This window comes from Staphylococcus sp. HMSC34G04, from assembly GCF_001838765.1.
Classification (GTDB): Bacteria; Bacillota; Bacilli; order Staphylococcales; family Staphylococcaceae; genus Staphylococcus; species Staphylococcus epidermidis.
This window is the reverse complement of record NZ_KV838720.1, coordinates 1-99,584: the sequence shown is the minus strand read 5'-3', so window position 1 is coordinate 99,584 and position 99,584 is coordinate 1. Positions and strand designations below refer to the sequence as shown.

Below are 99,584 nucleotides of genomic sequence, written 5' to 3'. Positions count from 1 at the left end.
CGCAGGTCTCTTCAGATCTACGGATTTTCGCCTTGCCATGAAATTAGGCATATATTAGCCAGTTAAGGGAATAACGACATGATAAAATGGTAATTAGCTATATTTTTCTAACTTTGCAACATAACCAAAAAACGGCAATTCCCATTTATTTTGAAATGGAAATCACCGTTTAATTCAATTAATTTTCTAAATATTTAAAGCATTGTTATTACTAATTATATGATTACTATTCATCCATGGCTTGAGATGCTTGAATTTCATTGTCTGTTACTTTTGGTTTCAAGAAACCATAAAGTAAAGCTGAAACTAACGTACCTACAACTAAAGCAATAAGAGTTTGAAGTATATGGCTAAAATCAGTACCAACAATGACAAAAATTCCACCGTGAGGGGCTTTGATACTTGAGCCTAAACCTAAAGCTATTGCTCCAGCCACACCTGAACCAACCATCATTGAAGGAATCACACGTAATGGATCGGCAGCTGCGAATGGGATGGCACCTTCAGTAATAAATGATAATCCCATAACATAGTTCGGTACAATTGAGCCTCTTTGCTCTTTAGTGAATTTTCTTCTAAAGATTAACATTGCTGTAGCGATAGCTAATGGAGGAATCATACCACCAATCATCGCCGCAGTAATTGGAGCTGCATTACCTTCAGTTAGTGCAGCAGTAGCAAATACATAAGCTGCTTTATTAAATGGACCGCCCATGTCAATTGCCATCATAGCTCCAATCACAAGACCAAGTAACATAATATTAGAGCCTGACAAACTATTTAAACCATTTAATAACAAATGATTTAACCAAGCTGCTGGCGGATTAAAGACATACACCATTAATAATCCAGTAATTGAAACAGAAAGCAATGGATAGATTAAAGTAGGTTTCAAGCCTTCAATTGCTTGTGGCAATTTACGTGTAATATATTTAATTCCTTGAGTTAAATAACCTGCTAAGAAACCTGCAATAATTCCACCAATAAATCCAGAACCTCCAGAAATAGCTAACATACCACCAACTAAACCAGCTGCAAAACCTGGTTTATCTGCAATACTACGTGCAATGAAACCAGCTAAAATCGGAATAATTAAAGCAAAGGCACTATTTCTACCGATATTCCATAATTGTTCAGCAAATGCATTATATTCTGAACTATCAGGTTTAAATGAGTTTGCGCCGAATAAGAATACAATTGCCATTAAGATACCACCCGAAATAACAAGTGGTAACATATTAGAAACACCATTCATTAAATGTTTATAGAATGCTTTTCCTGGACTTAACTTTTCTTCATTATCGTCATGTTTTTTCGATCCACCTTGCGCTACGAATGGTTTACGATTTGTATCTAATGCTGTATTAATTAGTTCTTCGGGGCGTTTAATACCATCAGCAACAGGAACCTCAACCACATTTTTTCCATCAAAACGATCAGTTTCTACATGGACATCTGCTGCAACAATTATTCCAGTTGCACGTTCTATGTCTTGTTCAGTTAAATGATTTTTAATACCACTAGAACCATTTGTTTCAACTTTAATTTTGATGTTCATCTTCTCAGCTTGCTTTTTCAAAGCGTCACGTGCCATATATGTGTGGGCTATACCAGTTGGGCATGCTGTAACTGCTAAAACATATGGCTCATTATTATCTTGACTTGAGTTGTCAGTTGAAACAGTTGCATTTTCATTCGCTTCTGCTTCTTCTTCTTTTGTTGCCTCATCATCAGCTTCATCGATAATGTTTAACACTTCTTCAGGAGATTCAGCATGAATTAATTTTTCACGTATTTTCTCATCCATTAATATTCCGGAAAGTTTCGCAAGTGCATCTAAGTGCGTTTGTGCTCCACCTTCAGGCGCTGCAATCATAAAGAATAAGTGTGCAGGTTGCATGTCTAAACTCTGATAATCCACACCTTCTTTAGATTTACCGAATGCAATTGCAGGTGTTTTAACTGCTGCAACTTTAGCATGTGGTATAGCAATACCTTCACCAATCCCTGTTGTACTCTGAGATTCACGATTATGAATTGCCTCTTTAAACGATACAGGATCACTTAACTTACCTGCTTTATCCAATTGATTAACTAGCTCAGTAATCACCCCACTCTTATCAGAAGCATCTAAATCCATCGCTATTGTTTCTTTAGTTAACAGTTCAGTAATTCTCATCTTTTTCACTCCCCATCAAGTACAGAAATTGTCACTTGAGATTTAATATTTTCTATAGCATCTCTTGTCGCTAAATCTTCTGAAAAAGCAGTCGCTGTTCCTGAAGCTACGGCCTGTTGAAAAGCTTCATCTACATTAAGACCCATGGACAACCCTGCTACCATACCTGCCACTGTACTATCACCAGATCCTACTGTATTAACTACATGTCCTTGTGGATTCACAGCTTTAATACTTTGATGTTGATCAACATATATCGCACCATCACCACCAAGTGAAATGATGACTGATTGTGCCCCTTTTTTTAAAATTTCTTTACCATACTTTATAACCTCTTCATCACTCTTGACTGTAGTGTTAAACATTACTTCTAATTCATCTTTGTTTGGTTTAATAAATAATGGTCGATATGGTAATACTGTTTCAACAAGATCTTTTTCTGCATCAACAACTAGTTGCGCACCAGTTTTTTCAGTGATTTGTGCTATTTGTGCATAAGCATCACTTGGAATACTTTTCGGTACACTTCCAGCTACAATAACAATATCGTCTTTTGTAGTGCGACGTATTTGTGATAAAAGTTGTTCAAATTGCGCGTGTGTCACTTTAGGTCCGGGTGCATTGATTTCTGTTTCTTGACCTGATTTTAGTTTCACATTAATACGCGTATCCTCATCTACTTGAACAAAATTTGATTGAATATTACTGTCCTCAAGTGTTTGAGTAATAAAATCCCCAGGGAAACCTCCTGAAAATCCTAAGGCTGTAGAATCAACATCTAAAGTTTTAAGTACTCTTGATACATTGATTCCCTTACCTCCAGCAAATTTATACGTTGCTTTTGCCCGATTTAATCCTGCTATTTCAAATCCATCAGTAAAAATGATGTAATCGATTGAAGGATTGAAGGTAACTGTATATATCATGATTTCCCTCCTAAAAAATTAAATTCATTCATGTAAGCTTCAGTCATCTTGCTTTGCATTGCCTTTTGCGAAGTTATGATGCTAAGCCCATCTAAAATTGGAACTCTTGCAAAATAAATTTGATTAAACTTTGATTGATCGACAAGCACATATTTATGATTTGATAGTTTCATAGCTGTTTCTTTAATCAAAGCTTCTTGTTCATCAGGGGTTGTTAATCCATATTTTACATCAATACCGTTCATTCCTATAAAAGCGCGATCAAAACAATAACGTCTTAATGTTTCTAACGCGTTAGCACCAACTGTAGCCATTGTCGTAGGTTTAACTTGGCCACCAACCATTAAAGTTTTAATACCGTGCTTTAATAGTTCTTCAACATGTGTCATTCCGTTTGTTACAACAGTAATATCTTTTGCCTCAATATATTGAATTAACTCAAAAGTTGAGGAACCCGCATCTAGAAATATACATTCATGATCTTGGATATCACATGCAGCACGTTTAGCGATTTCTTGTTTTTCACGTAAATTCTGAGTTCTTTTTTCAGATAACTTAGGTTCCTTAACTCGATTTTGATGAATTGTAGCACCACCATGTACACGTTGTAATTTACCCATATTTTGCAACTTAGATAAATCTCTTCGTATAGTTGATGCACTACATCCTGTTCTCTCAACTAAATCTTGAAGTGTTAAAAAGTCCTTTTGAGTTAATTCTTGTAAAATTAAATTCTGTCGTTTTTCTGATATCACTGCTATACCTCCCCCTAACTCACTTATATTGTAATGGCTACGCTTACATATTTCAATCAAAATCTTCCATTTTCAATCAAAAACAATCATTTTGTGACAAAAATAAAAACACCTTTCAGATTAGGTGTTTAAAATGGATTACATCATCACAATTTAAGTCGTACATTTTGATTTTCAGTGATCATTTTCTATTTATTAAACAATGTCTTTACAAATTTATTCAAATAATGTTGAAATATTAAATGTCTATTTATGATTAATTCTGTGTAATAGATTCTACTTGAGCCTTTGTCATGTCAATTAAATCATTCACATAAATGATAATTTGCATCCCTCTTTGACCTCCGCTAATATAAACTTTTTCTAAATTTCTAGCGGAAGCATCAATCGTCGTTTTGAATGAATGTTTCATACCGATAGGTGAACATCCTCCTCTAACATACCCTGTTACTTGTTTTAATTGATCGAGAGGCATTAAGTTCAATTTCTTTTCATTAACAACATGAGCAGCCTTCTTCATATCTAACGTTTCATTAACTGGAATGACAAAAACATAGTGTTCATGATTAGAATTCTCTAGTACAAGTGTTTTAAAGACTTCTTCTATTTTAGCACCTACGAGTTGAGCAATCTCTTCTCCATGTTGATGCTTGTCAGTAACTTCGTAAGTATTCATTTGATAATTAATTTTAGCTCTATCTAAAATCCGCATTGCATTTGTTTTTTTAGTTTTAGACATATACTCACCCTTTATAATAATCATTCACAATTCATTTTAACATGAAAACTTTATTTCATTTACACTAACACTATTAAAAACACGCTTTCTTATATAGTAGAAAGCGTGTTAATTAATGATAATTGATGTTTGATGCATGTACAGTCCCACTTTTATTGACTTTAACCTTAGTTTGATGAAGTTTATTTTCACTAGAAAATACATATACTGAATGAAGCGACTCGTTGAAGGTACGCTCTATATTATATTTTTTACTTAAATGATTCTCAGCGTAATTCAAAGCAATTACTTTACATTCTTGTGGGTTGAAATCATAAGATGTTTGCGTTCTTACACTTTGTTGATTTGTTTTATTAACATTCTTTTGATGATCAGAGTTTTTTTCTGAAGCTTCAGCAACATGATTCATATTTATATTAGGGAATATATTGTTATGAGAAACTGTTTTTACTTTAGTAAAAGTGCAAATTGTTTTATGGACTTTCGCTAATGCATTTTGGTTTGTAGCTAAAAATAATAAAAGTACTAAACAAATTGACAAAATAACTGCAACAGAACTTAAAAATAAGTTTTTCAATTTCATCTCCTTACCCACATTTCTCTTAAGATTTATTCTATCTTAACACAACAACTTTAAACAAAAGATATGTAGATTACAATTTAAATAGATTGTAATATTTGTAACAATAACATTAATGTAGTTGTTATTTTTGTTACATAAACCACTAATAATTCATAATCTTTTAAAACTTATATTTAAGATAACATCAACTTTGCATTACAAGTTATAAAACAAAAGAAGTGGGACACAGAAGTCATCTTGAACACTGTGTCCCACCTCTTCCGTCTAAACTTGCCTTGTCCGTGGAATTTCTCGGTGAAATTCTTTTTGTTGGGGCCCCAAACCCCAACTTGCCTTGTCTGTGGAATTTCTTGGTGAAATTCTTTTTGTTGGGGCCCCTTGAGTATTAATTTGCTTCTTTACGACGTGACTTAAGTCCTTTTTCAATAAAAATAATGATAATTCCACTTAATGAAACCGCAATAGCCATATATAAAGGAAACTCTAAATTAACATCGAATAATGCACCAGCTACAAGAGGACCTATAAAGTTACCCATACTGGTAAAAGTTGAATTCAATCCACCTGCAAAACCTTGCCGTTTACCTGCTATATTCGAGAAGTAATTGGTTAAAGCCGGTCTAATCATATCAAAGCCTATAAAAACAACAAAGCTAATAATCATAATCGTCCAATAACCGTTTGCAAGCACTAACATAACGAGAACAATAGCTGAATATAGTAATGACCATGCAATAAAATTAAGTTCACTCATATATTTCATAAATTTATCAAAGAAGAATACCTGGAATAATGCGCCGAACACGCCTCCACCGATAATAGCTATCGAAATATCTTTAGGAGTATAATTTACTTTGTCAGCTGTATATAAAGAAAACAATGTTTCAAAAGCAGATAAACCAAATGCTAATACAAGTGTTAATATAACTGGCGTAATAAATACTTTCCAATTAATTTTAGTGAATAATTCGGGTTGATATTGGTGGAATCCATCTGTGGTTGCTTTGTGAGGATTATGAATTAATAAAACTGACATAATGAATGCAACAACACCTAATGTTCCAGCAACATAGAAAGGTAATCTATGTGAAATTTCAGCTAAAAACCCTCCAAATCCAGGCCCTAATATGAAACCTGAATTAATAATTGCCGACATATATCCAAAGTTTTTAGCTTTATCAGCTCCTGGAGAAATATCTGCAATCATACCTGTTACACCAGGCATGACCATGCCTGCACTAAAACCACCTAAAACACGTGAAATGATTAAAATGGTAAAACTTTGACCGGCTGCGAACATAAATTCAGAGACAGAAAAGAATACTAAACCGATACATATAATTAATTTTTTCCCCAATTTATCAGCTAGTGTCCCACCAAATGGTGAAATAATCATTTGTGATAATGCAAAGGCAGCAACTAGCATTCCTAAATCACTACCTTTTAATCCTAAATCCTTTAAATATACAGGAAGTACAGGAATAACTAACCCAATTCCTAAAAATATAAGAAATATATTAAAATAAAGAATAAATAATTGCTTTTTCATAGGACACCCCCCTTTTTTTTCTAATATGATAAGCATACCAATCATTTTGAATTTTATCGCAAGTTTATTTTTTAATTTTAATGTCTCGCATAAAAACTTTACTTTACTAAAAGTTTCTACATTGTATAACAATTTAACGTGGCATGACAATCATTTTGAAAAGTTTAATATTTAAATTTCACTAAACTCTATTTTTAGTTAAAAATTTAGCATATAATTAAACGAAACTGTATCTTCCTAAACTTTCGACATAATCTTAATCAAATTTACCAAAGTCTAATGAATGTACGGTTTAATTTTTCTTCACTTTCACATCTGTATAAACAGAAAGCACCTCAAATTGTTTGAAATGCCTCAATGTAAAAGTTATCATTAACTCTCGATTATTAAACTCTATAGAAAGTAGTGCGTGGTTATGCAATCTCGTTACTTTGCAAGAATATATTTCATTATCTTATTTGCTATATCTTTGACTGAATCACATATTTTTAACTTTATGACGTTAAATTTATTTTTAGCATACGTGCCTTTTGAACTTTGTCTACTTTTAAAATTATTCAAACCAGTCAAAGCTTTTGAATGGCCCTTATTTATTGTTTTCGGACTCATATTTCTATTATTAGTTCCAAACACATTTTATATGATTACCGATCTCATACACTTAAACCAATTTCAATTTAACTTTTTAGCTGGATTAAACATCACAGAATGGATTTATTTCACCTATTTAATACTTGGCGTACTCTTAGCAATATACCTCACAACTCTTATATTTTTAGAAATTGCACATTTTACGTCTTATGTATGGATAAATCGACTATTGATAGTTATATTAATGTTCTTAAATGGATTAGGTATTTACATCGGTCGATTCTTAAGACTACATACTGTCTATTTATTAAATGCACCTTTAAAAATTGTGAAAGAGGTTTTTTTAATCATAGATGTTAAAGCGTTACTATTTGTCATTCTAATGGTGCTCATACAAGCAACAGTCATATTGTTTGTTAAAGGGGTGAGATTTTACCAATGATGATTGAAGTAATATTAATGGTATGTCTCATCATGATTCAACTCATGATAGGTCATTTATGGCATCAAATAGGATGGAGCTATACTAAAGCTATTTTATTAATGTGTTTACCGTTGGGGATAGGATTATATTTGATGCAATTATTTTATTATGAGACCCGTTATACAAATTGGGAAGTCCCTTTTAAAACTAAATTAAACCTTAAATATATGTATATTTTAACTTTGTTAGAATATATTTTAATCTATGTTTGTTTTTTTATGTAACTAGATAAAGATCTGAACACACGTATACTGTTGTTCAGATCTTTTTTCTTTAATCTAATGCTTTGAATTCTGACATTACACGTTGTCTACTTTCTTTGTGATCAATCATTTGTTTAGGATAGTCTTTACCTATTTCAACACCTTGACCCTTTATTTGTTGCTCGAATTTATGGGTATCGTGTAAATACTTAGCATCTATCTGATTTAATTTTGGAATGTAAGTTTTAATATATCGAGCATTATTATCAAAACGCTCGCTTTGTCTTATAGGATTAAACATTCTAAAGTATGGTACAGCATCTGTTCCAGTAGAAGCCGACCATTGCCATCCGTGAACATTTGAAGCTGCATCATAATCTATTAATTTTTGTTTGAAAAATGACTCACCCCAAATCCAGTCAATAAACAAATCCTTAGTTAAAAATTGAGAAACTATCATTCTCATGCGATTATGCATAAATCCAGTTGTTTTAAGTTCCTCCATTGCTGCATCAATAATAGGAAAACCAGTATTCCCATCTTTCCACAATTTAAAATTCTCTTCATCATAAGACCATTTCAATTGTTGGTATTTTTCTTTAAAAGCAACATGAGCTGTTTCGGGATAATTGGTCATTAATACATAATAAAACTCTCTAAAAATCAATTCACGTATAAAAGCTTCGTAATTTTGTTCATTTTTATCATAATTTTGAAGTAAATCGTTGAAAACTTGTATAATATCTATCATTCCATAAGCTAAGTAAATACTTAGTTGGCTTGTTAATACTTCAGACAAATATTCCCTGTTTTCTTTATAATTTTCGATATCTTGAGATAAAAATTCAGCCCAACGATTTTGAACATCACGTTCACTTATGCCATATGAATGATAATCTTTTTTAAGTTTATGTTGAGATTTCACTGCAACCTTTGTAATATCTTCTAAATGATAGTCATATTCATCTCTAATCATTAAGTAAGGACGCCATTTTCTATAAAAACTGGTAAATACTTTATAAGGTTCCCCTTGTTTATTATGTGTTTTGCAAGGGTTAAAATAATGATTTGCCCTTAATGATATTACTTGAATATCAGCTTGTTTAAACCGTTTTCTTTGATGTAAAATATCATATTCTTCATGATGATAACTCATAATATCACCTGCAACAACAACTTTGTCTATAGCTTGTTTTTTACAAAAATCTATTAATTTATCATAAGACATCAAAAAGGGTTCTATATCATATCGTTGTAGTTCATACATAAACTTCTGTATGGACCCATAATAGTATTGTGCTTTCTTTTTTGCTTCTTCTTCAAACTCTTCAGTTGGAATAATAAAATAACATTGATTTATAGATTCTTTATTTCTATATATATAATCAAATAAGGGGTTATTATTTATCCTAAAAACTCTATTTAAAATGACACCTATAGCCATTAGATATTACCACCTAACATTAATTTTTTGTTATACCCTAATACTAAATTCTATTTACATTCATATATTTTTATACGCTTCATTTCAACTATTAAGATTAACTTGCCACGAATTTATAAAATATGTCTCGTAAAGTTAAAATATTAAACTTTACGAGACATTTATAATTATCATTTAAATACCTAAATCTTTTACTTATACTAAACCAAGCCATTTCCAATACGTCAAACTAAAAACGATAACTAAAATATAACCTACTATCGTTAAAGGTATACCTGTCTTTAAAAAATCCTTTACAGTAAAAGTCCCAGTACCATATGCAAGCATATTTTGTGGTGCACTAACAGGTAGCAGGAAACCAAAACTAATCACAAATTGTTGTATTAATACAAAACCAATAGCATGATCACCTAAATTTAGCGTTGAAGTCAAAGAAATAAACACAGGTATTAACGCAGAGGCTAAGCTCGTTGCACTTGCAAAACCTAAATGTATTAATATATTAAATAAAGTAATTAACGCAATAGTTGCTATGATTGGTAAATGTTTAAGCCCCATTAAACCAAATGTTTGATCGCTTAACCATTGAGCGGCTCCTGTTTTAAGTAATACATTACCAAGTGAGATTCCTACACCAAATACTATAATCGTTCCCCACGGAATCTTCTTTTCAACACCTTTCCAAGTAATAACACCAATCTTTGGCATCAGCATAATACCTAGAGCAACTAGTGTAATCGAAGCTGAATCAATCGGATGTAATACTTTCTCAGTCGACCAGAAGAATAATAAAAGCACTGAAATCACAATTAGTCGCCATTCTCTATGACTGACTGGTCCTAATTTATTAAGTTCCTTTTTAATTAACTCTTTGCCACCTTCAATTTTATCGTGTTCAGGTGGCATAAACTTAATCATTATAAAATAAAGAGCTATAGACATAATGATTGACCACGGCGCAGCATATAAAAACCACTCTCCCCATGATACATCATGTCCTAAATTTTGGTTAATAAAATTGATGGCTACAATATTTTGTGCTGCAGCCGTTTTAATACCTATATTCCATATCGAAACTGCTTGTACAGCAGTAATAATTAATAATGAAGCAAGTCTACTATCCTTACTCACATTAAATGCAGCAATCATTCCCAGTAATATTGGGACAACTGCACCAGCACGCGCTGTAGCTGATGGTACAAAAAATGCTAGAACAATAGATACTAAAATAGCACCAATGACTATATTTCTAGTTTTATTTCCTACAATTGATAGCACAAGTAATGCAAGTCGTTTATGTAAATTGGTTTCCTGCATTGCTGCTGCTAAAAATAATGCTGCAGCTACAAGTGCTACGGCTGAGGTTGAAAAACCACTGAAAGCGTGACTAAGCGCGTTATTCGTTCCTAAAATATCGCTACCTTTTAGTATTATGTCGCCACTTTTAGGGTTTCCAAGTTTTTCGGATAAATCTTGAACTGGACTTAAACCTAGTAAAAGTATCATTAATCCTAAAATTAATGTTGCAGAAACTGGATAAGTAACTGCTTCTGTAACCCACATAACTACAGCGAAAGCTAGAATAGCTAATGCTGCTTTAGCCATTACAGACAATCCTGCTGGTGTGGGTAATAACAAGATAGTAATTAAAATAATAAAACTAATGATAATCCACACAGGTTTATAATTTTTTTTAGACTTTTTATCATGATATTTTTCAGTGTGTGCTTGATATTGGTCCCCTTTAGCCATTATCATCGTCTCCTTATTCTATAAATATATGTTCATTATATCAAGAAAGCGCTTTTATATTTCAACGACAAATACCCTTCACACAATTTTCACAAAAATCTAACAACTTCCGATGAAGGATTTCCTAGTTATTTATTTGAATTTTAATGAGTTTTTGACTTCACTCACAGCTTGCGCAGAGTGTTGTAGTTGTTGATATTCATCATTATTCATATCTACCTCTATAATCTTTTCTATTCCTTGATATCCTATTATAGTAGGAACACCAAAACAAATATCTGAGCATCCGTATTCTCCTTCTAGATAAGCAATACTTGGTAATAAACGTTTCCGATCATTAAAAATTGCATCTATAGTTTCATATATGGCAGTTGCTGGTGCATAATAAGCTGAGCCTTGACCTAATAATTCAACAATTTCTGCACCACCCTTACGTGTACGTTCAACAATTTGATCAATCTTTTCTTTAGAAATAAGATGTTTAACGGGAATCCCATTAATGTGTGTTGTATTTACCAAAGGTAACATCGTATCACCGTGTCCTCCTAACACAAACCCATTTACATCTTTGACAGACACGTTAAGTTCTTGAGCGATAAAAGTTCGATATCTTGCAGCGTCTAAAATTCCAGATTGACCAATAATACGTTCTTTAGGAAAACCTGATGCTTTAAATGCTGTATATGTCATAACATCAACCGGATTAGTCAGTACAATAATTATTGACTGAGGTGCATACGTTGCAATTTGTAGTGCAGTTTCTCGTACTATTTGTTCATTAGTTTGAACTAAGTCTTCTCTTGTCATTCCTGATTTCCTAGGTATACCTGCAGTCATCACCACTACGTCTGAGTCTTTAATATCTTCTATATTTACTGAACCATGTATAGGTGTGTCAAACCCCCAAATGGGTCCGCTTTCTAAAATATCTAACGCCTTTCCTTTAGCCATCCCCTCTGATTGCTGGCGTTCAATCAACACAATTTCTGCTAATTCCTTTTGTGCAAGAATGAATGCTAGAGTCCCTCCTGTATGTCCCGCACCAATAATTGATATCTTTCTTCTATTGACCATAAGCAATGCCCCCTTGTTTAATTTTCTCTTTAAAAATCAAAAAGCTTTGCCAATTCATGTTAATTATAACATTGAAATGACAAAGCGCTTGAAGACTTATGTGAAATAAATATTTATATAATGACTGACTATCCAAAAATATCATGATTTAATCCAAAAACATAAAGCAGTACAAAAAATGCTATACCACTTAATATTGTTAGTATTAAGGTTAATATAAGTGTACGTTTAAAATGTCTTATGAAGGCAATAAAAAGCATTCCTAAATTGTAAGCAAAGAATAGACCAAATAAGACCATTGTAATTTTTACATCGGTATAAAAGATATTAAATAATAAGACAACAAAGGCAAAACCTAAATATGGAAAAGTGATTAGGTTTCTTTCAAATTTAATTTGTTTGTTACGGTTATCTTCATTCATTTTTATCATACTCTCCTTATTTATGAGAATTGCAACATATCGAGTTTATTTTTTAATCTGTTAACATCAAGTTGTTCACCAATCAATACTATCGTTAACGGATAATCCCCATTAATAACTTCATAATCTGGCATACCAAATGAATATTGAAACTCATATGTCACATTGGGTTCATCTTTAAATTGTACATATCCCTTTAATCTTAAAACATTATCAGGCATACGCAAAATAAATTGGTAAAATAATTGTCGATCAATGGCTGTTGTAAATGTGTATTGCATACTATTTATACCATGGTGATGAGAATGTGTGTGTGTCATTACTAATTGATCACGAAATTGTGGCATCTCATCGATATTAACTTGTCCATAAGTAGTATATATTTTTGAACTATATTTGTTTACTTCGTTAAGTTGTTTTTTTAAAGTATCTCTGTCTTCAACAGTTATTAAATCTAATTTATTAACGACGAGCACATCGCTTACCTCGAGTTGTTCTTCCATGAGACGCTTTGTGGAGTCAGTATACTGTTGTCTTTGTAAAAAGCGAAGTGCATCAACAATACTAACAACATGGGGACGTTCAACAAACTGAACTATGCGAGGATCTTGACACGCCATGATCAATTCAATAGGATGCGCGATACCAGTTGCTTCTATTATAATATGGTCCGTTTCATGGTTGTGACTGAGCATCTCAATTTGTTGAACTAAATCTGATTTCATATCACAACAAACACAACCATTCAATAATGGATACACTTTGACTAATTCACTCAAATGGTTACCATCTACATCAAATGATCCAAATTCGTTCATAATTACTGTTATTTTCTCATCAATTTTTAATAATTCATTAATATAATGTGTCAGGAACGTAGTTTTACCACTGCCTAAGAAACCGCTAACGATTGTGATTTTCAACTTTTCATTTTTATTATTTTTCATTTTAATATATCCTTTACTATTACAAACATTTTAATATATGATAACATAAATATTTAATTATCTTTTTACTTGATTTAATGTAAGATATCTTCTAAACTTTAAACATACTTTAATTTTAGCATGACATTGAATCATAGTGTTGTATATAAAACAAGCAACATAGATGGATTCCAATCCGAAAAAAAAGAGAATACGGATAGAATGTCTGGAGGAGAACTTTAATGTCTGAACAACATAATTTAAAAGAGCAGCTATGCTTTAGTTTGTACAACGCTCAAAGACAAGTTAATCGCTACTATTCAAACAAAGTCTTTAAAAAGTACAATCTAACATACCCACAATTTCTTGTTTTAACAATATTATGGGATGAATCACCTGTTAACGTCAAAAAGGTCGTTACAGAATTAGCACTTGATACTGGAACTGTATCACCATTACTCAAGAGAATGGAACAAGTTGATTTAATCAAACGTGAACGTTCTGAAGTAGATCAACGTGAAGTATTTATTCACTTAACAGACAAAAGTGAAATGATTAGGCCCGAATTAAGCAACGCATCTGAGAAAGTTGCAACTGCTTCTTCTTTATCTAAAGATGAGGTCAAAGAACTTAATCGTTTATTAGGTAAAGTCATCGATGCATTTATCGAAACAAAAGAAAAGTAATGTGTTGCTGTCATGAAACTAAAGTTAAAGGTTAAGTTTTAAATACATTGTACACTCAAACATATTATATAATAAAGGTGTGGACAGAATTTGAATTAAATTCATGTTCTTCCTGTGGTAACGAGAACTATGACTGAGAAGACTGAATACAAGTTCTTTTTCATTTTAGTCATCGACTACCAATATATAACAAAATCCTGAGACAAAATTTAGTGTCTCAGGATTTTGTTATATATTATTTAATTAAAAAATTTCATTTCGTTTCTATTCATTTCTATTACTTTTTTTAAATAACCATCATGCTGCATTAATTCTTGATATGAACCATTTTCTATTATTTCTCCGTCATTCATGACTATAATTTTATTAAATCTTGGAAGTATTTCTAAATCATGTGTAGCTATGATGAGTGTTTGAGATAAGGATTCAATCAAATTTATAATTTTTTGGGTATTATTAATATCTAGTGCTGTAGTAGGTTCATCTAATATCCAAAAATCGGCCGAAGATCTTAATAGCAATCTCGCTAAACTTAGACGTTGAACTTCCCCACCTGATAAATTATGACCGTCTAACTTAACTATACTATCTAAATTTAAATATTCTAATCCAACATCTTCGAGAACCTTTTTGAGGTGATCATCTGATTGCTCAGAAAATAAATTATCACGAATTGTACCATCAAAAATATATTGAGATTGAAGCATTGCATTAAATGTTTGATATTTTTCATTGTCATTGATACTGTTCATATCTTTACCGTTTAATATCACTTTTCCCTCTTCTATTTGAAATAGCCCAAGTAATACATGAAGCAAAGTACTTTTACCTGATCCAGAAGGACCGATGATCGCTACCTTATCACCATATTCAAAGGTTAGATTAATCTGTTTTAGAATAGAGTGATATTGATGTTCATATTTAAAAGTGACATTTTTAATTTCTAATAAAACATTTTGCGAACGCTTTAAGTTTGTATGTTCTGAAGGAATTTTATACTTAGGTACAATAACCTCGTGTATCTCTTCAAGTGCCTGGTCTGTATCCGCTTTATAATATGCCACATTGCTCATAGGTACTGCTTGTTCAAATAAAGTTAATATCATCAATATAATACTTGTAATATAAATAGCATTGAGCTGACCATCATGAATCTGTTGCGCGCCTAACACTAAACACATAAATATTGAGAACATTGCAATTAAGTTTAACAAGTAGTCATAAATTGAAAGAAATCGGCGTTCCTTAAGTTGCATATCATCAAATTGACGTAAAGCATGGGAAACTGTATTTTTGAAGTCATCGCTACGATTGAAACGTTTTAATTCTTCATGACCTTCTTTATAATCATAATATCTTTTAAGAAATATTTTTTGCGTTTGAGTCACTTGTTGCTTTAATTTACGTGCTTTCTTAGCACTTAAACAAGGAACAATCCATAAAGTTAATAACATACTTAAAGTAATCACTAATGCATGTAGTGGTGATAAAAACAACATAGTTATTACTGAAACAATTGCAGTTAATCCGATTACAATCGGTGGGTAATATACTCTCAGATATATGTTTTGTAAAGCTTCTACACGGCTTATCATTTTTGTAATAAGATCACTTGAATTAAATCTTCTATAGATATCTGGAACGACTGGATATAGCATTTTTAAAAATTGAACTCGTACATTACGTAACATTGTAAATGTCGTCTTGTGTGAAAGTAATCTTTCTATATAGCGTGTGATTGCTCTTAAAAATCCAAACAATTTAACAGATACAACTAAAATCATTAATGCATAGAGTGGCGTACCTAGCGCACTTTGAGTAATCATATAACCACTTAAAAAGAACATTGCTAATGCTATAATTCCACCTAAAACACCTACCATGATAGCGCATATTAAATCTCTATCTATACTAAAATGAATACGTGATTTCATTGATCTATCGTCACCTCACTACGCGAAACAGAAATGATCGAGTCATCTTTTATAAGATGACCACTTTCGAGATATATACGCCGTGCTGAACTTCGAATGGTTGAATCACGGTGTGCAATAATAAACACTGTCGTTGTAGAAAAATGATGCTCTAATACTTGTTGTATGACCTTTTCAGTTTCAATATCTAATCCTATCGCTGGTTCATCAAAAATAACAATATCAGGTTTCAATAATAATAAACGACTTAACTCAATACGTCTCATTTGTCCACCTGATAACATTTCCCCACCTTCACCAATAGAAGTATAGATACCATATTTCAATGAAAGTACTTTCTCTTTTAACCCCACTTCATCAAGCACTTGAATCACTTGCGCATCACATATCTCATCATCATACATTGCAATATTATTTTTGATAGAATCTGCAAATATATATGGGCGCTGACTTAGAAATCCAATATTTAATGATGCTTGGTTAAATGAAAGTTTTCCATGTGTGGGTGTTACTGATTGACTAAGCAACTTAGCTAAAGTGGATTTCCCTGCACCACTCGGTCCCACAATAGCGACCTTTTCTCCTTTATTTACCGAAAATGAAATGTTTTTCAATGCCATATGATTACTATTAGCGTATTGAAAATCAACATGTTTGATTAAAACTTGTTCAAACTGTTTCTCATCCACTTTTAATGTAGGTGAGTCAGCTTTATCTTCAGATTCTAAAAATGAAAACACCACATCGCTAGAACCTTCACTTTGCTTACCTGTATGAAATGCTTGACCTAAGTCTTTAATCGCATTATAAAATTCAGGAGCTAAAATAATCGCAATCGCTGCAGTCACAAAGTTGATATGGTTAAACACAACTAAGCTTAAAGCCACTTCCAATGCGACCAATCCAATCCCTAACATACTTATGAATTCAAGCATAAGTCCTGATAAAAAGGCACTTTTCAAAATACGCATTGTTAAATCTCTAAAACGTGTACTGTCTTTATAAAGTTGTTGCTCAGAATGTTTCGTTTGATTTAAAAGTTTAAATGTAATAAGACCTTTAGCAGTATTTAAAAAACGTTGACTAAACTGGTTTAAATATGTCATTTGATCCTTCGACTCATCTCTTGTTTTAAGTCCAAAAATAACATAAAACAATGGAATAAAAGGTGCGGTAACTATCATAATAATAGCAGTAGGTAAATGAACAAAACACATGGTAATAATAATAACGATGGGAATTAACATTGATTTAAAGACTTGAGGTAAATAACTCTGAAAGAACGGACCGATACCATCAATACTTTCAGTTAAAATATTTATTTCTTCACCAATTGAACGGACACTTTTCTTCAAAATCATTTGTTCTCTAAGCATATGCTTTATTTTAAATGCCAAATGATCTCCTAAAAATTGAATCAGCATATTAAATGTTGCCCTTAAAATAAGGGAGATAAAAATAACTGATAACAATAATAATAAAGATTGTTGTTGGTAATACAGTAAGTGATTTAAAAAGTGTGAAATTGAAATGTTTTGCACAACGACCGTAAAAGATAAAAAAACGCTCATGATTAACATGAGTGCGGGGTATAATTTATAACTTAAAACCATTTTTGTTAGTTTTTTCACAATAATCTCACCTACATATATTATAGAGTGTTTACAAAAAATTAAAATCATTTCGCTCACAGAATAATTCTAGTCATAACTTAATACATTTATAAGACTTTGGTCTAGTATTTAGATTGTAAACACCATCAATATGATTTTCTATGCTATGATAATATGGTATTTTGAGTACTAGTAATAAATTAATAGAGATAAGAAAGTGGGTAAAGTATGTTTTTACTTGAATTAATAAAAGGCATCATCTTAGGTATCGTAGAAGGACTTACCGAATTCGCCCCTGTTTCTTCTACTGGGCACATGATACTTGTCGATGATATGTGGTTAAAGTCAACTAATTTTCTCGGTTCTCAATCAGCATTCACATTTAAAGTTGTTATACAGTTAGGTTCGGTATTTGCGGCTGCTTGGGTATTTAGAGACCGCTTCTTAGAAATTTTACACATTGGTCAACATAAACCTGAACCTTCCACTGCGGGAGATAGACGTTCAAAACCACGACGTCTGAATTTAATACATGTATTAGTAGGTATGGTCCCAGCAGGGATTTTAGGATTTTTATTTGATGATTTAATTGAAAAATACTTATTTAGTGTACCAACAGTCTTAATTGGTTTATTTATAGGTGCCATTTATATGATTATAGCTGATAAATATTCTAAAACTGTTCAGCATCCTCAAACAGTAGATCAAATTAATTATTTCCAAGCATTTGTCATTGGTATCTCTCAAGCAATAGCTATGTGGCCTGGATTTAGTAGATCTGGTTCAACGATTTCAACTGGTGTTCTTATGAAATTGAATCATAAAGCTGCATCTGATTTCACTTTTATTATGTCGGTACCTATTATGTTAGCTGCAAGTGGGTTATCTTTACTAAAACATTATGAGTACATTCATTTAGCACATATACCATTCTACATTTTAGGTTTTTTAGCGGCATTTATTGTTGGATTAATTGCAATTAAAACATTTTTACACTTAATTAATAAAGTTAAGTTAGTCCCTTTTGCCATTTATAGAATTGTCTTAGTTATTTTTATAGCAATCTTATACTTCGGATTCGGTATTGGCAAAGGAATTTAATAAAACACACGTATGAAATATATTAGTCTATTTCAATAATATAGAAATGGTTGTATATCAACTTATTTTCAGTATGTTTACCATCATTACGTATAAAATTGAAATATTGTAAGATGTTTCAGGTTTTACTAGGTAATGAAAGTTACCAATCATTAAACTCTCGCCAGACAGGTGGGAGTTTTTTATTAAACTTATTGTTCCTTATATTTTCTTTATTATAAATAAAATGTACTTTGTTGCTATAAAGGTTTTTTAGTATGAGTACTAAAAAATATCGAATTTGTCTATTTTTTTAATTTACTTCATAGATAGGCACTAACATTTCACACACTTTATCTGTTCCCTCTTCCTCAATGTATCTCTCTATAATTGGTTCATTTCTCATACGCAAATGAGTTTCATTTAAAATATTTTCTAAATGACTAAAGAAATTCTCTATATTTCTTTTTGTATGACTAATTTTAAACACAGCATAGATGCCACCTATAAAATTTATTTTAGATATTGTCTGATCATTTACTGTTTCATCTATTCTCAAAACAACGTCATATCTACATTGATTACTTTGAACGTGGAGAGGATTATCTAATGCTATACCTAACACACCGTATTTCTCAACATATTTCCAATAATGATTAGTCTGAATCCAATGCTTAAAGGTCTTCATCATTTCAAAGTTTTTATCACTTTGATAAGTACCTATCATTCTCATATAAACGACGCTACTGTCATCTAATTTTTCAATCTTATATTTCATATTATCGCTTCCACTGAGAAAGTAACCCGAGTTAAAATTTTTTGCAATATGAATTTTAAAATTTTGTTATACAAAAAACACTTTATGATGTTAATATGAAAAATTTATTTTCAACCATACAACTAGTATCAATCGTTTATTTTCATGTATCATAGGGTATGAAAAAGAATAGTAAAAGTTATGGAGGCAACGTGTATGGACAAAAAGAAACTCATTAAAACACTTATCAATGTATTACCAATCGTTATCGTACCATTAGTAACTGAACGTAAGCGTATTAAAAAACATCCAGATGTACAGAAAGTAACTAATGCTACATCTAAAGCAACTTCAAAAACAACATCTGCAATTTCAAATAAAGCTTCAGACGTCAAAGAGTACGTAGGAGATAAAAAGCAAGAATTTGATAATAAGCGTGAATTGAAGAAAATTGCGAAGGAAAATGATCCAGCTTACATTGAGAAAAAAGGCGAAAAACTAGCTAAACAAAATCGTAAAAAAGCAGACAAAATGGACAAAAAGCTTCAAAAGAATATTGAAAAACGTCATAAAGAAGAACAAAAACAACGTGAAGCTAATCAGAAACAACGTATTAAAGACATGAAAAAATCTCAAAAATACGAAGAGCAAGTTGGCTTAACTCCTGGTAAAATAGATCACGAAATTGAGAAAAAAGGCGAAAAACTAGAAAAAGATAATCGTAAAGATATTAAAAAACTAGACAAAAAGCTTCAAAAGAATATTGAAAAACGTCATAAAGAAGAACAAAAACAGCGTGAAGAAGCAGAAAAAGCTAGAAAAAAAGAATTTAAAAAATATGAAAATTACGTGGCTGACAGTGTCGTAAAACAACATAAGGAATCAAATCATTCTTAACCATGAAGACTAACGTAATTATAGATGGAGATGCTTGTCCTGTTGTTAATTCTGTCATTGAATTGACGAAAGGGACAGGCATTTTTGTTACGATTTTAAGAAGTTTTAGCCATTTTTCACAACAAATACAACCCGAACATGTAAAAACTGTATATGTTGATGACGGTCCCGATGCGGTAGACTATAAAATAGTCGAACTTGCTAGCAATAATGATATCGTCATCACACAAGATTATGGACTTGCCAGTCTACTGATAGATAAAGTACATACCGTCATGCATCATAAAGGAAATATTTATCACTCAGACAACATCCAAAGCTTATTAGATCAAAGATATCTAAATGCTCAAACAAGAAGACGAGGTGGTCGTCACAAAGGCCCTCCTCCCTTCACAACAGAAGATAGACTTAAATTCGAGCAGGCTTTTAGAAAAATCATTAATCAAATCTAGGAGGCATATTATGAAAAGAATTGCTGTTTATTGTGGTGCAAGTAAAGGAAAAGACCCGTCTTACGTTAAAGAGGCATACGAATTAGGAAAATATATGGCTGAACAAGGATACGAGCTTGTATTCGGAGCAGGATCAGTCGGCATTATGGGAGCGATTCAAGATGGCGTACTTGAGCATGGTGGTAAAGCTATCGGCGTCATGCCTAAAATGTTAGATGAACGAGAAATAACAAGTCAAAAAGTAAGTGAGCTTATATTAGTAGATTCTATGCATGAGCGAAAAAATAAAATGACTGAACTTGCCGATGCTTTTATTATGGCTCCAGGTGGCGCTGGTTCATTAGAAGAATTTTTTGAAATGTATAGTTGGGCTCAAATTGGTATACACCAAAAGCCTATTGGTGTATTTAATTTAAATGGATTCTTTGAGCCACTACAACACTTAATCGACCATATGATTAAAGAAGGATTTATTGATGAGAAATATCAAAAACTTGCCCCATTATATGATACTAAAGAATCACTCATCGAAGGACTTAAACATTATAAACCGTTAGGTGTACGTACATACGATTAATAACGTAAAAAGTAGAGAACCCACAAATGATTTCCTCTAAAGAAACATTTGTGGGTATTTTTCAATAAAATTATCAAACTCTTTCATCTTTATTAAAATTCATCTTAAAATTAAGTATCAAATAAACATAATCAAATCTTATTTAAGTAGAAATTTAGCATTTAATAACTTTGTATTTTATATTATTGACTTATAATTTTTCAGTTCTTTATTATATGGATGATCATTTTCAATTATACAAAAACTATAAATCCCATTTCATGTAGGCGCTTTTATGAGTCATAATTTTCATTTGTACAAGAACTACTAACTTTCCTTTCAAGAAGGAAGTAGCTCTTTATAATATCTTACATGACGTTTAAGGGGATGGTATTTACTAAGATTCGGATATTCAAAATGGTCTAAAAAAGTCATTCCTAATTTTTCCATGACTTTTCTAGAGGGCAAATTATTTTCAGAAGTAAAACTATATAATTCTTTAATTCCTTTATCTCTAGCATATTTCATTACGGCTTCCGCCCCTTCTGTAGCTAGACCATTTCCCCATACTTCTGGAATTAGCCTCCACCCTATTTCATAAAACGGTAACTCTTTAAAAGGGTAATGGCTATCTTTTGATACGTAATTCACACCTATAAAACCTAACCATTCTCCCGTCTCTTTCAACTCGACAGCAAATAAACCTAGACCACTTTCTTGTATTATGCTATCCATACTTTCCATGTCTATCTCAGAACGACGATAACTAAGTAAACTAGGGAAGTATCTACGTACTTGCGTATTAGCATTCATTTTTTGAAAGGGTAATAAATCTTCGGTTTTCCAATCTCTTAAGTTTAAACGTTCAGTTTCAATATAAATAACCATCTTAAACACTCCATTTAATCGAAAATGTTTATTTTGCCTATATTTTAATATAAAATTAACGCGTTATGAAGTTTTTAACTCTACTCATATCGCGTTATTTAAACATATATTCTTTTTTATATTTATTAGTTTTTAGAAATATAACTAATCAGTTTAATGTGTACCGGTATTTCTTTCAAACGATCACTTTGATTTTTAGGTGCAACAAACGTCGCATCAATAAAATCATTTTGGTGATTAAGGTGGTATGTTGCCACAAATGTATCTGTATCTGATTCAAAGTTAGGCAAATGTGCAATGACTCGTTTAATATCACCTGTTGTATCTTTAATAGTTCGACCAGTCAGATTCTCTAACTCACGACCTAACTCTACTAATGTCATCTTTTTACCTTCTAAAATATTAAAATCTTGTTCATGCATCGTTCTTCTCTCCTCTTAAAGCTATCAACTATTCGCTATCTTCCAATCTAAATGTTTGTTAAACTCACTAATACCTATTCGCCACATACAATACCCTTCTCATTTCGTATTCAAACGTTAGGAATAACTACTATCATTCTTGTCGATGATTATTTTTTCTATTATCCTCTGATGGCTTCTGCTGTGTATGTGGTTTAGAGGATTGACCGTCATGTTCATCTTGATTGCTTTTTATTTTGTTAGTTTGATCATCATGATTAGCAGATGTTGATTGATTATTTGAAGACTTTTCTTTTGCATCATGATTATCTTTATTTTTCTTATCTCGGGATGTGCTTTTAGCAGGTAATTCGTTTACATCTTCTTGGAGACTATCCTGTTTGTGTTTAAGCTTATCCTTTTGCTCTTGTAACTTTTTCTTCTGCTTTTTTAAATCTTTATTTTCTTTTTTTAATTGGTCAATGCTTTTTTCTAAAGAAGCTTTTTCGTTACTTTTACCACATGCAGTTAACACCAATGTTGTAATTAATAGTAAGGTTAACCATTTTCTCATGATAGACTCCTTTGTAGTTACTTATCGATACACTTTATTTTAACATGGTTTTTTGATTTAATCATTTTTTAACATAAAATATCAATTCATTTCATTACATTTAATTTCACAAAGTAACATATATATTTAATGGGAAATTATTTACTCTTTATTTATAAAAGTTTACTTTTATTAAAGCTATATTTTTAGTTATGATATCATTCGCACTTTTTTATCAAAATTAAACGATATTTGTGTGAAATAGAAAAAAGATTTACAATTCTTATCATTTTGTGCAATAGCCGTTTGAACTTGTATAAGAGTAATGATATACAGGTAATAATTATGATATGATTGTGTTTATCATACTAATCATCATGTTTTTAAATGATAATTTAGCTTAGTTATCCTTTTTAAAGTAGTATTTATTTATGAATTTAAAATTTAAGGGAGTATTTTATTATGAAATCCACTGCGCAATTAACAAAGGAGAATAATGTCAAAGCTTTACGACTGAACAATACCGATCGTGAAATATTTGAAAATTACATGACATATGTGCGTGCTGACTTACGTGTTAACCCTCATGATTCAGAATTAATGTTAAACCGTACTTTGAAACACTTAATTCGTGCAGGTGACACTGGAATGCTTGCGATGGAGTTTTTCAACCATGATCCTAAAGCACATGCTAAAAAAGAGATCAGAGCACTCCCAAATGAAACATTTAAAAACATTTTTAAATATATAAGTCATAACTTCATTCTTTTAATAGGTATTTTTTGTTTTCTTAAAGGATTGATTGGCTTTTTTATAGGGGGCGATAGTAATTTACTATATTTATATACGTTTCCCCTAACTGTCATTATTGGTTTAGTAATTATATTTTTATTTATTTGGATGAACTTTAAAACGGTACAATTACAGTGCTTTAACAACTCTTATTGGACCTGGTGGCTCACCTATGGTGTCATCGCATTATTATTAATCACTCTTTTTTATGTTTTTTTTATACCACAATCCTTTTTAGCGTTTGGACCATATATTAAAGTTAGTAATTGGACTTTCATCATTATTGCGATAATAATCACCCCTATTTCATTTTATGTGAATCATCACTTTTATAATAAAGAAGCAAATACACGCATATAAAAAGACTTACACTCAAAACGTTTGTTTTGAGTGTAAGTCTTTATTTGATCTCAATTTAATTTATTAGAAAGACATCTAAAAAGAACCAAATAACCATCACAATCATTATTAGACCTTGAGCAACTGTACTCGCTAAAAATGCAATCACTGAGCCAAAACTCACCTTTATAGCTTGTTGAAAGTTAAATCCTTGAACCAATTCAACAATGAACACAGCAACAAAAGGAATAATGATAATACCAAAGGGAGGAAAAACGAAACACCCTACAATCACACCTATGAGCGCTGTGTATTCACCTATTTTACTTCCTCCAAAACGATTGACGAAATATTTATTCATCACAAAATCGGCTACTAATATCATAATGGTAAAGATGATCATTGCAACATAAAAAATCCACGATAATCTTCCATCATGAAAACCAAATTGATAAATTAAAAACCCAATCCATAGCATTAAAAGTGATGGTATCACCGGTTTAATTAAACCAATAAATGCTAATGCAAAGGCTATAATAATTAAAATCCATAATATCGCTGTCATCTCTATCTACTCCACATCTTCTATTGTAATTTTTTGATCTTTCGTAAACAAGATGAGTATCATCCCTACGAAGATAGAACTTGCTGAGACAAAGAATACATTTTCCAAACCAACCCAATGACTCATCACACCACCTAGCAAATTACCACCAAGTTGTCCTATTACCATGGCATTGGCAAAAAGTGTTGATGCATAACCTGGAAAATCAGGAAGAATATCTTGAAAATAACTAATCCCAAGACCTAGTAATATTGCTAGAAAGATGGCTAAACATATTTGCCCAACAAGCATCATATGAAAATTTTTAAATACACCAATACTAAAGTAAAATGCGCCACCAAATACAGAGCCAATGATTAATAAAGTTCGAGTTGGCAATTTAGCAGATAATATACCTAAAATAACCATAAACGGCACTTCTAAACCCGCACATAAACTCGCTAAATAGCCTACATATCTTTCCTTTTCATTTAAATAATCTGTCACAAAAAGTGGCATATTCATCGTATACATCCATTGCCCAATATGAAGTAATATAAACGCTATAAATGGAATAAATAATGATTTATCTTTAAACATATTTGGTGCAATTTTCTCAATATGCTGTTGTTCAGAAATTTGATTTTTCACCGGTAAATTTTTATAAAAAAACACTTGTAAAATTAAAGTAAATAAAATAATAGCTATTGTGCCACCAAATAATCCAGAATAACCTTTTAACTCAATAAGTTGCGCACCTATAAATGGCCCAAATAAAAAACCAAGTGAAAACATTGAACGTAAAACAGTATTAGCAAACTTAGCACGATCACGTGAACTTGAAGCATTGATTGATTCCCTGGCAGAGGCATACAATTGTGGCATTGCTGGTGCAAATAAACCTTGAAACAGCGCATATAGCACGATGAACAACCATATTTGATGAACGTAGAAATAAATTGAAAAGCTCACTGCCCCCATAAACAAAGCAGTGATGATTAGAATCTTTCTATTAAGGTGATGTGTATCAGAAAACCTTGCAATAATGGAATTGACTATAAACTGACTTATCGCAGCAAGTGCAAGTAGCAGTCCATATTGTGTCGTCGTCATCCCCAAATCTTTTGTAGCAAATAAAATTAAATAAGGTACAGTCACTGCTATTCCCATACCTAGTAACAACATATTGACCACAAACAATTTATAATTCTTTATTTGCAATAATGCTGTAAACATCTTCTCGACCTCTATCCTATTTTTAGATTGCAGTTACACAACAAAATTTAGCCTCAATTACCTAATAAAGTTCAACATTAAATTTACGAATGCGTCTACTTGAGGAAGTTGTAGCATACTTGCGTCATAACTCATGTATGTTGACCGAATAAGCGGCTTTTTATCAATAGTGACTTTTTCAAATTCAAACATGTTCTTGTCGATATTTTTTATCATAATTTTTGGTAGTATTGTTACCCCTACACCACTAAGCAACATTTCTTTACATGTGGCAACTTGATCAACTGTGATCGTCGCGTGATAATCATGTCCCAAATGATTGTTATACCATTGTTTAATTTGATTAATATAAATTGGATCTGCTTGAAATTCAATAAAAGGCAGTTTAGTTACATCTTCCTTACGATCCTTAGGATATATAAAATAATGCTCATCGTTAAATAAATGTGTATTCGATAAATTCATTACTTTATTTCCACGTGTAATCATCACATGGTAGTCTCGATGATGCGCTTTTATTTGTTCAGTAGATCCTACTTGAACCTGAATCTCCACATTAGGAAATTGCGAATTATAAAGACTCAATACTTCAGGAAGTAATGTTTGTCCAATAAGCGAAGAGCAACCGATTGAAATTGTACCGTTCACTTCACCGATATGTGCTTGTATTTTATCAAAAAATAAACGCTCACGTTTGAGCATATCACGCGCATGTTCAATAATCATTGAACCTTCAGTCGTAGTAATGAGCTGTTTTTTGGTACGAATAAAAATCTCAACTCCAAATGCTGCCTCAATTGCTTTTAAACGTTGAGTAACTGCAGGTTGAGATATATATAGAATTTCTGCTGCTTTGCGCAAAGTTTTTGTCTCATCTAAAGTAATGAGCAAACGATAATCATCTATTTTCATAGCGTCCCCCTACATATGTTTATACTTTAATCTTAGTGAAACGACTTAACTTACCATCATCGATAAATTGATTAAAATAGTTAATGTCGTCGATGTGATTTCTTTTTAGCTTTATAGGGACGTTTATGTTTCATTTTCTGTGCTTTATGATTGATTTTATGATAACAACGCATAACCTTATCTTGTATTTCTGAAAAATTATCTTCTATTTCAATCATTAATTGATGGGCGATAATATAAGCCTCATGATATTGCTTCTTTGAAATTTGTTTATTTTGTAGTGCGTACATTAAATCATCTTCATCTACAAGTTCATACTCACCATTAGGTAGAACGAGAACGTCTAAACATAAATCGATGGTACGTGCATTTCCTTTTTGAGTAATGTTCTTTATATTAATGTCAAAATAATATTCTAATGGATTACCTTTATTATCAAACATGACAGTTATACTATACCGCTTCTTATCCGGTAGTATCTGTAACCATTTATAATTGTCATCTGCAACTATTATGTTTTGTCCAACTACCGTCACCTCTAAAGGCTCACGAACCTTTTTCATCGTGACCAAGCCTATAATACCTTTAAATCTATTATTATTAACTTTAACCTCTGTATATTCTCTCTCTACCAGGCGACGCCAGTGACGTTTGTCTATATATTTTACTTTCACAGTCACCAACTCCTTGCTTTTATTATATTAAACTAGGGTGTCAATGTCATCTTAAGTCTCAGATAAATGCTGTTTACATAAATGTTCTTATTAAATCATTAAGACTATTCTACTATAAATAGATGTATTTTACTTAAAATAGATAGAAATACTAGGTTTTATCACATGAATATTGAAATTAAAAAAACAAATGTGAACATAAAAATAAGCAACGAGTGACAGAGTCATAAACACTGTTACTCGTTGCTTGATAAAATACCTATTTTATATAATGGTAAAACAATCATTAAAATTCTATTGCGCTTGATGTTGTTTTTTCTTAATAGTTAAGTACTTTAACCCTAATGCAAATAAACCATAACCTAAAATGCCTTGCATTAATGTTTTGCACAAAGATTTCTTCGTCGTTAAGCGATCAGAAATAAATGTACTTACTAAATAAAGAAAAAACACTTTGACATATCTTGGATTCATTTTCATTATATGACCTTCTTTAAAACTATACTTGAACACTTAAACGAGGAATAAATGTTTCAAAATGAACATGATTCATATCATAATTTAATTCTTTAAGGGAATTTATAATTGAATGTAAGAAATTCGTACCACCGCAAATATAAATTTCAGGTTGTTCACTTAAATATTGTTCTAATTCTTTAGCTTCTAAATAACCTTCTTTATCTTTCACGTGTAAATGTAACTGTGCTTGCTCATGATTAGCTGTAATACTATCAAGTTTTTGAGCAAATGGTCGTTCATCTTCTGTTACAACCGCTTGAATCATTTGAGTTGGAACGTTTAATGAAGCAGCTTTTTTAAACATTGAAACTAATGGTGTCATACCTACGCCAGAACCAATAAACAATTGCGGTCTTTCAGTATTTTCTATTGAAAAACCACCAACAGGAGCAGATAGATTAATCATGTCACCTTCTGATATTTCATCATGTAAAATTGTTGAAACTTCACCTTCATGTTCAGTAGTCACATCACGTTTCACACCAAATATTAAGTGATTTTCATCTCCATCTATGATTGAATAATGACGTTTAGCTCTATATGGTAACTTTTCACTAGAAACATCTACGGTAATGTATTGACCCGGTTCGAATTGACTTAAATCATATTCGTCAGATTCAACTGTGAAAGATTTGATGTCACTTGTTTCTTGTGTAATGTTTGTGATTTTAAATGGTTTAAAACCTTTCCATAACATATGGTTGTATATTTCTTGCTCTAATTTGATAAATACATCTGCAATTTCTCCATATGCTTTTGCCCACGTTTGAATTACTGGGTCGTCACTTTCTAACCCTGTCACATCTTGAATTGCAGCAAGTAAATTTTCACCTACAATTGGATAATGTTCGGGATAAACTTGTAAAGCACAGTGCTTATGTGCCACAGGCATAATTGCTGGCTTAATTGCACCTAAATTATTAATGTTCATTGCTGCAGCTAGTACTGCTTGTGCTAATGCAGCAGATTGCATACCTTTCTTTTGGTTTGTTTGGTTAAACATATTTAATAATTCTGGGTTAGCCTCAAACATCTTTGGATAAAAAATTGAAGTAATCTCAGTTCCTTTATCTTGTAATAATGGTACAGTTTGTTTAATAATATCTTGCTCTTTTTCAGTTAGCATGATTCATTCCTCCCTCATTTCTAATTATGATAGTTATTATGCTATTTTTCAAAGTATAAATTTATGAATTGTAAACTTTTTATTATTATTTGAATATTTTATGAAGTTTATCTTTATGATTGATTCAATTTTTTACTTTTCATTTATACTAAATATTAAGGAGGAGTTTTTATGATTAAAAAAGAAGATATTGTTGCAGATGTTGTAACAGATTTTCCTAAAAGTGCAGATATATTTAGAAATGCCGGAATAGATTTTTGTTGTGGCGGGCAAGAGAGTATCGCTTCAGCTGTCAATCATAAACCAAATATTGACTTAAATTCCTTGTTAAATAAGTTGAATCATATTGATAATACAGAAGGTAACAGTACCATTAATCCTAAATTTTTAAATGTTGAATCTCTTATACAATATATACAATCAGCTTATCACGAAACGCTTAAAGAAGAATTTAAGAACCTTACACCTTACGTGACTAAATTGGCAAAAGTACATAGTCCTAGTCACCCATACTTATTAAAATTACAAGACTTATATCGCGAGTTTCGTGATAGTATGTTGGATCATATACGTAAAGAAGATGAGGAGGACTTTCCTAAACTCATTCAATATAGTCAAGGACAAGATGTACAAAATATTAAAATCATATTAGAAGATTTAATTAATGACCACGAAGATACTGGACAATTATTAAAGGTTATGAATCAACTAACCTCTGATTATCAAGCACCAGAAGAAGCATGTGGAACATGGAAGCTTGTTTACCAAAGATTACAAAATATCGAACATCAAACACACCAACATGTACATCTTGAAAACCATGTGTTATTTAAAAAGGTAAGTTAATTAATTAAGACTTAGGCTTCATTTAATTAACTGCGTGCACATGTCAAAATTCAAATTGAATTCGTTGCCACACGTCCAGAAGCCCGAACCCCAACTTGCTTTGCTTGTTGAATTTCCCGGTGAAATTCTCTATGTTGGGTTCTAAAAAAATTGAAATTGTCATATTTTAATTTAGTTATCGACTGTCAATATATTAAAAAACCTGAGACTATTACCGATGTCTCAGGTTCTTCTACTTAATACATATTCTATTAATCATCTTGAGATATAGCTAATCTTTTTATTATGTTTTCATATTGCGGATATTGAGGAATCAAAGATTCTTGTGTTAAAAGTTCAAAATGCTCGTATTCAAATCCAGGTTGACACATACATCCAACTAAACTATATCCTTCTGCGTTATCTAATGTAGAGGCAAAAATTGTCCCTTTAGGCACACAGTATTGTAAACACTCACCACAATCTATATCTCTACCTAATTTAACAGTTTGATATTCACCTTTTGGGGTTATCATATGAATCTTCAACGTCTGGCCAGCATGATAATACCATACTTCATCTGCATCTATTCTATGAAAATGTGATATATCGTGCTGTGTTAATAGAAAATAAATACTGCTAAAAGACGCTCTTCCATTACTGTCGCCTCTCATTGTCTCTTTAAAATATCCGCCTTCTGGATGCGAAATTAATCCCAACCGATTTATCCAATCATTAGCAGTCATCATTATTTTAAATCTACATTATGGAAAACATTTTGAACATCTTCCAAGTCTTCAAGTGCATCGATTAATTTTTCAAAAGTAGCTTGATCCTCTTCAGACAACTCAATATCAGTTTGAGGTAACATTTCAAACTCTGCTACTTTGAATTCCTCAACGCCAGCTTCACGTAATGCATCCTGAACTTGTGCAAACTGATCTGGTTCTGCGTAAACAATAGTCAAGCCATTGTCATCAATTACATCTCTGACATCAATATCTTGCTCCATTAGTGTTTCTAAGACTTCATCTACAGATTTGCCTTCTACACCAAAGGTTGCAGTATGGTCAAACATATAAGCTACAGAACCAGATACCCCCATATTTCCTCCATTTTTACCGAACGCAGCACGTACATCTGATGCTGTACGATTTACATTGTTTGTTAATGCGTCAACAATAAGCATTGAGCCATTCGGACCAAAACCTTCGTATCTTAAGTGATCGTAGTTTTCATCACCAGCGCCTTTAGCCTTATCAATAGCTCTATCAATAATATGATTAGGTACTGAATATGTTTTTGCACGTTCTAATACTAATCTTAAAGTTTGATTTGACTCTGGATTAGGCTCACCTGATTTTGCAGCTACATATATTTCTTTACCAAATTTGGCATATATTCTACTAGTATTTTTATCTTTTTGGGCTTTTTTCTCTTTAATGTTGTTCCATTTACGTCCCATAATGTCATCTCACTTTCATCATCTATGTACCATATTATATATTTAGCTACCGCCTTTGTAAAATCTGTGAATATGTTACAAACATTGTTAAATCAATCATTATAGATACCTATTGTTCAGCATAATACAATAAACATTCTTAATAAAAAAACTGTCATCAAAATAAAACTTTTGACGACAGCAAACTCATTTTATGTAGCTTGATTCATTTCGACACATCTCTATACATTTTGTATAGTGATTAAAATGTCGTTAACAACTTAAGAATTTTTCAACATCTTCAAATAAAGCATCAAATTCACTCATATTATTTTCATCCATATATAGAAAAATTTTTCTTTCATCTCTATTCGATCTTACTTTATTTAACTTTTCTTTGTCTATCAATCTTCTAATAGACATCAAAATCTTAGTTCTACTAATATCTAACTCTCCAGTAGCCAGTTTTAGAAAAGTTTGCATAAGAATTCGCTCATCTAAGCAATATTTTTTAGCTAAATATAGTACAGCAAGATCGTTTAACGTCAACTTATATTTTTTATCTATATATCCAGATAATGCTTTATATTGTTTGTAAAATTCTAGTAATTTAATTAATTTCTGCTCATTCAAAATCTGCACCTCCAAATATAAGTGACAATGCATATATCATTATCTTAAATATTTGGATAATTGTCTTTGACATTTGTTTTTAAACAATTGTCAAAATTACGAATAAACACAATTTAAGTTGTGCTACGCCTTTTATTTATTTTACCTTTTTTATATATTTCAACTAAATATACTGCATTATATTTCATTCTGATTTTCAACGGGCCCTTTTTGAAGTCATGTTCCATAATGTTCATGTATGGTCTAAAGTTCTCCTCAACTCTCATCAAGAACGGTGTAGACCAAACATATTTATGACGTAAATTTTGAGAAATCATATGATTAATATTGCCACCTTCATCATCAACTTTAGCAATCACACAAATATATTCATCTATTAACGCTTCATCTTCAAAATTAATCCATATATCAACATCTTTAAAGTCGCTCTCATTCGATTCACTTTCAATCACACGCCAATCATATAAGTAGAGATAATATTGATCAGTATTTTCAATAATATTATAGAATCGTTTTTGAATTTGATTTTGATTAACCATCCAACTCAAATGATTAAAAATCAGGCCAAAAGTTGTTTTAAACCCATTCTCATCAAATAAATGTACAGCGTTAAAGACTTTAGGATTTGAAAATACATTTAATCCGTAGCCTTTAAAATGTTTTTTTAGTTTTGAAATTACTTGAAATAGTAATGGTGCACTATTACTTAAATCAATTTCATTATTATTCAGTAATTGATGATTGTATAAATTTAGAAAAATTAAATTTTCACTACTAAAGTCAAACTGCTTTAAATCATCTATTAAATGCTTAAGTTGCAGGATATTTTTGAGTAATAAACCTTCCTCATTATCAAGTAAATAGGGTGACTTTAATCTAGCATTATCAATATAAAGATAGTCAAATTTTAAACGCTTTATTTGTGAAGCTAATGATTTAAATTGTGCAGTGTCATTAAACATACAACTAATATCTAAACCTATTTTATATTCCAATTTGATGTTTTGTATCTTCAATATATTACGATAAATTTCTCGAATACTTTTTTCGTCCAAATTAAATATAAATTGCACATTGTAATCTGAAACAAAACGTTTATTCATATTTTTTAAGTTGTCATATTGATATGTAAAAAGTTGATTGAGTTCATATATTTGCTCGATTTTATCGATGCTAAATGCAACGTGCAAGTGATATTCAATAATAATTTTAATGATATCATTCATCTCTTCTTGAGAGAACGTATTTTTATATTGGCATAAGTTAGGCATAATACAAAAAATAATTTTTGAACCTTCATACCCTATTTTTTTATGAATACCTTGCAAAAACAACATTTTAATTTCGTCAATTGAATTAATTTGAACGACAGAATAAAACGTTGAAACATTAGAAGTTGGATATTGGTCAATAACAATTTCATCATAATTATCTAACTCATTCGTTGGCATTTTAGAACATATTAATGATTGGACACGTGATTTTAAGTGTTCTGAAACATCATCATCAGAACATCCATTATACTTATCATATTTTTTCATTGCACGATATGCATTGGGTGTTACACTTAAATAATTTTTGAATTGTCTGGAATATGTAGATGCATTACTAAATCCTAACGTTTCACTAATTTGGCTTATCGTTTTAGTTGTCGTAAGTAGCATCTCTATAGATTTACTAATTTTAAGTGTATCTATATATTTTTTAAATCCCATACCTAATAACAAATGAAACTGCGTAGAAAGATTGGACTTAGAAACATACAACTTATTAGAAATATCTTTTAGGGTAAGTCTTTCTTCGATGTGATTATATATATAATTCAATTCATCCTTTAACTCACCATAATAATCATACATATATTGGTCTTCAGCAATTTTTTTGTCAATAATAGCTTCATTAGCAAGAATATGAACAATTTTATTGATAATATCTTGTTCTTTATCCACATCACCATCTAAAAAATTCAACGTAAGTTGAGCAACTAGTTCTTTAATTTCGTTCTTAGATTGTATTAAATCCGAAGTATAATGGTAATTGAAAAAAGAATAGCCTAACTCTGTAAACCAATCACTAGAAATATATACTTCTAGTGTGATGCCATTGTCACTGATACTAAACACATCCATATTATTCACAATATATAACTCATCTGTGAGTATCCTTTCTTTCATAAATTGTTGAAAGTACATACTCCCTTCGATAGGCCAAAATAATAAAATGCCGTCTTGACATCGTGTTGCCGTATATTCTTTTTTTGAAAGTATATGCAAACAAGAATTTGCCATATCTTTACCTCTTTCCCTCAGTCTTTTATGCCCATACCAATTCATGTAAATTTTCACAAGTATCAGAAAACAATCTAACACAACATAAAAAATAAATCAAAAAGAAAAATGATGTATTTAATCATTTTTTTATTTTTGTTCTTTACCTTTTCTAATTAGATACAAAAAAGATGTGTCGTGTTGAGAGTTCAACATTAAATGAAAAACTCAGAAACTCTCTGATAGAGAAACACGATCACATCTTTTAATTCCTTCATGATCTCTTTAGTTTTTAAAGCGATTTGCTAAACTAAGTATATCTTCGATGATATTTAATAAGTTGATAAACAAATTAAATCCCATTTCTCTTGGTGAGAATTGACCTCTTTTCATTCTATTAAAATCGTATAAAGTATAAAGGAGAAACAATAATAAGCTCACTATTGTAATAACAGTATGAAAAATTGGATTATTAATAAATATCCCTATAATCCCAGCTATAATTAGCGCAATTAATGTCACAAACAGATATTTTCCCATACTCGAAGCGTCTTTTATTAAAAAGTAACCCACAATACCAAAAGCTATAAATGCACCAATAGCAAGAATAATATTTTTATAGAATACTTCTGCTCCTAAATTTTGTAAGTAAGTCGTAAAAAGAGCATACGAAAGCAACCCTACAATAATGGCGTATATATGGGAGATCACTAAACCATATTTTCGCGCACGTTTAATAAATAACGTTGCTAATATCAGAATTAACAATCCTAGAGACAATGGTTTTCTCCATGACATGGGAAGATATTGTCCAAAATAACAACCAATCCCAAAAATTATCCAATAATACATAAAATATAACCATACTTTTGCATAGGCATGTGTTTGGTTCTTATCTTGAGATTGTCTTTTATGATCAGTTGATTGGTGTGTCGATTGTGACATTATAATAACTCCTTTTCTATATTAAATAATTGGGTAATAAAAATTTTACAATACTATAAAGAATTACAAAAGTATTTAAGTTCATAAATTCTAAATATATAGAAGTTTTAGAAAACTCATTACAATGAACTTTACTTTATTACAATTTATCTAATAAATATTAAGAAAAGTAAAGAAATATGTCTTATAACTAGCGATATATCAACTTTCTTTAATAAATGTTCAGAACAATACATTATTTTAACAATGTTACAAGATAATAACAAAGCCCACAAAGTCAAATATTTTTGTTAGTATGGGGTACGTAATAAAAAAACAAAAAGTTAATGTACGGAGACTTGTCGGGACAATTATCTAAATCATTAAACTTAAATCAATTAAATCTTTGTTATATTTAAGGAGGAGTTACTTTGAAAAAGTTAGCCTTTGCAATTACAGCCGCTTCAGGCGCAGCAGCAGTTCTATCACATCATGATGCTGAAGCTTCTACACAACATAAGGTTCAATCTGGAGAATCTTTATGGACTATTGCTCAACAATACAATACTTCAGTAGAAAGCATTAAGCAGAATAATAATCTTAGCAACAATATGGTATTCCCAGGACAAGTTATTAATGTAGGTGGAAGTGCTTCACAAAGTACTAGTTCAAACACTTCTTCAAGTTCAGCATCTTCACATACTGTAGTAGCAGGTGAGTCATTAAATATCATAGCTAATAAATATGGTGTTTCAGTTGATGCATTAATGCAAGCAAATCATCTAAATGGTTATTTAATTATGCCTAACCAAACATTAACTATCCCTAATGGTGGTTCTGGTTCAGGATCAGGTGGTACAGCAACTCAAACTAGCGGTAATTATACTTCACCTTCATTCAATCATCAAAACTTATACACTGAAGGTCAATGCACATGGTATGTGTTCGATAAACGTTCTCAAGCTGGTAAACCTATCAGTACTTACTGGTCTGATGCAAAATATTGGGCATCAAATGCAGCGAATGATGGTTATCAAGTTGATAACACACCATCTGTTGGTGCAATTATGCAAAGTACACCTGGACCATATGGCCATGTAGCATACGTGGAACGTATTAATGGTGATGGTAGTATTTTAATTTCAGAAATGAATTATACAAATGGTCCATACAATATGAACTATCGTACTATCCCAGCTTCAGAAGTATCTTCATATGCATTTATCCACTAATCATTGATGATTAATGATTTTACTACAAGGTAAAGGAGCATACCTTGTAGTTTTTTTATTTTATATTTTAGGCAATTCAAATAAAAAGGCCACACAAAGTTGACTAAAAATGTCAGTCTTTGTGTGGCCTTTAGCTATATGTACTTACCTATTATACAAGTCTTTTTTATTTTAAGAACAGATGAATAACAAAATAAATAATTGCTGCTAAAATAGCTGAGATAGGTAAAGTAATCACCCATGTTACAACCATACGTTGAGCAGTGCTCCATTTAACACCTTTCGCACGATTTGAAGCACCTACACCTAGAATAGATGAAGACACAACGTGTGTAGTAGATAATGGGAAATGTAATGATGACGCTACGAAAATCGTTAATGCTGAAGAAATATCAGCGGCTGCTCCGTTAGCAGGTCTAATTTTCATAATATTTCCGCCGACAGTTTTGATGATTTTCCAACCACCTACCGCTGTACCTAATCCCATAGCTGTTGCACATGCAACTTTAACCCATACTTGAGGTTCAACATTATTACCATCTTGTAAATTACCTACAATTAAAGCTAATGTAATAATCCCCATAGATTTCTGAGCATCATTTGTACCATGTGAAAATGATTGTAATGCTGCAGTAAAGATTTGGAAAAACCTAAAATTACGATTAGTACGTGTTAAATTTGAATTTTTAAAAACGATTTTAACAATCGTATACATCATATAACCTACACAAAAAGCTATAATTGGTGAAATGATTAATACGATAATAATCTTTGTAAAACCTTGATAGTGTAATACTGCAAATGAACCTTGCGATGCAATGGCTGCACCTGCTATAGATCCTATTAGTGCGTGAGAAGATGAACTTGGTATTCCATACAACCAAGTGATTAAGTTCCAAATAATGGCAGCAATAATAGCTGCTAACACAACAACTAAACCATGTTGTAACTTGAATGGATCAACGATATCTTTTGTAATAGTTCCAGCAACACCTGTGAAGGTCAATGCCCCAATAAAGTTCATGACTGCTGCTAATAAAATAGCTCTTCTTGGTGTTAATGCTCGAGTGGAAACCGCAGTAGCTACAGCATTAGCTGTATCATGGAAACCATTGATAAAGTCAAATATTAATGAAAATATAACTATAGCTATCGTGACAATTAAAATATATGACATAAATAAAGACTCCCTTAGCTATTTTTCATGATTATAGTTTCAAAATTATTAGCAACAGCTTGACACTTATCTGCTATTTCTTCCATGCTTTGATAAATATCTTTTATTTTAATTAATGTGATTGGATCTGTTTCACTGTTGAAGATGTGTTTCATCGACTGTCTTAAGATACCGTCGCAATTTGTCTCAAATTCTTTAATATTAATAGAATGAATGCGCATGTGAGATAACTTTTTGTCTACAAGTAATCCTACAGCTAGCTTCATTTCGGCAACTGCTTTTTGTATGTTTTCTACAAATTCAGCCATGTACTCATCCGTATATTCAATTGAATACATTTCAAACATTGCTGATGTCTCTTCCATAGCATCTAAAACATCATCTATTGCATTGCATAAAGATAAGATATCTTCACGTTCAATTGGTGTAATGAATGTTTGGTTGAGATCAGAAATAACTTGATGCATAAGTTCGTCACCATGTGACTCATACGTTTTAATATTATCAGAATAAGCTTTCAAATCTAAGTGTGTATTGAAATCCATTTTGCCGAATTCAATAGCTGCACGGTCTAGATTGAATACCATTTCTTCTAATTGAACCATGAACTTATCCTTTTTCTTACTAAACATTAAAAATCCTCCATTTTGAGCGATTGTCATCAATCACATTATTAAATTTTATTTGCGTAAGACAAGTGGTTGAGGAACTGATTTACAATTATTATAAAAAGTAACTAGCAATTCTCATATTGTAAAAATTGTGTAAATTTAATATATAGTTATCATTTATTGATGTTCGCCAACATCCAGTTTTGTCCCTACTTGAAAATATCACAAAATTTACATAACCACAATTCTATTTACAAATTCTTAACAAACTAGATATTAAATTTTTACATAAGCGTCTCATGGCTTATTAAAAAATGATGGGCGATAAAATTATGGAAACACTTTTATCCACTACAACTTTAAAATAACGATTTATTAAATCAATTTCAAATATTAATTGTAATTTTTATTCAATTTAATAAAGCGACACTTTAATCACTTGTTATTTTCAATGATTAAAGTGTCGCTTCGTATTGTTCGTTGGAGTTTTGAAAATATATTAAAGTCTATAAATTAAATAACACAAATTCAATAAGTATAAATTTATATCGAATGTTTAATTGTTCTTTTAGAATGATTATAAGCTATAATAGCAAATACTGCATAAGTTGCTGTATAAACCGCCATAACTATAAAAATAGGTATTTGATTTGTCACATTCATTAAATGCATATAAGCAAGTGAAGCAAAATATGCATGCAGTAATGCAATAATTAAAGGTAAACCAAAATTAAATATTACCTTAAGTTTCAAACCTTTAGACATATCTTGATGCGTAAATCCTAGCTTACGAAGAATCGTGTAATTCTCAAGTTCGTCTTCCGTTTCATCAATCTGTTTAATGTAAATTATACATCCTGCTGCGATTAAAAATGTAATTCCTAAAAACGATGTCACGAATAATAAAATACCAGTTAAACTAGAAATTTCACTTGCCGCTTCACTTCTTGTTTCTATATCTTCATTGATACTACTAACTAATTTTTCTAATTCTGGTAAATCATTTTTATTTTTAAGATCAAAACCATATTGGGAAACAATATTCTTTTCTTTTATATGTTCTCTAATTTTTTGATAATCTTCATCATTTAAAATAAGTGTCGGTCTACCACGATCGACATCAGACATAAAATAGACTTTATTTATCCCTTTTCTCAAACTTACTTTTAAACGAAACTTCTTACTTCCTACATAAGCCGTCCCTTTTTTGTCTGTTTTAACAACATCTTTGAGAGATCCTCTAGGTATAATAATATCTGTCTGCCCTTTTTTCGTACTTACATTTGGAATATATTTATCACTCGTTACTGTGATTTCTTTCGGTCTATATACGCCTTCGCTAAAAAGATGATCTTTATAAACTTTTGCATATACGACCTCTTTATAATTATAGTAATGTTCAATATTACGATTATTTAATTTAAAAGCAAGTTCATTTGCTTGTTTCTGATTCTTTAACGTAACATCATGTGGTGAACTCAGTAACACTTCATTTGTTAACGTACTACGACTTAACGCCGCAAAACATAATACAGAAACGGTTATTGCTGACACAACAGTCATTATAGTTAAAGAAAATGCATTCTTCTTTACACGATATATAATAGGTGATGTGAACATAACATCTGTGACACTTACCGTTCCATTTCTCAACCGCTGTATCGCTTTAAATATCAATGAAACTGTACTTCTAAAGAAAAAATATGATCCTATAACAGTTAAAAATAAAATAGCAAACGGTTGAATAATTGTTTCTACGTTATCTACTAATTTAGTCGACATTATATAACCACTAACTATCATAATAATCCCTAGCACACCTAATACAACTTCACCAAGTGTTGTGCGCGTATGACTGAACTCTTTTTTGTTTACATCAGATGCTAACTCTTTAATAGAACGTTTAAGCAAATATACATAGCTTTGAAAGACTATAAGTACGTATGACACAGCTATTAATAATAATGTTTCTAAAATGGCATGATAATTAAAGATAATAGAAACACTCACGTTGATTCCTAATAATCGCAATACAATCATGAGTAAAATTTTCGAACCAAAGATTCCCAATATGATACCTACAATAGTTGTCATCATAAATGTCATCAATTGCTCCAACATAATCATCTTCATGATATCTTTTTTTGTTAGACCAATGATTTGTAATAACGATAGTTCACGCCCTCGTCTTTTCAAAAATAAAAAATTAGCATAAAGCAAAAAGACCACAATAATGATAAATAAAAAATAACTTCCTACTTGTGAGCCTTCTTTGATGACAGGAAACGATTGATTACCGTGTAAATGGTGTGCATATTTTAAAGTTACAAAACTAAAATATAATACAACGCTGATAACAAGAGATAATAAATAAATAGCATAGTGCGTCACATTTTGTTTAAAGTTTTTGAAGATAATTTCATTAAAGCTCATAATTGATGCCACCAAGTACACTTTGCGTTCTTATAATTTCTTTATAAAACGTTTGTTTATCATCATCACCTTGATACAACTCAGTAAAGATTTGTCCATCCTTTAACATCACAACACGGTTTGAAAAACTAGCAGCTACTGGATCATGTGTCACCATAAGTATAGTTGTGTTAAATTCCTCATTCATATATTTAAGACGCTTAAGTAAATCTTGTGTACTTTTAGAATCTAAAGCACCTGTAGGCTCATCTGCAAATATAATTGAAGGTAAATTAATAAATGCTCTTGCTGCTGAGGTACGTTGACGCTGTCCACCTGATAACTCTGATGGATATTTATCACTAATATCACTAATATTCAAAGCCTCTACTATACGTTGATAACGTTCATGCATGATTTGTTTATCTAACTTTTGAACTGATAGTGGAAGCATAATATTTTCTTTAACGGTTAAAGTGTTTAAAAGATTATAATCTTGAAAAATAAATCCAATATCTTTTTTTCTAATATCAGATAATTGCTTATTAGATAACTTCTCAAGTTGTTTCCCATTGATTGTAATAGATCCTTTAGTCATATAATCAATCGAACTGAGTACATTTAATAAAGTTGTCTTTCCTGAACCAGAAGGTCCCATGATTGATATAAACTCACCTTCATCAATATCTAAATTAATTTCTTTCAAAACTTCTTGGAAAGCTTGCTTATCACCATAAACTTTTGACAACTGCCTTACCTCTAATATCGACAAATAATCACTCCTGTCATACTTCAATCAAATTATCTTTTACGAAGACAAACTTAATGTAGACTATCATATCTTCTTTAATTTACATCATTTATTATATCGATTATTAATTACACTTGTGATAATAGTAAGTAACAAAACGCACGTTTAAAATGACAATCTTGTCACCTTAGACATGCGCTCAATGATTTCATTTTGTTGTGGGAAAATGAAATAAAACGTTGTTCCTTTCCCCACTATTGAATCAACTTTAACTTCAATCCCAAGTTGTTCTTTCACGCTTTGTACAAGGTATAATCCCATACCAGAAGACGCTGTGTCGTTGCGGTCTGTTGTAGAAGTAAATCCTCTATCAAATATACGTGGTAAATCTCTCTGACTAATTCCACGACCGTAGTCTTTAATTTTTAAAACGACATGTCCTTCTATGGTATAACCGCTCAAATTTATTGTAGAATTATCACTATATTTTAAAGAGTTAGACAGAACTTGTCTAATCATCATACGGCACCATTTAACATCTGTATAAACCTTTTGTTCTTCTTTAAAGTCTAATTCAAAACCTATCCCTTTTGCCTGACTGATATGTCGAGTAACTTGTATTTCATCTATAACCATTCTTTTTAATGAAATATAATCAAAATACATATCACGATGCTGTGATTCAAGCCTTGTTAAATATAATTGCTTATCTAACATTTCATTAATACGAGACCATTCAAATAATAACGCTCGCTTACGCTGATCATCACTTTCTTGATCTATCAATAATTTCATAGCCGTAACAGGTGTTTTTATATCATGAACAAACTCTGTAATTGTTTGTTCATGATTTTTAATTTGTAATTGTTGTTCGACTACTTTCTCTTTTTGAGCGGTTATATGACGATATAGATAATCTATGACTTGTTGTTGGAATGGGGTTTCTGCCAAATCTTTATGCTTAATTTCTTCAATTTCTTTATCTTCATAAAAATGTTTAGATAGACGGACTTCTTTAACAAACGTAAATAATAAGAAAAGTATACTCGAGCCTATGTTTAATATCACTATATAAAAAACACTTTCAACTGAAATCTCATAATCTATGTAGGCAACACCTAATAAAATAATGTTGAGAAATAATATCCACAAGATCCAGTTACTACGAGATTTTATAAAAAACCAAAACCATCGAAAATTATTCATGAGCTAAGTATCCTTTACCAACTTTGGTTTCTATTGCGCTATCCATGTCAATTTCTGATAATTTTTTTCTTAATCTATTAACATTAACTGTTAAAGTATTATCACTAACAAAAGCCTCATCATCCCACAAAGCAGTAATGAGAGTGTCTCGTGTCACGATTTGATTACGTTTATTGATTAACATCTCTAAAATAATCATCTCTGTTTTAGACAAAAAGATAGTTTTATCATCTTTTTGAATACTATCTTTTGATAAATCCACAGTAGCGTCTTGCCAACTTAATGTTCGCTTTTCTTCAACTCCAAATTCATAAACACGTCTATATATAGCTTGTAGCTTAGCAATTAAGACGTTTGTATAAAATGGTTTTTGCATATAATCGTCTGCCCCAAGTTCCATACTCATCACTTGATCCATTGGATTATCTCTTGATGATAAAAACAAAATAGGAACGTTCGACTGTTGTCTCATTTTTCGACACCAATAAAACCCATCGTATTTCGGTAATTGAACATCTAAAATAACAATTTCTGGATTAAATGTCTCAAATGTCTCCATCACATGACTAAAATCCTCGACACCAGCGACATTAAAATCCCATTGTTCTAATTCCTTTTTTAATTCTTGAAAAAGCGTATTATCGTCTTCGACTAATAATATTTGCATAACGAATCACCTAATATATTATTTAGTATATTTAATCTTCTCACCTGATTGAATGCGCCCTTGATAATGCTTAATTCTACAATCAATTTCAAAGCCTCTCATAAGAAGTCCTTGAATCGGTGCTTGTACGAAATAGTAAATTGGCCAAAATAATCTAGGGATATAATCGTATAAATGAACCATAATTAAACGTGTTCCTTTAAGAAGTCTAAATTCTAATTTTGCTTGCTTCTTTAATTTTGGTTTCATCAATTTACCACCAATAAGATGTAATGTAATTATATCTTCTGTTGTATTAATCATTTTGAAAATAGCTAAAGGGCTTTTAATGTTCTTATTGTAAATGATGTAGTGATGACCTTGTTTTTGAGTATATACAAAAGTTCCTTTTGTCTCATCTAACCATCTACTAAAATAATCTACAAGTTGATTGAGCGTCCATTTCTTCGGTAAAATCATCTTCATCGCTGTTCGAACATCATCATATTTAGCTGTTTGTAATTCTACGTTAATATGAGGACGTTTCACTTCAACATCTGTACAATCAACTGGTACTCCATAAGCGCCTAAACGTTCAATGGCTTCATTATCATGACGGCTCCCCGGAATATACACAATCTTTTTCAGCTTATTTATTGATGCAGCTCTACCAAAATTATCTGCCGCTATAAAGTTTAAATCTCGTGCTGTTGCATGTGTTAATTTAGCAGAATGTTTAGTTGGATCTAAATAATATACCGCAATGTCTATACCTTCCATAGCTTCAACTACATCTTTGTAATTATATATATCACGTTTTAACCATGTGATTTTGTTCGTAGATCCTTTATCAGGTTTGGGATATTTAGATAAAGCATATAATTGGGCATCATGTTCAATGACTCGACTTAAATATCTACCAATATAGCCGGTGCCACCTGCTAACAATACTTTAGGCTTCATAAATATCAACTCCTAAACTTTCTTTTAGATAATTTTATATCAAGCGTAATTATGTAAAGTGTATTATAATAAGGAAGACAATTGATTTAACAAAACAGGAGTGTTGATATGACACATCTCATTCGTGAAATTAGTATTAAAGACGTTGAAAACTTTATCAGTCTATTAAGCCAAATATATGATGAATCAGAATTTACATTCTACAATCCAGGTGAATATTCACCAACGATATCTTCCGCAAGTCAACACTTAGAAAAATACATCACCTCACCTACCAAAGCGATATATGTCGCTGAAAGTGATGAGCAACTTGTTGGATACGTATTTGTTAATACTGAAACCTATGAACGTACACAGCACGAAGCTGTCGTGTACCTTGGAGTTAGAGAATATTACCAACATCAAGGTATTGGGCAAGCACTTATCAATAGAATTGAAGCATGGGCTTTAAATCATCATATTCGACGTATTGAAGCTACGGTTGTTACAGAAAACATTAACGCAATAGAATTGTTTAAAGGCATGGGCTTTCAAATCGAAGGTGAACTTAAAGATAAGCTTTTTATAAACCAAAAATATTATAACGAATATGTAATGGCTAAAATATTAAATTAACTAAGTATGTCACTATAAATTTTACCACATATTTAAAATATTAAATAATATCATCATACGTCTTTCATATTGAGGCGTATTTTAATTATCTTTACTACTTATAAGTTTAAGATTATTTATTCTTTACTTATTATGAATCTACTGCATCATCGCTTCGTATATCTTTGAATTATTCTTAAACTACTTTAATTTTAAAATCAAATTTATACTGTTTAGTCATAAAAACGCACCCCAAAAGCTAAATTTAGTCTTGCTTTTGGGGTGCACATTATTGTCTTGAGAATTTCAATATGTTATGCGTCGATGACTGAATTAAAAATGTAATTATATCAAGCTTACTTTATCAATAATTCAGAGTAGAATTTCTTACAGAAATTACAAAGACAACAACTTTAGGATTGTTTGATGCTGATAGTGATTGTACATTAAATATGAATGATATCTCTTTAATATAGTTATGATATTTAATTATGCAATCGTATTCTTCCAACATATACAGTACTTCTCGCAATGACGTACCTTAATGCACAAAGCATTAATAAACTTAAGAATCAAAAGGGTATAAGGATACTTCATTAGTATTTTGAGTTGGCTGATTTTGTGATGACTCGTTACTCTCCACTCCAGAAGATGATGTGTTTCGACTTAAAAATAACAGCACTTTTTTGATATTTTCTTTTGATTCCGGTTTATCTAGATGAAATTGATATTGATGATGTAAGTGGTGCGAACCATCATAGAATAATGTATCTACTGGTATATTTTCTGCTTTCAAACCTTGCGCAAATTCTTTATTTTGACTGTAAAATGGATCAGCATCACCAACCGAAAGAAATGTCGGCGGGTATTCATGAGTCACTTGATTGAGCGTTGACATTTGAGATAAGTTTTTAAAATCTGTTTCCCAATGACTTGTTCCGGTATAACTTTTCATAAATAATTGTATTCTTGGAAACTCGGTTGCTCTAACCGTTTTCATATTATAAAAACCACCAAAAAATACGGCAGCCTTTATTTGTGAAGGCTTGAACTGCTGTTCAAAATGCATTTCATCTCTTAAGTCTTCATTGGTTTGCATAGCTACATATTGACTGGTTAACTGAGCACCAGCAGAGTCTCCCCCAATAACAACTTGATCAAAATCAATAGGTAACTCATGCTTATTCTCTTTTACAAACTTTACAGCTTGATTGAGTTGTACTAGCGGCGTGGGATATTTATATTGTGGAGCTAGCGCATAATTTACGTTGACAATGATGTATCCTTGTTCTGCAATTCTTGACAATAATTGATTTTTATATTGTTTGTCTCCAGCGATAAATCCTCCACCATGCATCCAAAAAATTACCGGTAATTTCGTATCATTGCTCATATCTGCTGGGGTAATAATGTCTAATTTGCTGTTGGGCATACCTTTACCATATGAGATATCTCTATATAATTTTACATTTTTGTTATTAATTTGAACATTTGTCTTGCTCTTCTGTTTATCATGAACATGGTTATAATGACTCTTCAAATTAAAAGCCAATATAAGTGAGACAACAAGTATGATTAGTGTTGTTATCCATATCCATTTTAGCTTTTTTTTCATCATGGCTAACCCTTTCAAATAATTACTCTACTTGTCTTGCTATTAATATAATAAAACAAATATCGATATAATTAAACAAAGGGGTAGGACAGAATCCATTTTGATGAATTCGAAGTCCCACCCCTCAAAGCTGACTCAATTAAAAAATATTTTATATAAGTGTGCATCTATAACTTAGTCAACTCGGATGAACATATTTACTTGTTCATGTATTTTTTAACCTTAACCTTTTCACGATTAAAATAAACTTTTTAATCATAAAAGTGTGAAGCAATGACTACGCGATATGCTCTTCATCATCTTTTTTACGTTTATAATATTTAATCAACACTGCTACTACAATAAATAATCCGACAATACCCATAAATTTGTATAAAACATTGATTAAATCAGCGAATCCTACGAAACTTAAAATAAATGCCATCACCATCATGATAACAATGAATATATGGTATTTTTTACTATAAGGTTCTGTGAAACGCGCTGCAAAAGAATAACAAAGACCTAAAATTGTGTTGTACATCACAGCTAACATAATGACTGTGAGTACAAGACCTAACCAAGGATGTATACCTTTCGCTAGGTTAAGCGTAGGTATTGCTACATCTTTAATTTTTGAATATTCTGTTTGAAGTGAGAAGTTAATTAAAGCAAGTAAGATAGCGTATAGCACACCACCAAACATTGCTCCTGCACCTGAAACTCTTCGCTTAGAAGCATCACCGCCGATAGCTACTATCGTACTAAATCCTACAGCAAATGCTAATCCGCCGTATACTAATCCCCAAAAGATACCTTTCCAAGCACTCGTTTCAGGCATAGCACTGTTTACTTCCCCTAATGAAATACTACCTGTAAATAGGTAGAACACAGCAATAAGAATAACCATTATGATTAAAAATGGTGTAACTATTCCTAAAGCTCTTACAATTTTATTAAAGTCTAATAATAATGTTAAGTAAATCAAAACTGTCATGATTAATGCGCCTAACCAAGTAGGAATTCCAAAACTTTGCTCAAAAGTAGAACCTGATCCGGCTATCATAGTGACAGCTATACCAAATAAGAAAAAGACAAGAATATAATCAAAAACTTTACTAAATTTTTTTCCAAAAACATATTGCAATGTGGACTCGTGATTTTTCGCTTCAAATGCAGTACCTATCTTAGCTACTTGTCTTCCTATGAACCCAAGTATAAATCCTGAGATAATCACTCCAATATATGACCATAAACCAAATGGTGTGAAAAATTGCATCACTTCTTGTCCTGTTGAAAATCCTGCGCCGACAACAATGCCGACATAGGCAAAACCAATTTTTATAGCTTCTTTATTCAGCCCCATGTGAATATTTACCTCCTTAGAGTTGCACAGTGAGCATTATAACGTACTGACTTTTTATTGCAACCCTAAAAAAATGTATAAATTTTGCTATTCTGTATTTTTAATCATTTTAGAAAACGATTTTTCGGACTTCAATATAAACAAAAATGCATAATCAATCGTAATCATGTATAAAAAAATAGTCGCAAAAGTTTCAATAAACTTGAGCGACTATAACTCATTTTTTAGCGTGCATCTCTTTGATTATTCAATTCATTAATGTCTACAACTACATTATCCATACGTTTTGCTGTATCTTTAAGTACATTTCGTGCAACATTATTACTTGGATCGAGTTTTAGAATACGTTTAGCGACATCAAACGCTTTTTTATCCGAAATAACTGGCTCAGGAATAGCATGAAGTAATAACATTTGTAGTAAACTCTTCACTTCATTTCCGTCAGTAAGTTTTATGGAAGAATCTGCATGATAATATGCTGAATCTAGTGCGCCCTCATATTCACTTAAAGGATAAACAAGTAAAAGGAATGCTAAATCATGTAATTCTGATGATTCTTCTACCTTAATCATATCTAGAATACATGTATAAAACATCATACTCTCTACTTCATGAGCACTAGAGATGTATGCTTCTTCAAATTCCATAAAATCTGTTTCGGACATTAACTGTCTAACTAGTTCAAACTCGCCATTCAATACATGTTTTTTTATAAGATGTTGCATGGCAATGTCCTCCTATTGTCCAGATTTTATATAACAATTATTATTATAATACCATAATTACCTTTAAATTTCATTTAAAAAATGATTCTCAACGTTTTGGACCGTAAAATTACAATATATTTTCAAACACTTTTTCTTTATATGTATACGTCTTATAATAGCAATAATAAATGTATAAATGGTGAACTTTAAAAATCATTGTGGTTCACGTGTTAAATTTTTTTCAAACTATGGTTATGATACTAAAATACTCTATAGGCTTATTAATATAAAAAATGCTCAAAATGATAATTGTTTTGAGCATTTTTTATTATAATCATATTTTATCAATAAGACTGTATTCATTTAATCATGAATAGGTCTGACAGAATAAATCATAAGTAACTAAAATTGGTTTCCCTGTTCTCGGATCTATATCTAAAACACCATCAATATTAAATACCTTTTCTAGAATGTCCTTAGTTAACACTTCCTCAGTTTGACCAGTCGCAACAATATCTCCAGCTTTCATCGTAATGAGATGATCTGAGAAGCGTATTGCTTGATTAATGTCATGTAAAACCATGACAATAGTGCAACCTTCTTCTTCGTTGAGCTTTTTGACTAAATTTAATATTTCTAATTGATGACAAATATCTAAATAAGTTGTAGGTTCATCTAAGAAAATAATATCAGTACGTTGAGCTAGTGCCATTGCAATCCACACGCGTTGTCTTTGTCCACCACTTAAATCATTTATAGTACGATGACGAAATTCACTTGTACCTGTAACTGACAGTGCCCAGTCAATTTCTTTTTTATCTTCTGCAGTTAAACGACCAAATCCTTTTTGATGTGGAAAACGTCCGTAAGAAACAAGTTCTCCCACAGTAAGTCCATCTGGGACCTCTGGTGATTGTGGTAAAATCGCTATTTTTTTAGCTATTTCTTTCGTAGATGTGGCATGAATACTCTTACCATCCAAATTAATTCTACCTTCTTTAATTGACAACAGTCTAGATAACGCTTTCAATAAAGTTGATTTCCCACACCCGTTAGGTCCAATAATAGAAGTAACCTTTCCATCAGGAATTGCGACATCCAAATTATTAATAATCGTAGAATCACCATAGCCAATTTTCACTTGTTCACCACTTAAACGACTCATAATAATTCCCCTACTTTCATTCTCTAAAATCTTGCTTTATATATAGTAAAAACATTGTTATTGATTAAGTTATTCACTCATTATCAGTCACAAACTGGTAATTGATAATCATTATCATAGTTTTTATTATAACATCTCTTCTATATTATGACTAACAATTATTTTCACTAGGTTATATATCATACTCGTAAATGAGCAGCAGTAAATTAAGTGAGTAGTATTGGCCATAATAGATAAGTAGGGAACTGTATAATAATAAAAAGCCCAAAATGGCTTTAACTAAGTAACCATTTTAGGCTTCACTTTAAAAAGTGTCTTACATTTTAGCAACTTTCTAACTTTATAACATATTGAAATTTTACTCATCTAACAAAAAACCATTACCATATACATCACGAACGTCATGAATAACTAAAAAGGCATTTTCGTCAATATTTTTGATAATTCGTTTAGCACGGGAAACTTGTGTTTTAGAGATGACGACGTAAAGTACATCTTTTTCTTCTCTAGTGTAATAACCGTGTCCATTTAATATTGTTAATCCTCTTCCAACTTGCTGATCAATAGCTTTTGCTACCTCATTCGGGCGACTAGATATAATAGTCATTGCTTTTTTAGTATTTAATCCTTCTATAACAAATTCCATCACTTTTGTACCTATATATAAAGACATAACTGTAACTAAGCACTTCGCCAAAGGAATTTCTGTCAATGAAATAAGCACAACGATAAGGTCAAAGAATAACAAAGCGTATGGCGTACTAATATCTAAATATTTATTAACAATTCTCGCAAGAATAACCGTTCCAGCAGTTGTTCCCCCTGCTAGAACGATAATACCAATTCCTAAACCAACACAAGTCCCACCAAACACAGCATTAATTACAACATTCCCAGTTTCTACATGCCATGTTTCAGTTAAACTTAGAAAGATTGAAATGAGTACTGTAGCAAAAATAGTTAAATATGTACTACGTTTGCTCAAATATTTATAACCCACAATAATTAAAATAGCATTTAAAACAAAATTGGTTATTGCCGGTGAAATATGAAAAGCATAATATAATACGATGGCTATACCAGTGACACCACCCTCACCCAAATTCCCTGAAATAACAAATGCATTGATACCTGCAGAGAAAATAAATGAACCTATAATAACTAAAATGATATCTCTGATAGTTTTATTCACTCAATCACCCCTAAAACTTTGTTTAATTATTAAAATGTTAGCATAAGGTAACTACTTACTACAATAAAATTTCAAATAAATATATGATTTAAAAAAACAACTTCACATATCATAATATTCGTAATTATAAAAATATGTCATCTTAAACGTACTAAAATAGAAATTCAACACATCCGCTTTCGAACAAATTTAAATATTCTGAATTTTTAATTTACTTATACGCCTAGGTCTGCTATAATAACTTTAACTTCTTGAAAGAGAAGTTATCTCCTTTGTGTTGTTTATAGTAACAAAACAAATTTTGCTCGAAGTACTGTGACAGTACCTAGTCCTTACCGTTACAAGTACATTAATATTCATTTCCCATAAAAGCCAAGTATAAAAAGTGTCTCCTCACTTTTATGCTTGGTTTTTATCATTTTAGAAATTCGTAAATCAATTCGTCAGCTTTCTACAAAATTAAAAAGCACACGACTCATCTAATTACAAAATAGAATGAGTAGCGTGCCTATATAAATTAAAAATCTAAAAAGTAAATTACCAAGCAAATATTCCAACAAATGCAGCAGTAAGTAAGGATACTAAAATTCCTGCTAACAACATCATCGGTACATATTTGGAAACAAAATCAGACGTTTTCTTATCAACAATACCTTTCAATGTACCTATAATCATTCCAATAGTTGAAAAGTTTGCAAAAGAAACTAAAAATGTTGATATAACTGCTCTATGATGAGGCGTCATTGCATTGACTTGATTAGAAATTTCACCCATCACAACAAATTCGTTTGTTACAATTTTCTTCGCCATTTGTTGTGCTACTTCCCACGCTTCATTAAACGGTAAACCTAATAGTAAAGCAAATGGATACATGAAAACGCCTAAGATTTGGTCAAGACCAAAGCTACCTTTGACACCAATACCATTTGCAATAAGATGTGTGATTAAATGAATCAATCTATCAATTAAGTCAGCCAAAGCTACAAAACTAATGACAAATGCAATGATAATTAATACAAGCTTTCCAGCTGCTAAAACTGAATCTCCAAGAAATGAGAAAAATGGTTGTCTTTCAGTTTGGTGATCTCTTATGCTATACACGACATCTTCTTGTTCTTCAACTGATACAGGGTTCAAAATACAAGAAACTATAATTGCGTTAATAATATTTAGTGGAATTGCCGTCAATACAAGTTCTCCAGGTATCATTTGCACATAAGCGCCCACAATAGCTCCTGAAACTGAACTCATAGACATCATCGCAATAGTTAGTACCCGCATCTCATTCATGCGTTTAAGCTGTTCACTAGAAACAGCAAGAGCCTCAGTATTACCTAAGAACATCATTTCAACACCAAAAAATGATTCAAACTTAGGTTGGCGTGTAACTTTAGCGAGTATCCAACCAATACCGCCAATGATTTTTGGAAGTATATTAAAGTACATAAGAATGTCAAATAATGGTACAACTAATAAAATAGGGAAGAGCGCGCTTACTGCCATGTCCATCACTTTATTAGACGTGAAGCTTTTAAATGCAAATCCAGTACCCTCATGTGCGGATTCTATAACCCATGCTATACCGTTAGCTGCTCCTTTAACCCCTGTTCTTCCCCATGGAAAATATATAAAGAACCAAGCTAAAAACAAATTTAAAATAACCAAAATAAAAATAGATTTCCATTGTATATTCTTCCTATTTCTAGAGAAAATAACTCCTATACCTAGGAAAATAAATAACCCAATGATATTAACTAATAAAAACATTTGGCACCTACCTATATGTATTTTTATACTTTCATGCATTGATTATGCAATCCTGTAAGACTATCAATATGTCATTCTATGTATTTTGTTAATGGTGAACAATGATGAACAACAAAAAAATGAAAGCGTTTGTTTTACGTACTATGTTTCTATACAAACCCCAAAAGTTCTTTTAATCTTACAAAAGTTATTATACCACGTGAAAAATAGGGTTAAAATGACATTTTTACAAAACTTACATAAAAAAACACGCCCTTCCACTCATTTATTAGGGCGTGATTAATATTAATCTGATAATTTTTGAGATGTAACAAAATGTCTGTATTTATCATGACTTGCCATCAATTCATGATGTGTTCCTTTACCGGTAACTTCACCTTTATCAATAAATACAATTTGACCAGCTTTTTTTATAGTCGAAAGTCGATGAGCAATAACTACAGTAGTTCTGCCTTCCATAAGGGTTTCAAGTGCTTCTTGAATTTTTAATTCACTTTCGCTATCTAGGTTCGCTGTCGCCTCGTCTAATAACAAAATATCAGGATTTTTAACAAAACTTCTAGCGATATCTATTCTTTGTCGTTGACCACCTGATAATTTGAGTCCACGCTCACCAACCATCGTGTCGTAACCTTCGTCAAACTGCATAATAAAATCATGACAATTAGCAAGCTTAGCATACTCTATTAACTCTTCATCATCAACTTTTCTATTAATACCATATAAAATATTATCTCTTATCGTTCCACTCATCATCGAATTAGATTGCATAACATAACCAATTTTTGTACGCCACTTTGAAAGTGGAATATCAAAAATACTTTGATTACCGTATTTAATATCTCCACGTTCAATATCATACATGCGCTCAATTAAATTAAAAATCGTACTTTTACCTGAACCAGAAGGTCCTACAAACGCGCTCACTTCACCTTGTGGAATACTAAATGACACATCTTCCAAAATCTTTTTAACGTCATATTTAAAATCCACGTGTTCAAATACTAATTCGCCGTCGATGATCGTAACGTCTTTAGATTCTGACAAAGCTTCAGTAGGTTCAATAGGCTCTTGCATAATTTCATATATACGACTGCTCGCACCCACAGCTTTTTTATAATCCGTAACTAGTGTCGATAAGTTAATCAGTGGCATAGATAACTGGATTACATAAAATATCATAGCAATAAGAGTTCCGGGAGTAATTGCTCCAGTACCTATTTCTAATGCACCGAAACCTAAAATAATCGCAATAGTTAATAGCATAACAACACCAGAAATGGGCTGCACGACTGCTGATATTTTAGCTTGCTTTAATCCTAATCTATATATTTTTTTAAGATTTGTATGCGCATTATCTAACTCTAAACGCTCAGTATTAGATACTTTAACTAAACGCATTTCGGTAAGCACTCTACCTAATAATCCACTGAAGTTCGCAATTTCAGATTGCGTATTGGTAGATATTTTTTGCATCACACGTCCGAGAGGAACGATGATTAAAATAAATACAGGAATAGTAATAAATGTTAATAAAGTTAATTTCCAATCCATGATAAATAGCATGACTAATGAACCTATTAAAGTTAAAACAGAAGGCAATAAATTAGGTAGCTTTTGTGAAATAAATTCATTAATCACTTTTGTATCATCTGTTAGACGACTCATTAATTGGCCACTTTCATTTTTATCAAAGAACGGCATTTTTAATTGAATAATATGTTCCCACAATAATGAACGAATCGCATAAATAATCTTTTCACCAATTTTACTTAACAAATATAGGCCTATACCGCTAAGTAATGCATTAACTAAGAAAATCGAGCCAAATATAGCTATCATTCCCCAATTAATGCTACTGACGGAAAATTTATCAACTAAACGTCCAGTGAATAATGGTACTAATAAACCACTTAAACTTCCCAACGAAGTAATGATAACCGCTGCAATGATTAACCCATATGGCCATGAGAGTCTTTTAAATAAGAAAAACAAAGGGTTTTGTTCTTTCATAGTTATACCTCGTCTTTATATTCATATTTGATCTTGCTTAATCTTGTAAAATTTCACTTCATCCCAATTCACAAAATATATAACGATTGCTTATTTATAAGTCTTTTAAGCAAATTTATATGATACCCAAAATGTTGCAAACTATGTAATTTTAACATTCAACTTCTCATGTACGTAACTATGTTCTTCGTAGTTGATATTATAACATTTTTTATCAGAACACACGCAAAAGATCGTTTAATAGTACAAAAAATTGCACGTCATCTTATTTTTATTTTCTGTCACCGTTCTGTGTTGAAAAGTACTAACGAAATATTTACTATGGTTCAATATTTCTACGAATAATCGATTTTATCCGAATCAGCTACACATAAAATCTAAAAATATTAAAATAAATGTGATGAAATTTAACATATTTAAAAATGATAATACGTGATACCAATATGAGGATTCAATTTATCAAACTCACTATCATGTATATGTTTTATGACTTTATTGATACAAAATTAACTAATGCACTTACATCCACACACATTCGAGAAAGATGAGGTTGATATATTATCAATATAGAAAAAAGTAGCAAGATATTTTCTCATTAAATAATATCTTACTACTGTTCTCATAGATTTATGTCTTCAACTTTATTAAATAATATATATGCATCTCGAATTACAGAATGTTTGATTTTAAATATAAAACCTGAGACATCTATCATTATCTCAGGTTTCATTTACATATTAGCAATCGATGACTAGATAAAAATAAGTTTATATCAACCTTTTCCAACTCTAGTTCACATTAATTTAAAGAACAATTCTTTCTTATCTCTCTTTTCGAGATTAAATGTTCAATAGTGTCATAAATACTCTTAGTTATTTTGTATCTTTTCCGTATAATTCTTGCTTGATTTTGGTAGTTGAGATGCCTTCTGTGCGGTTAAGATAAATGACTTCACACTTATCTTTAAGGAAATCAAATTCCCCTTCCCAATCATGACCCATCACAAAAACATCAACATCAAAACGATCAACATCTTTTTCTTTCTGTCCCCATCCTTCTTCAGGGATAACTAAGTCTACGTATCTAATAGACTCTAACATCATCTTACGTTGTTCATAATCGTAATATGATTTTTTGTTTTTGATTTGGTTGAATTCATCAGTAGAAAGCGCAACGATAAGATAATCCCCCATCTCACGAGCTCTTCTAAGTAATTCAATATGACCATAATGAAGCAAGTCATATGTACCATAAGTAATGACTCTTTTCATGATACGAAATTCTCCTTAACTAAAAATTTAATAAAAATTTATAATCTTAATGTATCATAAATATTTTGAGCATGCCATTAATACTATATTAGATACTAAACATAAATAAATTTAAAACTTACTTCAAAGAAAAGTTATTTTTTAAAAATTCTTTTTAGTGATTCTTTACCAGAAAATGATAACTTTTTAGGTATAACTTGAAGTTTAAAACGAATTAAGCCTGGTCTGCCAATTCCAACCTCACTAAGTGCCTTTTTCCATTGTAAGTATAAAGGCTTTGTCCAATGCGTTGCACTCTGTTCAACAGCTCTAACAATTCGAAACATAGCCTCTCCCGAGTAATGTGTATGCTGCATAGCTTTCATATAAGCTATAACACTTTCAAGCAAAGATTGCGTCATTTTGTTATTTTTCTTTAAATGCGCCTGTATTAAGTAACTTACTATGAGGTTATCCATTCGATAACTATAGTAGATTTTTTCATCTAATAATAATAGTAATTCCATCACGCGTTGACGAACTTTTAACGCATCACTCATATAAGGTAAAAATGTATCAGCACGTTGCGCTGTTACTGATCCTTCTCTCTCATTATAGCCATATACAATGTTAGGTATAAGTTGAATATCTCGCGCTTTAGAGAACGCTTTGACAATAAAGGTATGTTCTTCACAGAAAACGACATCTTCATCAAAACGTAATCCGGCATACTTCGTGCTAAATAATTTTGCTCCAGGTCCTATCGATTGTAAAATATCCGGTTTACGATCAAGTGTGACAATCGCATCTTTCACCATAGATTGATGGGTCGAAATGACTTGCCATTCGCCGTTAACTTCTCTGGCCATTTGACCGATAACAATATCGGTTTCTTTGTTTTTCTTAAAAGCATCCACCATTAAATCAATCCTACTAGGTAAAAACTCATCATCTGCGTCTAAAAATAAAAATGCATCAACATCTTCAGACATAGCTTCTAAGCCAACATTTCTACTTCGAGCTGCTCCTTGATTACTCTGATGAGTGACTTTGATGTGAGGATGTTTTTGTTGTAGTTCTGTTAGTACATGTTGTGTTTGATCAGTTGAACCATCATTGATACAAATAATCTCATAAGGCACACTAGTATCAACTGAGAGTATGGCCCGTTTAATCGTTTCTTCAGCGTTATACACTGGAATAATTATTGCTAATTTCATTATTTCACCAACTTATTAATAAAATGGACTAACTGGTTAAGACTATCTTTTGAATTATATTGATGCCAATCATTAAATAAAGATTGAAATTGCTCATCGTTATCATGTATCGCTTGTATAATTGACTCTTCATTACTCATTTTATACCGTTCAGGAATTGCATAATAAAATTCATTCAATCCTCTTACTTTTTCATATTGTTGTTCATCATAATTATAAATAAGTGTCGGTTTATTAAGTGCACTTGCTTCAATAGGTAATGAGCTATAATCACTTATAATAATATCCGCCATAATTAACAATGAGGTGACATCGATTGAATGAGCAGTTTGACAATCAACAGTCGAAGGATGCAAATGACTCAATAACGTATAATTCGGCAAGTGCCGTTCAAAGTTTTCTTTATCAATAGTACGTTGTGCTACTTGACCTTCTCTATAGGTCGGAACATATACTGCGAGTTTATTTGTAATATGATATTTCTTTTTTAATCGTTGTTGTTCTAACTTAAGATTACTTCTAAAGTATTGGGTCAGTCTTGGAAGTCCAAACTTTAACATTTGCGATGGTGATGCATCAAACGATTGTATAAAACATTGAGCCATTTTCTCCCCACCTATCAAATAATAATCGGTAGCATCATAAACTTTTTTGTATTGTCTTACCATAGCCTTGTTTTTTAAATCAACTTGATGATCAGTTAAACCAAAATTTTTTAGAGCACCGGCAGCATGCCATGTTTGAATAACAGTTTGCCCTTTTTTCTTCTGATAGCCACCCATCATTAAATAATACGTATCTAAAATAATAACCTTTGCTTTACTTAATACTTTCATATGTTTCATAATATATTTATTTCCGGCGGGTATAAAATATGCATGATTAATGTTATTAATATCTTTCTGGTATATTTTTTTACCAATAACCGTTACATGGTATCCTTCACTACATAAGGCCTCTATAATAGGCAAAACATCTTGCTTAAAGGTCATCATTATCACAATGTGCTTCGAATTAACATTAAACGGTTTAAAAATCATATTTAAAAGCACAATAGCTAAGATATAAATCTTTTTAATTATCAATCTCATTTTTTCACCATCTTTAAATTTCCAATCATTATATCAAATTATAAACGATACTTACTTTCAAAGAAAATAAAAGCAAATAATTTTTAATTTACTCAAAAATTCTACTAAAAGTCTCGATATTATTAAAAAAGTAGGACTACGAATTCATCTTGAATCCATTGTCCTACCTCATAATGTCAATATGGCATATATTAAATTTGAACTATTTCTAACAACCAGTTATTTAAAAATTTCTTTTTATAAAAAACTAAATCTTTAATAATAAGCTAAATATTAATTCATTTTATGGTAAACCGTTAATAGAACTCTCTTGATTGACACTTTTACAAGAAGTCCGCAAAGTGATCTCTATAGCGTCTATGTAAAATAGAACCTACTATAAAGAATAAGAGAATGATAATAACGTTATATAGCATTAACTTCCAATGATCTATGAAATACCATTGATGGAACAATATTGCTGCTCGGTATGATTCTGCGATAAAATATACTGGATTAAATAACATAATTTGATGAATCAAACCACTTACGCCATGATTTTTTGGCACCCATAAAATCGGAGACATATAAAACAATATTCTCATTAATGCTTGCATAATCATCTGCGTATCTCTAATTAAAATCCCCAAAGTTGATGTTAAAAGTGCCACCGACGATGTTAGTAAATATGCAAAAGGTACATATATAAGTAATTGTACAATGTGAATTGAAGGGATAATTCCATTGCACATACAAGCTATTATAATAATTGCTAATAATCCTAAATGACCATAGAACCTACTTGTTACAATATAAGTAGGAATGATTGAAAGTGGGAAATTCATCTTTGCCACTTGATTGAATTTCTGAGAGATTGATTTAGTCCCTTCTAACACACCTTGATTAATAAAGAACCACATACTTATACCAACTAACAACCAAAATACAAACGGAATGCCATGTATTGGTGCATTGCTTCTAATTCCTAAACCAAAAACAAGCCAGTACACCATGATTTGTAAAGCAGGGTTCAATACTTCCCATGCAATACCCAGATAGTTATTATGATTGGTAATTTTAATTTGGAATTGTGCTAGTCTTTGAATTAAATAGAAGTTTTTGATATGTTCTTTTAAAACCGTTCCAACTGCGAACATTAAACTTAACCACGCTTTCTCCTATAATAGATTATCTATCTATTGTAAATCATTAATAGTTTCTCTTTAATTTGATTCATTGAGTCCATTCTTAAATAATAACATTTAACTGTTTATCATAAGCTCATTATATTATACAATCAATTCAGTTAAAAATTGTTAGAAATTTCGTGTAAGATTGAATTTTAGAAAATGAACCACTTTCTTAACTCACTGTGTTAAATTTATTTTCAATAAAATCTTCTATTCACTTTACACTAGGTTAATAAATTTAACAACTGATGTGTTGTATATTATAATCTATATAAATGTTTATAAGGATGGTACAAAATGAGCGTTTCGGTAAATATTGAAAATTTGACAAAAGAATACCGTATCTATAGAAATAATAAAGATAGAATTAAAGATGCATTAATACCTAAAAACAAAAATAAAACATTTTACGCTCTGGATAACGTAAGTTTAACAGCGCATGAGGGAGATGTGATAGGCTTAGTCGGCATCAACGGTTCAGGTAAGTCTACTTTAAGTAATATGATTGGTGGCTCAATTTCACCAAGTTCCGGTGAAATAACAAGACATGGTGATGTGAGTGTCATCGCTATTAATGCAGGTTTAAACGGACAATTGACAGGTGTAGAAAATATTGAATTTAAAATGCTCTGCATGGGCTTTAAAAGGAAAGAAATTAAAAAATTAATGCCGGAAATTATAGAATTTAGTGAACTCGGCGAATTTATTTATCAACCTGTTAAAAAATATTCAAGTGGTATGCGTGCAAAACTTGGATTTTCAATTAATATTACTGTTAATCCTGACATATTAGTTATTGACGAAGCATTATCAGTAGGCGATCAAACATTTACTCAAAAATGTTTAGATAAAATTTATGAATTTAAAGCGGCTAAAAAAACAATATTTTTTGTTAGTCATAATATTAGACAAGTGCGCGAATTTTGTACAAAAATCGCTTGGATAGAGGGCGGTAAACTAAAAGAATTCGGCGAACTTGAAGAAGTATTACCTGATTATGAGGCATTTCTTAAAACTTTTAAGAAAAAATCTAAAGCAGAACAAAAGGAATTTAGAAATAAATTAGATGAGTCACGTTTTGTCGTAAAATAAATTTGAAGAAAGTAAAACTAAAACATTAAGGGAGTGCAATAAAATTCATCCGAATTGATTGCCTCCCTTTTTTACACTTATTTTGATTTCATTTTATATTTTTGTATTGCTACCTTTAACATAAATTTAGGAATACTTATCATTCTCCCAATGCGTTTCCAATCGATAAGTACACGGTATACCCACTCAATATTTAACTTTCTAAATATTTGAGGTGCCCTTTTCTTTGAGCCACTGAATACTTCAAACGACCCACCTACGCCCATCATTACAGTGTGTTTAAATTTGTCCTTATGCTTTTGAATCCATTGTTCTTGCTTTGGAAATCCCATTCCTACAAAAATGTAATCAGGATTAAAACTTGTTATACGCTTTATGACTGTTTCATCTTCTAGATGAATATAGCCATGATGATGTGCAAAGTGAATATTAGGATATTGAGATTGAAGCTTTTTCTCTGCTGTCTCAATAATTTCATTTTTAGATCCAAGCAGATATACACGCTGATGGCTGACATGTGCTATTTTCAAACATTCTTCAAGAAGTTCTATTCCTGGCACACGCCGTTTTAATGGCTGTTTTAATCGCTTTGAAGCTTTTACTATTCCTGTACCATCTGGAACTACATAATCAGCTTGATTAATTAAATTCCTATATTGCTCATGTTCAGTTGCATAATCCACGATTTCAGGATTAGCAGTCACTATAAATAAATTATCATCTGTATTACTAGATATGAACTGTTTAATATTTTCTACCATTTCCAACATTGTAGTATTATCAAAATTTACACCTAATATGTTAATTTTATTTTTTATTCTTTGGTTTTGATACATATCCAATCCCCACTTTACAACACGTTTAAAATGCATGAATATTTTAACACATGAAAATTTAAACAAAAAATATTTTCTAATCATTTACATCTAAAGTCTAAAGGATATCCATAGTCTTTTCATATATAATTAAATAAAGATGATTTTAACTTTTAAAAATACGAGGTCCACTTATGATTCATATACAAAATTTTATTACTACAACTATCCAATTAAATATCTATCTTATTTTAGTTATTGGACTGCTTTACTTAATCATACACTATTATAGATATAAAGGCTTTAACGCTTTCTTAGATATTTATTTAAATTATATACCGGTACTTACACACGAATTTGGACACGTCTTATTTAACAAACTCGTTGGTGGGAAGGCCAAAGATCTTGTCATTGTGACAAGCCCTCGAGAAAGAAACGTCACTTCACAACAAGGCTATGCCATTACACAATCTAAAGGATACTTAGGTCAGTTCATTACAACTATAGGCGGTTATCTTATGCCACCATTGATGTTTTTAACTGGATTGGTATCTATTCACTATCAATATCCAAGTATATTTATCACTATATATTTACTTATTTTTATATATTATTTCTTTATTACTTCCCGTAAACTATCACCTTTGATTGTCATTATACTCATCTCAAGTTTACTCTATTTAGTATTTAGGCAAGACCATCAATGGTTCATTTATGACATCGTCACATTAAGTTACCATTTTATTTTAGGCGTACTTTTAGGTGAAATATTACAATCATCATGGACGATTTTTCGTCTTACCTTTCAACGACCTAAACCTTCTTGGGATGGCAGTGCTTTAACGGAGATTACTCGAGTACCCACCTTTATCTTTAGTTTGGTATGGATATTATTCAATTTCTATACTGTGTATTTATTAATCAAATACACAATACTATAAATACGATACATAAATTTCATCATTCTATACATTGAATTGGTAATCACATTCTAACAACGAGGCAATGACTTAAAACGCTTATTACAAACACATTTAAATTTTTTCACGAAATTCCAATACCTTAAAAATGCCTAGGAAATTAATCCTAGGCTCTTTTTATCGTTTATTTTTCTGCAAAAATATTCATCGCATTTTCATAGCTTAAAATTGTTACAATATCATTCCTCTTAAGAATAATAACCTTATTGGTATCATCTTTGGATACAACTTCAACTGTATTTCCAATATAAATATCCTTACTTGATAAGTAAACTAACAACTCTGTCTTATCACGAACTCGTCGTACAGTAACACATTCTCCAGGTTCAAAATTGAGAATTGACGTAGTAAAAATTTCTTTATATTGATCACCTCTAGGAATGACGCCTCCATGAGGGCACGTTTTCGGAAAGTTTAAAATCTTATCTAAACGTTCTACAAATAAATCTGATATCCGATGTTCAAGTATTTCAGCTTCTTGATGAACTTCTTCCCAATTATATTGTAAAATTTCTATTAAAAATAATTCTAGTAATCGATGTCGCTTAATGATGTCTAACGTTTGCTTTAATCCTTCTTCAGTTAAACGGGCACCTTTATAGTGTTTTGTTTCAACATAGCCTTCCTTTTCTAAACGACCCACCATTTCACTTACTGATGGTGGTTTGATATTTAAAAATTGCGATAGTTTTTTATTTGATACAAAGGACACGTCGCCATCATTAGTCAAAATTGCTTTCAAATAATCCTCTTTTTCTTCAGTTAACATCGTTTCACCTCACACATTCACTTTATTGTACCATGAATTAACTTGACATGTTAAAACTTCAGGGTATATTATAAAATAAATTAGGTTAACCTAAACTTTTTATTAGGAGGTTTTAATTATTGCTCGAAGTGAATCATTTGAATTTATTTTTGGGAAAAAAGCACATTCTTAAAGATATTACATTCTCATTACCTATAAATGGTGAAATCATTGGTATTGTAGGACCTAATGGTGCCGGTAAATCATCTCTTCTCAAAGCATTTATTGGAGAATTTAAAGCGACTGGTAAACATACATTATATGATCACCCTATACATACACAGCTTAGATATATTACATATATCCCACAAAAAGCACATATTGATTTAGATTTTCCTATAAAAGTGGATCAAGTGATACTATCAGGATGTTATGAAGACATTGGATGGTTTAAAAAAGCAAGTGTAGTTGAAAAAACGAAACTTAACCAATTACTGAATGATTTAGAACTCGACCATATACGCCATCGGCAAATTGCAGAATTAAGTGGTGGACAATTACAACGTGTTCTTGTTGCAAGAGCACTTATGAGTAATAGTGATATTTATTGTTTAGACGAACCTTTTGTTGGCATCGACATTTACAGCGAACAACTGATTATGAAGAAAATTAAACATTTAAGACATATGGGTAAATTGATTTTAATTGTTCATCATGATTTATCAAAAGCAGATCAATATTTTGATCGCATTTTATTATTAAATCAATCGTTGCAATTTTTGGGGCCAACAAAAGAAGCCCTATCATCTAAACGATTAAATGCAACTTTCATTAATTACAAAGATGATTCGCTTTTAACACTATCCTCACAAGGGAGTACGAATTAGATGTTAGATTTCTTTAACCATTTACTTAGTTATCAATTTTTAAACCGTGCATTAATCACATCTATTTTAGTTGGGATTGTATGTGGGACGATGGGTAGCATTATTGTTTTACGCGGTCTTTCTTTAATGGGTGATGCCATGAGTCATGCTGTTTTACCAGGTGTTGCTTTATCTTTCTTATTTAATATTCCAATGTTTATCGGGGCACTTGTAACAGGAATGCTTGCAAGTTTGTTTATTGGTTTTATTACTTCAAACAGTAAAACAAAACCAGATGCTGCAATAGGAATTAGTTTCACTGCATTCCTAGCATCTGGCGTCATAATTATTAGTTTAATCAATAGTACAACAGATTTATATCACATTTTATTTGGTAATTTATTAGCAATTACGCATCAATCATTTTGGACAACAATTGTCATTACTGTATTAGTTATTTTACTTATTATTATCTTTTATAGACCTTTAATGATTTCAACATTTGATTCAACTTTTAGTCGTATGAGCGGTCTGAACACAACAATAATTCACTACTTTGTCATGTTATTACTCGCACTTGTGACTGTTGCGAGCATACAAACAGTTGGAATCATCCTTGTAGTTGCTTTACTAATTACTCCAGCATCTACAGCTTTTTTAATCAGTAAACAACTTTATACCATGATGGTAATTGCAAGCATAATCAGCGTGATAAGTTCGATTATCGGTCTATATTTTAGTTATATATATAATATTCCAAGTGGAGCAACTATTGTAATCTGTACCTTTATGATTTATATTGTAACGCTATCAATCACTAGAATTAAAAATAAACAAAAAAGGAGCGCTTTAACGTGAAAAAAATTCTCGCTTTAGTAATAGCATTTTTAATTATCCTTGCCGCGTGTGGGAATCAAAGTAACCATGAACATCACTCACATGAAGGAAAATTAAAAGTTGTAACTACAAACTCTATTCTCTATGACATGGTTAAACGTGTCGGTGGAAATAAGGTCGATGTTCATAGCATCGTTCCAGTAGGACAAGACCCACATGAATATGAGGTTAAGCCTAAAGATATTAAAGCATTAACAGATGCTGACGTTGTATTTTATAATGGTTTAAACCTAGAAACTGGAAATGGTTGGTTTGAAAAAGCACTTGACCAAGCAGGAAAATCAACAAAAGATAAAAGTGTGATAGCAGCATCAAATAATGTTAAACCAATATACTTAAATGGTGAGGAAGGTAACAAAAACAAACAAGATCCTCATGCATGGTTAAGTTTAGATAATGGAATTAAATACGTAAAAACAATACAAAAATCACTAGAACATCATGATAAAAAAGATAAGTCTACATATGAAAAGCAAGGGAATGCATATATATCAAAATTAGAAGAACTTAATAAAGATAGTAAAAATAAATTTGATGACATACCCCAAAATCAACGTGCCATGATGACAAGTGAAGGTGCATTTAAATATTTTGCTCAACAATTCGATGTTAAACCAGGTTATATTTGGGAGATAAACACAGAAAAACAAGGTACACCTGGTCAAATGAAACAAGCTATTAAATTTGTTAAAGATCATCATTTAAAACATTTATTAGTTGAAACGAGCGTAGATAAAAAAGCTATGCAAAGTTTATCAGAAGAAACTAAGAAAGATATTTATGGTGAAGTATTTACCGACTCTATAGGTAAGAAAGGTACTAAAGGGGATTCATACTATAAAATGATGAAATCTAATATTGATACAATACATGGTAGTATGAAATAACATGGTAAAAATAGCCCTAAATGATATGTTAATAAGACCGGATTCGTTTTGAATTCAGTCGCTAATGGCAACGAAGACTATAGTTGAAACAACTTATTTCAAGCCAACTTTCAACTCAGTCATCGTCTGCCATTATATTTAAACATTTTGAGCAGAGGATTACTTCTTTATACTCATCATACTATATAACTAGTAGTCCCATATCGTGTGGTTTTATATTACCCTCCTATAATATAAACAACATCTTTTACACACGATATGGTGGTATTAGTTAGCTGTACATTATCATAAATAAACTGAAGCCCCACCCTCTCCGTAAATGGTGCTTTAAATAATGATGATGTACCAATACATTACTTCATATTTTTGAGCGATAAGTATGAATAATGTATATACAATGAATATCTAATTACTTGTGTCATTAATTGTAATTAATATTTATAAGTTCTATTCAATTTTTGAATAGTTACTAAAGCCACAAATAATCACTCAGTTATCTCCGTGGTATCCATTATCCTCCCCATGGAGACGTTAGTTGCACTAATCAATTGATATTAGTGCAACTTTTTCATTTTAAATAAAATTTCAAACTACATGAATGCGATCTATACAAATATGTTTAACCGAACAATATATTCTAAGCAACCATATCATTTAAAATGATAAAAGCTTCCAAATCAACTTTAGTTTAAGAAGTCATTTGGAAGCTTTGCTTATATATTATTTTTTATTCATTATGTCATACTATCTACAATAACCATTTCATCATAATTAATGGATTCTCTTAATTTTAATGCAGTACCTTCTGTTATCTCATCATTTTCAATTAGTTCTCTTAGAATACGACGTTGTTCTCTTAAAGCATTTAATTTAATTTTGGTAAGTGTATCTTCATGTCTGGAATTAAAGAAGTTGTTCGGTGTTAAGTTATCTATTCTCATCAGATATCCATCGCAAATCATACCTACTTCTAGTTTATTATCAGTAGTAGCTTCTTTGGCTAAACGACTTACGACGTTATAATGAACAAGCTTATTGATTTTACCCAATTCTAATAAGTTATCAGTAACACTAAGAGATGATGCTGAATTAATTTTTGTTTTTACACGACGTTTCAATAGCATTCCTCTTAAACCAACAATAATACGTCTTAATAACGAAGCTTGTTTATACACTTCTGTTCGTTCAGCATAACGCATATAGTTTTCAAGAACACTCTCAGTAATTTCGCCATCATCAACCAATTTCTCTAGCGTTTTTGTTTCTACGTTAAATGCAATCTTTTGAAGTCGTTCTAGTTCTTTGGAGTTTTCATCTTCCTTTTCAACCGTTTTTAAAAATGTGAGTTTATCGTGGTAATCTTTAATGACGTTTCCATAACGGTAACTCGTTTCAAACGTCGATTTTTGATTTAGATAATCGATAACATGTTCTAAAATGTAGATTCTCGCCTCTTTAAATGACATATTACCTATCTTCACTTTAGGGCTATCAGGCGTTACTAAAGGAAGAATGACTTGTGCAATAATTAAACTTAATATTACCATTCCGGAAGCAATAAATAATAAATCATTTCGATAAGCAAATGTTTCATGATTTGCTAATAAATATGGCAAGGTTAAGGCGATTGCGAGTGAAATTGTTCCATGCACACCACATAGAGTCATGATTAGTGCATATAAGCTACGCTTAGGTTTACTCTCAGTAACTTTATCTTCATCATTTTTAGAAATCATTTTTTGGAATGGACTGACAGATAAATAGAAATAAGGATAAAGTACATATACCCACACAAATCTAAAGAGATACACCGCAAGAGCGACTAGCAATGTGATGACGATTAAGAATAATAAATTATGCGGTTCAGTTTTAATAATTTTCACTATTACCTCTGGTACTAAAAAACCTAAAATTGAAAACACAAAACCATTTAAAACGTAGCCTAAAATACTCCATGTGTGATTATAGCTCATCTGAAGTTGTGTTCTCGTTTGAGCTATACGGTCACGTTCAAATCCATGCACGAGTCCCGCAACTACTGCTGCAATAATCCCTGATGCATGGAATAATTCAGCAATCAAATAAGTGACAAACGGCGTCAGCAATTGTATAAATGTAAACATGTTAATGTTCTCAATGCCACGTCTCATTAATGTTAAACGAAATCTAACTAAAGCCATACCTATAAGTAGGCCGACAATAGCACCTCCGATAGAGGCAATCAAAAATTGTTGAATCGCATCAAAAATGGAAAAAGTTCCAGTAATCAATACACCAACGGCAATTTTAAATGAAATGATACCTGCAGCATCATTAAGTAAAGATTCACCTTCAAGAATGGTCATTGAACCTTTTGGTAAAACCTTACCATTCGTGATTGCTTGTACAGCAACAGCGTCTGTAGGACAAAGGATAGCTGCAATTGCGAAAGCAGCACCTATAGGTAATTCAGGCCAAATCCAATGAATAAACAGTCCTACGCCTATAACAGTAGTTATAACAAGACCTAGAGCCATCATCATAACAGGTTTGATATACTTCCTTAAATGTACTCTTGAAACATTAACACCCTCAACGAATAGTAATGGTGCGATCAATGTAACCATAAATAATTCAGAATCAAAATTGAATTCAACTGGAATGGGAGTGAGGTATAAAATCATCCCAAGAAAAATTTGGATAAATGCAAGAGGTACTTTAGGTATGAAAGTATGTACAAAGGAGCTCACAATAACTAGTGCGACAAATATGAGTAGAGTTTCAAATATCTCCACACTTTCACCTCTTTATTAATTTTTAATTGCAAACTTAGTCATCAAAACAATAAAAAGTTGCGAGGTTATCTACTGCAACACTGAAGAAGTGAAATAATAACAATAAAGTCATTCCTATAAGGACATAACTATTAACACTCAATCATGCCACAAACATACTATTCAAAACTCAATCATTTTCTTTATCAGTGAAATCAAACATGAACATTTAAATTATAAAGCTCGCTTCTTCGAACGAGAAAATGCTTATGTGTAATTTCATTGAAAAATTAGTGACAACTGTCATTCACAATTATTCTTGATTATAATTTTATCATTTATTAACCAGATTCTTAAATAAATAGCTTTTATATCATTAATATCTTCACCTCAGATATACAAAAACTACTAGTATATAAGATATATCTTTTATATGCTAGTAGTTTAAAAGCTTAAACAATCAATCGTCTATTTTATTAATATATTCTTTTTCTTTATAGTATAATTTTTCTCGTCTTTCTTCTCGTAGTTTTGCACGTTTTTTTAATTCTTCTGGCGTATTAAACTCTTTTTGACTTAACAAGATAGTAGATTGTCTAGGTGCATCGTCTTTCCTGTACATATATGCACCATTACGGTAGGCTGCTCTACTTATCAAATGCATTCCAACCGGAGAGGTAAGATTGATAAAGACTAGTGATAATAATAATCTGACACTGAAAAAACCTGAATTCACAATAAAATAGATTAGTACACCAACTACAGTTAGTAATACTGACAATGTAGAACTTTTCGTTGAGGCGTGACTTCTTAGAAAGACATCTTGAAATTTTACAATCCCTATTGCACTAATTAATGCAATAATACTTCCTAAGAAAATAAATATCGCAGCAATGAGACTAACGATGTCTTTTATGATTTCCATTGAAGACACGTCCTTCCCCGATGAATCTTGAAATTGAGACCGAACTGACAAACGAAATAATTGCAATTAACATGATTGAGTCTAAATAAGATACCGAATTAAAAATAACGCTCATCACGCCAACAATAGACATAACAACAGCACTTGAGGCATCAAATGATACAACTCTATCAGCAGTAGTGGGACCTTTAATTAATCTGACTAGACAAACAAGTAGTGCCATACCAAAAATCACCAATGCACTTATAATAAATATTTGAGTGAACATTTCAATCATCGTGTCACCTCCAAAATTAAATCCTCATACTGCTTAATACTTTTTAGAAGATGTTCTTTATCCTTTTCTGACACATCAATACTGTGAATAAAAAATTTATTAGTATTTTTAGAAATTCGAATAACTGTCGATCCTGGAGTAATAATAATTAAAATCGTTAAAAAAGTAATAGCCCAATTACTTTTTAATGAAGTTTCATATGTGAGCAAACCTGGATTAACTTCATTCGTCTTAAATAAGATGTAATTTATGGTACTTATACTAGAAGTAATAAGCTGGTATAGGTATACAGCTAAAAATTTAATAGCCACCCATATCTTTTTCAAATAAAATTCTTCACCAAAAAAGCGATGTAGAATATAAATCACAATTAAACCAATTAAAAATCCAGCAAAGAAGGTTGTAAATTTAAATTCATCTTCATCTTGAAAGAGTACCCAAAGGAACGCGATAACAATATTTAAAACAACTTGCTTCACTTACGATTAACCTCCTTCAAATGTGTATTTACATTCTTTTGAAAGACATCTTCTTTCATATTAAGATTTGTTGCATCCTCTGTTACTTTTAGAACAACAGGGGCTGCAATACCCATCGCTAATATCACAACAACTAAAACACTAAGTAAACCTTTACGATAAATAGGTAGTGGTCTAAATTGTACCTGTTCTCCATCAGCATCACCAAAATACATTATAAACATCACTCTAAAAAGACTATACATAGCTATTAAACTTGTCACAATCATAAGTGCTAAACCAATATAATTACCATTTGTAATAGCCCCTTGGAATATTAAGACTTTACCCGGAAAACCACTAAATGGAGGCACGCCACCTATAGCAAAAATTACCACGACAAATGCAACACCAAAGAATGGTTCTCTTTTTGCCAGTCCACTTAAATACTGATAATTTCGATAGCCCGACATATAAACAAGACTACCAATTACAAAAAACAATAATGTCTTAACGATAATATCATTGGCTAAGTAGAAGATAGCACCATTTACACCTGGTATAGTATGAGAACCTAAACCTAAAATAATGAATCCGATAGACAAAATAACTTGATAAGCCGCAATTTTCTTAATATCTTTGTAAGCGATGACACCAAACGCACCGATAATCATTGTGATACAAGCCATAAACACGAGCAATGTATGCGTAACGCTTGGATGATGATCGAATAGTAAGGTAAAAAAACGAATAAGTGCATAAGCCCCAACTTTTGTCATCAATGCTGCAAATAACGCCGCAAGTTCCGTATTAAGCACTGCATATGCTTTAGGTAACCACATGAAAATTACTAGTGCTGCCTTTGAACTAAAAGCAACTAAAAATACTAAAGATATTATCGTTATTGTTTGATTATTTTCCATATGATTCAATCGCATCGCTAAATGTGAGAAATTAAGTGTTCCGACTGTCTTATATAACATGCCAATTCCTAATAAAAGCAACCACGAACCTAAAATATTCAGAACAACATATACTATTGCTGCACGTAATTGCTCAACAGATTGTCCTAATGTAACAAGTACAAACGAAGCAAGAAGCATAATTTCAAACATCACGTATAGGTTAAATAAATCAGATGTTAAAAACGAACCAATAACACCCACTGTTAATAAAAGGATAAATGTAGGAAGGTGAAATCGATTGACTCGCTTCTCTCCTCTACCAAAGCCGTATGCCATTATTAGCGTAACAACAAAAGATGATACTGACACCATAAGCAAACTCAATGAATCACCTAGAAATTGAATGCCGAAAGGTGCTTTCCATCCCCCAAAATCAAGTGTTATCGGTTTATGATTAACAACATAAATAAGTAAAGCAATTGAAATAATTGTATTAACAATCATAGTTGTAATGGATAGGATTTTTGAAATTTGATTTTTATTTTTAGCGAAGACTAAAATTAAGGCACATACAAAAGGCAACAACATAGGCAATATTATTAAATTACTCATCATCTTCATCACCTTTCAATGCACTTATTTCATCCTCTTTAGTTACTCTGTAAGTTCTATATATTAACACCAATAAAAACGCAGTCATACCAAATCCAATCACAATGGCTGTTAAAACGATGGCTTGTAATAAAGGATCAACAAAGTTTTGAGCATGACCTTGAATAAGTGGTTCAGACATATGGGGGCCATATTTCCCCATACTCATAATAATTAAATTACCGGCGTGTGTATAAATAGAAATACCAATAACAATACGAATTAAATTAATAGATAAAATCATATAAGTTCCAATAAATACTAAAAATCCTATCACAAGGAGTAATATTAAATTCATGATCTACCCCCACTTATAGATAGCATAACTGTAACAATCACACCCACTACTGTTAATAAGATGCCAAGCTCAAATAAAGTCACAGTAGTTACATGAACATGTCCTAGTAATGGAAACGCTACATTTGCTTCAGTCTGATATAAAAATGGCTTTCCAAAAAACATAGGCACTGATGCAGTTGCAACAGATATGAGTGAACCTATAATCATTAATTTTTTAAAATCAATTGACAAGCTTTTCAACACTTCATTTACATCAAAGGCAAGGAACATTAAGATAAATGCCGAGCTAAAAATCAAGCCACCAATAAAGCCACCACCTGGATTATTATGTCCAGCAAAAAATACATAAAATCCAAATGTTAACAAAATAAACACTACAATTTTTGTAACTGATTTAAGTACTACATCATTCTCTTTCATCTTGTCCCCTCCTATCTTTGTAATTAAGTAACGTATAAATACCTAATCCAGCTATGATTAACACTAGTCCTTCAAACATAGTATCTAAAGCTCTGAAGTCACCAAGTATCGCATTGACAATATTTTTTCCACCTGTAAGTTCATATGCATCTTCATAAAATTTAGCAATTGAAGGCATACCATCTGCTTGTTGAGCAACAAAAATAAGTGATACCACCGTCAATGCCATAACAAGTGACACAATGATTTTGAAGGTCTCTTTTTTTAAATTTGCCTTAGCTCGAGGGATGTTAGGTAGTCTCGAAAAACTAACAATAAATAAGATTGTCGTAATCGTTTCAACAACTAACTGTGTTAAAGCTAAATCCGGAGCTTTCATTGTAATAAAATATAATGTAACTGCGAAGCCAATCATTCCATTCAATACCACCATCGTTAGTCGTTGACGAATAAAGATTAATGAAATGCCGATAATCAATGTTACAACTGATAGGATAACTTCCAACGGTCCGAAAGAACTAACATGAAGCTGATGTACATGAGGAAAACCCACAGTCAAATATCCATAAACTACAATAGCTACAAAAATAAATAATGTAATCATGATGTAATAATTCAATTTATTATTCATCAATGCACGTATACCACGAGCTGAGTATAATTCAAATTCTCTATAAATTTTCCGATAGCCATCTGTAATCGAAGCTCTTTTGATTATTTGATGCGTAACCTCTTTCCAATTCACAACTAGAGCTAAAATAAGTCCAATAATAATAACAACTATACTTAAAATTAATGGAAGATTCACACCATGCCACTGAGAAATATGTGGTACAAATGCATCAACTTCCGCACCTATCCCAGATACAGATCTGGTTGCGGGCAAAATAATAAAGTTGCCAAAAACGTTTGGAACAAAGAAGATAACTGGAATGAGTAACATTAAAATCACAGCTGGTAAACTAAATAGCCATGGTTCATGTATTTGTTTACGTTTAAACTTTTCTATATTGTATTTTCCCCAGAATGTTTCTTTTATCATGTAAAGTGCATAAGTAAAGGTCAATATACTCGCGATGACACCTATTGAAACAATCACAAATGTTAATACGAAGCCATATTGATCAAGTTCATTTGCTTTAGTTAACGAATCTAAAAACATTTCCTTACTTAAGAATCCGTTTAAAAAAGGCACACCTGCCATAGATAATGCAGCGAGCAACATGACAATATGCATTTTAGGGAAGACTTTACGCATACCATTTAGCAAACGAATATCACGTGTTCCGGACTCGTGATCAATGATACCAACGCCCATAAATAATGCACATTTAAAAACCGCATGATTCATTAAATGGAATAAGCCAGCAAATAACACTAAAATATAAAACTTAGACAATTCATCTGATGTGTGCTGAGCATAACCTCCACCTAGACCTACCATTGTCATAATCATACCTAATTGACTTATTGTAGAATAAGCGAGTATACCTTTTAAGTCGTATTGACGTAAAGCAGTTAAAGATCCAAATAACATAGTTATTAGACCAATAAATGTCACTGTATAAATATAAACATTACTAAGTCCCAATAAAGGTGTAAATCTAAATAGTAAAAAGATACCAGCCTTTACCATTGTTGCTGAATGAAGATAAGCACTTACTGGTGTAGGTGCTGCCATGGCCTTTGGTAACCAAATATGAAACGGAAATTGTGCAGATTTAGTAAAAGCACCTAATAAAAGCATCAAAATCATTGGTATAAATAATGGGTGTCGTGAAATTGCATTGCGTTGATTAAGAATATCAGTAATTGTGTTTGTTCCCGTAATGATATATAAAATGATAAATCCTGTTAATAACGCTAGCCCACCAAACACTGTAATCATGAATGATTGAATGGCGCCTAATTGACTTTCACCATTATTGTACCAATAGGATATAAGCAAGAATGAGGAAATACTTGTGAGTTCCCAAAATACATACATTAAAATGGTATTATTAGCTATTACAATGCCAATCATACTGAACATAAATAATAGTAAATAGATGAAAAATCTAGGAAGATTGTCCGTACTGTGAGATAAATATTGCGTGGCATAGAAAAATACACCCACACCTATTAGTGAAATAATTAAACCGAACATTAAACTTAAACCATCTAATCTTAAATCTAAATTAATATCAATTGAAGGCATCCATGGTAATTGAACAGCAATAAATTTATTTCGAATCACATCTGGTATTTTCATAATAAAATATGTAGATGTCACAATAGGAGCTATTAATGCAACATAGCCCGCAATCTTTCTAAGTTGACGATGACTCAGAGTGAATAAAACTATGAACATGACTAATAAATTAGTCGCCATAAGATAGACTAAACTCATTTAACCCCTCCTTTTCTTTTTTCATTTATATTAAGTGTAATCATTGGGTGACGATTTGAAACACATCGTATTTCTATAAACCTCAATATTTCTAAAGTTATCTGATATCCAAAATATAGTTAAATGATAGAAATTGATATTCCCGATTGAAAGAAATGATAATCAAATATTTTTTATTAAATTAGTTAAATCAGCAAGTTTTAATCCTTATTATAGTGCAACATGATTTATGATTTGATATTGATAGTTGATTTGAATGCGTTTATTGAGCATACATTGATTCAAGCACTAACGCGTTCTCCCTATATGGTCATATCACAAAAGGTAACCTATTCTTATTTATATCCAAAAGGTAATAAAACTTTTATTTATATAAGAAAGAATCCATGAGGCTATCATTTTTCAATCATCGATAAACTTGAACTAATTCATTCTCATATTAAGAGTTCTTAATATTTTAATCCTATATAAATAGCAAGTTTAGACACTGATCAATCTTTTAAGTTGGTTATTTTAAATATCAATTTCCACTTTTCTCTATTACTACTTAACAATTCTACTTAACTCATATACCTTCAAAAACGGGTTTCATAATTAATGATAAATGACGCATGTATCACATCAAAGGCATTTGCCTAAATTTTTCAAAAAAAGTGACCTTTTTTTCAATCTATTTCGATATATATAGTGAAAGGAGGTTTTATTATGAATGAAGTCAATCAAGTGACGATTATCTTTACTCAAATCAAACATAATTCTGAGGGTAAAGTAGTCGAACATAAGCGTCGTTTTTCTAACATTAATCCACTTGTTTCTAATGATCAAATCAAATCTTTTCGTTCCATCATTGAACGTATTAGTGGCGAAGAGTATGACAAAGTCGAGATCGTTAAAACAGAATCTTTAATTTAAGGAGGATACATCAGTATGTCAAAAACTTTGGAACTCATATTCAAATCAAATCTTAATAAACCCGTCAAACTACTATTACCCGATTTTAATGCTATTACTACAGAACAATTAATTAAAGAAAGTATGAACCAACTTTTAGAATTAGACATTTTAAGATTTAGTTTGGGAAAGCCTGTCAAAATTTATGCTGCACAACTTATTGATAAAAGTACAACTGTTATATTTGAAGATAAAAATTAATTCATAAAACACTATTTTTGACATTTTATTAAAAGTACTAAAATCATAAATAAGACTTTATGAAAGAACAAATTTTTTAAAATTGTCCAAGTCTAAAAATATAGAAAAAAAGAACTTAATTTACAATATTCTTTTATTAATATGAAGCGAGATATCAAATTCAAAATGATGTCTCGCTTTTTTAGTTCTAAAACTTGTTTAATGTGCATTTTATTATAATGATTCATCAAAATAGTATCGGCTGTATGACACCTTGGAACATTCACAACTTATTTCTATACTTTGCTTATGGCTCAATCATTTTAGAAACATGATTATGAATGGTATGATAATCATATTAAATTGAGAAAGTTGGTTTTTATCATTGTTTTTTCTATATCTTTTAGGAATTTTTGTTGGTATGTTACTTCCTATTCAAACTTCAATCAACTCAAGGCTAAGCCAATTTACCCGTTCATCTTTTTATGCTTCAACCATATCTTTTGCTGTCGGAACAATATGCTTACTTGTGCTTAATCTTATTGTTCATCCACAAGTATTAACACCAGAATTCTTTTCTAAACAAACACTTAACTATACTTGGGTCCTAGGAGGACTATTAGGTGTTATCTATTTAACTGGAAACTTATTATTATTACCAAGATTAGGCGCAGCACTTACTGTTGTTATTACGGTTACAGGGCAAATTATTATGGGTGTAATCATTGATACATTTGGATTATTGGGCGCCCATCAACAATCTTTTACAATATTTAAAGGTGTTGGAATTATATTTTTAATTACTGGAATTATATTTATGAATTATGTTCGTAGACATCCTGTTAATAGACATAAGAATACACCAATAGTATTCTGGTTGCTTATTGGATTCGTATTTGGTTTCGCTCCACCAATCCAAACAACAATTAACAGCACACTAGCTCAACACACACACTCATCCATATTTGCTTCGCTCATATCATTTAGCGTGGGTACAATAGCGTTATTTATATTAACATTAGTATTTAATCGTAGTCTAAAAATATCATCTACTCATAAAACACTAGGTAAGATTAAGCCTATTTATTTTATTGGAGGGATACTAGGAATGGCATTTGTAACATCTAATATTATTTTAATGCCTTTCTTAGGAGCAGCTTTAACTACTATAATTGCTATGATGGGCCAAATGATTATGGGGATTATTATCGATCATTTCGGTTTGTTGGGTTCACCTAAAAACAAAATAACATCACGTAAGTTAGGCGGATTATTATGTATAGCTATAGGTATTATTTTATTACGATTATTTTAATCCTCTTATTCTGAATAAAAATTTTTCGCTTATATTAATGTATATTCATCACACAAATAGATTTCTATTTCAAACTGCCAGCAAAGGTTTTGTCTTTGTTGGCAGTTTTTATGAGTGATTCTTCTTATAGTAACATTTATGTAGAATTTTATATTTTAAAATTAAAGATGACCTTCTATTTTTCATTTTATTAAATTTATTCACTTTATTTTTCGAAATAAAACAATATATAAACATAAACTAATGCATATTTTAAAATTAATATATTTTTATTTAAAACAATCGTGTATAATAGCATTACAATAATATCAAGAGGTGAACATCCATGACCAAGCAACGCATCGTTATTTCTTCATTACTATTCATTTTTATTGTCACAACTTGTAGTTTTGGTTACATTACCTTCTCTAAATTGACTTCTGAAACAGAAGATATTAAAAATATAAAAACTATAAAAGCAAAGCCCAAAATACTCCTTTCAACAACTGGTATACAAACCCCTCTTAACAGCTACACTTTCTACTACACTCCCACTTTAGGACAACTCCAAAAGCTTTTAGTAAAAAATCATAGCAAAGTATCAAAAAACGCTCCAGTGTTAGAATATTACAATTATGAGAAAGATCATTTATATAAGCAACTCCAAAATACACTTAGTAATGAACGTAACAACAAAACTTTCAATTCTAAAAATGATTTACATTATTATTCATTCAATAATCAACTTAAATTACAAATGATTCAAACTAAATCCTCAATTAAGTCCACTTTATTTTCACCAATTAACGGAAATATTTCATATATTAATTCTATCCCTTCAAAACCAAACGAAAAGATACTGCAAATTAATAGCGACGAACGTATTATTCGTGCTAATATATCAGAATCTGAGCTAAATTTATTAAAAATTAATCAAAATATTTCTGTAACATCTAGTGACCACACTCAATTCACAAGTAAAATTAAAGAAATTTCGAATATACCATCAAAAATAAAAAATGGCGTCTCATATTACGATATTTCACTTTCTACACAACCCAATTATCGAATTGGAACACACTTTAAAATCAAATTAGCCTCAAATGACATAGAGTTACCTACGACAGCTATTATTCAAAAACGCTATGTTTTAATTCTAAAAAACGGGAAAATTAAAAAAAGAGAAGTAACATACAAAAAGAGTTTAAAAAGTGGGTATATCAATATAACTAAAGGCTTATTGATAGATGAAAAAGTTGTTAAAAATCCTACTTCTAAATTAATAAACATTTATATATAAAAATGTTAGTAAAATTCTTTCCAAAAAGTATTCTTTTTAGTATAATTTTTATTAAATTAAGGGAAATTAGAAACAATCTTATTTTTTTTGAATATAGCAAATGCTACATTGCTAATTCAAGTATAATCTTTAAAAGATAATTTGTTTTATAAACACTTATTTGTTTACTTCTTATTTTTATTTAGTTATAATTAACTAAATAATATAGCATTAAATATATTCTTTAAATTTAAATTAATACTATATTATGACAGACACTTTCGTATTTTCATAAGAAAAATAGATATAAATTAATAAATTAGGGTATAGTATCCAAGTAATCTTAATTCAATAATATAATTAACTATCTTTAAATTTAAAAGGATGGGTTTTAAGATTTATGGATATGATATAAATAGGGAGGTTTCATTAATGGCTATTTCAAAAATCAATGACTGCTTTGAATTATTAGCTATGGTCACTTATGCTGACAGATTAAAAGGTATAATTAAAAAAGAATTCTCAATCAGCTTTGAAGAATTTGCAGTATTAACTTATATTAGTGAGAATAAAGAAGATGAATATTATCTTAAAGATATTATCAATCACTTAAATTATAAACAACCTCAAGTTGTTAAAGCTGTTAAAAATTTATCTCAAGAAAATTACTTTAATAAAAAACGTAATGAACACGATGAGAGAACTGTTTTAATCTTAGTAGATTCTAAGCAGCGTAAAAAAATCGATGATTTACTTAAACGAGTAAACAACCGTATCAAAGAAGCAAATAATGAAAATGAAGTATAATGGCTAGGGAGTAAAACAGATATTTCTTTCACTTATGAAAGATAAGACTGTTTTACTCTTTTATTAAGTTAATACGATAGTGATCTGAGTCCAAACTTTACTGCTACTACAAAACCCTCAAATGATTTTCCGACAATAATCATTTAAGGGTTTTTATTTATGTTCTTATTTTTTAACTAACAAAATCTAAATAGAGTTTCAGGAATTTTTCTGGTTCCTCGATATGTGGTGCATGTCCTGAATTATCAAATACAATTTTTGTAACTTGATCATAATATTGATCCATATCATAATGACTTTTATTTTGTATGAGTGGGTCGTACTTACCATTCACAATTAAAGTAGGTATAGACACATTATGATGAACACGAGTTAAATCTTTAATATTAAGCAATGCACGTACTGCAATTGCACTTTCTTCCGGAGTTGGTCTATTGTATAATTTTTGGCTTTGATACCATTTCATTGCTTTATCTTTCTCTTTAAATAATTTAGAAAATAAAATAATCATTGCCTCAGATTTATTAAACCCTGCTAATTCTTCTTGGTAATCAACCATTAATTTGTTGAAACCATTTGCAATGTCCTCACTTTTAGCCGAAACAATTGTCAATGTAATCACTTTATATTGATATTTTTCAGTAAATTCACTTGCAATGATGCCCCCCATATCATGTCCTAAAATATGTGCAGAATCGATGTTTAATGCTCTCATTAAATCATTTAAATCTTCAACATGATCTTTTAATTCATATGATTCTGTTCGTGAAGATTTCCCATGACCTCTGACATCATAAGTAATTACTCTATACTGCTTCTTGAGTTCATTTTTTAAATCCTTAAATCCTGCCAAATTTCCATCTAATCCATGAATTAAAATGATGGGGATGCCTTCGCCTTCATCAATATAGTTAAGTTCAATCTGATTACAAATTTGAATTTTATTCATCTTGGCACCTCCCTTTAGTCATTTATATACCCATATTAAAATAGTGTTACGCTTTCAGGTTATTTTCAGTTTAATTAAATTATTTTTAGATTAAAATGGTGATTCATTTTCTAAAACAAGCTTTATGGTAAACAAATGATATATTTTAATAAATTAAAAAACTCAGAAAGATATGTCTAGCATATTTTCTGAGTTAAAATCTTTGTATTATGATGATTTAGTACGTGCAGATAAACGTATCGTATAAAAAATGATTAGCACAACAAGTATAATCCATATTGCTAAAGAGAAAAACTGTGCAATTTCCGGATTAGTTACCATTGCATCTATTGTTTTTTGACAAAATAGTAAGCCAACTCCAACAAATTCTATACGTTTAAAGAATATACCAACAAGACTTAGAATGATTCCAGCGAAAAATACAAACTGATGACCGTTGATAGAAATAGGAATAATAGCCCAATTAAAGTGAAATCCTTGCATAATTACTAGAATTAAAGCAATAATACCAATGATTATTCCAGTTCTCATTTCATACTTATTACTGTATAAATAGTTTTTTTTGGCAATACGCACATATAATATGAGTGTTATTGGAAATATGACTAAGCAATAAAATAAGCTTATACCGGTAATTGCTTGAAAAGCTACATATTGTTTATCGTACAAATATGAAATAAGAATAAAGTTAATGATAAAGAAAATCATTGGATTGAGTTGTAATGCAAACAAATTACGCTGAATTGTTAATATTAATTGCGCAGGTGATTTACCTCTATATTCAATGTAATCTTGATCTTTTTCTTCAGACTTTTTAATATCTTGTCGATATTTTTCTTTTATATCATCAATTAAGTGTGGTGACATTCCTTTGTGACTAAAATAATCATTAATATTTTCGAGTAATACTTTATCATTCGTACGCATGATTTACTCCTTTTCATTTAAATCTTGATGTAAATTGTAGATTTCATAAGTTAATTATTTTCAAATTAAAATTTTATCATACATCTTACAATTTTACTTGAACATAATGATTAATCATATCATCATTAGCAACTAAAATAAAAAGAAGAGCTAAAGTGAAATCCATTTTACAAATTATGATTTCATCTTTAAACTCTTCAAATTTCAAACTATTTTATCTTATAAAACGTATATCCAATTCTTCTTATTTATTTAAGTCTATACGATATAACTTCACATTTTTATCTTTTGGTGAATTTGAACTGAATTGATAACTTGCTTGGCCTTTTTGAATATAGCCAAAGTTACCTGTAACATTATTATAATGTACACGACTTATAGCTTTATGACCAAGTTGTTGTTTTACGGCTTTGTATGAAGGGCCGTTTGCATTATTATACGTCATTGATACGCGTGTAACATTTCCTCTTTCTTTTTTACCGTTAGCTGTTACTAACAAAACACCTTTATCAGTTCTAAATTCGTAATACTTTTCATTACTATTTGGGTTATAAGAATAGATAGGATGACTATACTTTTTTAATACACTCTTCATTGATTCGCCTATCTTAACGTTTTCTAATGATTTATCACCTTTGTTTAATTGTTGTACTGTTTTCATTGAATTACCAGTTGCCGCTTCAACGTTGTTTCCAACGCTTACTCCTGTTAAAACTAATCCTAAAACAAGTAATGATGTTATTAGTTTTTTCATAAGCACTCACTCCTTTGATTCTTTATGTCTTCTGTGCTCATGTTAATTGTACTATAAATATTACTAAAATAACAATAATATTACAAAATGATTACGTAAATTGTGTAGATAACTTTCTTTTAACAACTGTTTCAGCGCTTATAGTAAAACATATCTTGCTTAATTCATTGATTATTACCTTACAAAATTTCAGTATGAACTCTTTTATTTAGGTGCATATTGGTGAATGAAGTTTGTTGACTCTTGAGTAAATTGAGCCTGTTCTTCAACAAAAGGATATACACTTGAATGTTGATAGACGTTAAATTCACTGTGTTGAATCAAATCTGCGACTTCTTTAGCTTCTAGTGTAGTTGTACGTTCTCCGTGTTCTCCAGCAACAATAAGCGTAGGAACTTGAACATGCTTGAAAACATCTGCAATACCTTCGGATTTGAAAACATCTTTAACAGCTTGAATTTCTTCTTTAGTAGAAATACTATTTGTATCAACGACATGCTTTAAAAATTTATTCATCTTACGTGCTTTATAATATCTACGTTTATCCAAAAATTTTTCTTGCTTATCATCTTCCCAGTTACGTATTTTATGTGCATATTTTCTGAACAAGCGTTCTTCAGGCAATTCACCTTCTATTGAAGTAGGATTAACTAATATGATTGAGGATACATAGCCTGGATTTCTAACAGACATATCAGCAGCAATAAGTGCCCCCATCTCATGGCCAATAAATGCTGCTTCATCAATATATATAGCATCTAATAAAAATTTTATATCGTCAGCAAAGTCATAAAACTCTATATTTCTAGGCTTATCAGAATAACCATGTCCTCTCAGATCGATGAGCACAACCTGAAAAGACTTTGCTAATACCTTAGCTAAATCATTAAAAACAGCATAATTATCAAAAGCGGTATGCACGAGTACGACAGGATAACCTTGCCCCATAGTACTATAGTGTAATGTTGTACCGTCTTGTTTAGTAATTAAATCCATTGCCATGTTGTTCTTCTCCTTCTGTTTCAAAATTATCTGGTAAAATTTTAAGCAATTCCTCTATGGTAGTAATTGTATAATCTACTTCTTCTGTTAATGGCTCCAATTCTGCATCTTCTTGTTTATACCACACACTTACCATCCCCATTGCACGTGCAGGAGCAACATCGTTTAATGCATCATCTCCGACATACATTATTTCAGATGGTTTAACCCCCAATTGATCAATCATATCTTCAAAGATTTTAGGATGCGGCTTACGATAACCTACAGTTTCAGAAGTAGTTAAATAATTAATAACGTGCATAATACCCAATGAATGCAATCTAAATTGTTTAATTTTGGATTTTCCATTTGCAATCACACCAATCATGTAATGATGTTTCGATAACTTTTCTAATGTATACAAAGTATCATAGTAAGGGAAAACGTAACGATAGAAATGCATTTCAAAGTCATTAAATAAATCTCTCCATTTAAGACGGTCGATATGAAATTGTTTAATGATTTCCTTATATAGATCAGGTTTATCGTTGTCTTCATCATCGTCTAATTCAATAAATTTATTCTTATAATCTGCTAGTTGCACATGAATAAAATAATCATGAAACCGTTCATATTGCTCTTCTATAAACTTTTCACGCGATTTAACTCTATCTAATAGCGTGCCTTCTAAATCAAAGACGATAGCCTTAATGCAGTTTAAATTCATTTTCAATGACCTCTTAACTTTTTAATAATACTATTGTAGCAAAAGAGTAGTGTGAACGTCATATGTTAGTCTGTTTAACTAAAATATAAAATAGGACTGGTACGCCGAGCAATGCCATCACGATGCCTACAGGAATTTGAATAGGTTGTATCATTGTACTTCCTATAAAATCTGCCATTATCATGACTACAGCACCTATGATTATATTCAATAACATTTGTAATCCTATTTGATAACGCCAATAAAATTTTCTAATCAGTTGTGGAATAATCATGCCTATAAAACCAATAACTCCAACGTATGCGACCACAACTGCTGTCATGATGGAAGCTACTATAAGAACAATATACGTTACTTGTTGTACATTTAATCCTAAAGACTGACTTTTCAATTCACCAACTTGCAATAATTTAATTCCTTTTTGCATTAAAAATAATACTATGATTGCGACAGATGCTATCATGCTAATAATCATAACGTCCTGATATTCAGCTGATGAAAACCCACCGAACAGATAACTAGCAATTGGATTCATCTTCTTAGGATTAATCAAAACAAGCAAATACAATAATGCATTCAATAGTGCACCAAGTAGTAATCCCGTTAATATAAGCATTTGAACAGGATATCCTTTGGCTAGCATCGCTGAAACACTTAAAACAAGTAACAGTGTGATTAAACTAAAAATAATGGAGAATATAGGGAACCATAAAAAACTAAGTCCCAAAAATAAAGCAATTCCAGATCCTAATGATGCACCACTAGCTAATCCCAATGTAAAACTATCTGCAAGTGGATTATTTAACACGATTTGATACACTTGGCCAGCTAATGTAAGTACTGCACCAGTGAGCATGGCTTCAAGCAATCTAGGTAAACGAACCTGGAATAATATGGTTTGATTAAAAACATCATCAAGTTTTCCTACATCCCAGCATAAACTTAAGCTCATGCTTAATATTAAAATAAATAACCATATAATAACACTTCTATATTTATTCATAACTCTCTCTTTCAATACTTTCTTAATCACTATATTAACAAAACAATACTTAAAAAGTGTAAAACGACTGTCTTCCATTCGTTGGACGATTTAGTCATCGAGTAATGAGGTTGAATCAAAGGGCATTTGCATCAGTTTAATTCAATCCCCGTTTATCATAAATATTAAAAATACCTGAGACAATAACTACTGTCCCAGGCGTTTGAAATACATCTTTGTCAGCTTATTAAGAAAAAATAATTATCTAAGCAAAATACAATACATCGTATTCAAATAATTATTTTTTATATATTTCGTCTCTTAAATCCTTTAGCCCTTCATCAATACGAGGACCTGGTCGAGAAACTTCATCCCCATCTACTGTTTCAATACGTGTATTTTTTACAGCATTAATTTTATCAAAACCACCACGTTTTTTTATCATTTCTATGTAGTCTGATTTTGATTTACCTTCTGTGGAAATCAGAATATCAGGATTACGTTTAATAATGCTTTCTTTACTTACTGATTTCCAACCTTTAACATCATCAAAACTATTTTTAGCATCTAGTTTCTCTAACATATCGTTAAAGAATGTATCTTTTCCGGCAGTGTAAATGTCTGGTTTAGATGATACTTCCATAAACACTTCTTGTTTCTTATGATGTTTAGGAACGGAGTTAATGATTTTATCTACATTATGTTTTGTTTCATCAACAAGTTCTTTAGCTTGTTTTTCACGATCCGTTAATTTTCCAATTGATTTAAAGGTATCATAAGTTTCATCAATCGATTGTGCATCTTTCACATAAACGACTTTTACTCCCTTATCTTTAAGTGACTTTAGCACTTTACCTGCAGAATTTTTCTGTGACTCATGCGCTAAAATCAAATCCGGTTTAGCTTTTATTAATTCTTCTTTATTTAAATTCATCGCATCGAATTGTTTTTTACCTTTTTTTACATCTTTAGGATAATCATCCACAGTGGATACACCTACTATATCTTCTCCGATTCCTAAGCGATATAAAATTTCTGTGTTACTAGGAATGAGCGAAACAATTCTATGATATTTTTTATCGCTTTTTTCAGTGTCTTTATTATTAGATGAGTGGTTGGCATCTTGACTACATGCAGCCAGTACTACAATCAATGCGCATATAACTATCCATAGTTTACTTTTCATTTGGAGCATCACCCTTTCACAAATTATTTTTAATGTTCCTATTCATCATATCAAAATATACCAATATTTGTAGATACAATTTTATTTGATTTTCACAAAATATGAGAAAAAGACAACTTTGAATTAAATCAATTAATATATTTAACCCCAACTTGCTTTGTCTGTAGAAATTCTCGTTGAATTTCCTTATGTTGGGGCCCCAACCCCAACTTGCTTTGTCTGTAGAATTTCTCGTTGAATTTCTCTGTATTGGTATCAGTTTTACAATGTAAGTATCAATCGGTAAAATGCTAAAAATGTCTGAGACAATCAACGATGTCCCAGACACATCATATTTTATAATTTAATAAACGTTTTTATCGCATCAGAAATGTATAAATTCAAACCACGTTCACGTTGCTTGTTAATAAACTTTACAAATCGTTCGTCTTCAATATAAATCTGAGCTATATATTCTAAAAATTGATTGTCACAATTAGGAACTTGTTCTTTCAAAATACATTGTAATTTCTTAATTTTTCCACTTGCTTCAAGTATAGAAACTTTGTTTAAATATAGCTGATTCATATCGTCAAAAAACATATTTAATTGCTTATTAATTTCCTCAAAATGATTTTGCTGTTCTGATTCATCCTTACTTTTTTGTTTATCTTTATATGCTTGATAATAATGGGTATCTCCATACTTACTTGCTGCTTCTTTTTCATACTGTTCATTTAAATTGAAATTTTGCATTGTAGTTACCTCAATCTCTTCATTATCTTGGTGAAAATGATGTTCTAACGTACAGATAATATCATTTAAGCGATCTCTTTTTTTAACAATGTGATAAAAATTATCATGTAATATTTTAGTTCTAAAATCACTATCACCTTCAAAATATATCTGTATTTGTTTTAGTGTTAAATCTAATTCCTTTAAAAAGAGAATATATTGTAACTTTGAAATATCTTGAACATTATAATATCGGTACCCATTAGCACTCATTTGTTGTGGTACGAGTAACCCCTTTTCATGATAATAATGAAGCGTACGTATACTAACTCCGGTAATGTCAGAAAGCATTTTGGGACTGAAGCGTTCTTTCATCATTTCACCTCCTGAATTAAAGTATGAGGTATGACGTTACGTTAAGGTCAATACTTATTTTTTAAAATAGGTATCTAAAAAGGTATAGCGTTGTTTCCCTTCACCATTAAAATAATTTTTTCCAAAATTATCTAATAAAGCGTGAAACTCATTTGCATCTTGATTTGAAAATGATTCAGGAAGTGTTAATTCCTGCTTCAATTGATGATAACTTTCTGTATGTTGATATCCCAATTTTCTAAAAATACGTCTAGTATAACTATCAGGTATAAATTCTTTACCTTTAAAAATATATACTATTAAGACGTCAGCGGTCTCTTCACCTATGCCACGGATGGTGAGTAACTCTTTTCTTAAGTTATCACTGTATAACTTAGCTATACTACTATAATCAAAGTGATGTTCATTTAACCATAGTAACAATGCTTGTATAGCCTTAGCTTTATTTTTATAGAAACCACTCGAACGTATCACTTGCTGCAACGATTCTAAAGGCATTTTCAATATTGTCTGTGCATTAAAAGAAGTTTCTTCCTTTAATCTTGATAACGCTATATCTGCATTATTCCAATTAGTATTTTGGACTAGAATTGCCCCAAGCATCATTTCTATTGGTGTTTCTGCTGGCCACCAATATTGAGGGCCCATATTTTGATATAGAATTTGATATAATTTCTCTATTGATAACATGATTTCTTCCCCCGCAAAACTTCGAATGATTATTTTATCTCGCATGCTACATTATCCAATTTTCCCAAGAAGTCTGAGGTGTTGTCCTACCTAATTGTTGATATTCCTTTTATAACAAACTTTATGCTGTACCCCAATCTCGGTTTGCTATGCTTATTTTTTCTTTTGGGTATGCATATGTAAATGTAAGAGCCTGTACATATAAATATGTCAGGCTCTCGTGTATCTATTTTATGAAGTTTTACATAGATTCTGGTGCTGTGACACCTACTAATGCTAATGCATTGTGCAAGGTAATACGCACCGCTTCAATCATAGCTACATATGCTTTAGTTTTTTCTGTATCATTTGTAAGCACTTTTTCAGCATTGTAAAATTTATGGAATGCTGCAGCTAGATCTTGAATATAATTAGTTAGACGATGAGGTGCGCGATGTTCGGCTGCACTCTCTATCGTTGATTCAAATTCTGCTACTTTTTTTAATAAGTCTATTGCTTTATCATTATTTATTTTAGAAAAGTCTGCATCAGTAGACACTTCAATACCTTGTTCTTTAGCTTGCTTTAAAATAGAGCAAATTCGTGCATGTGCATATTGTGCGTAATAAATTGGATTGTCCTGAGATTGCTCTTTAGCTAACTCTAAATCAAAGTCAAAATGAGAATCAGGACTACGCATTGTTAAGAAATAACGTGCAGCATCGATACCGACTTCATCCATAATTTCACGTAAAGTAATCGCATTGCCTGTACGCTTACTCATCTTCACTTCTTCTCCATTTTGCATAAGGCGAACCATTTGCATAATTTGAATTTCAAGACGATCGCTGTCTACACCAAATGTTTCTAAGCTAGCTTTGAGACGATTAATATAACCGTGGTGATCTGCACCCATTAAATCAATTAAAATATCATTTCCTCTATTAATCTTGTTGTAGTGATAAGCCGTATCTGGTGTGAAATAAGTATAATTACCGTCTTTTTTTATTAATACACGATCTTTATCGTCTTTGAAGTCACTTGTACGTAACCAAGTTGCACCATCTGCTTCATACGTATAGCCTAGTTCTTTCATTTTAGATAATGTATTTTCAATCGCGCCATTTTCATATAAAGATGTTTCACTAAACCAATTATCAAAGTGCACGTTAAAGTCAGATAAATCCTTTTTCAATTTTTCCATTTCATAATCGACACCAAGTTGTCTAAATGTTTTTAAGCGTTCTTCATCAGTGTAGTCTTTTATTTCTGGATGTTTAACAGCGAGGTCTTTCCCGATTTCAATAATGTCTTTACCATTATAACCATCCGCCGGCATCTCATAACTCGTATCACCTAAAGCTTCAAAGTATCGTGCTTCAATTGATCGTGCTAAATTAGTGATTTGATTACCTGCGTCATTAATATAATATTCACGTGTAACGTTGTAACCAGCCGCAATGAGAATATTAGCTAAAGAATCGCCTACAGCTGCATTTCTAGCATGACCAATATGTAAGTCTCCAGTTGGATTAGCTGATACATATTCTAATAAAATGTTAGTATTCTTAGATTGTGTTGCATATCCAAATCGATCACCTTTTGTGATAGCTTCTGGAATAATGGCTGTTAAATATTGATTATCCAGATAAAAGTTGATGAAACCTGGCCCAGCAATATCAACCTGTTTAACGTGTGCTTTGCTTGTATCTAAATGTTCGACAATAGCTTGCGCAATTTCACGCGGATTACGCTTAGCAATCTTTGTTAAAACCATAGCAATATTAGAAGAATAATCTCCATTTTTAGGATCTTTAGGTATTTCAATTTTGATTTCTGGAATATCTTCTGCGAGGTTAGCTTTTCTAATACTAACTTCTATTTCTTCTATTAGCGTTTGTTTAACCTGATCGATTATACTCATTCACTTATCTCCTTATAATTTATTTCATATTGATAAGAACCCATTTTTTGTTCATCTTGATATAACTCATAATGTATTTTTAGCTTACCGCCATTATGAGTGACGAAATGCTTAAGACTTAATGTTTTAACAGTTAAAGGTATTTTTCCGGCAGGTACATCATAGAGTGTTGTCGTCTCATGTCCTTCGACGAAATGTAAGTTCATATTAATGTCACCTTTACGAATTAACTTTACACCGGTATCTTCAATTTTAATCGTAACATTGACTTTAGCATCTTCAATTTGTTCTTCGTAACGTATAAAATCTGCAAATTTTTGTTGCCAAAAACCTTTTGTAGTAAACTCAAATCTCTGCTTTTCACCATTCTGTTTCAAAACTTGATGGGTTTGAATGTTAATATTTTTATTCAATTTACTACTCACCTTAACCCTTACAATAATAAATGTCATTATAGCATAAAACTGCTATTGCTTGTAGTACTCAAGACATGTGTTCATGTCAAAAATTTACACAATATGAAAAGAACCTGAAACATCAATTTTGTCTCAGATTCTTTTTACATATTCACAATTCATAACTGATGTGAAAGTGGCACTTTCCTATTCTAGATATTGTTGCCACAGAGAACTCACACATTCAATATAAATGTCACCTATCACTTCAATCAGATTTGCTATTATTCAACATCAATAATGTCAGTTTCATATTTTTTTAATAAAAATCTATATTTATCGAAATATACGATGCCGAATATCATTGCTGCAATGATGAACATTGTCTTTTTCATCTTTTAACCTCATATTCCTCAAAATATTTTTAAATCTATAATATATTATAGCATTATCAAATTGCATTTCTATAAAATATTTAAGGTTCGAGTTAATTTTCATTCATATATTTTAGATGAAATGTCCATCTTCAAATATTACACGCTCTTTTTTATTTTGAATAAAGTGATTAAAATTATTATTTTGAAAATCACTTAAAAGAGCTTTAGATGTACTATAATTAAACATAAAATCCTCAGTCTCAATAAACATTTTTTTAAAAAGTAGTCCGTCTTTTAAAGTGATTTTTTTTATATCATTATAATCGACTTCATCTACTTTAATATATTCAAAAGTGTTAAAATTTACATTTAAAAGAGCCAAGAATTTTTCTCCAAAATAATAAACGTGTAATGGTTGTCTCTTATTTTGCCCAATTAGGAGACGCCCCTTTTCAAATGTTTGTTGTGGAAAATTTAAATCTAAAAACTCTAAAATTTTATCTTCTTTTAATTTAAATTGCATAATTAGTCCCTTCCCTTTTTTACATTCACAAATTAAAAGATAATATAATTTCCTAATATTATATTATCTTTTATGTTCACTTTTAGTGCTAGCTTCTCATATCAATGACCATTCGACCTGTGATTGTTCCCTTTTCCATTTCATCAAAAATATCGTTAATTTCAGATAATTGTCTTAATTGGACTTTAGGAATAACTTTATTTTCGGCAGCAAATTGAAATGCTTCTCTTAAATCTTGTCTGGTACCAACTAATGAACCAACGACTTCAATTCCATCAAGCACTAAACGCGGAATATCTAAATCCATTTTGTCTACTGGAAGTCCTACTGCTACCACACGTGCACCCGCCTTAACAACATCCACTGCTTGATTAAAAGGTGTTTTAGCTACAGCAGTAATCACCGTTGCATCTAATCCTTTATTATTCGTTAGACGATTAACTTCCTCAATAGGATCAACATTAGTTGAATTTATGATTGCATCAGCACCAAGCTCTTTAGCAAAATTTAATTTATCATCATTAATGTCGAATGCAACAACTTTCGCGCCCATTACGTTTTTGGCGTATTGCAATGCTAAATTACCTAATCCACCCACACCAAATACGCCTAACCATTGTCCTGGTTCGATGCCACTCACTTTTACTGCTTTATATGTTGTCACACCTGCACAGGTAATAGATGAAGCAGCCGCTGGATCAAGATTTTCTGGAACTTTAACTGCATAATTCGCATCAACAATGACTTCTTCAGCCATTGCCCCGTCAACAGTATATCCGGCATTGAGAACATCCCTGCATAATGTTTCTCTACCAGTTGTGCAATACTCACAATTACCACATGCTGCATACATCCATGCTATAGATACACGATCCCCTACCTTTAATGAATCTACGTTATCAGCAACTTCAATGACACGTCCAATTCCCTCATGTCCCAGCGTTACACCTGTTACGTCACCGAAATCTGCATTTTTAACATGTAAATCAGTGTGACATACACCACAATATTCAGTCTTTACTAATGCTTCTCCAGGTTTTAATTCTCTTAAACGTTTTTCTTCAATACTTACTTTGTGATCTTTGGTTACTACAGCTGCTTTCATAAAAAGCCCTCCCTAGTATTAAAGTGTAATTCTATTACTTCCACCCTTATTTTACACTCTTTTGAAATCGTTTTCCAAAAGTCCTTTCATTTATACTGAATTTTTTGTAAATTGTATATAGAGCGACATAATATCGTCACTTTTATAGCATATTTTATGCTTTATTCATATATTTTAATTTTTTAACTATATATATCATGTTAGTGAAAAGTCATCGCTCTTAATCACACCTTATAATTCTGGGGATGAAGATGTGTATTTTAAAAATCTTAATCGGAGGGGATGAAAGTGAAGTCGCAAGTTTTATATGGAAAATCTGAAATTGAAATCAATGTGCCTGATGATAGCACAATCATAGAGCCTCAAAACATCAATGCTATTCAAGACTATGAATCAGCAATTAAAAATGTATTAAGAAACCCCACAAATTCTAAATCTTTAAAAGAAATGGTAAACAGTAATGATATTGTTTCTATTGTTATTAGTGATATAACACGTCCAACGCCTAACCATATTCTTGTACCTTTACTAATTGAGGAATTAAATCATGTTCCTCGTGAGAATTTCGTAATTATTAATGGTACAGGGACTCATCGAGATCAAACGCGAGATGAATTGATTCAAATGTTAGGTGAAGATATTGTAAATTCAGTAAAAATCGTTCACAATCATTGCTCAGAAAAAGAAAGTCTAGCTAAAGTGGGACACAGTCAATATGGATGTGATGTATATTTAAACAAAGCATATGTAGAATCCGATTTTAAAATTGTAACAGGTTTTATTGAACCTCACTTTTTTGCCGGATTTTCAGGGGGACCTAAAGGGATAATGCCTGGAATTGCAGGTTTAGAAACAATTCAAACTTTTCATAATGCAAAGATGATTGGCGATTCGAGATCAACGTGGGGAAATTTAGAAGATAATCCAGTTCAAGACATGGCACGGGAAGTTAACCGTATGTGTAAACCTGACTTTTTACTTAACGTTGCATTGAATAAAAGTAAAGAAATTACTGCAGCATTTGCTGGTGAAATCTTTGATACACACAAAGAAGGATGCGCATATGTAAAAGAACATGCAATGTTTAAATGTGATCAACACTTTGATATTGTTATCGCATCAAATTCTGGCTATCCTTTAGATCAAAATTTATATCAAACAGTAAAAGGGATGAGTGCAGCGAGTAAAATTGTAAAAAAAGACGGTCATATTATTATGGTATCTGAATGTGCAGATGGCTTTCCTGATCATGGTAAATTTGCCGAAATTTTCAAAATGGCAGACACACCTCAAGGTATTTTAGAACTTATTCACGATCCAAACTTTAAGGAAGTTGACCAATGGCAAGTACAAAAACAAGCAAGTATTCAAACTTTTGCCAATGTGCATGTTTATTCAGAACTTACTGACCAACAACTTAAAGACTCGATGTTAATCCCAACCTCTAACATTGAACATACAATACAAGAATTAGAACATCGATATGGTCGTAAATTAACCATTGGTGTTATGCCACAAGGTCCTTTAACGATACCGTACGTAGAAGACAAAGAATAATAAATGGAGGATGGAAACTATGACTGAATTAAATACTAAAGAAATGAAATTAGACGCACTATTGAAAGACATGCAGAGTGTAGTCATTGCCTTCTCAGGTGGAGTAGATAGTAGCTTGTTACTGAAAAAAGCGATTGATGTTTTAGGTGTTAATTATGTTAAACCTGTTGTAGTAAAATCAGAATTATTTAGAAATGAAGAGTTTGAACTAGCGCTTAAACTTGGACAAAGTCTAGGTGTTGAAGTATTAGAAACTGAAATGTCTGAACTTCAAGATGCGAATATCGTTAAAAACACGCCCGAAAGTTGGTACTATAGCAAGCGCTTGATGTATAGTCAACTTGAGAATATTAAGAATAAACTAGGATTTAATTATGTGCTAGACGGTATGATTATGGATGACTTAGATGATTTTCGTCCCGGATTAAAAGCAAGAGACGACTTTGGTGTGCGTAGCGTTTTACAAGAAGCAAAACTATATAAATCTGAAGTTAGAGAATTAAGTCATCAACATGACTTGCCTGTATGGAATAAACCAGCCTTATGTAGTCTAGCATCAAGAATACCTTATGGTGAGGAATTAAGTTTCACAAAAGTTAACAAGGTCAACGAAGCAGAAAAATTCATTTTAAGCCTAGGTATCAACCACGTACGAGTACGCTATCATCACAACATAGCACGCATTGAAGTAACAGAAGATCAATTAACTAATCTTCTTAAATTGAAAGACAGTATCATATTACATTTGAAAGAATTAGGATTTGACTATGTAACAATGGATTTAGAAGGCTATCGTACAGGTAGTATGAATGAAATCATTGATACCAAATCTACAAGTTTTAAATAAGGATGTGAGTACCTATGAGCCATAGTTATAATTCTATAGAAGAGGTGCTCAAAGCTGTAAAATCAAATCAACTATCTATTAATGATGCTAAAGCCCAACTCAGTCATTATGACGAATTGGGCTTTGCTAAAATTGACTTACATAGAGCACAGCGTCAAGGGTTTCCCGAAGTTATCTTTGGGCAAGGAAAAACAAAAGAACAAATCACTAAAATCATCTCTAGTTTGATATTTCATAATGAAGTTATTCTAGTGACACGTGTTGATGAAATGAAAGCAAAATATATTTTACAACATTATCCAAAGTTGGAATATCATCAAACTGCACAGTTAATTAGCACGCCACTGAATGATATACCACAATCTAAATATTATGTTTCTGTACTTTGTGCTGGAACTTCTGATTTACCTATTGCAGAAGAAGCTGCGTTAACCGCTGAAATCATGGGAGTAAGTGTAAAACGATTTTATGATGTCGGGGTTTCAGGAATTCATCGCTTATTATCCAACATTCATGATATACGCAAAGGTAAAGTTTCAATCGTTATAGCTGGAATGGAAGGCGCTTTAGCAAGTGTTGTTGGAGGATTAGTCAACCACCCTATATATGCAGTACCAACGAGTATAGGTTATGGAGCAAACTTGAATGGGGTTACCACCCTATTATCAATGATAAATAGTTGTGCACCCGGAACCAGCGTATTAAATATCAATAATGGATTTGGTGGCGGTTACAACGCTGCACAGATTATCCATATGCTAGAAAATAAAGAGAGTGAGGTATCTTTATGACAAAAGCATTGTATTTAGATTGCCACGCAGGTATTGCCGGAGATATGCTACTTTCTGCTTTAGTTGATTTAGGCGCACACCCTGAAGACATTGAATCAGAACTAAAAAAGTTACCTTTAGATCAATTTAAGCTACATTTTCAAAAAAGAGTAAAACAAGGTATTCATGCAATGACATTAAACATTGATGTTAAAGAATCAAATCATCATCGTCACGTTAATGATATATTTAAAATGATAGATGACAGTACTCTTCCGGAAAGAGTTAAATATCGCAGTAAGAAAATTTTTGAAATTATTGGCCAAGCAGAAGCTAAAATTCATGGCATGTCGTTTGAAGAAGTTCACTTTCATGAAGTAGGGGCAATGGACTCTATTATCGATATTATTGGTGGGTGTATTGCTCTAGAACAACTAGGGATTAACACATTATACTGTTCAGCTATTCCAACAGGTCATGGTAAAATCCATATTGCTCATGGCATTTATCCAATCCCTGCACCTGCTACTGCTGAAATTCTTAAAGGTATCCCAATCGCACATTTTGATGTTCAAAGTGAACTCACAACCCCTACTGGTGCTGCATTTGCTAAGGGACTCGTTTCATCGTTTGGGCCATTTCCTTCAGCAACAATACAACATATAGGCTATGGTGCTGGCAGTAAGGATTTTAATTTCCCTAATATATTAAGGGTTATTCAATTTGACTCTGAATTCGAGCAACAAGATAGCGTTCAAGTAATAGAGTGTCAAATAGATGATATGACCCCTGAAGCATTAGGTGATTTTATGAATAATGCGTTAGAACAAGGTGCTTTAGATGCTTACTATACGCCTATATTTATGAAAAAAAGTCGCCCAAGCACGCAGTTAACGTTAATATGTAAATTACATGATAAGATATATTTCGAACAACTTATCTTACAAGAAACAAGTTCTTTAGGCGTCAGAAGTACTTCTGTTAATAGAAAGATCTTGAATCGCGCGTTTAAAATTCTTTCTACACAACACGGCACTGTTTCCATTAAATTTGGTCTACAAAATGGAAAAATTATGAAAATGAAACCCGAGTATGAAGATTTGAAGAAGATGGCTAAAACTACAAACCAACCGTTTCAAGTAATTCATAACGAGGTATTACAACAACTCTATCAAACATATCGTATAGGAGATATACTTCAATAAATTAAGTCTTATTCATTTAAATTTTGCACATCAAAAAAAGGATAGGGACAGTCATTCTACATAAAACTGTCATCTATCCTTTTATTCTATTCAAATGCTCGATATAGTTCTTCACTAGAATTATTCCACATTTCAACGTTATGATTCTGTAGAAATTCTTTTAAAATTTGTTTGTTATCATCACCGATTTGGTCAATGATAAATTGATGTTTCATGGACTTATCCATCATATTAACATGTTCTGGCATGCTCTTATAACCACGTCTAATACTTTTGTTAACTAATAAATAGCATGCAGTCACACCCGCATAATATGGTCCTTGTTCACTACGTTCGGTCGTCACCCAACATAGCCAGTATGCTTTAGCCTCCTCACCTTCAACTTGCGATTTGTCAGTAATCCACTTGACACCCTTTTCAACTTCAGCACGTGCATGCATACCACCAATATCAACAAATGCCTTCTGATTTTCAATATCTATAAAAACCGGGGCAATATTATCTAAACTAATTGAACCAATATTAGTTCCTTTATGACCATCTAGTGGATCATTTTTTATAATATTGAAATTGAAACCTTTTTTCTCAGACAAACGAGACACCTCCTAATAAGTCATTAAATAAAAACGATATATCTTATTCTTAACAGTTAGTTTAATTCATTAAGCAAGTTAATAATAGAACCTTTAATTTGATAATCTTTAATCTTTAAAATCATTTCTTTAGGATAATATAATTTATGGTCTTCTCTATTAATCCCTGTAATACTATTGATTACCAATGATTGATTACTTATTTCTGTAATTCCACCATTACTTTTTAATAAATGAATCGGTTTACGATTTGATCCCGGGCGATCATAATCATAAGGTAAATCTGAAAATGCTTCACTTACAAAGTAATAATCAGGATTAATACCACCCGCTTCAAATAATTCTTGCAATTCAGAAATGGTAATAATTGAACCGTCGAAAGGAATATATTTAAATAAATCTCTATTGATAAACCGTCTTGATAAATCACTTAATATTGGATCATTTTCATGAATCCATTTCTTCAAGTAATACAATACAACTGCTTCATCAAGTTCCACATATTGTTCAATCGTCATTGTTCCTTCAAAGAATGGTATGAAGTCTTTTGGATACATTTTAAATTCATATCCTTCATTATAAAGCTGCTTAGCTCGTTTTAAACAATTGTTTAATAAAACTTCTCCACCACGGCTTACTGGATGAAAATATATTTGCCAATACATTTGATAACGACTCATAATGAAATTTTCGACAGCATGCATACCACTATCTTTAATTAACACTTCTTCTTTAGATGGTCTCATCAACCTTAAAATACGCTCCATATCAAATGAGCCATACGTTACGCCTGTAAAATATGCATCTCTTTGTAAATAGTCCATTCGATCAGCATCAATTTGTGAGGAAATCATAGAAATAACAAGCTTATTATCGTGCGTTTTATTAATTACATCAGCTACTTGTTTAGGAAAGTTATCAGAGACTCGACTTAGTACACCATTAACCTCAGTATTTCCTGTAATAATAGCTTGTGTAAATGCTTCATGGTCTGTATTAAATATTTTTTCAAAACTATGAGAGAAAGGACCATGACCTAAATCATGTAACAACGCAGCACACAACGCGAGTGGCCGATCTGTATTATCCCACGCGTCTTGTCCTATAAATGTCTCATCAATCATTCGACGCACAATTTCATAAACACCCAAAGAGTGTCCAAAACGACTGTGTTCGGCTGTATGAAAAGATAAATATAAAGTACCTAGTTGTTTAATACGTCTCAAACGTTGGAATTCTTTTGTTTTAATTAAATCCCAAATCAATTGATCCTGTACGTGGATAAATCGATGAATTGGATCTTTAAATACCTTTTCTTCTGTTAATTTACTCGTTGCATATGATGATAGCGTCATACTTTCCCTCCTATCCTATATATTCCAAAAAATATTTATTTTTTATTTCTCATATCTCTAGACGAAACAATCTTAATTATTTATGTGATTGTTAAAATGATTTCTTCATTAAAGCTAAATCCATGATTTCACCATACATTTCAGGTTGATATGAGCGAATAATCTCGAATCCATGATTCTGATAATATTCGATGCCATTGCTATTATTGTTATCAACTTCTAGATAAACTGTTTCATACTGGTCTTTAAACCTTTTTAACCCCGCTTCTAGCAAACGAGTTCCATAACCTTTATGCTGAGATTCAGGTCTAACATAGTGTGCAGATAAATAAAGCTCTTCACCATAAATGAAATTTGCAAAACCAACAATCTCACTATCTTCTTCTGCCACTAAAAATAATTGCTCATTTAATCTCTTTTTTAAATGCGTTTCATTATATGAAGCGGCCAACAGTTCATTAACTGTTGAAGCAGCATAAATATTTAAATATGTGTTATACCAAGCTTTTGTCGCAACATCTCTTATCGCTACAGCATCTTTTTCAGTTGCTTGTCTGACACTATACATGTGACTTCTCCCCTAACTATTTACTTGACTATTAATATAGGCATTATACCACATGTATGATACCTTAATTCAATCTAGACATTCAAAAAGCTTCACAAAATTTATTTTAGAACTATTAATAACTACAACTTTTTAAATATGATTATTTGACACAATATTTTTTATACACATATTTCTAATTATTTAAAATTTTAAAGCAATCATTAAATAATCACTCAATACTATAATTTCATACTAACCTTCTTAAAATCATGATTTGGTTATTTCCCCATTCCATTCTTTTACATGATTAAATGCTTACTTTATGAATTGCACTACGTTAGCTTTTGGACGATTTCTACCAAAAATAATGTTATCAATGTCGTCTATCTTCCTACTTATAAATAATTTGGTTCTGTTGCAAAGTAAAAAATATAGCTAAC

97 protein-coding genes are annotated in these 99,584 nt (G+C 31.2%); 25 read left to right on the top strand and 72 right to left on the bottom strand.

Annotated features, from left to right (window positions below; translation table 11 throughout):
• Positions 1–226: 226 nt before the first annotated feature.
• From HMPREF3241_RS04930 to norA, 6 genes are all read right to left on the bottom strand, one after another.
• Positions 227–2,179, bottom strand: a complete 1,953-nt coding sequence (locus tag HMPREF3241_RS04930) for a PTS fructose transporter subunit IIABC (RefSeq protein ID WP_070853494.1) — start codon at positions 2,177–2,179, stop codon at positions 227–229.
• A gap of 5 nt (positions 2,180–2,184) precedes the next feature.
• Entirely contained in the window at positions 2,185–3,105 is a 921-nt protein-coding gene (gene pfkB / locus HMPREF3241_RS04925) for a 1-phosphofructokinase (RefSeq protein WP_070853493.1), read from the bottom strand.
• Positions 3,102–3,860 (bottom strand): DeoR/GlpR family DNA-binding transcription regulator, encoded by a 759-nt coding sequence (locus tag HMPREF3241_RS04920; protein ID WP_002495837.1) that lies wholly within the window; start codon positions 3,858–3,860, stop codon positions 3,102–3,104. Before HMPREF3241_RS04920 ends, pfkB begins: the two co-directional genes overlap by 4 nt.
• 256 nt (positions 3,861–4,116) lie before the next feature.
• Positions 4,117–4,599, bottom strand: coding sequence for a Cys-tRNA(Pro) deacylase (ybaK, locus tag HMPREF3241_RS04915; protein WP_070853492.1), 483 nt, complete (start codon positions 4,597–4,599; stop codon positions 4,117–4,119).
• Between the two features lie 112 nt (positions 4,600–4,711).
• Entirely contained in the window at positions 4,712–5,182 is a 471-nt protein-coding gene (locus tag HMPREF3241_RS04910; RefSeq protein ID WP_002495838.1) for a hypothetical protein, read from the bottom strand.
• 385 nt (positions 5,183–5,567) lie between these two features.
• Positions 5,568–6,731 carry a multidrug efflux MFS transporter NorA gene (norA, locus tag HMPREF3241_RS04905; protein WP_070853491.1) on the bottom strand — a complete coding sequence of 388 codons (1,164 nt, stop codon included), beginning with the start codon at positions 6,729–6,731 and terminating at the stop codon, positions 5,568–5,570.
• A 415-nt stretch (positions 6,732–7,146) separates the two neighbouring features.
• On the opposite strand from norA, the gene HMPREF3241_RS04900 reads away from it, so the two are divergent.
• The gene (locus tag HMPREF3241_RS04900; protein ID WP_070592866.1) at positions 7,147–7,764 is read left to right on the top strand and encodes a DUF1361 domain-containing protein; all 618 of its coding nucleotides are present in this window, start codon (positions 7,147–7,149) and stop codon (positions 7,762–7,764) included.
• On the top strand, positions 7,761–8,030 hold the full coding sequence (locus tag HMPREF3241_RS04895) for a hypothetical protein (RefSeq protein ID WP_002445879.1): 270 nt from the start codon (positions 7,761–7,763) through the stop codon (positions 8,028–8,030). Before HMPREF3241_RS04900 ends, HMPREF3241_RS04895 begins: the two co-directional genes overlap by 4 nt.
• Positions 8,031–8,079: 49 nt before the next feature.
• Here HMPREF3241_RS04895 and HMPREF3241_RS04890 read toward each other — a convergent pair whose 3' ends face one another.
• From HMPREF3241_RS04890 to HMPREF3241_RS04870, 5 genes are all read right to left on the bottom strand, one after another.
• Positions 8,080–9,453, bottom strand: a complete 1,374-nt coding sequence (locus HMPREF3241_RS04890; RefSeq protein ID WP_002505662.1) for a cryptochrome/photolyase family protein — start codon at positions 9,451–9,453, stop codon at positions 8,080–8,082.
• Positions 9,454–9,648: 195 nt separating this feature from the next.
• Positions 9,649–11,205: an SLC13 family permease gene (locus HMPREF3241_RS04885; RefSeq protein WP_002505661.1), complete on the bottom strand. Its 1,557-nt coding sequence runs from the start codon at positions 11,203–11,205 to the stop codon at positions 9,649–9,651.
• Between the two features lie 132 nt (positions 11,206–11,337).
• Positions 11,338–12,279 (bottom strand): malate dehydrogenase, encoded by a 942-nt coding sequence (gene mdh / locus HMPREF3241_RS04880; protein ID WP_002490753.1) that lies wholly within the window; start codon positions 12,277–12,279, stop codon positions 11,338–11,340.
• Between the two features lie 128 nt (positions 12,280–12,407).
• Positions 12,408–12,701, bottom strand: a complete 294-nt coding sequence (locus tag HMPREF3241_RS04875) for a hypothetical protein (RefSeq protein WP_002457641.1) — start codon at positions 12,699–12,701, stop codon at positions 12,408–12,410.
• 20 nt (positions 12,702–12,721) lie between these two features.
• Complete coding sequence (locus HMPREF3241_RS04870; protein WP_002505660.1) at positions 12,722–13,648, bottom strand: CobW family GTP-binding protein; 927 nt, start codon at positions 13,646–13,648, stop codon at positions 12,722–12,724.
• A gap of 221 nt (positions 13,649–13,869) precedes the next feature.
• Between HMPREF3241_RS04870 and mgrA the strand changes: the two genes are divergently transcribed.
• The gene (mgrA, locus tag HMPREF3241_RS04865; protein WP_002445872.1) at positions 13,870–14,313 is read left to right on the top strand and encodes a global transcriptional regulator MgrA; all 444 of its coding nucleotides are present in this window, start codon (positions 13,870–13,872) and stop codon (positions 14,311–14,313) included.
• Between the two features lie 239 nt (positions 14,314–14,552).
• On the opposite strand, the gene cydC is transcribed toward mgrA, so the two are convergent.
• Together cydC and HMPREF3241_RS04855 are read right to left on the bottom strand one after the other, a co-directional pair.
• Positions 14,553–16,247: a thiol reductant ABC exporter subunit CydC gene (gene cydC, locus HMPREF3241_RS04860; RefSeq protein ID WP_070853490.1), complete on the bottom strand. Its 1,695-nt coding sequence runs from the start codon at positions 16,245–16,247 to the stop codon at positions 14,553–14,555.
• Positions 16,244–17,878, bottom strand: a complete 1,635-nt coding sequence (locus HMPREF3241_RS04855; protein WP_070853489.1) for an ABC transporter ATP-binding protein/permease — start codon at positions 17,876–17,878, stop codon at positions 16,244–16,246. Before HMPREF3241_RS04855 ends, cydC begins: the two co-directional genes overlap by 4 nt.
• Positions 17,879–18,088: 210 nt before the next feature.
• Between HMPREF3241_RS04855 and HMPREF3241_RS04850 the strand changes: the two genes are divergently transcribed.
• The gene (locus HMPREF3241_RS04850; protein WP_002457516.1) at positions 18,089–18,961 is read left to right on the top strand and encodes an undecaprenyl-diphosphate phosphatase; all 873 of its coding nucleotides are present in this window, start codon (positions 18,089–18,091) and stop codon (positions 18,959–18,961) included.
• A gap of 292 nt (positions 18,962–19,253) precedes the next feature.
• Here the strand turns inward: HMPREF3241_RS04850 and HMPREF3241_RS04845 are convergent, their stop codons facing one another.
• The gene (locus HMPREF3241_RS04845) at positions 19,254–19,718 is read right to left on the bottom strand and encodes a GyrI-like domain-containing protein (RefSeq protein WP_070853488.1); all 465 of its coding nucleotides are present in this window, start codon (positions 19,716–19,718) and stop codon (positions 19,254–19,256) included.
• A gap of 195 nt (positions 19,719–19,913) precedes the next feature.
• On the opposite strand from HMPREF3241_RS04845, the gene HMPREF3241_RS04840 reads away from it, so the two are divergent.
• From HMPREF3241_RS04840 to HMPREF3241_RS04830, 3 genes are read left to right on the top strand one after another with little or no spacing between them, the layout of a single operon-like run.
• Positions 19,914–20,594 carry a hypothetical protein gene (locus HMPREF3241_RS04840; protein ID WP_002499631.1) on the top strand — a complete coding sequence of 227 codons (681 nt, stop codon included), beginning with the start codon at positions 19,914–19,916 and terminating at the stop codon, positions 20,592–20,594.
• 2 nt (positions 20,595–20,596) lie between these two features.
• Complete coding sequence (locus HMPREF3241_RS04835; RefSeq protein WP_002445866.1) at positions 20,597–21,046, top strand: YaiI/YqxD family protein; 450 nt, start codon at positions 20,597–20,599, stop codon at positions 21,044–21,046.
• A 10-nt stretch (positions 21,047–21,056) separates the two neighbouring features.
• Entirely contained in the window at positions 21,057–21,623 is a 567-nt protein-coding gene (locus HMPREF3241_RS04830; protein ID WP_002445865.1) for an LOG family protein, read from the top strand.
• A 318-nt stretch (positions 21,624–21,941) separates the two neighbouring features.
• Here the strand turns inward: HMPREF3241_RS04830 and HMPREF3241_RS04825 are convergent, their stop codons facing one another.
• From HMPREF3241_RS04825 to HMPREF3241_RS04815, 3 genes are all read right to left on the bottom strand, one after another.
• Positions 21,942–22,490: a GNAT family N-acetyltransferase gene (locus HMPREF3241_RS04825; RefSeq protein WP_002445864.1), complete on the bottom strand. Its 549-nt coding sequence runs from the start codon at positions 22,488–22,490 to the stop codon at positions 21,942–21,944.
• Positions 22,491–22,615: 125 nt separating this feature from the next.
• Positions 22,616–22,912 (bottom strand): hypothetical protein, encoded by a 297-nt coding sequence (locus HMPREF3241_RS04820; protein ID WP_002445863.1) that lies wholly within the window; start codon positions 22,910–22,912, stop codon positions 22,616–22,618.
• Between the two features lie 133 nt (positions 22,913–23,045).
• Positions 23,046–23,465, bottom strand: a complete 420-nt coding sequence (locus HMPREF3241_RS04815; protein ID WP_002445862.1) for an SA0632 family lipoprotein — start codon at positions 23,463–23,465, stop codon at positions 23,046–23,048.
• A 441-nt stretch (positions 23,466–23,906) separates the two neighbouring features.
• Between HMPREF3241_RS04815 and HMPREF3241_RS04810 the strand changes: the two genes are divergently transcribed.
• Positions 23,907–24,596: a DUF1129 family protein gene (locus HMPREF3241_RS04810; RefSeq protein WP_002445861.1), complete on the top strand. Its 690-nt coding sequence runs from the start codon at positions 23,907–23,909 to the stop codon at positions 24,594–24,596.
• A 55-nt stretch (positions 24,597–24,651) separates the two neighbouring features.
• On the opposite strand, the gene HMPREF3241_RS04805 is transcribed toward HMPREF3241_RS04810, so the two are convergent.
• The 6 genes from HMPREF3241_RS04805 to HMPREF3241_RS04780 all read right to left on the bottom strand — a co-directional run bounded on the left by HMPREF3241_RS04805 (position 24,652) and on the right by HMPREF3241_RS04780 (position 29,586).
• Positions 24,652–25,140 carry a DUF456 domain-containing protein gene (locus HMPREF3241_RS04805; RefSeq protein WP_002445860.1) on the bottom strand — a complete coding sequence of 163 codons (489 nt, stop codon included), beginning with the start codon at positions 25,138–25,140 and terminating at the stop codon, positions 24,652–24,654.
• 6 nt (positions 25,141–25,146) lie between these two features.
• Complete coding sequence (locus tag HMPREF3241_RS04800) at positions 25,147–26,355, bottom strand: sugar efflux transporter (protein ID WP_001832093.1); 1,209 nt, start codon at positions 26,353–26,355, stop codon at positions 25,147–25,149.
• Between the two features lie 57 nt (positions 26,356–26,412).
• Positions 26,413–27,267 carry a LysR family transcriptional regulator gene (locus HMPREF3241_RS04795; RefSeq protein ID WP_002445859.1) on the bottom strand — a complete coding sequence of 285 codons (855 nt, stop codon included), beginning with the start codon at positions 27,265–27,267 and terminating at the stop codon, positions 26,413–26,415.
• Between the two features lie 80 nt (positions 27,268–27,347).
• Positions 27,348–27,941, bottom strand: coding sequence for a ribonuclease FAU-1 family protein (locus HMPREF3241_RS04790; RefSeq protein ID WP_002475896.1), 594 nt, complete (start codon positions 27,939–27,941; stop codon positions 27,348–27,350).
• A 294-nt stretch (positions 27,942–28,235) separates the two neighbouring features.
• The gene (locus HMPREF3241_RS04785; protein ID WP_002457527.1) at positions 28,236–28,421 is read right to left on the bottom strand and encodes a hypothetical protein; all 186 of its coding nucleotides are present in this window, start codon (positions 28,419–28,421) and stop codon (positions 28,236–28,238) included.
• Positions 28,422–28,440: 19 nt separating this feature from the next.
• On the bottom strand, positions 28,441–29,586 hold the full coding sequence (locus tag HMPREF3241_RS04780; RefSeq protein WP_002475902.1) for a globin domain-containing protein: 1,146 nt from the start codon (positions 29,584–29,586) through the stop codon (positions 28,441–28,443).
• Between the two features lie 171 nt (positions 29,587–29,757).
• Between HMPREF3241_RS04780 and scdA the strand changes: the two genes are divergently transcribed.
• Positions 29,758–30,432, top strand: a complete 675-nt coding sequence (gene scdA, locus HMPREF3241_RS04775; protein WP_002505657.1) for an iron-sulfur cluster repair di-iron protein ScdA — start codon at positions 29,758–29,760, stop codon at positions 30,430–30,432.
• Positions 30,433–30,683: 251 nt separating this feature from the next.
• On the opposite strand, the gene HMPREF3241_RS04770 is transcribed toward scdA, so the two are convergent.
• The 5 genes from HMPREF3241_RS04770 to HMPREF3241_RS04750 all read right to left on the bottom strand — a co-directional run bounded on the left by HMPREF3241_RS04770 (position 30,684) and on the right by HMPREF3241_RS04750 (position 35,700).
• Entirely contained in the window at positions 30,684–31,160 is a 477-nt protein-coding gene (locus HMPREF3241_RS04770; protein WP_002445854.1) for a cupin domain-containing protein, read from the bottom strand.
• Positions 31,160–31,876 carry a YebC/PmpR family DNA-binding transcriptional regulator gene (locus HMPREF3241_RS04765; RefSeq protein WP_002445853.1) on the bottom strand — a complete coding sequence of 239 codons (717 nt, stop codon included), beginning with the start codon at positions 31,874–31,876 and terminating at the stop codon, positions 31,160–31,162. The genes HMPREF3241_RS04770 and HMPREF3241_RS04765 overlap by 1 nt, the downstream gene beginning before the upstream one ends.
• A gap of 252 nt (positions 31,877–32,128) precedes the next feature.
• Entirely contained in the window at positions 32,129–32,488 is a 360-nt protein-coding gene (locus HMPREF3241_RS04760) for a transcriptional regulator, SarA/Rot family (RefSeq protein WP_002457530.1), read from the bottom strand.
• A 113-nt stretch (positions 32,489–32,601) separates the two neighbouring features.
• A complete protein-coding gene (locus tag HMPREF3241_RS04755) occupies positions 32,602–34,776 on the bottom strand; it encodes a helix-turn-helix transcriptional regulator (RefSeq protein WP_070853487.1) in 2,175 nt (724 codons plus the stop codon).
• Positions 34,777–35,040: 264 nt separating this feature from the next.
• Positions 35,041–35,700, bottom strand: a complete 660-nt coding sequence (locus HMPREF3241_RS04750) for a Bax inhibitor-1/YccA family protein (protein ID WP_002457532.1) — start codon at positions 35,698–35,700, stop codon at positions 35,041–35,043.
• A 410-nt stretch (positions 35,701–36,110) separates the two neighbouring features.
• On the opposite strand from HMPREF3241_RS04750, the gene HMPREF3241_RS04745 reads away from it, so the two are divergent.
• Complete coding sequence (locus HMPREF3241_RS04745; protein WP_002475913.1) at positions 36,111–36,911, top strand: LysM peptidoglycan-binding domain-containing protein; 801 nt, start codon at positions 36,111–36,113, stop codon at positions 36,909–36,911.
• Between the two features lie 166 nt (positions 36,912–37,077).
• Here HMPREF3241_RS04745 and HMPREF3241_RS04740 read toward each other — a convergent pair whose 3' ends face one another.
• From HMPREF3241_RS04740 to graX, 7 genes are all read right to left on the bottom strand, one after another.
• A complete protein-coding gene (locus HMPREF3241_RS04740) occupies positions 37,078–38,088 on the bottom strand; it encodes an inorganic phosphate transporter (RefSeq protein ID WP_002475912.1) in 1,011 nt (336 codons plus the stop codon).
• A 14-nt stretch (positions 38,089–38,102) separates the two neighbouring features.
• The gene (locus tag HMPREF3241_RS04735) at positions 38,103–38,720 is read right to left on the bottom strand and encodes a DUF47 domain-containing protein (RefSeq protein ID WP_002457534.1); all 618 of its coding nucleotides are present in this window, start codon (positions 38,718–38,720) and stop codon (positions 38,103–38,105) included.
• A 522-nt stretch (positions 38,721–39,242) separates the two neighbouring features.
• Positions 39,243–41,132 carry an ABC transporter permease VraG gene (gene vraG, locus HMPREF3241_RS04730; RefSeq protein ID WP_002500004.1) on the bottom strand — a complete coding sequence of 630 codons (1,890 nt, stop codon included), beginning with the start codon at positions 41,130–41,132 and terminating at the stop codon, positions 39,243–39,245.
• Positions 41,122–41,883 (bottom strand): ABC transporter ATP-binding protein VraF, encoded by a 762-nt coding sequence (gene vraF / locus HMPREF3241_RS04725; RefSeq protein WP_002500003.1) that lies wholly within the window; start codon positions 41,881–41,883, stop codon positions 41,122–41,124. The genes vraG and vraF overlap by 11 nt, the downstream gene beginning before the upstream one ends.
• Before the next feature lie 144 nt (positions 41,884–42,027).
• Positions 42,028–43,068 carry a histidine kinase GraS/ApsS gene (gene graS / locus HMPREF3241_RS04720; RefSeq protein WP_002500002.1) on the bottom strand — a complete coding sequence of 347 codons (1,041 nt, stop codon included), beginning with the start codon at positions 43,066–43,068 and terminating at the stop codon, positions 42,028–42,030.
• On the bottom strand, positions 43,061–43,735 hold the full coding sequence (graR, locus tag HMPREF3241_RS04715) for a response regulator transcription factor GraR/ApsR (protein WP_002445845.1): 675 nt from the start codon (positions 43,733–43,735) through the stop codon (positions 43,061–43,063). Before graR ends, graS begins: the two co-directional genes overlap by 8 nt.
• A gap of 18 nt (positions 43,736–43,753) precedes the next feature.
• Complete coding sequence (graX, locus tag HMPREF3241_RS04710) at positions 43,754–44,677, bottom strand: auxiliary protein GraX/ApsX (RefSeq protein WP_002500001.1); 924 nt, start codon at positions 44,675–44,677, stop codon at positions 43,754–43,756.
• Positions 44,678–44,785: 108 nt separating this feature from the next.
• Between graX and HMPREF3241_RS04705 the strand changes: the two genes are divergently transcribed.
• Positions 44,786–45,292 carry a GNAT family N-acetyltransferase gene (locus HMPREF3241_RS04705; RefSeq protein ID WP_001832115.1) on the top strand — a complete coding sequence of 169 codons (507 nt, stop codon included), beginning with the start codon at positions 44,786–44,788 and terminating at the stop codon, positions 45,290–45,292.
• Positions 45,293–45,836: 544 nt separating this feature from the next.
• Here HMPREF3241_RS04705 and HMPREF3241_RS04700 read toward each other — a convergent pair.
• The 11 genes from HMPREF3241_RS04700 to HMPREF3241_RS04650 all read right to left on the bottom strand — a co-directional run bounded on the left by HMPREF3241_RS04700 (position 45,837) and on the right by HMPREF3241_RS04650 (position 59,772).
• Complete coding sequence (locus tag HMPREF3241_RS04700) at positions 45,837–46,886, bottom strand: alpha/beta hydrolase (RefSeq protein ID WP_002499293.1); 1,050 nt, start codon at positions 46,884–46,886, stop codon at positions 45,837–45,839.
• A gap of 277 nt (positions 46,887–47,163) precedes the next feature.
• Positions 47,164–48,231, bottom strand: a complete 1,068-nt coding sequence (locus tag HMPREF3241_RS04695; RefSeq protein ID WP_002474354.1) for a YkvI family membrane protein — start codon at positions 48,229–48,231, stop codon at positions 47,164–47,166.
• A 224-nt stretch (positions 48,232–48,455) separates the two neighbouring features.
• Entirely contained in the window at positions 48,456–48,956 is a 501-nt protein-coding gene (locus HMPREF3241_RS04690; RefSeq protein WP_001832127.1) for a hypothetical protein, read from the bottom strand.
• A gap of 349 nt (positions 48,957–49,305) precedes the next feature.
• Positions 49,306–50,103, bottom strand: a complete 798-nt coding sequence (locus HMPREF3241_RS04685) for an ABC transporter ATP-binding protein (RefSeq protein ID WP_002445840.1) — start codon at positions 50,101–50,103, stop codon at positions 49,306–49,308.
• 358 nt (positions 50,104–50,461) lie between these two features.
• Positions 50,462–51,295 (bottom strand): YitT family protein, encoded by an 834-nt coding sequence (locus tag HMPREF3241_RS04680; protein WP_002457541.1) that lies wholly within the window; start codon positions 51,293–51,295, stop codon positions 50,462–50,464.
• A 537-nt stretch (positions 51,296–51,832) separates the two neighbouring features.
• On the bottom strand, positions 51,833–53,062 hold the full coding sequence (locus tag HMPREF3241_RS04675; protein ID WP_002500000.1) for a NupC/NupG family nucleoside CNT transporter: 1,230 nt from the start codon (positions 53,060–53,062) through the stop codon (positions 51,833–51,835).
• A 285-nt stretch (positions 53,063–53,347) separates the two neighbouring features.
• Positions 53,348–55,075: an ABC transporter ATP-binding protein gene (locus HMPREF3241_RS04670; RefSeq protein WP_001832157.1), complete on the bottom strand. Its 1,728-nt coding sequence runs from the start codon at positions 55,073–55,075 to the stop codon at positions 53,348–53,350.
• 872 nt (positions 55,076–55,947) lie between these two features.
• Positions 55,948–56,346 (bottom strand): glycerol-3-phosphate cytidylyltransferase, encoded by a 399-nt coding sequence (gene tagD / locus HMPREF3241_RS04665; protein ID WP_001833002.1) that lies wholly within the window; start codon positions 56,344–56,346, stop codon positions 55,948–55,950.
• Positions 56,347–56,480: 134 nt separating this feature from the next.
• A complete protein-coding gene (locus HMPREF3241_RS04660; RefSeq protein ID WP_002499999.1) occupies positions 56,481–57,545 on the bottom strand; it encodes a glycosyltransferase family 2 protein in 1,065 nt (354 codons plus the stop codon).
• Positions 57,545–58,636: a teichoic acid glycerol-phosphate primase TarB gene (tarB, locus tag HMPREF3241_RS04655; RefSeq protein ID WP_002445835.1), complete on the bottom strand. Its 1,092-nt coding sequence runs from the start codon at positions 58,634–58,636 to the stop codon at positions 57,545–57,547. Before tarB ends, HMPREF3241_RS04660 begins: the two co-directional genes overlap by 1 nt.
• Before the next feature lie 323 nt (positions 58,637–58,959).
• Positions 58,960–59,772 carry an ABC transporter permease gene (locus tag HMPREF3241_RS04650; RefSeq protein ID WP_002445834.1) on the bottom strand — a complete coding sequence of 271 codons (813 nt, stop codon included), beginning with the start codon at positions 59,770–59,772 and terminating at the stop codon, positions 58,960–58,962.
• A gap of 330 nt (positions 59,773–60,102) precedes the next feature.
• On the opposite strand from HMPREF3241_RS04650, the gene tagH reads away from it, so the two are divergent.
• Positions 60,103–60,897, top strand: a complete 795-nt coding sequence (gene tagH, locus HMPREF3241_RS04645) for a teichoic acids export ABC transporter ATP-binding subunit TagH (RefSeq protein WP_001832071.1) — start codon at positions 60,103–60,105, stop codon at positions 60,895–60,897.
• 77 nt (positions 60,898–60,974) lie between these two features.
• Here the strand turns inward: tagH and tarA are convergent, their stop codons facing one another.
• On the bottom strand, positions 60,975–61,733 hold the full coding sequence (tarA, locus tag HMPREF3241_RS04640; protein WP_002496387.1) for an N-acetylglucosaminyldiphosphoundecaprenol N-acetyl-beta-D-mannosaminyltransferase TarA: 759 nt from the start codon (positions 61,731–61,733) through the stop codon (positions 60,975–60,977).
• A gap of 173 nt (positions 61,734–61,906) precedes the next feature.
• On the opposite strand from tarA, the gene HMPREF3241_RS04635 reads away from it, so the two are divergent.
• Positions 61,907–62,653, top strand: coding sequence for a M50 family metallopeptidase (locus tag HMPREF3241_RS04635; protein WP_002445832.1), 747 nt, complete (start codon positions 61,907–61,909; stop codon positions 62,651–62,653).
• Positions 62,654–62,816: 163 nt separating this feature from the next.
• On the opposite strand, the gene HMPREF3241_RS04630 is transcribed toward HMPREF3241_RS04635, so the two are convergent.
• Positions 62,817–63,461, bottom strand: coding sequence for a metal-dependent transcriptional regulator (locus HMPREF3241_RS04630; RefSeq protein ID WP_002445831.1), 645 nt, complete (start codon positions 63,459–63,461; stop codon positions 62,817–62,819).
• Between the two features lie 119 nt (positions 63,462–63,580).
• Here HMPREF3241_RS04630 and HMPREF3241_RS04625 point away from each other — a divergent pair, with 119 nt between their 5' ends.
• From HMPREF3241_RS04625 to mntC, 3 genes are read left to right on the top strand one after another with little or no spacing between them, the layout of a single operon-like run.
• Complete coding sequence (locus HMPREF3241_RS04625) at positions 63,581–64,327, top strand: metal ABC transporter ATP-binding protein (protein WP_002445830.1); 747 nt, start codon at positions 63,581–63,583, stop codon at positions 64,325–64,327.
• A complete protein-coding gene (locus HMPREF3241_RS04620; RefSeq protein ID WP_002445829.1) occupies positions 64,328–65,164 on the top strand; it encodes a metal ABC transporter permease in 837 nt (278 codons plus the stop codon).
• Complete coding sequence (mntC, locus tag HMPREF3241_RS04615; protein ID WP_002445828.1) at positions 65,161–66,090, top strand: manganese ABC transporter substrate-binding lipoprotein MntC; 930 nt, start codon at positions 65,161–65,163, stop codon at positions 66,088–66,090. Before HMPREF3241_RS04620 ends, mntC begins: the two co-directional genes overlap by 4 nt.
• A 734-nt stretch (positions 66,091–66,824) precedes the next feature.
• On the opposite strand, the gene HMPREF3241_RS04610 is transcribed toward mntC, so the two are convergent.
• The 8 genes from HMPREF3241_RS04610 to HMPREF3241_RS04575 all read right to left on the bottom strand — a co-directional run bounded on the left by HMPREF3241_RS04610 (position 66,825) and on the right by HMPREF3241_RS04575 (position 75,168).
• A complete protein-coding gene (locus HMPREF3241_RS04610) occupies positions 66,825–68,864 on the bottom strand; it encodes a cation:proton antiporter (RefSeq protein ID WP_002445827.1) in 2,040 nt (679 codons plus the stop codon).
• Between the two features lie 439 nt (positions 68,865–69,303).
• On the bottom strand, positions 69,304–69,768 hold the full coding sequence (gene mnhG2, locus HMPREF3241_RS04605; protein ID WP_002445826.1) for a Na+/H+ antiporter Mnh2 subunit G: 465 nt from the start codon (positions 69,766–69,768) through the stop codon (positions 69,304–69,306).
• Complete coding sequence (gene mnhF2 / locus HMPREF3241_RS04600; protein WP_001832031.1) at positions 69,743–70,045, bottom strand: Na+/H+ antiporter Mnh2 subunit F; 303 nt, start codon at positions 70,043–70,045, stop codon at positions 69,743–69,745. Before mnhF2 ends, mnhG2 begins: the two co-directional genes overlap by 26 nt.
• The gene (mnhE2, locus tag HMPREF3241_RS04595) at positions 70,042–70,524 is read right to left on the bottom strand and encodes a Na+/H+ antiporter Mnh2 subunit E (protein WP_002445825.1); all 483 of its coding nucleotides are present in this window, start codon (positions 70,522–70,524) and stop codon (positions 70,042–70,044) included. The genes mnhF2 and mnhE2 overlap by 4 nt, the downstream gene beginning before the upstream one ends.
• Positions 70,521–72,023 carry a Na+/H+ antiporter Mnh2 subunit D gene (mnhD2, locus tag HMPREF3241_RS04590; RefSeq protein ID WP_079994826.1) on the bottom strand — a complete coding sequence of 501 codons (1,503 nt, stop codon included), beginning with the start codon at positions 72,021–72,023 and terminating at the stop codon, positions 70,521–70,523. The genes mnhE2 and mnhD2 overlap by 4 nt, the downstream gene beginning before the upstream one ends.
• Entirely contained in the window at positions 72,013–72,357 is a 345-nt protein-coding gene (mnhC2, locus tag HMPREF3241_RS04585; RefSeq protein ID WP_001832057.1) for a Na+/H+ antiporter Mnh2 subunit C, read from the bottom strand. The genes mnhD2 and mnhC2 overlap by 11 nt, the downstream gene beginning before the upstream one ends.
• Complete coding sequence (gene mnhB2 / locus HMPREF3241_RS04580) at positions 72,354–72,779, bottom strand: Na+/H+ antiporter Mnh2 subunit B (RefSeq protein WP_002445823.1); 426 nt, start codon at positions 72,777–72,779, stop codon at positions 72,354–72,356. The genes mnhC2 and mnhB2 overlap by 4 nt, the downstream gene beginning before the upstream one ends.
• Entirely contained in the window at positions 72,766–75,168 is a 2,403-nt protein-coding gene (locus tag HMPREF3241_RS04575) for a DUF4040 family protein (RefSeq protein ID WP_002445822.1), read from the bottom strand. The genes mnhB2 and HMPREF3241_RS04575 overlap by 14 nt, the downstream gene beginning before the upstream one ends.
• A 705-nt stretch (positions 75,169–75,873) precedes the next feature.
• On the opposite strand from HMPREF3241_RS04575, the gene HMPREF3241_RS04570 reads away from it, so the two are divergent.
• The 5 genes from HMPREF3241_RS04570 (at position 75,874) to sarA (ending at position 79,679) form a co-directional block, all read left to right on the top strand.
• Positions 75,874–76,080, top strand: coding sequence for a sigS mRNA-stabilizing protein SroA (locus HMPREF3241_RS04570; RefSeq protein ID WP_001832147.1), 207 nt, complete (start codon positions 75,874–75,876; stop codon positions 76,078–76,080).
• Positions 76,081–76,095: 15 nt separating this feature from the next.
• Positions 76,096–76,320 (top strand): DUF2922 domain-containing protein, encoded by a 225-nt coding sequence (locus tag HMPREF3241_RS04565; RefSeq protein WP_001832040.1) that lies wholly within the window; start codon positions 76,096–76,098, stop codon positions 76,318–76,320.
• A 364-nt stretch (positions 76,321–76,684) separates the two neighbouring features.
• A complete protein-coding gene (locus HMPREF3241_RS04560; RefSeq protein WP_002487600.1) occupies positions 76,685–77,614 on the top strand; it encodes a DMT family transporter in 930 nt (309 codons plus the stop codon).
• Positions 77,615–77,939: 325 nt separating this feature from the next.
• Entirely contained in the window at positions 77,940–78,893 is a 954-nt protein-coding gene (locus tag HMPREF3241_RS04555; RefSeq protein ID WP_002445819.1) for an efflux RND transporter periplasmic adaptor subunit, read from the top strand.
• A gap of 411 nt (positions 78,894–79,304) precedes the next feature.
• Complete coding sequence (sarA, locus tag HMPREF3241_RS04550; RefSeq protein ID WP_002475867.1) at positions 79,305–79,679, top strand: global transcriptional regulator SarA; 375 nt, start codon at positions 79,305–79,307, stop codon at positions 79,677–79,679.
• A gap of 172 nt (positions 79,680–79,851) precedes the next feature.
• On the opposite strand, the gene HMPREF3241_RS04545 is transcribed toward sarA, so the two are convergent.
• The 13 genes from HMPREF3241_RS04545 to adhP all read right to left on the bottom strand — a co-directional run bounded on the left by HMPREF3241_RS04545 (position 79,852) and on the right by adhP (position 92,267).
• The gene (locus tag HMPREF3241_RS04545) at positions 79,852–80,628 is read right to left on the bottom strand and encodes an alpha/beta fold hydrolase (protein ID WP_002445817.1); all 777 of its coding nucleotides are present in this window, start codon (positions 80,626–80,628) and stop codon (positions 79,852–79,854) included.
• A gap of 207 nt (positions 80,629–80,835) precedes the next feature.
• Positions 80,836–81,555, bottom strand: a complete 720-nt coding sequence (locus HMPREF3241_RS04540; protein ID WP_070853486.1) for a hypothetical protein — start codon at positions 81,553–81,555, stop codon at positions 80,836–80,838.
• A gap of 244 nt (positions 81,556–81,799) precedes the next feature.
• Positions 81,800–82,309, bottom strand: coding sequence for an SA0570 family protein (locus tag HMPREF3241_RS04535; RefSeq protein WP_002445814.1), 510 nt, complete (start codon positions 82,307–82,309; stop codon positions 81,800–81,802).
• A 204-nt stretch (positions 82,310–82,513) separates the two neighbouring features.
• Positions 82,514–83,311 carry an alpha/beta fold hydrolase gene (locus tag HMPREF3241_RS04530; protein WP_002445813.1) on the bottom strand — a complete coding sequence of 266 codons (798 nt, stop codon included), beginning with the start codon at positions 83,309–83,311 and terminating at the stop codon, positions 82,514–82,516.
• Positions 83,289–84,017, bottom strand: coding sequence for an HAD family hydrolase (locus HMPREF3241_RS04525; RefSeq protein ID WP_002445812.1), 729 nt, complete (start codon positions 84,015–84,017; stop codon positions 83,289–83,291). Before HMPREF3241_RS04525 ends, HMPREF3241_RS04530 begins: the two co-directional genes overlap by 23 nt.
• Positions 84,018–84,075: 58 nt before the next feature.
• Positions 84,076–85,020, bottom strand: a complete 945-nt coding sequence (locus HMPREF3241_RS04520) for a FecCD family ABC transporter permease (protein WP_002469602.1) — start codon at positions 85,018–85,020, stop codon at positions 84,076–84,078.
• Between the two features lie 277 nt (positions 85,021–85,297).
• Positions 85,298–86,185 carry an ABC transporter substrate-binding protein gene (locus HMPREF3241_RS04515; protein ID WP_002487615.1) on the bottom strand — a complete coding sequence of 296 codons (888 nt, stop codon included), beginning with the start codon at positions 86,183–86,185 and terminating at the stop codon, positions 85,298–85,300.
• A 336-nt stretch (positions 86,186–86,521) separates the two neighbouring features.
• The gene (locus HMPREF3241_RS04510) at positions 86,522–87,274 is read right to left on the bottom strand and encodes a MerR family transcriptional regulator (RefSeq protein WP_002496397.1); all 753 of its coding nucleotides are present in this window, start codon (positions 87,272–87,274) and stop codon (positions 86,522–86,524) included.
• Positions 87,275–87,328: 54 nt separating this feature from the next.
• Entirely contained in the window at positions 87,329–87,964 is a 636-nt protein-coding gene (locus HMPREF3241_RS04505) for an endonuclease III domain-containing protein (RefSeq protein WP_002490548.1), read from the bottom strand.
• A 241-nt stretch (positions 87,965–88,205) separates the two neighbouring features.
• A complete protein-coding gene (gene argS, locus HMPREF3241_RS04500; protein WP_002490547.1) occupies positions 88,206–89,867 on the bottom strand; it encodes an arginine--tRNA ligase in 1,662 nt (553 codons plus the stop codon).
• Entirely contained in the window at positions 89,864–90,319 is a 456-nt protein-coding gene (locus HMPREF3241_RS04495) for a YwiB family protein (RefSeq protein ID WP_002445806.1), read from the bottom strand. The genes argS and HMPREF3241_RS04495 overlap by 4 nt, the downstream gene beginning before the upstream one ends.
• A gap of 450 nt (positions 90,320–90,769) precedes the next feature.
• Complete coding sequence (locus HMPREF3241_RS04490) at positions 90,770–91,162, bottom strand: hypothetical protein (RefSeq protein ID WP_002445784.1); 393 nt, start codon at positions 91,160–91,162, stop codon at positions 90,770–90,772.
• A gap of 88 nt (positions 91,163–91,250) precedes the next feature.
• A complete protein-coding gene (gene adhP / locus HMPREF3241_RS04485; RefSeq protein ID WP_020366389.1) occupies positions 91,251–92,267 on the bottom strand; it encodes an alcohol dehydrogenase AdhP in 1,017 nt (338 codons plus the stop codon).
• A gap of 288 nt (positions 92,268–92,555) precedes the next feature.
• Between adhP and larA the strand changes: the two genes are divergently transcribed.
• From larA to larC, 4 genes are read left to right on the top strand one after another with little or no spacing between them, the layout of a single operon-like run.
• On the top strand, positions 92,556–93,824 hold the full coding sequence (gene larA, locus HMPREF3241_RS04480; protein ID WP_002495845.1) for a nickel-dependent lactate racemase: 1,269 nt from the start codon (positions 92,556–92,558) through the stop codon (positions 93,822–93,824).
• Positions 93,825–93,843: 19 nt separating this feature from the next.
• Complete coding sequence (larE, locus tag HMPREF3241_RS04475; RefSeq protein WP_001832048.1) at positions 93,844–94,671, top strand: ATP-dependent sacrificial sulfur transferase LarE; 828 nt, start codon at positions 93,844–93,846, stop codon at positions 94,669–94,671.
• Positions 94,672–94,685: 14 nt separating this feature from the next.
• Complete coding sequence (gene larB / locus HMPREF3241_RS04470; protein WP_001832104.1) at positions 94,686–95,462, top strand: nickel pincer cofactor biosynthesis protein LarB; 777 nt, start codon at positions 94,686–94,688, stop codon at positions 95,460–95,462.
• Complete coding sequence (larC, locus tag HMPREF3241_RS04465; protein WP_001832070.1) at positions 95,459–96,646, top strand: nickel pincer cofactor biosynthesis protein LarC; 1,188 nt, start codon at positions 95,459–95,461, stop codon at positions 96,644–96,646. Before larB ends, larC begins: the two co-directional genes overlap by 4 nt.
• Positions 96,647–96,732: 86 nt before the next feature.
• Here larC and HMPREF3241_RS04460 read toward each other — a convergent pair whose 3' ends face one another.
• From HMPREF3241_RS04460 to HMPREF3241_RS04450, 3 genes are all read right to left on the bottom strand, one after another.
• Positions 96,733–97,239 carry a YwhD family protein gene (locus HMPREF3241_RS04460; protein ID WP_001832182.1) on the bottom strand — a complete coding sequence of 169 codons (507 nt, stop codon included), beginning with the start codon at positions 97,237–97,239 and terminating at the stop codon, positions 96,733–96,735.
• A 56-nt stretch (positions 97,240–97,295) separates the two neighbouring features.
• The gene (locus HMPREF3241_RS04455) at positions 97,296–98,594 is read right to left on the bottom strand and encodes an HD domain-containing protein (protein ID WP_001832138.1); all 1,299 of its coding nucleotides are present in this window, start codon (positions 98,592–98,594) and stop codon (positions 97,296–97,298) included.
• A 91-nt stretch (positions 98,595–98,685) separates the two neighbouring features.
• A complete protein-coding gene (locus tag HMPREF3241_RS04450) occupies positions 98,686–99,162 on the bottom strand; it encodes a GNAT family N-acetyltransferase (RefSeq protein WP_001832180.1) in 477 nt (158 codons plus the stop codon).
• Positions 99,163–99,584: the final 422 nt, after the last annotated feature.

Coding starts and splice junctions, on each gene's coding strand:
- adhP (WP_020366389.1), bottom strand. CDS start 92,267: ATGAAAGCAGCTGTAGTAACCAAAGATCACAAAGTAAGTATTGAAGAA.
- HMPREF3241_RS04690 (WP_001832127.1), bottom strand. CDS start 48,956: ATGCAACATCTTATAAAAAAACATGTATTGAATGGCGAGTTTGAACTA.
- HMPREF3241_RS04885 (WP_002505661.1), bottom strand. CDS start 11,205: ATGGCTAAAGGGGACCAATATCAAGCACACACTGAAAAATATCATGAT.
- HMPREF3241_RS04795 (WP_002445859.1), bottom strand. CDS start 27,267: ATGAAAATAGATGATTATCGTTTGCTCATTACTTTAGATGAGACAAAA.
- HMPREF3241_RS04525 (WP_002445812.1), bottom strand. CDS start 84,017: ATGAATTTAAACTGCATTAAGGCTATCGTCTTTGATTTAGAAGGCACG.
- HMPREF3241_RS04685 (WP_002445840.1), bottom strand. CDS start 50,103: ATGAGTCGTTTAAGTGGTGAACAAGTGAAAATTGGCTATGGTGATTCT.
- HMPREF3241_RS04735 (WP_002457534.1), bottom strand. CDS start 38,720: ATGTTTAGTAAGAAAAAGGATAAGTTCATGGTTCAATTAGAAGAAATG.
- HMPREF3241_RS04810 (WP_002445861.1), top strand. CDS start 23,907: ATGAAATCCACTGCGCAATTAACAAAGGAGAATAATGTCAAAGCTTTA.
- HMPREF3241_RS04815 (WP_002445862.1), bottom strand. CDS start 23,465: ATGAGAAAATGGTTAACCTTACTATTAATTACAACATTGGTGTTAACT.
- HMPREF3241_RS04890 (WP_002505662.1), bottom strand. CDS start 9,453: ATGGCTATAGGTGTCATTTTAAATAGAGTTTTTAGGATAAATAATAAC.
- HMPREF3241_RS04750 (WP_002457532.1), bottom strand. CDS start 35,700: ATGTCACAATCGACACACCAATCAACTGATCATAAAAGACAATCTCAA.
- mnhD2 (WP_079994826.1), bottom strand. CDS start 72,023: ATGATGAGTAATTTAATAATATTGCCTATGTTGTTGCCTTTTGTATGT.
- sarA (WP_002475867.1), top strand. CDS start 79,305: ATGGCTATTTCAAAAATCAATGACTGCTTTGAATTATTAGCTATGGTC.
- HMPREF3241_RS04830 (WP_002445865.1), top strand. CDS start 21,057: ATGAAAAGAATTGCTGTTTATTGTGGTGCAAGTAAAGGAAAAGACCCG.
- tagD (WP_001833002.1), bottom strand. CDS start 56,346: ATGAAAAGAGTCATTACTTATGGTACATATGACTTGCTTCATTATGGT.
- mgrA (WP_002445872.1), top strand. CDS start 13,870: ATGTCTGAACAACATAATTTAAAAGAGCAGCTATGCTTTAGTTTGTAC.
- argS (WP_002490547.1), bottom strand. CDS start 89,867: ATGAGTATAATCGATCAGGTTAAACAAACGCTAATAGAAGAAATAGAA.
- HMPREF3241_RS04565 (WP_001832040.1), top strand. CDS start 76,096: ATGTCAAAAACTTTGGAACTCATATTCAAATCAAATCTTAATAAACCC.
- HMPREF3241_RS04770 (WP_002445854.1), bottom strand. CDS start 31,160: ATGATGACTGCTAATGATTGGATAAATCGGTTGGGATTAATTTCGCAT.
- graS (WP_002500002.1), bottom strand. CDS start 43,068: ATGAATAATTTTCGATGGTTTTGGTTTTTTATAAAATCTCGTAGTAAC.
- mnhF2 (WP_001832031.1), bottom strand. CDS start 70,045: ATGATTGAAATGTTCACTCAAATATTTATTATAAGTGCATTGGTGATT.
- HMPREF3241_RS04780 (WP_002475902.1), bottom strand. CDS start 29,586: ATGCTAACTGAAAAAGAGCAAGATATTATTAAACAAACTGTACCATTA.
- HMPREF3241_RS04635 (WP_002445832.1), top strand. CDS start 61,907: ATGATTCATATACAAAATTTTATTACTACAACTATCCAATTAAATATC.
- HMPREF3241_RS04895 (WP_002445879.1), top strand. CDS start 7,761: ATGATGATTGAAGTAATATTAATGGTATGTCTCATCATGATTCAACTC.
- HMPREF3241_RS04755 (WP_070853487.1), bottom strand. CDS start 34,776: ATGGCAAATTCTTGTTTGCATATACTTTCAAAAAAAGAATATACGGCA.
- HMPREF3241_RS04825 (WP_002445864.1), bottom strand. CDS start 22,490: ATGGTTATTTATATTGAAACTGAACGTTTAAACTTAAGAGATTGGAAA.
- HMPREF3241_RS04705 (WP_001832115.1), top strand. CDS start 44,786: ATGACACATCTCATTCGTGAAATTAGTATTAAAGACGTTGAAAACTTT.
- cydC (WP_070853490.1), bottom strand. CDS start 16,247: ATGAAATCACGTATTCATTTTAGTATAGATAGAGATTTAATATGCGCT.
- HMPREF3241_RS04530 (WP_002445813.1), bottom strand. CDS start 83,311: ATGGCAATGGATTTAATTACTAAACAAGACGGTACAACATTACACTAT.
- norA (WP_070853491.1), bottom strand. CDS start 6,731: ATGAAAAAGCAATTATTTATTCTTTATTTTAATATATTTCTTATATTT.
- HMPREF3241_RS04650 (WP_002445834.1), bottom strand. CDS start 59,772: ATGTTCGCAGTTGGAACGGTTTTAAAAGAACATATCAAAAACTTCTAT.
- HMPREF3241_RS04620 (WP_002445829.1), top strand. CDS start 64,328: ATGTTAGATTTCTTTAACCATTTACTTAGTTATCAATTTTTAAACCGT.
- HMPREF3241_RS04850 (WP_002457516.1), top strand. CDS start 18,089: ATGTTTTTACTTGAATTAATAAAAGGCATCATCTTAGGTATCGTAGAA.
- HMPREF3241_RS04505 (WP_002490548.1), bottom strand. CDS start 87,964: ATGTTATCAATAGAGAAATTATATCAAATTCTATATCAAAATATGGGC.
- HMPREF3241_RS04455 (WP_001832138.1), bottom strand. CDS start 98,594: ATGACGCTATCATCATATGCAACGAGTAAATTAACAGAAGAAAAGGTA.
- larB (WP_001832104.1), top strand. CDS start 94,686: ATGAGCCATAGTTATAATTCTATAGAAGAGGTGCTCAAAGCTGTAAAA.
- HMPREF3241_RS04510 (WP_002496397.1), bottom strand. CDS start 87,274: ATGAAAGAACGCTTCAGTCCCAAAATGCTTTCTGACATTACCGGAGTT.
- HMPREF3241_RS04870 (WP_002505660.1), bottom strand. CDS start 13,648: ATGAAAAATAATAAAAATGAAAAGTTGAAAATCACAATCGTTAGCGGT.
- larE (WP_001832048.1), top strand. CDS start 93,844: ATGACTGAATTAAATACTAAAGAAATGAAATTAGACGCACTATTGAAA.
- HMPREF3241_RS04515 (WP_002487615.1), bottom strand. CDS start 86,185: ATGAAAAGTAAACTATGGATAGTTATATGCGCATTGATTGTAGTACTG.
- tagH (WP_001832071.1), top strand. CDS start 60,103: ATGAGCGTTTCGGTAAATATTGAAAATTTGACAAAAGAATACCGTATC.
- HMPREF3241_RS04910 (WP_002495838.1), bottom strand. CDS start 5,182: ATGAAATTGAAAAACTTATTTTTAAGTTCTGTTGCAGTTATTTTGTCA.
- HMPREF3241_RS04520 (WP_002469602.1), bottom strand. CDS start 85,020: ATGAATAAATATAGAAGTGTTATTATATGGTTATTTATTTTAATATTA.
- HMPREF3241_RS04700 (WP_002499293.1), bottom strand. CDS start 46,886: ATGAAAAAAAAGCTAAAATGGATATGGATAACAACACTAATCATACTT.
- vraG (WP_002500004.1), bottom strand. CDS start 41,132: ATGAGCTTTAATGAAATTATCTTCAAAAACTTTAAACAAAATGTGACG.
- HMPREF3241_RS04675 (WP_002500000.1), bottom strand. CDS start 53,062: ATGTTTTTATTAGTTAATATCATTGGGTTATTTATTTTCCTAGGTATA.
- pfkB (WP_070853493.1), bottom strand. CDS start 3,105: ATGATATATACAGTTACCTTCAATCCTTCAATCGATTACATCATTTTT.
- scdA (WP_002505657.1), top strand. CDS start 29,758: ATGATTAAAAAAGAAGATATTGTTGCAGATGTTGTAACAGATTTTCCT.
- larC (WP_001832070.1), top strand. CDS start 95,459: ATGACAAAAGCATTGTATTTAGATTGCCACGCAGGTATTGCCGGAGAT.
- HMPREF3241_RS04900 (WP_070592866.1), top strand. CDS start 7,147: ATGCAATCTCGTTACTTTGCAAGAATATATTTCATTATCTTATTTGCT.
- HMPREF3241_RS04575 (WP_002445822.1), bottom strand. CDS start 75,168: ATGAGTTTAGTCTATCTTATGGCGACTAATTTATTAGTCATGTTCATA.
- HMPREF3241_RS04450 (WP_001832180.1), bottom strand. CDS start 99,162: ATGTATAGTGTCAGACAAGCAACTGAAAAAGATGCTGTAGCGATAAGA.
- HMPREF3241_RS04845 (WP_070853488.1), bottom strand. CDS start 19,718: ATGAAATATAAGATTGAAAAATTAGATGACAGTAGCGTCGTTTATATG.
- mnhC2 (WP_001832057.1), bottom strand. CDS start 72,357: ATGAATTTAATATTACTCCTTGTGATAGGATTTTTAGTATTTATTGGA.
- graR (WP_002445845.1), bottom strand. CDS start 43,735: ATGCAAATATTATTAGTCGAAGACGATAATACGCTTTTTCAAGAATTA.
- HMPREF3241_RS04740 (WP_002475912.1), bottom strand. CDS start 38,088: ATGTCATATATTTTAATTGTCACGATAGCTATAGTTATATTTTCATTA.
- HMPREF3241_RS04930 (WP_070853494.1), bottom strand. CDS start 2,179: ATGAGAATTACTGAACTGTTAACTAAAGAAACAATAGCGATGGATTTA.
- HMPREF3241_RS04800 (WP_001832093.1), bottom strand. CDS start 26,355: ATGTTTACAGCATTATTGCAAATAAAGAATTATAAATTGTTTGTGGTC.
- HMPREF3241_RS04545 (WP_002445817.1), bottom strand. CDS start 80,628: ATGAATAAAATTCAAATTTGTAATCAGATTGAACTTAACTATATTGAT.
- HMPREF3241_RS04695 (WP_002474354.1), bottom strand. CDS start 48,231: ATGGGGCTGAATAAAGAAGCTATAAAAATTGGTTTTGCCTATGTCGGC.
- mnhB2 (WP_002445823.1), bottom strand. CDS start 72,779: ATGAAAGAGAATGATGTAGTACTTAAATCAGTTACAAAAATTGTAGTG.
- HMPREF3241_RS04765 (WP_002445853.1), bottom strand. CDS start 31,876: ATGGGACGTAAATGGAACAACATTAAAGAGAAAAAAGCCCAAAAAGAT.
- mnhG2 (WP_002445826.1), bottom strand. CDS start 69,768: ATGGAAATCATAAAAGACATCGTTAGTCTCATTGCTGCGATATTTATT.
- HMPREF3241_RS04875 (WP_002457641.1), bottom strand. CDS start 12,701: ATGAATGAAGATAACCGTAACAAACAAATTAAATTTGAAAGAAACCTA.
- HMPREF3241_RS04570 (WP_001832147.1), top strand. CDS start 75,874: ATGAATGAAGTCAATCAAGTGACGATTATCTTTACTCAAATCAAACAT.
- ybaK (WP_070853492.1), bottom strand. CDS start 4,599: ATGTCTAAAACTAAAAAAACAAATGCAATGCGGATTTTAGATAGAGCT.
- HMPREF3241_RS04490 (WP_002445784.1), bottom strand. CDS start 91,162: ATGCAATTTAAATTAAAAGAAGATAAAATTTTAGAGTTTTTAGATTTA.
- HMPREF3241_RS04670 (WP_001832157.1), bottom strand. CDS start 55,075: ATGAAAGAACAAAACCCTTTGTTTTTCTTATTTAAAAGACTCTCATGG.
- HMPREF3241_RS04630 (WP_002445831.1), bottom strand. CDS start 63,461: ATGTTAACTGAAGAAAAAGAGGATTATTTGAAAGCAATTTTGACTAAT.
- mdh (WP_002490753.1), bottom strand. CDS start 12,279: ATGGTCAATAGAAGAAAGATATCAATTATTGGTGCGGGACATACAGGA.
- HMPREF3241_RS04540 (WP_070853486.1), bottom strand. CDS start 81,555: ATGCGTACGAATGATAAAGTATTACTCGAAAATATTAATGATTATTTT.
- HMPREF3241_RS04660 (WP_002499999.1), bottom strand. CDS start 57,545: ATGAAATTAGCAATAATTATTCCAGTGTATAACGCTGAAGAAACGATT.
- HMPREF3241_RS04820 (WP_002445863.1), bottom strand. CDS start 22,912: ATGCATGAACAAGATTTTAATATTTTAGAAGGTAAAAAGATGACATTA.
- HMPREF3241_RS04535 (WP_002445814.1), bottom strand. CDS start 82,309: ATGAAAAAACTAATAACATCATTACTTGTTTTAGGATTAGTTTTAACA.
- HMPREF3241_RS04805 (WP_002445860.1), bottom strand. CDS start 25,140: ATGACAGCGATATTATGGATTTTAATTATTATAGCCTTTGCATTAGCA.
- HMPREF3241_RS04785 (WP_002457527.1), bottom strand. CDS start 28,421: ATGAAAATGAATCCAAGATATGTCAAAGTGTTTTTTCTTTATTTAGTA.
- tarA (WP_002496387.1), bottom strand. CDS start 61,733: ATGTATCAAAACCAAAGAATAAAAAATAAAATTAACATATTAGGTGTA.
- graX (WP_002500001.1), bottom strand. CDS start 44,677: ATGAAGCCTAAAGTATTGTTAGCAGGTGGCACCGGCTATATTGGTAGA.
- HMPREF3241_RS04840 (WP_002499631.1), top strand. CDS start 19,914: ATGGACAAAAAGAAACTCATTAAAACACTTATCAATGTATTACCAATC.
- HMPREF3241_RS04835 (WP_002445866.1), top strand. CDS start 20,597: ATGAAGACTAACGTAATTATAGATGGAGATGCTTGTCCTGTTGTTAAT.
- HMPREF3241_RS04495 (WP_002445806.1), bottom strand. CDS start 90,319: ATGACATTTATTATTGTAAGGGTTAAGGTGAGTAGTAAATTGAATAAA.
- tarB (WP_002445835.1), bottom strand. CDS start 58,636: ATGAGATTGATAATTAAAAAGATTTATATCTTAGCTATTGTGCTTTTA.
- HMPREF3241_RS04555 (WP_002445819.1), top strand. CDS start 77,940: ATGACCAAGCAACGCATCGTTATTTCTTCATTACTATTCATTTTTATT.